Origin of the sequence: Paenibacillus solani (genome assembly GCF_050475945.1) — a bacterium.
Lineage (GTDB): Bacteria > Bacillota > Bacilli > Paenibacillales > Paenibacillaceae > Paenibacillus_AQ > Paenibacillus_AQ solani_A.
This window is the reverse complement of the sequence record NZ_JBCMXJ010000011.1, coordinates 1-108,146: the sequence shown is the minus strand read 5'-3', so window position 1 is coordinate 108,146 and position 108,146 is coordinate 1. Positions and strand designations below refer to the sequence as shown.

The following is a 108,146-nucleotide window of genomic DNA, read 5'->3' as shown; positions in this document are numbered from 1 at the left end:
GTCGTGGATACAGTAACGTTATGCGTAATTACTGCAATACAAAATCTTAAAAATAAAGGTGATTCTATGTGGCCACTTGGACAATATGAAAGAATGGTTCATGAAATTAAGAGACGTGAGAATAACGATATCCCAGTAACATTTGGACTACTAGTTGCGGACTTCCATCAACATAGATGTAAAGAGTATATATTAAATTACATAGACACTTTTAATTACAAATCGGATAAATATATTAATTTTTATTTGCCGGGATATTTGGAGGAGGACTCATATAATCAAAATGAAAAAATAACAATAAATAAAAAAAGTTACTATTTTAATAGAGAGATATATTTAGATTTTCTTAGAAACTTAGAATCAGATTTTGGAATAGATTTTCCATATAACCCAGTGCTTATTCTTATGGAATATGACAGAGGAAATTTTATCAAGACGAAAAGGATAATAATTGAGCTAGATTCAAACGGATCTGATATAAAGCAAGCCGGTAAAATGTTCGAAGAAATTTTTAAAATAGCTAAAGAATTTGTTTCCATTGAAGATTTCTCGAAGTCTCTAATGGATTCTGAATTTAAGGACGGTCTTTTAGATAAGATTGTTGAAGGAATTGATCTCAGTTATATAACAGCAATTTATAACAAAGCAAAAGAAGTTAGTAAATACAGGCTAAAGAAAGCAAATTAACAAGTAATATGTAGAGAATTCAAAGTAGGCAGTAACTACGCATAACAATGTATTCACGCTGCAGTCCGGCATGCGCCATCCTTTGGTCCTCCAGGGGCATTTCGAGGGTGCTGAATCAGGCGGACAACCCTGCGAGGCTAACTGCGCAAGCGCAGCCGGCGACTTTGTCGCCTTAAGCCTCTCGGGTTTGTGAATACAAGAACGTTATCGGAAATCATAATTAGCATGGAGGAATAACAATGAAAACAAATAAAACACCAGACATTCTAAATGAATTTGAAATTAAGCAAGGATTATATAAGGATTTTTCTAATAAACTTGCATCATTAATCTCAGAAATACTTTTATCCAATAAAATTAATGTTCATTCTATTACTTTCAGAGAAAAAGAGCTTAAGAGCTTAAGTGGCAAACTTCAAAGAAATATGAACAAATATAATAAGTTAGAAGATATTACAGACCTCGCAGGTTTAAGAATAATTACATATTTTTCTGATGAGGTTGATTTAATTGCTAATTTAATTGAGAAAGAATTTGATTTTGATAAAGAAAATTCAATAGATAAAAGAAAAATTCTGGATCCAGATAGATTTGGATATTTGTCGATGCATTATGTAATTAAGTTAAGAGAAAATAGAATTAGCTTACCTGAATATAGTCGATTTAAAAATTGTTCAGCTGAAATTCAAATTAGAACAATTTTACAACATACATGGGCTGAAATTGAACATGATTTAGGATATAAAAGCAAACTAGAAATTCCTAAAGATATTAGAAGAAACTTTTCTAGATTAGCTGGATTATTAGAAATTGCAGATTCCGAATTTATGAGGATTAGGAATGATCTAGAGGACTATGAAGAGCAGGTATCAAAACAAATCGAATCACAACCAACTAAGGTATCTATTGATAAAGTGTCTTTGGAATACTTTGTAAATAATAATAATAAAATACTTGAAATATCAAAAGCAATTGCACAAACAGCAAATCACGAATTAAGTATATCATCAGTTTTTCTTGATAGGTATGTTGAAAGACTACATTATTTAGGTATTGAGTATATTTCTGAAATTGAAAATTTATTAAATGAATATAGTAACGATATAATTGAATTTTCCATTAGATGGTTAAATTCTGAAGATAATCATGAATATGAAATTAGTTATGTGAATTTAGATATTGCTCTCTTTTATTTGTGTTATTATTTGGTCGCCAAAAAAAGATCTTTCAATGATGCAGTTGAATATTTCGAGAAGTTTGATATTGGATTAGATGAAGATAGAGCTAGAAACTCGAATAGATTAATAAAAATCTATGATGATATTGTGGGTTGAATTATGATATCCGATAACGCCATATTCACGCTGCGGGGCTATAGCCCCTTGGTTGTCAGATGTATAATCATGGGAGAAGTTCAGACAACAAACGACACAGCCTAAGATAAGAGTTATCTAAGGTTGTGTCGTTTCGTGAATACAAGAACGTTATCAGAAATCTAATCAAGGGAGCAAAAAAAATGAATTTCTTAGAATTAGAGTATTGTGATAAATGTAAAACACAAGAGTGTACGATGCGAGAGATTACACATTTTATTGACTGGATACAGGCTGAAGAAAACACGAATTATGAGCATTATAGTTGCCCAGATAAAGAGAGTGATAATTTTACTGCTGATTTTCAATTTAAAAGTGTTGATAAAATACTAACAGTTGAGGTAAAACGGCTTCATCATGCCTTTTCAAAAAGTAAAAAACAAGAGGCGGAAGAGATTGCTTCGGAGCGTGGTATGCGCATAATAAACGGAATGTTTAACCAGGCTATGAATTGTATAGATGATAAGGTTTACGATTATATTGCGAATAGTTTTGTTGTTGATATGCCAATGGCTATTGTTAGCGATAAGGAAGCCATTGAATTAGGGGAGCAACTAATAGAATATCTCTCAACTGCTGATTTAGATTTAGTAAATAGCAGTTTTGTTTATGAGAAGAAGAACAAAAGGAAGATCGAAATAGCATTTAGGCCACTTACAAGTGAATTGAACCGCTTCTCAGAAAAAGGAAGGATACTTCAAACATTTCCCACCTCATTGAATGATGAAGGGGTGAGCTTATCTGATTTTTGGAATATCACCTTTGATTTAAGTTCCATCAAAGAAAAGATTTTAAAAAATCTAATTAAATCTAACAATAGCTTTGAGGGGGTAGATAGTAATCGTGTTGTGCTTCAGATAATAGTAATGAAGTATAGTCTGGACTTAGCACTGAGTATGCCTGAGTTGCTAGATGTTTTTATTTCAAATTTAAAAGAGGAAATCAGAAGTTATAAAACAGAAATGAATGAAAATAAATTTAATTTCGATAACGCTTACATTTGTATCACTATAGCTGGACTCGATGAAAAAACTGATTTTAGAATCATAGATATTTCCGATTTATTGATAAGCTAGACATCTGATAACATAATATTCACGCTGCGGCTCCTTCGGAGTCTTGGTCTACTGGATGGATTTCGAGGAGGCTTTTCAGCAGACAACCCCTTTGGGGTTCATGAATACAGGAACGTTATCGGACAGACTTAAGTCTGATTGAAAGTACATAAAGCGATAATGTTAAAAATATATATACTTATATTTTGGTAGGAATTGGAGATGGGAAAATGACTTCTGAAATCTCGTTTGGGATAGGATGTTTCAATTTTGGAATGAAAGCAGGAACTTCTACTACTGTAGGTGGATATTTTAATGAACTTCAAAAAACATTCGAAGCTGTATCAAATATAAGTGAGATAAAGATTGAATTAGATGAAGAAGATTTTGATTTTTCAAAAGAAATTAGCAGTTCGATTTATGACAATATGTCTTTAGGAGGAAGAATTAAACCTAATGTAAGAAATGTGAGAATTTCATTTGATATATTTATTCCCAAAAGAATTCAAGAAGACTTAAAGCATAATCCTAAACTTTTTAAAACGGAAAAATTCAGAGTTGTAATTAATTATACTTATTATTTACCAGTCGCAATAGTGCAACTTCTTGAGCCATATGGAGGAGATGTAGATCCTTCCAGTGCTGTAGTTCTAGTACGTGAATTTCTAAGGAAAGAATTTTCGAAAATAGATTCATTTATTGATTTTCAAGTTCTTGGACCAAGTCCATTTCATGGAGATTTTTTTATCAAGGAAAATAATCAAATAAAAGATAAGTTCCAAATTTCAATTTTAGAAACGAAAGCTTATGATGAAATTAACATAATGTATAACGGATATACTGATGTTGATGAGGCGTTTGAAGATATAGAGCTTGAAATCCTCGATGAGATTGGATTTTTTTATGAATTGATGCATACAAATTTGTCATCAATCAGGGAATGGGGTTCAATTGAAGAGAAGTTTGACATTCTAATAAGCTTAAAGCAAGAAAGGAGAAAAGTTAAATATTTATTTTTAATTAATAGAATTCTTAAAGATCTCTTTATTAGCATTAGTTATTTCGAAAAAGACCAAATTTTTTATAATTCATACATCCAAAAAAACAAAAGAAATATCATTCACTTTTCTTCATATATAGATAGAGAAATTAATGAACGAGTAAATTATCCTACCAGTCAAGTAACTGAACTTATTAAACTTTATGAAAATCAAAAACTTAATGTGAATGTTATGTCGGCAACAGTAATAGCAGCTATTTCTGGTGGGGTAATTGGTGCAGTGATTACTGCATTATTTACTTGATTTTAGACATGATAGCTAACTCAATGAAGGCAAGTCCGTCCGATAACATAATATTCAAGCGGCGGCTCCGATGGAGCCTTGGTCTGCGGGATGGATTTCGGATTTCAGCAGACAACCCCTTCGGGGTTCATGAATACAGGAACGTTAGCTGAAACCCCTTGAAAAGATGGAGGAAAATACTATGCCTATTTTTGAATATCTTAAAAAAGTAACAGGTGAAGATCTTAATAGTTTTTTAAGTGCTTCGATTACATTTTTACCTGTTATTTATGGAATTTATAAGTTCTATGTAAGATCAATTACATCAAGAAGCTTAGAATATGACTTAATGCCATATGAAAATCGTATATTACTAAAGTCTTTAAAGGCTATTATTTCAAGTATAATAGGCGGGCTTGTTCTTGTGTTTTTTGGTTATCAAACAAACTATTTATTTAAAGAAATAGGACTAAATAAAGAGAAAGTAACCACAGTATTAGCCTATGGTTGGCTTATTATTTTATTTGTCTTACTGATATTGCTTGCTAGAATAGCAATATGTAAAATATTTAAGAAAAAAGCTGTCGAAGATTTAAGGAAGAGTAAAATACAAATTGTATCTTTTTGGGTATTATATACTCATTTGATAATAACTTTTTATTTTGCTAGTGATCTTTCTTATTATCTACTAGATTATGAAGACACTAATGATTTATTCCAATTAATTATTGAGATGATATTATTTCCAGGATATTTGATTTTAGTGTTCTATTTTATATATATAGGTTTAATGAAATGGCTTTTACTCAAGCCAGTAAATAAAAGAGAAAAATATAAAATCAAAGTAAAAGAAAAAGGAATATATTTACATATACTGTATCCTAAAAATAATAAAGTTATTGTATTAGGTGATAAAGAAACATATGAGGAAAGCAATAATATATATTGGTACTTCAGAGACACAAAAGAGCTTGAAGAATTTAAAAAGAGTAGTAAGTGAATCGAGGATGAAGGGGCATCAGCTAACATTATATTCACGCATCGAGGCTTACACCCCTTGATCGTCCGATGTATAATCATGGGAGATAACTCAGACGATACACGAGTCGCGAATACGGGGACGTTAGGTTAGACGAAATAATTGAAAAGAATCGGGGAATGCAGCTAATGTTTGCTACATGTAAATGGGAAGAAATGAGTGAAGAACAAAGAGAAATTATATGTTCAATGAGTGAAGATGCTCTTATTAAAAGATGGAATACTCCTCAAGGGAAGAAGATCAAGCAAAAGATAATTGAAATAAACTATCAATATGGAACTAGCAATCAGTACGTCGAGTTAGTAGGTACTATAAAGGAAGATATGAGCGCGAAATCACCAAAAATAGATTTAAGGGGAATCGATTTTAGCAATTTTTATAACTTAAAGAATGACGAAATTTTCTCTTTCGATTTCTCAAATTGTTCTCTAAAATACTCCAATTTTAAAAATTCAAAGTTTATGACTTCAAAATTTGCAAATGCTGATATTTTGTATAGTCATTTTGAATTTACATTTATTGACTATAGTGATTTTAGCAATTCAAATCTAACACTTTCTAACTTTGATAATTGTTCATTTGAACATGGTGATTTGTGTGGTGCTTGGATATCAAGTGTATCCTTTAAAGACTCAAATCTTGGTTATGTTAAGTTTGATAGAAAAACTGACTTTTATAATATCGATACTGATGCATTTGCAGGAAGTACTAATCCTTTATTTCTTGACAATATAAGAAGAAAACATTTTTTGAAAAACTTTAAAAACCACAGCGTTGCAAATAAAATCGTTTATTATATTTGGTGGGTTATTAGTGATTGTGGCCAGAGCTTTTTTAGATGGTTTGGCTGGTCTGTAATTATATCGATTATTTTTGGAGCACTTTACTCAGCTTTTAGTGATTCTTTCATTATCACAAGTGGAAGAGATTTAACCCCCTTTTCATTCTACTATTATAGTGTGGTTACTTTCTCGACATTAGGCTACGGTGATATTTCACCTGCAAATTTATTAGGTGAAATACTTGTAACATTAGAAGTAGTAATCGGTTACATAATGCTAGGTGGCTTGCTTAGTATTTTCGCAGACAAGTTTATTCCAAAGAAATAGTATTGTAGGTAACTCAGTAAGGCAATTACTTCGTTTAACAACATATTCATCCATCAGGCATTCGCCCTCGGTCCGGCAGGAGATTTGGCAGGGAATCTGGGCCAGCTGAACACATCCGACTTCGTCGGACGTCGTGAATACAGAGAATGTTATGAGAAATCAAATTAGAGGAGAAACAAAGTGGGGAAAAAACTAACTATATTTCTTGTAGATGGCTCAGAAACAGGGCCTAGAACAATTGAGATCGGTAATTGGTCAGGGAAAGCTGTATATTCACAACGCTCTTCTCTACCCAAAATTATAGAGCGCTCCGAGTTTAATAGACCAGGAGTCTACATTTTAAAATCTTTACCTAATAACGATAACTATAATGAACGAATTTACATAGGTGAAGCAGAAAATCTTAAAAAGAGATTAAAGCAACATTTAGCTGATTCAGATAAGGATTTTATTGAAATTGTAGCCTTTATAAGCAAGGACGAAATGCTTACTAAGTCTCATATAAAGTATTTGGAATCTCGTATTATCTCTTTATCTAAAGATGCGAAAACAGCCGAAATTGATAATTCGGTTCAGCCTGAGTTAACGACTCTTCCTGAAGCCGATATCTCAGATATGGAGTACTTTTTAGAGCAGATGAAGTTGATTTTTCCGGTAGTTAATTTTATGTTCTTAGTTCCTTCTACCCTTAACCAATCAAATGAGACTGTGATTGCGCCAGTTCAAGTTAATAGCGACATCGTATATACGCTAAAAAGTAAGAGAGCTTCTGCTAAATTGATTGAAACTGAAAAAGGCTATGTAGTTCTGTCTGGATCTCAAAGCTGTAAACAGACGTCGAGTTCCATCTCTGAAGGATGGATCAAGCAGAGAAACAAGTTGATAGAAACCGGAGTTCTAGTCGATGGCGGAGAATTTTATATATTTAATGAGAATGCGATTTTTTCTAGTATTAGTGCGGCAACTGCTGTAGTACTGGGGCGCCAAGCAGCAGGCCCTGTGGAGTGGATAGATGTTAATGGAAGGACGTTTAAGCAGAATCAAGAAAAGAAATTCGAAAGTGAGAGCAATGGAGAGTAATTCGACATCTCAAAACATAATATTCAAGCAGCGGCTCCTTCCGGAGCCTCGGATATCAAATGAAGGAGATTGTTTATATTATCACAAAAATTTCAACCCCTTTTAGCTACTCTTCAGCGGTTATTGCTAGAGATTATGTGTTTCTTGGCTTACATCGGGGTTTTGGGGAAAGCTTCTCCGCCCAAATACATAATACATTTTTCAATCTTAAAAGAACTTTATCTGAATGTGTATACAGTTAGAATCAATGGTTAAGGTGAATGTGTATCTAAAAGATATTAAAGATTTACCTGAAATGGAGAAGGTATTTTTTGATTACTTTGAAAAATAGGTGAATTCCCTGCTCGAATGACATCTTCTACTGAATTTATCGACGCTGATTGTTTAATTATGATAGACGGTAAAAATTTATGGAAGGTTTTTCATGACAAATACGCCCAAGAAGAGAATCGACTCTGCCTCTAGAATAATTAAGGCATCTCCGCAAACAATTTATCAAGCATTTATATATCCTGAAGCTCTAAATTTCATGGCTTCCACCAGAGGGAATGAAAGGTCAGATTTATGAGTTCGACGCGCGTAATGGCGGAGTATTTCTGATGTCTCTAACGTATAATGATGAGGATCATTCCTCAACTGGAAAGACGTCGGAACATACAGATGTTGTTCAAGGGAGATTCTTGAATTTGGTCCCAGATGAGCAAATCGTACAATTAATTGAATTTGAATCCAATGACCCCATGTTTGCGGGTGAAATGACGATGACATGGACCTTTGCCATTGTCCAGGATGGAACTGAGGTAACCATCGTTTATGAAAATGTACCGAAGGAATACGACAAGAATATCACGCCGTAGGTTTAAGGTCATCTCTTGAAAATCTCGCATTCTTCGTTGAATAATAAACAATAGGAACAATATGATTTACTCCATAGGTAACATAATGTCAAAAATAGATAATAACATTGAAGAACTTAAAACAAATAAGAAACCTAAAAAAGAAGAATCCGTGAATTCGAAGTCCTCCTCTACATCATCTAACATTGTTTTCACGCACTAGGGATTACTCCCCTTTCACTTCCAATGTATAATCATAGAAGATACATGATTATCACAACAACTGGAGGACTCATTCGTATGATCGAATATTTAAATTCCTTAGACGGAATAAATGAAGAGCAATTGGACTCAGGATTTTTTGATGGATGGCCGAATCCACCGTCGAGGGCGAACTTTTATCGAATACTACAGAATTCAACCTATATTTGGCTAGCAGTTGATAGTGACAGCAACAAGGTTGTCGGATTTATTAATGCCATTTCAGATAAGGTGTTAACAGCATACATACCATTACTAGAAGTCGTACCAGAGTATCAGAAACAAGGGATTGGCTCAGCATTAGTTGACAGAATGTTAGAAGAGCTAAAGGATTATTATATGGTGGATTTGTTATGTGATGCGGATCTACAAGGATACTATGAGAATAGAGGAATGCGTGTAACGACTGGCATGATGAAGCGCAACTATAATCAGCAATCAGGGAAGACATTGTAGGGCAAACTTCATAATAGCGTTATTGTATTCACGAAACGACCCAGCCATAGATAGCTCTTATCTTAGGCTGGGTTATTTGCTGTGTTGATTTTCTTCCATCATCGCAGGTATTTATCCTGCCTAACGCAGCTTTTCCGTTCTTTAGAATACTTTTTTCTGTCCTGGGGGATTTTATTAATGACGATCCATGATTAGTTAATCCCCAAGGGAGTGGTTTGTATTAATACTATCATGAACAAGAACTCCTTCAATTCTTTCATCACTTCTTCTCTCAAAGGCATATCTCAGGTCATCTTGATTGAAAATGCAGTTTCCGGACTTATTATATTGGCTGCTATAACCGTTGCATCCTATGCTTTAGGGATCATTGCTTTATGCTCAGCGCTCATCGGAACGTTAATTGGAAAATTGGGCGGTGCAGACCAGGATAGTGTCAGTCAAGGGTTGTATGGTTATAACTCTGTACTATCAGGCTTGGCCCTTTCTTTATTCTTAAGCGGTAATGACCGCTGGATTATTGCTCTGTTTGGTGCAGCCGTCGCTGCTTTATGTACAGCTGCCACGATGCACTTTATGCGCCAATCTGCTATTCCCGTCCTTACCTTCCCGTACATCATTCTAACCTGGTTTTTACTGCTCGCCTCGTATCGCTTAATTACGTTTAAGATTTCCCCTGATCTTGTGCCCCAAACACTGGCAAGCTGGAAACTCGATATTCATGGAGGGATCCATTGGCTGCTTGGCGCAGCCGTGAATGGAGTCGGACAAATATTCTTTCTCGATCATCCTCTGTCGGGGATTTTACTATTTATCGCTATATGTTGTGCTGGATGGAAATTCGGAGCTTACACGATCATAGGTAGCTTCGCTTCATTAATAACAGCATACGGACTTGGAGGCGAGCACCAGTTAATTAATTCGGGGCTTTATGGTTTTAATGCGATTCTAACCATCATTGCGGTTTCCCTTGTGTTTAAAGAGAACGAGCGGCAGGGACTTATCATTGGAATTATCGGGGCTTGTTTAACGGTTCCCATAGCAGCGAGTCTCCAAACCTGGCTCTTACCCTTTGGACTTCCCGTACTGACCATGCCTTTTGTTTTGTGCACATGGATAATTCTTGGTGCCAGGAAATTACTCCCCAGATTGTAACGAATGATTTACAAAATATAGCCCAAAGAACAAGAAAAGAGGACGCCTCGTTAGGACATCCTCTTTATTCACTTAGGATTCAAGATGGTCACTCATCAAATCATAAACCTCGGATTCAATGTTGTTTAAATGTTCTTCCTCAAGCTTTTGTTGTGGATGTGGATGGTACCAATGGATATCACCATCGTGAACGATCCCCTTGTATTCAAGACCTTCAACCGTTAACGAAAATTGAGGTCGTTCATGGACTTGCCCCTCGAAAAGGTGATCTACTTCAAAATTATCAATCATCTCGCTTCGGAACCTCCTTCTCTAATGAATTAAGGTTCTCCATAATCAACAGTATCTATTCTTACTCCACGAAAACTCAATATTTTCTTAAGAAAGAAGGCTTTGTCTGAAACCACTCTTCCCGGATGGACTGATGAATATTCGAAAAGATCTTTTCAATCATTTGTGTTGAATGGGCAAACATACGGATGGTAAAGCCAGGAACCGATAAAGCAGATATTCCCAATTTATAATCAAGGGTATTATTTTCAATGGCCAAATATAACCGGTCCAGCAGAGAACTGTCCACCCCGCTCCCAATGACGATCATGGACCCTAAATGAGTATATCCCTCCATAAAACCTAATCCCCTTATATTCTGACTCGAAGGCTTTAAGTTGATATGGTCAAAAACCACCAATTCCTCATCGACATATATCTCATTCAACAACTGGATAGTTTTATAACTAAAATGCTCCCCTTCCGGTGACCAGCCCGGCGTAATGATATCGGAATAAAGAAGGGTAGCCGATTGATCCATGCGAATGACGTTTTTATGTTTGAAATGGGCGTTTTGATAAGCGATTAACGGATCAGGGATGTATTCAAGCAAGCTTCCTGGTTTCAGGATGAATTCGGACTCTTGGTAGGCATAATTCTTCGGTGTTCTATAGACCTTCGTGGCACCTTGGGTTGTTAACGTCAGCTTTGCTCCTTCGCCGAGCTGAACCTTCATCTGATACCGGTCACCATCTAGATATCCGCCGCCGGGATTTAATAAATAATAGCAAACTTGACCTGAATCATCGTGATAAACAGGGCGCATGACTTTAAATGCACCCTGAAAATACACATTTTTCGCGACCGTCTTCCCGTTTCTATCCTCAACGTTTAAATCTAATACGCCCGTCCAGTTTTCCATGCTAACCCAATCCTTTTAATAAGGCATTTTCTTTGAGCCAACCCACTACATGATCCAATCCCGTATTATCCTTTAAATTTGTGAAAACAAAGGGTTTGTCACCGCGAAATACTTTGGTATCTGATTCCATGACTTCCAGACTCGCCCCGACATGTGGCGCTAAATCGATTTTATTAATAATAAACAAATCGGATTTAATCATCCCTTGTCCGCCTTTGCGCGGGATTTTCTCACCCTGGGCAACATCAATGATGTATATCGAGAAATCAACCAATTCGGGGCTGAAGGTAGCTGCGAGATTGTCACCGCCACTTTCAACGAAAATGAGCTCAACATCCGGATGCCTTCCTATTAACTCATCAATTGCCGCAAAATTCATCGAGGCATCTTCACGAATGGCCGTGTGCGGACATCCTCCAGTTTCTACGCCAATCACCCGATCAGCAGGAAGGATGCCATTTTGCATTAGAAATTTGGCATCTTCTTTCGTATAGATATCATTGGTTACAACCGCCATACTGAGTTCATCATTTAAATGACGTGTTAGCTTCTCCACGAGCAGCGTTTTGCCTGCACCAACAGGGCCGCCTACACCGATTCTAATGGGTTCCATAAGAACATCACTTCCTTTTTTTCTTTGTTTAAGACATGAAAATGCGAATGTTTACCCGCTCATGCCTCATCTGAGACAACTCAATACCGGGAGAAACCATCCCAAAATCCCCTTCATCCAACTGGCCGATTTTCTCAACAGCTTCTATTAGAACTGGCCCAGCATCATGAAGAATTTTCTGACCGGCTGTCTGTCCCAAAGGGATTCCGCGCACTGCATTTTGCACGAGGCTGGAAACAACAGAATATAAGTAACATGTAACCGTCATTGACTTGGGCACACGAAGATCGTGGGCAACCATCGTAAACACAATCGAAGGGTGACCAAATGATAGCTTGGCTTTAACCCTTTCTTTGTACATCGATAACATGGGCCCCTCGTATAAGGATTGAACAAGATTTAACATCCGCTCACCCATTCGTTGGGTACCTTCCCTCGTTTCGCGAGGCAAATTTTGAACCGTCAGTAATCGATCCATTTTCCATACCTTAGCGTAATCCTCTTCTTCCAGAGCCTGATACACCAGATAACTGGCCAGCCCATCTGCATAGATGAGCTGATCCTGAACATAAACTTGAAGCCAGTGAGAAAAGGTGTCATGGTCGTGTACCACACCCTCTTGAATATAACTTTCAAGTCCATAGGAATGGCTAAAGGCCCCTGTTGGAAAGTTTGAATCACAAAGCTGGAATAAGGATAGAATCCTGTTATCCATGGCTGTGACCAATATGGAGAAACGCCTGTTTAACCTTCCGTTTATCCCGCTGATAAGGAATATCTAAGGCATTTAATAAATCCTCCACGAGATAATCATATTGAACCAGCATCACATCATCTTCAAATTGCGCCGGAAGATGGCGATTGCCTAATTGATGCGCAATGTTCCCCATTTCATGTAAGCTTCTCGGGCTAATCACTAATAAATCATCAGCGAGCACATCAATGACGATCATATTCTTATCGTCCATGTACAATACATCGCCAACCACAAGGTTACGCGCATCCTTAAGACGAATTCCGATTTCTCGGCCATGGTCGGTTTTGACCTTCTGAACCCGCTTCATCAGATGATCGCTTTCCAGGTAAACCTTTTCGATATGGCGTCTTGTTAATTCTTCTTTTTCTAAATTCCCAATATTGGTTTCAATTCTTTCGATCAGCATCTTCTCACCTCAAAATAAAAAATATCGCTGCCCCATCGGAACCTTGTCAACCGGGTCGCATGTAATAAGTTCCCCGTCTACTCTGACCTCATAAGTTTGTGGATCAACGGATAATTCAGGTGTTTCTGAGTTAAGCTTCATATCTTTTTTGGTTAGCTTCCGAATTCCGTGTACAGGCAATACCACTTTCTCTAACCCGAGCTTTTCGTGGACCTTATCATCATAGGCAGCTTGGGATACGAACGTAATCGAGCTCTTCTGCAAAGCTTTACCATATGCTGCATACATTGGACGGCTAATGACAGGCTGTGGCGTTGGAATCGATGCGTTGGCATCTCCCATCATTCCACATACGATAAATCCGCTTTTTAGGACTAATTCCGGTTTCACTCCAAAAAACGCCGGTGACCATACAACAAGATCTGCAATTTTGCCAACCTCGATGGAACCGACATAATCAGCAATCCCATGCGTAATCGCAGGGTTAATCGTATATTTGGCGATGTAACGTTTGGCCCGGTTGTTGTCGGATAGTTTGCTGTCCCCTTGCATAGAACCCCGCTGCAGTTTCATTTTGTCGGCCACTTGCCAGGTCCTAATAATTACCTCACCAATTCGTCCCATGGCTTGGGCATCTGAACTGGTCATGCTGAAAATCCCCATGTCTTGAAGGATATCCTCTGCAGCAATCGTTTCTTTTCGAATCCTGGAATCCGCAAAAGCAAGATCTTCCGGCACAGATGGATTCAGATGGTGGCATACCATGAGCATGTCGAGATGTTCATCTACTGTATTGACCGTGTAGGGTAATGTTGGATTGGTTGAAGAAGGCAGAACATTCATGTAACTTGCCGTTTTAATCAAGTCCGGTGCATGACCTCCACCAGCCCCCTCGGTATGATACATGTGAATCACCCGGTCTTTTAAAGCTGCGATCGTATTTTCTACAAATCCCGCTTCATTCAAAGTATCCGCATGCAGAGCCACTTGCACATCATATTTGTCAGCGACACGTAATGCATGATCAATGGCTGAAGGTGTAGCTCCCCAGTCTTCGTGTACTTTTAATCCAATCGCTCCCGCTCTCACTTGCTCAGCTAATGGTTCTTCCGTTGCAGCTTGGCCTTTCCCGGTCAACCCTACATTGATTGGCAGTCCTTCAATGGCTTCCAGCATCCGATGAATGTTCCACTCGCCTGGAGTGACCGTGGTTGCTCTCGATCCCGCGGTCGGACCTGTACCGCCACCAATTAAAGTGGTGAGTCCTGCAGATAGAGCGGTCTCCACTTGAGCAGGATTAATAAAATGCACATGCGTATCAAGACCGCCGGCAGTTACAATCATTCCTTCACCAGCAATGATTTCAGTTGCGGCGCCAATAACAATATCTACTCCAGACATAACAAGTGGATTTCCGGCTTTTCCGATTCCAGAGATTTTTCCATCACGGATCGCAATATCTGCCTTGTAAATGCCGGTGTAATCCAGGATGACCGCATTGGTAATCACGACATCGGGAATCCCATCACCGCGTGTGACAAGGGGATGCATACCCATTCCATCACGAATCACCTTACCGCCCCCGAAAACAACCTCTTCTCCATAAGTGGTCAGGTCCTTTTCGATTTGGATAAATATTTCCGTATCTGCCAGACGAATCGAATCTCCGGTCGTTGGCCCATACATCTCTGCATATTGTTTTCTGGGCATCTTAAAACTCATTGATCTGACCCTCTTTCCAACGATCCATCAATTTTATTGTTAAATCCATAGACTATGCGTTCTCCTCCATAGGAAACCAACTCCACTTCTTTTTCATCTCCAGGCTCAAAACGAACAGCGGCTCCAGAAGGAATATTTAGTCGTTTACCCAAGGCCTCTTCCCTGTTAAATTTCAGACCTTCGTTGACTTCATAAAAATGATAGTGGGAACCTACTTGTACAGGGCGGTCTCCGGTATTGGTTACTTTCAGAATGTACAGGTCTCTTCCATCGTTACAAATGATGGGTTCCTCTTTTAAAAATAATTGACCAGGTTCCATTTCCATGATGTAGATCCTCCTTTAGCTTTATCGAATGGGGCTGTGAACGGTAACCAGCTTTGTTCCATCCGGAAAAGTGGCTTCCACTTGAATGTCGTCAATCATATCTGCTATTCCTTCGATAACATCATTACGTGTTAGAATCGTCGCCCCAAATTCCATTAATTCGGCAACTGTTTTTCCATCTCTTGCACCTTCCAAAACTTCATAGGTAATGAGGGCAACAGCTTCAGGGTAGTTTAACCTTAACCCTCTTTCCCGCCTTCTTCTCGCAAGATCAGCTGCCACAACAATCATAAGTTTGTCTATTTCGCGTGGTACGAGTAGCATCTTCAACCCCCCTTACACATTTTGGTAAAACCCCTATATGCTATTAACATAATTTCCAAATTGGATTAACTTATACTTAAGAGAATTCATCAAGGGAAAGGTCAACCATTCAGAAGTATTATTAGGGAGGATATTGGTGGGCTTTGTAGAATTATTACATGATTTTAGTAGTTTCCAAGAAAACTCTGGCATCGCCTAACAAGGTGTTTTCGACGCCAATCTGTCTAATTCTAGCAATCGGTTGCTCATTTAATTTTCTATGTGGAGGATATAACCATGACTTTAGATCATGAATTCTTATCATTTCTTGTTCAAGCTAAGAAAACAACTTATGCATCAGGAAGCGGAGCATTGATAGAACCATGTCGAATGGGCTCCAAAGATTTGCCCTACAAAGATGGTGATTACGCATATATGGACAGTTATTTTGGTGAAATCAATTTTATTGGACAAGAGATCGTTTGGCATCAGGAAAAAGCACTTTGGGGGATGAATTACTATGGCTATACCCACGATCCTATTGAGGGCTTTCCGGACTTTTTATTTGAGTGCTTGAAGCAGGTTACACCTGAAGCACCTTATCGTGGACCGAAACATTATAAGAATGATATTTTTGAATACCATTGTTCTTGGTCAGGCGATCTCAATAAATTTCAAGGAGAAGAGTCTATTCGGTATAATGATCGAGTGATCTTTAGCCTTTTATTTCATGGTGGGAATATTCAGCATGTGTAGAAAATCCCTCTGAAGTCATAAATACAGGAGATCAAAAAGTAAAAACAATCTGACAGCAAAAGCGGAGCTATAAAGGAGCCCATGAATGAGCGTTCTAAAAAAATTTAGAAATGACTATGTCACTTGGCATGCGAATCGTATTAAGATTCCCGACTTCAAACCAAGCAAGATGATCAGACAAAAAGCAGTCTTTGCCGGAAAGGTACAAAAGGTAGGATTCCGCCTGGAACTATCCTGTATTGCTCAAAGAATGAAATTAACCGGTTGGGTGAGAAATTTGGAGGATGGCAGCGTGGAAGCAGAATTACAAGGGGAAGAGCTGCATATTGATTTTCTGGTCAAGTGTATGCAGTCATTGAAACGTGCGAGTGTAAACAACCTGACGATAACAGAGCTGCCTACTGTAGAGGGTGAAGATAGCTTTACAATTCAGAAGTAACAGGACTTTATACATAACTAGAAGCCAAAAGCATTCACCCGCTTTTGGCTTCATTTTATTCTCATCTGATGGAACGCCGCGACGCCCTACCCTTTGGCTCTGGTTATTTCCTCATTAATCATGTCCTCACCCATTTTCTCTTGTGCAGCTTCATCTTCTTTAAAATTCTCCAGGAAATATTCTCTTGCTGGATGCAATGTGATCTCTTCCCCATTCGTTACGGGATATAATAGTTGATACTCCAAATCGTCGTTGCCATTGTTGGTTACCTCTACTTTAAGCGGAAGGCTGAGTTGTTGTTCTTGATTGAATTCAGGCTCCTTTTCCTTAAGGTAGCCATCTATCATATCTTGAGCTATCTTCCGTTCATCGTCAGGTTTTATTTTTGCTAAGGCCTCTTTCATCCCTCTAATTAGAGGACTGTCCGCAGGATTCCTTATTAAAGTCATGGTATAACTGACATTCGCATCGACGGATGTTTTATCTCCTTCGTCCTGTTCATTCAGAAACTGAACCGATATATTGTCGATTCTGTAATGTTGGGGATCCCAGGTTTCTGCGAATAGTGATTTAATATCTTCAGTAATTATGTTCTTATCTTTATCCGATAATTTGTGAGCTCCCTTCTCTTGTTGTTCAGCCTCCGGCTTATCTTCTTTTACTTTGGTTGGTCCACAACCTGTCAACAAAATGACAAGCACAATTGCAGACCACAGGAGGTATGTTTTCTTTTTCGTTTTGGGCATACCTGTAACCTCTTTCCTTTAGTGTGATTGGATGAGATCATTGGGACTATTAGGCCTATATATAATACAACGCTAACTTTTATAAGATCGTTATGCGAATTCTACCAAGTATTTTGAATTTAGACATATATAGTAAAAACTCCACATGGGTTATAGACTGACAGAAGCGGGGATATCAACCATTTATGAGCATCGCCTTCTTGAACCAGAAAAAAGAAGCATCCCAAGTCGGTTAAACTTGTGGGATGCCTCTTCGAGAGTCAAAAGTATGCTTCTATACATGTTGCAATCATCAGGCGGTTTTCTGTGGTTTCGCTGGAGCTGTAACCGCACCGCCTGACTTGCGCTTGGACAGATCCATCTTGCGCTGCAGTATGCCAAGCACGACATCCGCCACGATCGCCAGCACTGCCGCAGGAATGGCGCCTGCAAAAATTCGCAGAGAGTTATTACTGTTCAGTCCAGCATAAATCTCCCGCCCAAGTCCCCCTCCTCCTACGAGAGGAGCGATCGTCACTACGCCGATGGCAATGACGGCTGCAATGCGCAGACCTGACATAATATACGTCAGTGAAAGCGGAAATCGCACGCTGATGAGCAATTGGAAGGGACTCATGCCAATCCCCTTACCCGATTCCAAATAGCTGGTGTCTACCTGCTGCAATCCAACATACGTATTACGTGTGATTGGGTTCAGTGAATACAGGAACAATCCAACCATGACCGTCTTCGTGCCGAGGCCCAGCCATAGCATGAGGATAACCAGCATCGCAAGGCTCGGTACGACTTGAAGAATATTGGTTATAAACAGAATGATCTTGGCAGCCCATTTGTTCTTGGAACAGAGAATGCCGAGGGGCACTCCGATAATGACGGCCAGCCCGAGACCGATTACAACCATCGTAATATGCTGGAGGAAGAACTCCCAGAGCATATCTTTATTCCGCGATATATACGACAAAAAATCTGAAAATGTTAAATGTTCACTTTCCATGCTAACCCTCCTTTAGCTTTTCAAGAGGCCCTGCTCTTTCAAGTACGCGATCGCGACCTCCCGCTCGCTTTTCTTCTCGATATCCACCTGATAATTGAGCGATATCATGGTGTCTGCATCCAGCTTACCGACGATAGGCGCTATCGCATCCTGAATTTCAGGATGCTCCTTCAAGAGGTCCGAACGCAGTACCGGACTTGCATCATAAGGAGGGAAGAATTGCTTATCATCCTGAAGCGTTTGTAGTTCGTAGGCTTTCAGCCGGGAATCCGTTGAATAGGCCAGCACGATATCAACCTGCTCGTTGGCTACCGCGCTGTATACCAAGCTGATTTCCATAGGGAATATTTGACCGAATTTAATATCATAGGCTTTGGAGAATGCCGGATATCCATCCGTGCTTCTCTCCAGCCACGTTGTATCTACGCCAAGCTTCATATTGGCCATGTCTTTTTTGACATCGGAAATTTTGGTGTATCCATTCGTTTCGGCAAGATCTCGTCTTACCGTGAACGCGTACGTGTTCTCAAAACCCAGAGGATTCATCCAGGTGAAACCAAAGTATTCCTGAAATCCTTCCTGCGCTTCCTTGAGCACTTCTGCACGGTCTTTCGTACCGCTAATCGGGAAATGGTTGTTGAATATTTCGCCGGTATAGAGTGTCGACATCTGAACATCGTTTTTCTTCATCGCATTGATGACCAATGAGCTTGATGCCAGATCCGGGATAATATCCACTTTCAGATCCGTTTGGTCTTCGATCAAAGCTTTATAGATTTCGGCAATAATCTTGGTTTCGGTATAGGTTTGGGTCCCGATCGTAATATCGCTTTTAATTCCGCATGCGGAAGTGAATGCGACTATCATCATCAGGCCGACCAACGTAGTTATCCATTTGAGTTTCTTCAGTGCCATCACGCCTCCCTTGTTCCGCCGACTCGCTGTCTTTTCGTTGATATGGCTCATATCGCAGCGTCCCGAGTCTGATTCTGATGGTAATGCTTGCTGAGCCAGCCTTCGAGAAGACCAAGCAGACCGTCAGCCACCAGCGCCAAGAGAATCGCCCCAATGCCCCCGATGAATATCATCTCAGGCTTGTTGACGCCAAGGCCCGATACAATAAGCTGGCCCAAGCCGCCAGCACCAATCAGGGAAGCCAGTGTGGCCCAGCTGATGATGTATACCGTCGTAATGCGGATACCGGACATGATGTAAGGAAGCGATAAGGGAAGCTGAATTCTCAGAATCGTTTGGGCAATGCTGTATCCCATCCCTCGGGCGGAATTGAGCGCACCTTTATCCACGGAGTGAAATCCGTCATACGTATTCCGTAGAATCGGCATCAGGGAATATAGAAACAGCGCCAATATGGCCGGCTTCATGCCGATGCCAAGCAGCGGGATAAGAATCGCCAGAAGTGCCAGACTGGGAACCGTCTGAAACAGATTCGCAATGAAAAAGACGATACGGTTGATCCAGCCCACCCGGTTGTATACGAGCAGAATGCCGATTGGTACGGCAATGATCGTCCCGAGCAGCACGGCAGAGAACGATAGGACGAGATGCTCCTGCAAAGCCTTCAGAATATCCGGATAACGATCCGTGATAAAACTCCAAAATGCATTCATATTACTCACCCTCTCCGCTTAGCTCAGGAGGAGCTATCGTTGGGTAGACTTCGGCTAGATGCTTAACGACACTACCTCTCGTAATGAGTCCGAGAAAGCGGTTGTTGCTGTCGATGACGGGGAGATTGCTGAGCTGGTGGCTGTCCATGATCTCGATCGCCTGCGGAAGCGTGCTCCCCGAAGCAACGGAATAACGGACCGGATGCATAACGTCCGCCACGGTTTTGCCTTCCTCGCCGTATTGATCGAGCACTCGGTAGATCGAAACCGCGCCTTGAAGCTGCCGGTTGCGATCCACGATCAGCAGCGAATCGACCCGCTTCATTTCCATCATTTTGATGGCTTCTGCCAGTCCACGGCTCGGGAAAGCCGTGACCGGATTCGTAATCATCACTTCATCGACAAGCGGAATTTCATAGGTGCTTTCGCTTTCGTTTTCATTTTGCAGACGTTTCGAACCGATAAAGTCACGCACAAAATCATTGGCAGGATGCCGCAAAATACTGTCCGGTCTGCCTGTTTGAACCACTTCACCATCTTTCATCAGAACGATGGTGTCGGCAATTTTAATAGCTTCATCCATATCATGCGTAACAAAGATAATCGTTTTATTAAGCTCCTGCTGAAGCCGGATCAGCTCATCCTGAAGCTGCTCACGGCTGATCGGATCCAGTGCCGAGAACGGCTCATCCATAAGGATAATGTCGGGTTCTGCGGCAAGTGCGCGCACGACACCTACACGCTGTTGCTGTCCGCCGCTAAGCTCGGATGGATAGCGAGTGCCATAAATGGTGTGATCGAGTCCGACCATATCCAGCAATTCATTCACTTTCTGCTCTATTCTGTCTTTATCCCATTTCTTCAGACGCGGAACCACAGCCGCGTTCTTGGAGATATTCATATGCGGGAATAAACCAACGCTTTGAATGACATAGCCGATATTGCGTCGAAGTTCTACCGGATTCATTTTGGAGATATCCTTGCCGTCAATCAGCACTTTACCCGATGATGGCGTATTGAGCGCATTGATCAGCTTCATGGTTGTCGATTTGCCGCAACCACTCGGTCCAATCAGGACGGTAATCTCCCCTTTTTTGAATTCGAGATTAATGTCTTTCAACGCGTGAAAGCCATTATCATAAACCTTGTTCACATGCTCCAGTACTATCATTCAATCGCCCCTTTGCAAGCAGTATCCATATTATGCGGAGCATTTGGCAAATCATCCATCCATGACAAAAAAACGGTTGCGGGGAAACGTCAATGTCGGATTTAAGGAAGGCAGCAGCCTTGTTATGTAGAAATGGAAATGAAGCTAACAAGTTAGCTTTAAAAGAAAGCAAAATCGATAAAATGAAGCGCATCATCTAGGGGTGGAAACAAATCATTAGAGGAAACCCTGAGGTATAAACAACTTAAGTCAAAAAACTTCGGTACAACATTGACTTACTTACCAAAAACTCCACCTTATTTGCTTTTGTAGCCTGCCAAGCTCTGCAATCCCCTGTTACATCCATCCGACAAAACATCTAAAGCCTGTGTGCCCCAGTTCGTATAATGGGAAGATATATTCAGCCCAGCTGGATATATGCCAAATGCGTAAGCAGGAAACGAGTCCCTTATGAATAGGTCCGTATAACTGCAATAATATGTTTAGTACAATTACCCAATTTGCATAGAAGTGAAACATGTATAACGAACGATTTTTAATATTGATGCCTCGGAACCAGAATTACCCAGAAGGCAAGCGTGTTCATTAACGATATCCAGGGAGTTAATCAGGAGGACAAAGACAGCAGATAACAACATATTCAGGCATCTACGCTACCAGCCTTACGTTCTCGCTTGTATAATATTGGAGGAGAGGGGGATTGTTATGAGAATAGGTGAATTAGTTGGGATGGGTAATACCGCTAATGTTTATCGATGGGGAAATCATGAGGTTATCAAGGTATTCCATGATCATTTCAATTCAACGTATGAAGCAAATAAGGAAGCAAAAAATGCAGAGCTGATCAGCAGCTTAAATCTTCGAGCGCCTCAATATTCAGGTTTATTGGAGTATGAAGGGAAGTCCTGCCTCGTCTATGAACGAATTGATGGGCCGACCATGCTCTGGCAGATCGAACCCACCAAAGAAAATATATCTTATCATGCCAAGTTAATGGCACAGCTTCACGCTGAAATCCATCAGGCCAGGGTCGATATGGAGCCGAATCTCAAAACAGAGATTGGAGCATTAATCGACTCGTCAGCAGTCACCAATGATCATGAGAAACAGATGATTCAGCATATTCTTCACACCTTGCCTGAAGGCCATACTGTCTGCCATTATGATTTTCACCCGGATAACATCATCATCTCACCCCAAGGCCCTATTGTGATTGACTGGCTGAATGTATGGATTGGACATCAAGCAGCTGATGTTGCCAGAAGCTCTATGATGATGCAGTCTCATTCACTCCCGCCAAATGCTCCAGATTGGTTAGCCAACAGACCACTTCGCGAGTTATTTCATCATGAATATTTGAAAGAATACGGTCTGCTAACAGGAATGGACGAGACCATGATCAACGAATGGATGGCCCCTACTTTAGCCGCTCGTATTGTAGAGATGAAGAATGATAGGGACAGTGAAAATGTTAAGAAGCTGCGGATGATATTGCAGCACAGCAGTGAAGTTCGTTAATGAATTATCGGCCTGGTGGTAAGGCGAATGACCCGAAGGTGAGATAGATTTGGGCGCTTCTTAAGTGAAATGATACATAGCAAATCATATGAAAATATAAAAAGAGCCTGAGTTCTCCCTTAAGAGAAGAACCCGGGCTCTTTCTGTCATGCCTATTAAATCATTCTATGTTGCTCATTTTACTTCACATCGTCACTGATGTTCTTGATCCACTCTTCGATTCCGTCGGAGTTTCTTTCAGATTCATGGGATATGGTCGCTTCTTGCACGTCACCAAATGCCCAATGGATCTTCGGCATATCAGGGAACTGCTGCTCCACACCTTGCAGTGGACCGCGATACAGCATGCGGTTGATCAAGGTTACGGCTTCGGACCGGATAATCTGGCTCTTCGGTTTGAAGGATCCATCCGGGTAGCCGGACAAGAACTGATTACGGTATAACCCTTCAATCGCATCGGCAGCCCAGTATCCCTCGATATCATTAAAATGCAGTTCTCCTGACTTGCTGATATCAAGCTTCAGGAACCTGGTCATGACCGAAGCCAGCTCGCCCCGCGTTACCTTCACATCCGGACGGAAGGTGCCGTCAGCAAATCCATTGAAATAACCATGCTTGGTTGCAATCTTGATATAATTCGCAGCCCAGTAGTCCGCTGGTACATCCTTATAGCTCAGTGGAGCAGAGGATTCGCTATTCTCAGTCAGACGTGCCACAATCGCTGCCAACTCTGCACGGGTCAGTGACCGATTCGGTTTGAATTCACCATCAGGGTAACCCAAGATATACCGCTGATGATTCAAATGCTCGAATCCAGTAGAGAATACTTTAATTTTCAACATCGATGTTGCTTGTACCTTAGTACTGGATCCCACTGTGAAAATTCCTTTTACATCATGGATGACTTCTTTGACATCCAAGTTTGGCCACTTCAATACAATTTCATATTTTCCGGACTGTTTTCCTGCCAAATTTCCCACCGTCCAAGTGATCGTACTGCCTTCTACCAGACCACCAGCTGCATCTATCACTTCTACTCCTTCAGGAAGTTGGATTGTGATTTTGCCACCTTCGATAGCAGAGGAAGATTCATTCTTATAATTGACGGTGATCTTGGATTGTCCGCCCTCTTGAACAAGGTTCTTATCTACAGACAAATTCAAAGATACTGCTGGTTGATCTTTAGGAGTCTCCTCCGGTTTAACTGGCGAAGCAGGTTCTCCCTGTCCCTGGCCAGTTGGCCGGTACAACTGCACATCATGCTTCACAATATCCCAATTGACCTCAATCTTTGGACTTGTGTAAGAGTTGTATCCATTCTTCGTTACGGTCAGATAGTAATCCGTCTCAGGGTATACCATATAGGCATAGAAACCGTTCATATCACTCTTCTGGCCAGGGCTTGCGTTGCCGTTAGGAGCAAAATCCGCGATCGGCGGCAGGTACACCTTGGTATTCGGTTTGATACCGTTCGCTGTGTTTCTTTCTGTATTGGCATAGTACAATGTCACGTCGGCGCCCTCGATAGCGGCTTTCGTTTTCCCATCAGTAATAGTTCCATATGGGTCAACTAGCTCCTGCACAATATTCAGCTCGCCATCCTCGGTAACCCGAACCTCTGGATAGCTGATCTTTTTCGGATCCTGCGGATCCCGTTTTCCGTTGATCAGGATCTCCTTATATTTACCGGTAGGTCCGTTCTCGTCGTAGACTTCCATCTCGTACCAGATCTCAAGACTATACTTCTGATTAGCCACTAAGCCATCCGCACTGAATACGCCTTGCGTTCCAAGCTCGAACGGTTTCTTCACGCCATTCCCATCTTTGATGTAGTTGCCGTTCTCGTTTTTAAGATAGACTTTCATATGCTCCGACAGATTGCTGCCGAGTAAACTCGACTTGCCGTCAGGATTCTTGAATAAAACGATACCTGTTACGGTTTTATCGGAATCAAATACCTCGCTGTTCCCGTTGAGCTTATCAACAACAGCCTTTTGCGTGAAAGTAACCGGTGTTCTAACACCACCGATAACAATGTCTTGCACGAACTCGATATGATAGGTTGCATCGCCTTTTGGAACCGGAAGTGAATATGCACCGTTAGCATCCGTAATCACGGTTTCGATGAAATCAACACCCGCTTCGATTTTTCCATCGCCATTCAGGTCCAGCGTCACCTGTATTTTGGTGTTAGATACCGGTGTACGCGAGCCGCCTTCTGTGATAACCCCTTGGATCGTAGCAGGCTGGAATGTGATGAGAATATGATCTTCTCCATATAGACCCTGTTCCGGTTCATCTACCGTCACGGTAACAGCGATGGACTGATTCTCCACTCCACTGATTTGAGGTGATTTGAATGTTACGACAGCTTTCCCGTCCTCATCCGTTACTGCGATATTCGAACCAATGAACTCACCTTGTCCAGCTGGTGCATCGAAGACCACTTGGACACCCTTAACCGGTTTGCCGTCTCCATCCTTCAATACGGCTGTTAACTCTGTCGTCGACTTGCCGTCTCCAGGAATAGCTGCCGGATTCGCTGTGATCGTAAGCTTCGTGCCTACAACCTTGAATTGATTGTCCTGAAGCTTCGTTTCAGGTGGCAATTCCTGTCCTGACCCGCTATAGGCCTCAAAAGTTACAGTATACGTACCAGCAGCCGTGTCCATAGGCAGTACGCAATTACCCGGATGGACTCCCTTCGGCAAGGCGCAGCTGCTGTTGCTCCATGTTTTATAACCAACGGTTTCCGCTTCTTGCGAGTTAACCTCCACAAGTGGAACGATAACCCCGTTTACAATCGCATTCACCTGCTGAGCCTTAAGCGAGCTGACCGCAGATAGCTTCAAAGGCTTCCCGGGAATGGCTGTAACAATTTCATTGTCTCCCTGATTCTGTTCACCGACCCAGCCATCCAGCGCGCGGTTCATCTGGATCGTAACTACTGCAGGCTCACTGACCTGGCTGTACACATCATCGGTTACGGTAAATGAGAAGGTATCCGTGCCGCCAATGAAATCAGAGTTTGGAATATAGGTCCATACATGATCTCCGGAAGATGTCGGTTCCAATACCCCCTTGGCAGGCTGCCCTACAATGTTGTAGCCCAGAACCGAGCTCTCGGCATCTTGTCCTGTTAATGTGATCGGGATTTGAGGGGTACCCTCTTCTACCTCAATCAACTGGGCATTAGCTACGGGTCTTCCATCATAGGTGATGATAATCTTGCCTGTGTTCTCGGAATTTTGTTTCCCGTCTCCTCCCTGCCATTCAATCATAACTGGGGGAGATAGCGGCAGATCCGGTACAGGAATAAAGATCACATTAGCCAAATCTGTTACATCAATCTTGCCTGTGATATCTCTATAGGTTGCATCGGTCACCGTATTATATTGAAGCTTTCCTTGACTAGCATCAATGCTGATAATCTCAATGCTCTTCAGTGCGTCGCCATCCGCATCGGTAATTTTAAAGTCACTTGCAGGGATAGTTACGTTTTGCCCTTCAAGGCCCGGCTTTGCAATATCTAAGGAAACAGGCGGATTATTGATTTGGATTTTCACCGTTGCTGGATCCTTTGCATACTGCACACCGTCTGAAGCATTCCATGTAAAAGATACGGTACCCGTCTGATCTTTGCCCGCTGGTATGTACACTAGAGAGCCCAAATCGGCCCAAGGAATCTCCATCCCTTGTGTTACATCAACCGTACCTAGGGTCAATTTCCCCTTATCCGGTGATGGCAGCGAGAGAATGGTTATATGCTCCGGATCTGCTTGCGCGTCTCCATCCTGGATTGCTTTCTTGATCTCGCTGCTAAGAGGGATCGTATCCTCTCCCTTGTTAGCCGGAATAACGACATGCTCAAGTACTGGTGCAAGATTAGGCGTGATGGTTACATCTGCATCAAACTGAGCGTATTTCTGTTTGCTCTGATCAAAACCGTTCCACTTGAAAGTAACCGGCTGCTTGAAGCTGCCGTCTTGGGCAGGGACAAACTTGAGGTTGTCCAAATCCGCAGTCGGAATCTCATCCCCCGTAGCTACATCATCATGGCCAAGCACGAGACGGCCTACTGCCGGATCCGGTAAGGACACGATCTTTACTTTTTCCAGTGTATTGTCCTGCTGACCATTGATTTTGGAGAACTTCTCTGCAAAATCTTGCTGGCTAAAGTCGGTTGTTTCATATTGAGGACGGTTGTCCTTCTCGATATTAGCCACCTTAGGGTCAAAGGTAGAAATAGAATAGATCTGCTGAACTTCCAGTGGATCGATATCAATTGCCATAGGCGTATTAGCCACATCTTTTGGATTCTCTGTTAATGCACCGCCATCTTCATACAAAATCACGTTGAGGGTGTATTCTTTGTTCGGATCCAAGGTGACATTTTTGAGGATAATTTCAGAATCTACAGGCACGCCAGCAGTACTTCCTTTAATCCGCTTTTGTCCAAGCCCCACATTCTGATCTACTATATCTCCACCCATCGCAACCTTCTCAATGACACTCACTTCTAAAGAGAAGTTTCCATTTACTTTCGGCAGGAAGTTGGTGTTTATGATGAGGTCATTGCTATTACTTCCGGTACCTTTCTCCATTGTTGCATTGGTGATCTCACCTTTGTTACGGGCTCCACCGTTTATCACAAGCTGACCCCAATCGACAGTCATCTGCCAGTTAGAGTTTGGTGAGCTAGGGTCCTGATAGTAATGATGGATGGTAATACCTACATAATTCTCCCCCTGCACAATCTTACTTGGATCAATAGGGAGTACTGTTGTATTCCATTTTAAGTCACTACCGGAAAGGGCTCCTACGAATGCGTCACTATGCATTTCTTTTGCATACTTGTTATTTGGGAGACCCGCTCCAGGAATGGGGTATTTCCAATTCGTATAATTATAGTCTAAGCGGATATGATCCGGATTTGAGGAAAAGTAGACCCGGTCCCATTCTCCATCTGTACTATTGTTATAGTTCCCGTCTTCTTCATCAACATCATACGCTCGAATTAGCAAATATGCATTGGCATCGCTTGGAACGGGCTGATCCACATCAAATTTAAATTCAATCGGAAACTTGTCATAGTTATCGGCTGGTGCATTGTTCTGATTCTTTATCCCGATATCCAAATCTCCATCAATTTGAGTAGAACCTGGTCCGCCCCAATTATCGGTATCAACAAAATAAGTAGCCCCATTTACCGGGCCTCCCGCAGCTGCGGCGATTGCAGCCGGCGAGAACGTGCTTATCGTAATCAACAGTGCCATAAATGTTGAGAACAATCGTTTACTCCATCGTAATCGTGATCTGTCTTTCAATAAAATCGACTCCCTCTGCTTCTGAATGACTTTTTTCAAACCCAAAAATATAAAATGACACTTATTACAAACAATATGTTCTTCCCTTGATTTCTAATGGGAGGAAAGTTCATGGGCAACAACCACTGTAACAGATCGATCTCTACAAAAACTCTACAAATATCGAGTTTCCTTGTCGAAATCCTAACCAGCTTCTCCAAGGCAGGCCCATAAGTTCGCAGAAAGCCTTCCCATACAAGAGGACCAATCATTTTACCCACTGCCATACGTAAAAGAGGCTATTCCATATCACCTCTGAGGTGACTATGAAATAGCCTCTTCATTGTTTATTTTTATTTTCTCTTCAGCTTATTGGTTTTTCCCATCAAATATAACAGATACGGCGCACCCAGCAGTGCGGTAACGATACCGGAAGGCAGTTCCTTCGGAATAATAACCACTCTTCCGATCCAGTCTGCTCCAGCCAGCAGAATGCCGCCGAGCAGTGCGGCGATGACCATGGATTGCCGATGACGGGCACCAACCAGCATTCTGGCAGCATGCGGCGCAAGCAGTCCGATAAAGCCGACCGAGCCGACATTCGCTGCGGCAATGGATGCCAGCAGCACCGCTATGATAGCCACATACACTCTTGTATTCCGTACATGAAGGCCAAGACCTGTAGAGCTTTCCTCGCTAAAAGTCAGCAGGTCCACCTTCCGTCCGAGCCATGCGGCCAGGGGCAGCAGAATCAGAATTGCCGGAACAATCCGCTGAACCTCCGTCCATCCCCGGTTATACGTGCTTCCCGCCATCCAGGATAAGGCTGGGGCGACGTCGACCTTCGCATGAACGATCATCAGATTGATAATGGCAGACCCCAGCGCGGCAACGGCAATACCAACCAGCGTGAGAATCGTCGGATGAAGCCCTCTCTTCCAGGAGACCGCGTACACCAGAGCAGCCGCAGCCATTCCCCCAAGCACTGCGCCGACCGGTACCCAGTCGGCAGACAATGAGGGGAAGCCCACCATCAGGAGCAGCGCTCCTGCACCGGCTCCGCTGGTTACCCCGATCACCTGCGGATCGCCCAGTGGATTTCGGACGGCATTCTGGAGGAGGCTGCCGCTGACTGCAAGCGCCATACCGGACAGCCCTGCCGTAAGCAGCCTCGGCAGCCTGAAGTCCAGCAGGATCTGGCGATACATCGCATCGCCGCCTCCGGTAAGTACAGCCCACACCTCCGCCAAGGGGATGCGCAGTGTACCGCTCATCAGGCTGAGCACCCATACGACCACGAGCAGTACGCTCAGCAGCACAACCAGAACCGGATACGGAATCCGGCGCAGGCTTGTGCCCGCCATCATCGATCCCCCTGAACTGCCGCGTCCGCCGATAAGCGTACGGGATACCCGCAGTGCCAGCCAGATGAGACAGGGTGCGCCGATCATCGCGGTAATGGCACCGACCGGGAGCTCTCCGTATGCGTTGATGAACATTCTGGCTACTGTATCAGCCCCGACCAGGAGCACCGAGCCCCATACGGCCGCCAGCGGAATTAATCCGGCATGCCGGACCACGCCCGACAAACGTACCAAATGGGGAGCCACCAGCCCGATAAAACCAATTGGACCAACCACACTTACCGTCACGCAGGCCAGTACAATAGCTGCTCCCATCGCAAGCAAGCGGGTGATTCCGACTTTTTGACCAAGCGAACGCGCCGACTCTTCATTCAGCGTGAGAATATCCCACTGGCGTACCGCCATATACAGCACGATCAACCCGCCGATGATCCAGGGCCATGAAAAAGCTACGCCATCCCAGTCATTCTGGATCAGCGAGCCCGATCCCCATAGAAAAATCCCCTGTGTCGCTTGCTGGTTCAACAGCAGAAGCGCACTCGTAACCGAGGAGAGAACCAGGGTTACGATCATGCCGGACAAGGCAATCCGCAGGGGCGAGCCCTGCGTCCTCCCCGCTAGTGCATAGACGGCTACAGCCGCCAGTGTACCCCCGGCAACTGCCAGCGGAAGAGCATATTGATGCAGCAGTCCCGGCCAGAAGATCATTCCAGCCACGACAGCCAAGTAGGCACCCGAATTGACGCCAAGCGTTGTTTCCGATGCGAGCGGATTGCGCGTGACAGTCTGCATGAGCACACCCGATACCGCCAGGGCAGCACCCGCCAGCAGCCCCATCACCGTGCGCGGAAGCCGCACGCTGCGAATAAGATGATGATCCGCGATGTCCTGCGGAGACACCAAAGCCTGCACAACCGTTTTGACCGATATATCCGCAAGGCCTTGCGTTAAACTGATGAATGTAAGGAATAGAAGTGCCGCAAGACCCGCTGCCAGCATCCATAACGGCTTCCAGCCCACGCCAGTGGAACGGGGCAGGGCTGGATGGATGCTCATCGGCTTAGCGCCTTGAGCTAGTTTCTTGCCGGGACTCATTGTGTGAGCAGATCAGCTGTCTTCCGAGCCATCGTCTGGGCAGACAACGGGCCGCCGTATGGCCACATGTCACCACCAAGTGCATATACGCGGTTTTCTTTCACAAAATTCAAACCTTTCCAAACTGGATTGTCTTTCAATTGATTCTCAATGACGTTGTCGCTGTCCTGGATAATGTGCAGGAAATTCGCGTCCTGAAGGGCGGGCAGCGCCTCCACGTCAGCTGTGGTAAAACCATAGACTTCAAATTGTTTAGGCTTATAGGCGTTAGTCAGGCCGATATGCTCCAAGATTTTAACCGCCAGTGAATTGTCCGTTGAAATCCGGAACGTCACTGCATTCTGATTGCTGTATCCCATTGCGAGCACAAACGGTTTGTCTGTCATGCCGGCAGCTTCAAGCTTGGATTTGGCATCGGCATATGTTTGGTCCAGATCACTAAGCACTTTGGTCGCTTCCTCTTTTTTGCCAAGCACGTCAGCGATCGTATTAAAGGTATTCACCATCTCTTCATACTGATCCCCTTGTCCCTCACCCGGATAAGGATCGAATACCAATGTAGGCGCGATGCTCTTAAAAGCTTCATAGTTTCCTTCAATATTTGATTTCAAACCGATGATCAGATCCGGCTTCAAGGAAGCAATCAGCTCCACATTTGGCTCTTGACGAGTACCGACGTCGGTCACTTCTGAACCGATCTCGACCGGAATGTTCACCCATTGGTTCATCCCTTCAATATCAGCAATACCAACCGGCTGGATGCCAAGAGCGAGGACATCTTCTGCGTACAGCCATTCCAGTGCCACGATGCGCTTTGGAACGCCCTTAATTTCCGTCTCACCCAGTGCATGCTTAATGGTGCGAGTCTCTGGTGCTGCCTCTGTTTTATCTCCGCCCTGCGCAGCTCCCTGATCTGAATTCGGCGTTCCATTAGAACTACTGCTGTCCTTGGACGCTGTTCCAGCACCGCATCCGGCTAGAACCAAAAGAAATACCAACATGATAAACACGAAACTCTTTTTCTTCATATGACGCATGAAGTTTTCCCCCTCATCTTCTCCTATGTATTGTAGATATTTTTTTATTAATGATTATTAGTGAGAACAATTATCATTATCAACACACTAGATAATGATAATCATTCTCACTGTCTATGTCAATAGAAAATATGCTATCTGACCAGAAACAATCGTAATGCTACGCCCAGCTCTTGTCATAATAGATGACGCCTAAACAAAAATACGATAGCTCCCCAATGTCTTGATAAGCATCAGGGATCTATCGTTATTAACGTTATATCTAGCTGTAAGCCCGGACTTCCACGACCTCGGCGTAAGCCGACCCGTTCGTGCTCTCCACGATTAGTCGGAGTCCTGCAGTTCGGATAGGTGCATCCAGACGGTGAATTCTTTTTCTGCGGCGGTTATCCTGTTCCTCCGTCACTACCTTCCAGTTCCCCTGTTCGTCCAATGCCTCCAGCTTGTAGTCTTTAACCAACTCAGGCAGGATTTCGAACGGCGTTCGATGGTGATGTAGATTGATCAAATCTTCGTTAACATCATCATTGAAAATAAGGTGAATCTCACTAATCTCGTGCTCCTCATCCCACTCCAGCTTCAGCCAAGGCTTCTCTTCAGCACTCATTCGCTCGGACATCCATAGATGTGGACCCCCATAAGGACGTTTGTACCCATCAATAACATGTTCGGGATGATAGGCTCTTGAGTCTGTCGTCGATTTTACGCAGAACAGCTTACGAACCAGCCCCTTCATGCTCCACTCTACCACCGGCTGGCTGTCATCATGATCTTCCAGCGCCTTCGACACGCTGGCAGCTGCACCCCGTTCGAAGGCGAGCAGCCCGCTCAGCGGTTTGGATGACAGGTATAGCGTCAGATCCGAATTTTTGCGCACGATGATAAATGCATTCTGCGGCTCGTTCGGCTGCCAATTCAGCTGGACCGGGACCCACTGCCCCTGCCCCGGCATGATCCGGACAGAAGTATGGAATTCCAGCGCAGCCGGCACATAATTCTCCGGTCGCCCCGTGCTCCAAACCTCCACGGTCAATTCGGTTTCATGTTCGGCATCCAGCAGCCATGCCAGTTCCCCGCCAAGACCCGGGTCGGCCGGCATTAGCATGGCAATGTCCCGCTTCAGCGGATAAGCTTCCTCCGCCTCCTCGGTCACAATCCTCGATAGATGGGAGGATGCGCTGACCTTGGCGCAGCGAGCGTGGTCCGCCAGGTCCTCATTCACCAGCCCAATCACGGCGGCGTCTTGTTTCAATAGCGTCTGCTGAAGCAAGACACTCTGGCTGCGGGACAGCTCCCGCGGTGAGATGCCGTGCTGGACGCACAGCGCTGCAGCCGTGCCAGCCGCTTCGCCCATGACGGCGCAGGTCGCCATCACGCGTGTGGTACCGAAGGCCACGTGGGTGGCGCTGATATTACGCCCGGCGAACAGCATATTGGACACATTAACCGAGTACAGGCTGCGGAACGGAATATGATAATTGCCGTCTGCATGTGTATGCTTCGAACCGCTCTCTTCGGCGTACATGCCCTGCGGCGGATGCAGATCAATCGACCAACCGCCGAAGGCGACGCGATCCTCAAACGGCTGCTGGGCCATAATATCATTCTGCGTCAGCACATAATCGCCGACGAATCGGCGGTATTCCCGCTTGCCCGGCTGGGAACCCACCCACTCCAGTGTCATATTGTCGGCCTCGAACTTGCCGGAATTTTTGATATAGTCCCATATGCCATAGATGACCGACCACAACTCATCGCGGATTCGTTCGTTGTCATGCACGGTGTCAAGCTCCCCGCCCCATTCGATCCACCAGTAATGGCATCCGGAATCTCCGCTGCGAATGACCCGTTTGATCGGGATCGGTGTCTGCGTAATATCTTTGGCAAAGCTCGGTGGGACGAATTTCACCGGATGCCCGGCATCCTTCGTATAGAACAGCAGGGTGCTGCCCAGCAGAACATCATCGGCATGCTCTGGAGCCCAATCCTCACCAAACTCGGATCGTGCTTCCCTCCCGAGCCGGTATTCCGCTCCCGCAAGAAATCCGACCAGCCCGTCCCCGGTACAATCCAGGAAGATTGGACTCTCGAACCGAATGCGCCGCTCCGAGCCCATCATCCAGCCGGTCACCGATCGGATCTGCCGCGCCTCGGGGTCGCCATCAGCCTCAACCTCATGCACGTCCGCATTCAAGAACAGGGTTATATTCGACTCGGCCCGCACGGTCTCCAGCACGATCAAATCCCACAAATACGGATTTCCATCCGGATTCCGGTATTGATTCTCCACGAACATCTCGCCCATAATGCCAGTTTCCCGGGCATAACGGTTCGTTCCGTGGGCTGTCGCTCCACACACCCATACGCGCACTTCACTGCTGGAGTTTCCGCCCAGAACCGGGCGGTTCTGCACAAGCGCCACCTTCTGTCCGAGCCTTGCGGCTGCCACTGCAGCGCATACGCCTGCCAAACCGCCGCCAACCACCGTAATGTCGCTTATTACCGTTTCGTTTCTCATTTTCCGACCCCTTTCTTCGTCAAGTTTTATATAGAGAATTAGTCTTAGCTATCCTTTTACAGCCGCACTCGCTACACCCTGAATAATGTATCTCTGGCCGATCAGGAACACGAGAATCATCGGAATAATGCCTGCCGTTGCCGCCGCCATCATACCGTTGTAATCAACGGTATTCTCCAGTATGAAATTTTGTAGTCCGAGCGGAACTGTATACAGCTTCTGATCGATTAAAAATACCAAGGCATTCTCGTAATCATTCCAGTGCCAGGAGAAATCAATAATGGCCAGTGTAGCCAGCGAGGGTTTGGCCATCGGCAGAATGATCCGGGAAAATATACGGAAGTGTCCCGCTCCGTCGATAAAGGCAGCCTCTGATATTTCATAGGGCACGGAGAGAAAAAACTGCCGCATCATAAACACCCCGAATATCGTAAACATTCCCGGTAATATAAGAGCCCAATGCGTGTTGTAAATGCCGGCCCAATCGAACATGATGAACTTTGGCACAAACAGTACCTGTGGTGGAACCATCATCATGGATAAATAAATCATGAACATGGCATTCCGCCCTTTAAACTCGATCCGGGAAAAACCATAAGCGGCCAGAGCAGACAATAACACCGCTCCCACGGTGCTGATCAAGGCGACTTTCAGCGAGTTAAGATAGTAATGGACAAAGCTGTTCGCCCCGGTCCACACCTTGATATGATGATCCCACATGAAATGAGCAGGAATCCATTTGATCGGGTATTGAAATACTTCCGCCGGCGTCTTGAACGAAGCGCTGATCATCCAGAGGAAAGGAACGATCATAATCACGCTGAAGAACAGCATAACGATCGTGATGATTATTTTCTTATATAAAGCTTTGGTCATATTCCTTCCTCCTTAATAGTGAACCCAGCGCTTCTGGCCGATCCATTGGATAACGGTGAAGATCATGATGATCAAGAACAGCGCCCAGGAGATCGCAGATGCGTAACCCATTTCGTAGTAGCGGAAGGCGTTCTGGTATATAAACAAAGACAACACGGTGGTGCTGTTACCTGGGCCGCCCTGCGTAATGGCTTGAATAATCCCGAACTGCTTGATCGTCATAATAAGCCCGGTAATGAGCAGAAGGAATGTTGTCGGGCTGACAAGCGGCCACAGGATACTGCGAATGGTTTGCCAGGTGCGGGCACCATCGATTTTGGCGGCCTCCAGCAGTTCGGTTGAGACCTCTTGCAGCGCAGCCAGATAGATAATCATGTTGTAACCGAGCATAAACCAGATCCAAATAATGTCGACGGCGTACATGGAAGAATCCATCGTGGACAGCCATCCTGGTGGATTGCTGATGCCAAGCGACTTTAATATTCCGTTGATCGGACCGTTATTGGGATGGAACAGCAGCATCCACACGAAGGCCACGGCGACACCGCTGGTAATGTAAGGCATGAAATATAGGGCACGGAGGAGCTTTTTGAAGTATACCGAGCGGTTCAGAACGACTGCGACGACAAAAGCCAGCCCGATCGATATGGGTACAGAGAGCAGAAAAAACAGCGTATTTTTAATTGAAATGTAGAAGATCTCGTCTCCCAGCATTTTTTGAATATTGGCTAGTCCCACGAATTTCGTGTTCTGGCTCATAAATTTGTAGTCTGTAAACATGAGATAGAACGAATAAATGGCTGGCAAAATAAAAAACAGGATCACGCCGATCATGTTTGGACCGATAAACAGATAACCGAGATACTGCTGCCGTTTCATCCAGGATGTTTTCACATAGCCCCACTCCTCTTGGTCTTATTCATTTCAAGCATACAGGCTGAATCCAGAGGAAATAAGGAACAAAACCTTCGACTTTATGCTACAGAAGTTTGTAATTGATAGACCAAGAGGCTGGAAGCTCCGTGGATTTGTTCTATTCTGTGAAAAAAAGTAGCTTGGTGGAGAAGATCGGCAGGGCGGTGAAGATATCGAGCCTACGATGTCAGTAGGATGAACGATCGCCTCGTGTCATTTTGTTTAGCCCATATATCACTTCACGTCTCCCTCCTTGCTCTCATAAGCCATGGTCATGGTCAAAGCAAAACAAAAAGAGGACTGTCGCCGAAGCGATAATCCTCTTCATATAGGACCGGTCAGTCCACTATTTGCCCTCTTTTAAATATGAGTTATGCCGGTTTACCATGGCTCCCAGGGTTTGATCCAGCGATTGTGCGTCAAGGAAGTATTTCTCATACTCCTGGGCGCGCATATCCATCATCTCTTGCGGCAAGCTCCGTACGTACGTAGGCGTCTTGTCTTCGAATATAACATACATTAATGAATCCAGATCATAAGTCTCTTTCTTATCACCTAGCAGGCTTTTTAACGCTTCTTCCTGATTGGCATCCTTCGAAGCAGGCAATCTTCCGCCCGCAGCCATCGGCGCCATTCCTCCGTCCGCGTACCACTTCAGGAATTCCCAGGCTTCCGCTTGTTTTTTGGAATTGGCATTAATGGAGATGTAATCCCCGAGACCGCCCCTTGTCACATAATCCTCCGCGTTGTCTGTAAGTCTTGGCACAGGGGCGAATGCGATGGTGAAGTCGCGAGGGAAATCGGTAAAGTTATTCGAGCTGCGCAGCAGCCAGGCTCCGATGTTCAGCATAGGCACTTCCCCGCTCAGGAACACCTGCTCCACCGGCATTTTCGAAGTCAGCTGCTCTCCGAGCGGTGGCGTTGTCTTCTCTTCTTTCATCATGACATTCAGTGTTTCAAGCCATTTTTTGACTAGGGGGTGATCCATATTCGAAGTTCCATCCGCCTTGGTGTACCCCTCTTGTGATAACACGGAATCAATTGGGTCAACGAAAGGCTCCATATTCTGAATAAATCCATAGTTGCTGCCTACCTTAAGCTTCTTGGCATATTCGCGCAGCTCATCCCATGTCCATTCCTTCGGAATCGGCAGGCCGGCTGCATCGAGGGCTTCCTTATTCAAAGCGACGAAAAATGCACTCTTGGTGGTCGGCATGCCGTAATACTTGCCGTTGATCTTCCAGCTCTCAGCAATCGGCCCCATTTTCTCATCGATATTGTAATCATCGAATTGACTGAGATCTAAGGCCAGGTTGGACTCTACCCGTTTGGACGTTTGAGAAAGTGTGTAATTCACGAACAGGTCGACATCCTGACCCGTAATCATCGCGGTATCCAGCTTCAGATTGCCGTCATCGTCATTAACGTAGCGGACATATTCAACTTGAATATCGGGATGCTCGGCATTCCATGTATCAATGACTTTTTGCGGCCCCGCCTCTGGCGGCACCCCGCCCCACATCGTAAGTTTGACCGGTCCATCCGATGAAGGCGCTTTCGAATTGTCCGTTCCTTGTCCCTCACTGGTGGTTGCCGTCGTTTTACCGCCGCAGCCCGCGAGAAGACCGAGCAGCAACACGCTGATGAGAAGCATCGCCCAACCTTTTTTATTTCTCACTTTAGAGACCTCCCCGAAAATATGAATGGTTTTGATGCCCTCTCATCGTAGCAGGGAACGGGAGTCGCTTTTAAGCTACATATCCATTCAGTTGATGGAACAAAACGATGAGATTCAAAACCCGGTATCTCTCATTTTCATACATCGATTCGTTCTACTTTGGTCCTTTATGCTGTTGCCTGTATTTACTAGGCGTGAGTCCTGTCAACCGCTTGAAAATTTTGATGAAATAATTATCATTCACAAACCCTACGCGAAGGGCGATCTCGTGAACCGGCAGCTCCGTACGGAGTAGATACTCGGTTGCTTTATCCACCCGGACCTGATGCAAATAATGAATCAAGGTGCGCCCGGTCTTTTTCTTGAATAGTGCGCTCACATAATTTTCGCCCATCATCACGTAGCTCGACATCGATTTCACTGTAATGTCCTGCTCGTAGTGATCATGAATATACCGCAGTATTTTCTGTACTTCCGGATGTGTAGTAATCTCACTAGGAGAAGCTTGATGAGCCAGCTGCGGCGTTATCGTATCCGTGGTCTCTCCCCCTGTAGAAGTTTGATGACCCGGATGATTCTTCATCAATTCCGCATTCATTTTGTGCAGCGTCTCCCGCAGTGTGTTCACACTCATCGACAGCTTTAGAATGTAATTGGATGCACCATATTCCATCGCTTGGCGGACATACTCGAATTCATTCATGCAGGTCAGCATCACAAACCGCGATGTGTATCCCTCTTCCCGGGTTCGGCGCAGAAGCTCCACGCCATCCATTTCCGGCATTATAATATCCGTCAGCACCAGATCAGGCGGATTCCTCCGGATGATCTCAAGCGCCTCTGCACCGTTACCTGCTTCCCCGGCCACCTTGAACCCTAACTCTTCCCAAGCGATAATCTCCCGCACAGACTCTCGCACGAATACTTCATCCTCAACCAGCAGCACCTTCCACATAGGTCTTCCCTCCTTGTTGCCTTGCTATTAAAAGCCGTTTCCAGCCTGTACAGCCTGCCAAAGCACCTGCTACCCTCTCTATGATGAAATCAAGTGATCGTTCTGATAAGGCGTTGAGACGAGCAATGGAATGGAAAATCGAATCCGGGTTCCCTGCTCCGAGGAGACAATCTCCATGCTGCCCTCTTCTTTGAACAGCAGCCGAAGCAGCTCCTGGACATTGCTAAGACCGATGCCGGGGCGTTTGCGCATCCCGTTCGTCTTCCGAGACTGCTCCATGCCCACACCGTTATCCTTCACTTCTACCGCCAGTCGGTTCTGCCCTTCCCGGGTTATCGTAATTTCAATAAAACCCTCCCGCTCCGGCAGTGGCCCAATTCCGTGGATGATGGCATTCTCCACTAGCGGCTGCAAGCTAAGCTTGGGCACAAGTGCATAGAGGATCTCCTCATCATAGGCAAAGGTAACTTCAAACCGGTGATTGTAACGCATCTGCTGAATATGGATATAAGCCTGCACCAGCTCGATTTCATCCTTCAAGTGAACCAGGTCCTTCTCCGTATTCAAACTTGCCTCCAGCAGCTTACCAAGAGACAAGGTAATATTCGTGATATCTTCATTCCCATGACGGATGGCACTCCACTTGACCGTATTGAGCGTATTCAGCAGAAAATGCGGGTTCATCTGAGCCAGCAGCATATGAAAATGCACAGCCTCCTTCTGCCTCTCCTCCGCTTTTAATCGATGAATCAGCACATCCATGTCGTCAAGCATGGAATTGAACGTCTGCGTCAGCTCCAGCATCTCGCCTCTAAATTTGCGTTCCGGCAGCCGAATTTTCAGATTTTTGCGGACAACCGCCTTCATCTTATTCTGCAAGTGGGATAACGGCCGGGTAATCGTGGCGGCAATAAGGAAGGTCATGATAAGAAACGCGCCGGTCAGCAGGAAAAAGGTCATGAAATATTGCTGCTTCAGTTCCTCAATCTCATTAAAGAGCACCGACAGCGGGATCCGGTTCACGATATACCAGTCCAGCGATTCCACATAAATGTAATTCACCAGAGTATCGGAGGCTTTGTCGATAAAATACTTCTGCTTGGGCTCTGCTGCAATTCTGGCTTTCACCCCGCTTGTCAGACTGCTGTTCAAAATCGATTGAGATACATTCTCGCCGGTGCTCGTAATTAGAAAATATTCCTGGCGCAGCGTCGATTGCTTCAATACCGATTGAAACCAAAAGGAATAATCGATGCTGATCCGAGCCATGCCGTACGTCTTGTTGCGAGGAGTTTCCATGTAGGCATACAGCGACAGCAGGTAAGGACTTGTAGAGATATCCCTTAGCACGTAGTTCGCATCGCTCGAAACCCAGTGGTACGATACTCCCTCCATTTGCTGCCGATCAAAACCAGGGTTGTCCCGCAGCTTCTTGTAATCGAGCGCTTCTCTCGGAGAATACGAGGTGTAAGCGTTGCCATAAAAGTCGAGAATCGTGAAGTAGACCGACGGATTATACAGGAAGAAGCTGTTGTTCAAATTTTTGAACTTTTCTTCCATTAGCTTTTTGTTCTCAAGCCCCTGCCGCTGCCCGGGATGGGTCAGCACAGAGGCTACCGTTGAATCCTGCTCCAGAAAAATGAGTGTCTTAAAGGCCACGCTCAACTGATCTTCCAGCGTCCGGTACATCTGTTCCAGATGGCTGTGGCTCTGCTCGCTGATTTTCTCCTGAACCAAGGTCTCGATCCGCTGATAGTTATACAAATTCAAAATGCCAAATGGCAGCAGTATTAGCAGAACAAATGCGGCAAACAGACGGTATTTAAGCTTTTGGGGAAACAGGGATCGTAATCGGTTCAGCACCCTTCCGCACACTCCTTTTGCACTCGCTTGTTCTTCAATTATATCAGCAGCGGTTCACTTGAGGATGGAAATGAAAGAAAATGCATGGATATGTGCGGTCGATGATGGGGACAAGCTCCGTGGATGTGTAGATTTGTTCTATTTTATATTAGGCAAAAAAAGACCAAACTCTCTGAGGAGAGCTTGGTCTTAATCTATTGCATCAATTACATTTCGTGCTCAAGCACGTTCACGATCATACTGGCTAACGTTGAAGTCAGCATTGTCGACACATTGCTTAACACAATGACCGAGGTTCCCTGATCCAGCAGCTTCAGATACGAAGCTGTGTAACCGTTGATTCCTCCATGATGGAAGGCCATGAGACGGTTGGTTCCGGTTCTTGCCCTATTCCAACCATAGCGGTATGGCTGCTGTCCATCCCAAGCGAATAGCTTGGCCAACGTATCGCCCGACAACAGCTTTCCTTCATCCAGCGCGGTGTTCAGTAAATGCAGATCTGGAGCGGTAGAGACGATGCCCCCGGCTGAATAAGCGTTGGACATGTCGATGAACGATGCGTTCTGCAGTTCTCCCTCCGCCGTCATCTCGTAACCGCTCGCCCGGTTGGGCAGGATGACGCTGGATTCCAGGACGGAATTCTTCATGCCCACAGGGCCAAATATGTCCCGTTCCAGAAACTCCGCATATGTTAATCCCGTAACGGTTTCGATAATTTTGCCCAGCAAAATGTACCCGGAGTTCGAATAACTGAAGTTCGCCGGCAGCCCGGACTCCATAGGCAGGGAGCGAATCCAAGCGACAAGTTCGTCGACGGAACGTCTTTGAAGAGATTGAATAATAAAATCCGGCTGCATCGTGATATTCCCGATACCGGAGGTATGGTTCAACAGATGTTTAATTGTTATGCCTTCTGCATGCTTAAAGTCCGAAACATATTGAATCAGACGATCATCAAGGGCGATCTGACCCGATTCAACCAGCTTCAGAATGCCTAAGGCTGTAATGGATTTGGTGACCGAACCGATGCGGAACTTGGTATTTACGGCATTCGGTATATTCCATTCCCGGTTTGCCAGACCGAAGGCCTCCTGATGGAGGATTTCCCCTTGGTGCGAAACCAGAATGGCTCCATGAAATGACTCTGCGTTTTGATTGAGATAAGAATGAATAGTTGAAGTTAACATGTTCTTCAGGCACTCCTTTATTATAAGAAATAGAGTTTTGTTAAGTACCTGAAGTAAGATCTAAGGGCAAAACAGACTACCTCCCAGCAGTTTATAATCATCTTGCAGGACAGATTCGCCCTGTCTATAACAGTATAACAAGGTTCTCAGGTAGGTACTACCTTGTGTAAAGATAGCACTTCATCCAACATCTCACAATCAAGCGACAGCCTCTTCCCTCCTCCCACCCAAAAGCCCGGCTCATGAGACCTCACATGGGCCGGGCTTTCTTTGCTCTCCCATGAGTTGCTACGCTTGAGGCTGCACACCTCCCCCCTGCTCAGGTGCGAATATCGGTGGAGGAGCAGCGCGTTCGCCTTTAAAAGCGGGAAGCCTCCTTAACTTATTCCATTCCAGCTTCCCGATTTTAACAGCGACCGGAACCGATATACGCACCGCTCCACGGCACGATAACAAAGTGTGAATGCTCTCACCTTCCTTCCTCCTCCCACACCCAAAAGCCCGGCTCATGAAATCTCATATGAGCCGGGCCTTCTTTGAGCTCCCCTGAGTTGCTGCGCTTGAGGCTGCACACCTCTCCCCTGCTCAGGTGCGAATATCGGTGGAGGAGCAACGCGTTCGCCTTTAAAAGCGGGAAGCCTCCTCAGCTTATTCATTCCAGCTTCCCGATTTTAACAGCGACCGGAGCCGATATACGCACCGACCCACGGCACCATAATCAAGTGTGCAGCCTCTCCCTTCCTTCCTTCTCCCCCACCCAAAAGCACGGCTCATGAGACCTCACATGGGCCGGGCTTTCTTTGCGCTCCCATGAGTTGCTCGCAAGAGGCTGCACACCTCTCCCCTGCTCAGGTGCGAATATCGGTGGAGGAGCAGCGCGTTCGCCTTTAAAAGCGGGAAGCCTCCTTAACTTATTCCATTCCAGCTTCCCGATTTTAACAGCGACCGGAACCGATATACGCACCGACCCACGGCACGATAACCAAGTGTGCAGCCCGCCCTCCAGCAGCTATCCCTCATATCAACGCAAAAAAGCCCAGCTCCCTAAAGTCAGGAGCCGGGCTTCCATCTTATTTCATTATTTTTGCTTCAAGTTGTAGAACGACTTCAAGCCGTGGTATTGAGCAAGCTCACCCAATTCGTCTTCGATGCGAAGCAATTGGTTGTATTTCGCAACGCGGTCTGTACGGGAAGGAGCACCCGTTTTGATCTGGCCAGCGTTGGTAGCTACTGCGATATCAGCGATCGTGCTGTCTTCGGACTCACCGGAACGGTGGGAGATAACAGCAGTGTATCCTGCGCGTTTCGCCATTTCGATTGCATCGAAAGTTTCAGTCAATGTACCGATTTGGTTAACTTTGATCAGGATGGAGTTACCGATACCTTCTTTGATACCTTTTTCCAGACGCTCAGTGTTTGTAACGAACAGGTCGTCACCCACGAGTTGAATTTTATCACCCAGCTTCTCGGTGAGCAGTTTCCAACCTTCCCAATCGTCCTCGGAGCATCCGTCTTCGATGGTCACGATTGGGTATTTGTCTACCCAAGAAGCGAGCAAGTCAACGAATTCTGCTGGCGTGAAGGATTTGCCTTCGCCTTCCAGAACATATTTGCCATCTTTGAAGAACTCAGTGGAAGCTACGTCCATACCCAGCAATACATCTTCACCTGGCTTGTAGCCGGCTTTTTCGATTGCTTCGATGATGGAGGACAATGCATCTTCGTTCGATGTGAAGTTCGGAGCGAAACCACCTTCGTCGCCTACCGCTGTGTTCAGGCCTTTGCCTTTCAGAACGGATTTCAGGTTGTGGAAGATTTCAGCACCCATGCGCAGAGCTTCTTTGAAGGTAGGAGCGCCTACAGGCAATACCATGAACTCTTGCACGTCAACGTTGTTGTCCGCATGTGCGCCACCGTTAACGATGTTCATCATAGGTACTGGAAGTTGTTTAGCGTTGAATCCACCAAGGTATGTGTACAGCGGAATAGCCAAAGCTTCAGCAGCAGCACGAGCGACAGCCATGGATACAGCCAGGATTGCGTTCGCACCGAGTTTGCCTTTGTTTGGTGTTCCGTCCAAAGTGATCATCAGTTTATCGATGGCAATTTGGTCCAGAGCGTCGAGGCCGATCACTTCAGGAGCGATGATCTCGTTAACGTTCTTAACTGCTTTCAGAACGCCTTTGCCCAGGTAACGGGATTTGTCGTCGTCACGAAGCTCAACCGCTTCGTGAACGCCTGTGGAAGCACCGGATGGAACGATCGCGCGACCGATTGCACCGGATTCCAGGTATACTTCAACTTCTACAGTTGGGTTACCGCGGGAGTCAAGGACTTCGCGTGCATATACGTCAGAAATAATAGTCATGTGTATAGTCTCCTTTTAAACGTTGTTATGTTTATATCCATTATGAACGACTTACTTACGTGCTGCAATCATGGAAGTTCCGGTCATCTCTTCTGGCTTTGGCAGACCCATCAGATCGAGGATCGTCGGGGCGATGTCGGCCAGAATGCCGCCTTCACGCAGTGTTACATTCTCGTCCGTTACGATGAATGGCACCGGGTTTGTGGTATGGGCCGTGAATGGACGTCCATTCTCGTCAAATACCATATCCGCATTCCCGTGGTCAGCGGTGATCAGAACTACCCCGCCTTTTGCCAAAACAGCTTCCACAACCTTGCCCACACACTCATCTGTTGTTTCCACGGCTTTGATGGTTGGCTCCAGCATTCCGGAGTGACCTACCATGTCCGGATTCGCGAAGTTCAAGATGATCGCATCATGCTTATCTGCTTCGATTTCTCGTACGCAGGCATCCGCCACTTCATAAGCGCTCATCTCCGGCTTCAGATCGTATGTCGCCACTTTCGGCGAGTTGATCAGAACGCGGGTTTCGCCTGGAAGCTCCACATCGCGTCCGCCACTGAAAAAGAATGTGACGTGCGGATACTTCTCGGTTTCCGCGATACGCAGCTGCTTCTTGTTGTGTTGAACAAGCACCTCGCCCAGCGTGTTGTCCAGATTCTTCGGCTTGTAGGCTACAAAGCCTTCCACCGTCTCGCTGAACAGCGTCAAGCAGACAAAATGCAAGTTCTGCGGGAACTTAGGACCGCGATCAAATCCGCGGAAATCCTGGTTGGTAAATACTTGAGACAACTGAATCGCACGGTCAGGACGGTAGTTCAGGAAGATAACCGAATCTCCGCTTTCCACCAGACTTACCGGCTCTCCAGCACTATTGACGATCACTGTCGGTTCTACGAACTCATCATACACAGACTTCTCGTAAGATTCCGTAATAGCCTTCAGTGGATCGGTATATTTAGGTCCTTCGCCATACACCATGGCACGATAAGCTTTCTCAACACGATCCCAACGCTTGTCGCGGTCCATCGCGTAATAGCGTCCGGATAGAGTAGCGATTTGGCCAACGCCCACTTCTTCAATCTTCGCAATCAGGTCCTTGACGAACTGCTTGCCGCTGTCCGGCGCCACGTCGCGTCCATCCATGAAGCCATGAATGTAAACCTCATGAAAATCTTCCTTCTTGCAAAGATCCAACATCGCGAACATATGCTCAATATGACTGTGTACACCGCCGTCGGATACCAGTCCGTACAGATGCAGCTTCTTGTTGTTGTTCTTGGCAGCGCGTACAGCTTCCAAGAGTGTATCGTTCTCGAAGAATTCTCCTTCACGAATCGATTTCGTGATGCGGGTCAAATCCTGATACACTATCCGGCCTGCGCCGATGTTCAAGTGACCCACTTCGGAGTTCCCCATTTGACCTTCCGGCAAGCCTACGGCTTCACCGCAAGCAGTCAATGTTGTGTTCGGATATTGCTTCAAATACCGGTCGTAATTAGGCTTGTTCGCTTGCGCGACCGCATTGCCCACCTGGGTGTTACGAAGCCCGAAACCGTCCATGATGATCAGAGCAACGGGTTTTGGAGCCGTCATTTACTTCGCCCCCTCAACGAGTGCGATGTAAGAAGCCGGTTGTAGACTTGCACCACCAACGAGCGCGCCGTCGATGTCGCTTTGTCCCATATACTCCGCTACATTTTCAGGCTTAACGCTGCCGCCGTATTGAATGCGTACTTGCTCTGCAACACTCTCGCCATACAGACCTTTAACAAGCTCGCGAATATAAGCGATAACTTCATTTGCATCCTCTGCGGTAGAGGATTTGCCTGTGCCGATCGCCCAGATTGGTTCATAAGCAATAACCACATGAATCGCCTGATCTGCAGGAACACCTGCGAACGCAGCTTCCGTCTGCACTTTGCATACGTCCTTGGTTTGGCCAGCTTCACGCTCTTCCAGCTTCTCTCCAACACATACGATCGGAAGAAGACCATGACGGAATGCCGCATGAACTTTCTTGTTAACGATCTCGTCGGTTTCAGCAAAATACTGACGGCGCTCGGAATGTCCAATAATGACATAGTCCACGCCCAGGTCCTTCAGCATCAAACCGCTGATTTCACCTGTAAAGGCGCCATTATCTTCAAAATGAAGATTTTGTGCACCGATTTTGATGTTCGTGCCCTTTGCCGCTTCAACCAATGCTGGAAGATTCGTAAATGGCGAGCAGATCACGCTCTCCACGCCTTCTACTTCCGCTTTGCCTTTCACATCTTCAATAAATGAAGTTGCTTCCGGAACAGTTTTGAACATTTTCCAGTTACCAGCTATGATAGGTGTTCTCACACGATTCACTCCTTTATTCCCCCGATGATCCCGGGTTCAAGCTTCATCCACTCGCTATCCAAGTGTAGTTCCTATTTCTATTTATCGTTCAGTGCCACAACACCAGGAAGTGCTTTACCTTCCATGAATTCAAGAGATGCGCCACCGCCAGTCGAGATGTGATCCATCTTGTCAGCCAGGCCGAATTTCTCCGCTGCAGCAGCAGAGTCGCCGCCGCCAATAATCGTGTAAGCTTCCGTCTCCGCACATGCCTGTGCCACTTCACGAGTACCGTTGCTGAACGGAGCAATTTCGAATACGCCCATCGGACCGTTCCATACAACAAGTTTGGAGTTCTTGATCACTTCTGCATACTTGGCGCGAGTCTTAGGACCGATGTCAACGCCTTCCCAATCAGCTGGGATGCTGTCGATACCAACAACCTTCGTATTCGCATCAGCGCTGAACTCATCCGTAACGACGATATCTTCCGGCAGGTAGAAGTTTTTGCCCAGCTCTTTAGCTTTTTCGATGAAACCGAGGGCCACATCCAGCTTCTCTTTATCAAGCAGAGATTGACCGATTTCATGGCCTTGAGCTTTGAAGAACGTGTATGCAAGTCCACCGCCGATAATGACATTGTCAGCAAGCGTAAGCAGGTTGTCGATCACGTCGATTTTGTCTTTAACCTTCGATCCACCGATGATGGCGGTAAACGGACGGTCTGGATTCGAAAGGGCTTTGCCGAGAACGGACAGCTCTTTCTCCATCAACAATCCCGATACAGCCGGAAGATGGTGTGCGATGCCTTCTGTCGAAGCGTGCGCACGGTGAGCAGCACCAAATGCGTCATTCACGAACAGATCAGCAAGCTCTGCGAACTGCTTCGCGAGTTCTGGATCATTCTTCTCTTCACCAGGGTAAAAACGAACGTTTTCAAGCACGAGCACATCGCCGTTTTGCATCTTATCGATTTGCGCTTTAACAGCTTCGCCTACGGCTTCATCCGCTTTGGCCACCGGCTTGCCCAGCAGTTCGGACAGACGCTCACTAGCTGGAGTCAGGCGCAAGGATTCAACGACCTCTCCTTTTGGACGACCCATATGGCTCGCCAGAATAACCTTCGCACCCTTCTCTACCAAGTATTTAATGGTCGGTAAAGTTTCGCGAATACGAGTGTCGTCTGTAATCTTGCCATCTTCGAGCGGTACATTGAAATCGACGCGGACAAACACCCGTTTGCCGCTTACTTCTACATCACGTACACTTTTCTTGTTCATCTCCACGTTCCTCCTAAGAAAATGTTTCTCCTCGCAAGGCAGCATGCGGTTGCTCCCGTTTCTCTCTCTATCGCCTCACCAGTGCCCGGATTTATCTATTCTTCCCAGTGCTCTGGCATGAAAATAAGGAAAAACCATGAACCGAAAGAGGAGACCCGTGAACGGAACTCCTCTTCGATTGAATGGCTAGATCAATTACAGACCTTTGCTTGCGATGTAAGCAGCGAGGTCAACTACACGGTTGGAGTAGCCCCACTCGTTGTCATACCAAGAAATAACCTTCACCATGTTGTCGCCAACAACCATTGTCGACAGGGAGTCGATTGTGGAAGAAGCAGGATCTGTATTGTAGTCGCTGGATACGAGCGGCTCTTCGGAGTAGTTCATGATACCTTTCAGTGGGCCTTCAGCAGCAGCTTTCAAAGCTTCGTTAACAGCTTCTCTTGTTACTGGCTTGGAAGTTTCGATAACCAAGTCTGTTACGGAAACGTTCTTTGTAGGTACGCGCATAGCCATACCATTCAATTTGCCTTTCAACTGTGGCAGAACCAAGCTAACCGCTTTAGCTGCACCAGTTGTGGAAGGAATGATGTTCTCAGCTGCTGCACGAGCACGACGAAGGTCTTTGTGCGGCAGGTCAAGTACTTGCTGGTCATTCGTGTAAGAGTGAACCGTAGTCATCATACCTTTTTCGATTCCGAAGTTCTCGTCGAGAACTTTAGCAAATGGAGCCAAGCAGTTTGTTGTGCAAGAAGCGTTGGAGATAATAGTATGGTTAGCTGGATCGTATTTGTCTTCGTTTACGCCCATAACGATGGTGATATCTTCGTCAGTAGCTGGAGCGGAAATGATAACTTTCTTAGCGCCGCCTTTCAAGTGAGCGGAAGCTTTGTCTTTCGCTGTGAAAATACCAGTGGATTCTACAACGATTTCAACGCCGTACTCAGCCCAAGGCAATGCTTCAGGGTTACGCTCAGCGAATACTTTCACTTCGCGGCCGTTTACAACCAGTGCGCCTTCTTTAGCTTCAACTGTTGCATCCAGTCTGCCGTGAGTAGTGTCATATTTCAAAAGGTGTGCCAACGTGCTCACATCCGTCAAATCGTTGATTGCTACGATTTCAACTTCGCTGTTGTTCAGCGCTGCGCGGAACACGTTACGTCCAATACGTCCAAAACCGTTAATACCTACTTTAACCATGAGTAATTCCCTCCATATTTATGAAATTTATATATTCAAGATTAGCTGTTAAGCCAATCATGACAACAATATTGAAAAACAATCCTCATACACGGATTTAAATATCCGCGTCAATCTCTTTCTCGATTTCCAGTGCGGCAGCTTCATCCGTCACAAGAATATTCTCATGTCCGAACTTGAGCACCGCATGAATCGCTTTACCCTTGCCTTGACCGCCCGCAATGCCAATGATCGTCTCCGTCCGCATAATATCCTCAAGCCGAAGGCCGAGAGTAAGCATCTTGTGGACGACTTCGCCATCCTCACTGAAATAATAGCCGAAGGATTCCGCAATGGCGCCGTCTGCCTGCAAGCCCTGAATAGATCTATCATCCAGTTTGCGCCGTCTCGCCATCTCCATCGCATCACCGATGCCGTGAATAATGACCCGGCACCGCCTGATCACATCCACAATCTCCTGGATATGCTGGTCCTGAACCAAGGACTGATAAGCATCCTCGCTTAGCAGATCTGGTACATGAAGCAGTCGGTATTCTGCTCCGACACGCTTAGCCATCTTGGAGGCAATAGTGTTCGCTTGAATCTCCATGCTCTCACCGAGACCGCCTCGCGCCGGCACGAACCAAGTGTCTGTCAACGACTCGCCATTCGGTAAAGCAGACATCTGTTCTGCTACCTCAGCGAGTGTCGAGCCGCCTGTAACGGCAATCGTGTCTCCATTCTCTACAAAGCTAAGCAGCGTTCTGGCTCCGGCACGTCCAAGCTCCCGCTTGACTTCCGAAGATGATTCACTGTCACCGGGAATAATGACCACTTTACGAAGCCCGTAAGCCTGACGAATCTTCTCTTCCAGTTCAACAAGTCCGAACAACTCATTCATGACCGGCTCCAAATCTTCCAGCAAGCGTACTCCTAAACCGCTAATCCGCATGCCTAGCGTTTCAATCTCAATCAATCCTTGCGTCTTCAGCAGATCCGTCTCTGCTCTGAGCACACGCTCGGTCATTGACAGTGATGAAGCCAGCGTCCTGCGGCCAACCATTCCGGACAACTTGATCTGATAAAGTATGGAATACCTTCGTTTGAGAGTGTCCATCAGATCCGGCAGAAGTTGCTCTTGTATTTCTAATAGGTTACGCATGCATTTCCACTCCTGCAAACTTCGTCTCGGCTCTCCTCTACCTGGCCGTAAAATGTCCCAGTCAAACTTTTTAAGTCCCACCTATATTCTAACCAATAATCACACTGGTTGCAAGTGTCCGAAAGTATATTTCTCCGCCCCATGCATTCTTATTCATTATGGCCAACTTTGGGCTTGTCTATATGATAGGAGCAAAGTTTTGTTCGCTCTTGTAATTTAAAAATAGATGCGGTATAATCAACTTCGTTGCTAATTTTCTTTGCGCCCGTGGTCCAATGGATATGACGTAGGCCTCCGGAGCCTGAGATCGAGGTTCGATTCCTCGCGGGCGCGCCATTTTAACTTTATTCTCTATACTGATTACCCTAAAGTGCCCATGACGGCTCTTTTTTTTACTCAATAGTTTGACTATCTTTGACTTTTTGATTTAAATTGTTTATCATATGGTTAATAAGGTAACAGTATTGATATGAGGTACTTTTAAGAGGAGGTTTTTCACGTGAGTTTTATCCCTATGGTCGTTGAACAGAGTAACCGCGGCGAGCGGGCGTACGACATTTATTCCCGATTGCTGAAAGACCGCATTATATTCCTCGGCTCCGACGTTAATGACGTGGTTGCCAATTCCATCATAGCCCAAATGCTGTTCTTGTCGGCTGAGGATCCTGAGAAGGATATTCATCTTTACATCAACAGCCCTGGCGGTTCCATTACTGCTGGTATGGCTATATTCGATACGATGCAGTTCATCAAGCCGGATGTTTCAACCATCTGTGTCGGCATGGCTGCTTCCATGGGTGCTTTCCTGCTCAACGCAGGCGCGAAGGGCAAACGTTACGGTCTGCCGAACAGCGAGATCATGATTCACCAGCCGCTCGGCGGCGCGCAAGGCCAAGCAACGGATATCGAAATCCGTGCCCGCCGCATCCTCAAGATGCGTGACAAGCTGAACCGCATCCTCTCCGAACGTACCGGCCAACCGCTGGAGCGCATTGAGAAGGATACGGACCGCGATTACTTCATGACGGCTGAAGAAGCCAAAGAATATGGTCTAATCGATCAGGTACTTGAGAATACACCACCGCAAGGACTATAAGAATCGCAGCTAAAGGCAGTTACCGGTGTCAACCGGCAGCTGCCTTTTTCATTTTCCTTGATATATAATTGCACATACAAAAAAACCTTGGCCATAAGAAGCTAACAGAAGACTCTATCTCCTGCGCCTCTATGACCAAGGGTCTCTGCAATTGGTTCCAGTACACTGTTGCTTCGGGACAGCATATATTCATCATTTAATAATGAGTAATGAGTTCGTAATCCGCCTTATTCCTGACATTCATTTATAGACTAGACAATCTATCCTCAGGATCTTACTTCCATTCCTTCAGCTTTAGCTCAAATTCCGGAAATCCATACGCATATGCCGTGTATTCATAGAGCTGAAAGTATAACACCGCAGCATTATCCTTTACATAAAACTCTGCATCGGCAGGCACTCCCTCAAATCCACCGAGGTATCCGCCTTCCTTCTTCATCTGACTCAGCACGAAATTGTTCAGCTTCTGTTTGTTCTTGCCTTCCATGTTAATGAAATCACCAAGCTTCATTTGCTTGCCATCCTTTAAGGAGAACGTAAAGCTTTTACGGAAAGTCATGCCATGGGCACCGCCGGTATAAGAATAATCATATGTCGTGATGCTGAGAATATCGTTCTGATTATACTGAACTATAAAATCTCCATTGAATTCATACGGATATTGGGAATCGGACGGCGAGAAGGTGCCCTCGTTTTCTTCAGCACCTGTGATCACACCCGACGCATTCTCTTTCAGTACACTATTAATTTCAGCCTGAACATCCGCATCAGCGAGGCCGCTAACAACCGGATAATGGGCAACTGCTTCTACGCCTAGAATCTTCTTCTTCAGCGTTGCTGATTTGATCGTAATGTCATTCTGCTTCTTCGGCGTCATGCTAAGTGTTTTCGAGGCAGGGTTCCATTGTCCCTGAATCGCGAGGTATTCGCTAATATTTTTGAAAGGCAGATACAGACGCCCATTAATGATCTGTCCGCCAGGATCACCGGCATAACTGCCGCTCACCAAAATGCCGATTTCATTTGAGGAGTAAACGACTGCGCTTAGCTTGTTATAGCCGCCGCTGTTGCTCAGCGTATACGTACGATTTTTTGAATCATATTTAAGAGACATTCCCAGACCGTCCCGCAAAGCGGTGGCCGGCACATAGGTCACCCCATGCAGCACTATCCCTTTTTGTGACAAGTTCTTGCCGTTCCATTTCAACAGGACTTCATTCTTAGTCGATTTTTGGCTGGTGGAAACGGTAGTCTTCGGAGCGCCTGCATCGATGACCTGTCCGTTCATTCCAAGACTGCCAAGTAGGACACTAGTAGCGATTAATGATGCACATACACGAAATTTAGGATTCATATTAGGATTCCACCTTTATTAAATTGAGTTTCTCATGAGTTATTAATATATTACCCTTAATCATTATAAGGAAAGCCTTCTATGTATTGGTAACAAAGTCAGTGACAATTTTGATTCCGGGTCTTAATGCCTAATCTTTCGTAACATGCTGTTACACTGGAAATGTCACGAACATAAGAGTACATGACAAGCAGGCTGCAAACCACAAATCGCACCGTCTTGCACAATATGAGCTATGGGAAGAAACCCAAGCTCGCATCCCAAGGCATATCCTCTCTTATATATAACATATAACACCACGAACGGACTTTTAGTTGTGGTTAGATTCGTATAAATCGGACTATTTTCCCTATTCTGGGTCTAAAGGGCCAGTACTATATAAAAAGTGCCATTTGATGCGATGTAAACAAATAGCCACCGGAAAGAGCTGCAAACACAAAAAAGCCCATCCCTATAGGGACAGGCTTCGTGTCTTTGTTACAGAAATATCTTCGATTATCGGCCGCTCTTCAGCTCGGTCCACTGGCGGTCATAGATCTGGAGCGCTTCGCCGACATTATCAAGCCACTCGGTACGATGCAGCTCATCGTCCGTCAGGTTGATCATGGTGTTATTGCGATAGTCCTCACTATGGAAGTCCATCGCTTTAGTGTTCGGATTGCTGTATCCGATAAATTCATAGTTCTTGGCACTGACCTCAGGCTCCATCATGTAGTTGATGAATTTCTCAGCCAGTTCTTTATTCTTCGCACCCTTGGGAATCGCATAGTTATCGGAGAAGATGGTCGCCCCCTCTTCAGGTACAACATATGCCACATCCGGGTTCTCGGCCGCAATGAATGCCGCATCCCCAGACCACACCGTAGCAATCCAGCCTTCTTCCTGAATCATCTTCTGCTTGATGTTATCCGTATCAAACGCGAGCACATTCGGCAGCAGCGTCTTCAGCTCATTCGTGGCAGCAGTAATTTCGGCTTCGTCCGTAGTGCTGTTGGACTTTCCTTCCTTCTTCAGGGCCATGCCGATCATTTCACGGTTGTCATCCAAAAGCAGGACTTTTCCCTTGTATGCCGGATTCCAGAGGTCTTCCCAGCTGTTAATCTCGTCTTTCACATATTTCTTGTTATATGCTATTCCCGTTACACCGGACATGTAGACGATCGAATATTTATTGCCCGGGTCATAGGAAGGATCCTTAAACGTATCCGTAATATTGACGAAGTTCGGGATATTATTCATGTCCAAAGGCTCAAGCAGCTCTTCTTCGATCATTGTTTTCACCATGTAATCGGATGGCTGAATGAGGTCATAACCGCCGCCGCCAGCCTGGATCTTAGCCAGCAGGTCTTCATTGTTTGCATAATTATCGTAGGTCACCTTCACGTTGTACTTCGTTTCGAAGTCCTTTAGCACCTCGGGATCGAAATTATCCGCCCAGCTGTAAATATGAAGTGTCTCCTTATCCGAGCCGCCGCAAGCAGCCAGGAGTCCTACTGACAATACTGCAACCAGGCCTGCCGCGAGCAGGCGGGTCCATCTAGATTGTTTCAATTCACTATCTCCTCTCTTTCCATTTCCATATTGTATTCGATAAAACGGCTCTTGCCGCTAGATCGGTAATGTTTTGTGTTTCTTCTGCCCGTTGCCGCGGTTAAGAATATATTGGGCTAACAGGATCAGCGTAATGCTAACCAGTATGAGCAGTGTACATAACGCATTAATCTCGGGTGAAATACCGCGTTTCACCTGTGCGTAAATATATATCGGAAGCGTCGTGGAGCTTGGACCGGCAACAAAGAAGCTGACCATAAAGTCATCCAGTGACAGTGTAAAAGCAATCAATGCGCCAGATATAATACCTGGAGCAATCTGTGGCAGCGTGACGTACCGGAAGGTCTGCCACGGTGTTGCACCTAAATCCTGCGCCGCCTCACCCAACTGCTTGCCCATGCCCGACAACCTGGCCGTGACAACGACATAAACATACGACAAGCTGAACGTAATATGAGCGATGATCACCGTCGTCTTGCCAAGCGGTATGTTCAGTTGACTGAACAATACCAGCAGCGAAAGTCCCATGATGATATCCGGAATAATGACCGGCAGATACAGCAGACCGTTCATTCCGCTACGGCCCTTACGCCCCAAATTCCGGAGCGAGAGTGCTGCTGCCGTCCCAAGCAGAGTTGAAACGATGGTCGATATGACAGCCACCGTCAAGCTGTTCATCAGCGCTTCCATGACATGTCGGTTCCCGAATAGCGATACATACCAATCCAGCGTGAAGCCTTCCCAGTTACCGCTCAGCCGCGTATCATTGAAGGAATAGATGATGATCATAATGATGGGTACATAGATGAAAGCCATCATAAGGAAGGAGTGAATCCCGAGCAGCGGATGATTCTTCTTCTTCACTTATCTTCCCTCCCCTACGCGTTGATGGCGGGCTTGCATCGCCCGGTTAAAGAGCAGGATCAGCACCAAAGACGTGGCGACGAATATCACAGACAGCGCCGCTCCAAAAGGCCAGTTGCGCGCACCTTGGAACTGCTGCTGAATAACATTACTGATCATGGAAGACTTCGCGCCGCCCAGAATATCCGTAACAACAAACATTCCTGAAGTTGAGACATAGACTAGCACAGCGCCAGTCATAATGCCCGATTTGCTCTGCGGCAAGGTAATATGCCGGAATGCCTTCCATCTGGAAGCGCCCAGATCGCTGGCCGCATCCAAGAGACGCTTGTCCATCTGCTCCAGAGCTACGTAAATCGGCAGCACCATGAACGGGATGAAGTTATACACCATGCCGAGCAGTACAGCGCCGTACGTATAGAGCATCTGAATCGGCTCATCGATCCATCCCATCCATTGCAGCAGACTGTTCACAACGCCTTGCGTTCGCAGCAGCAGAACCCAGGCATAGGTTCGGATCAAAAAGTTAATCCAGAATGGGACCGTGATCAGAATCAATCCCCAGGTCTGGATACGCGGAGAAGCATTGGCTATATAGTACGCCAGGGGATAGCTGACCAATAAGCAAATCACCGTTGTCAGCAGCGATAATACCAAGGTATCCCAATAGATGCCTAAATATAATGGATCAAAAAAGGTTTTATATCCTTCCAAACTGAAGGAAAACACGATTTTCCCAAGCGAATCCCGCGAGAGAAAGGAAATGCCGATCACAATCAGCATCGGAATGATCAGGAACAGGAATAGCCACAGCAGCACCGGAGTCAGCAGGAATCTTGATTTCCTCATGGTCCGATGATCACCTCATCCTTATGGTTCCAGTCCACCCCGACCCGTTCACCAACCTCCCATGGATGGTCATCCGAAATATCCAGGGCAATCGTCACCTTCATCGGTTCATTATCCAGTTGAACCAGCAGCTTGTGAACACTGCCCAGATACTGCACATCCTCAATCACGCCGCTCTTCTTGCCACCCTCGCGCAGCGGAATCAGCTTCTCAGGCCGTACGGCAAAGAGACCTTCAGGCGAGTTAAAGACGTTATTCTCCCCTACAAAAGTAGCGGCAAACAGCGTTTGCGGCTTTGCATAAATCTCGCGCGGCGTACCGATCTGCTCTACCCGTCCATGGTTCATAATGACGATCCGGTCGGAGAGCATCATGGCTTCCTCTTGATCGTGCGTGACGTAAACAAACGTAATCCCGAGCGTCCGCTGCAAATGCTTGAGCTCGGATTGCAGATTTTTACGCAGCTGTAAATCGAGCGCACCCAGCGGTTCATCCAGCAGCAGCACCTTAGGCTTGTTCGCAATGGCGCGGGCGATGGCCACACGCTGCTGCTGTCCGCCGGACAATTGATGCGGGAAGCGATCCCGCAGGGCGGTCAGCTGGGTCATGGTTACGGCCTCGTCCACGCGCTCCTTAATGAGCTGGCGCGGCATTTTTTTCATTTTTAATCCGAAGGCAATATTATCTTCTACGGTCATATGCGGAAACAGAGCATAGTGTTGGAATACCAGATTCAAATCCCGCTTATTCGCAGGCACTTCCGTCACATTCTGACCCGCCAACCATACCTGACCTTCGGTCGGCTGTTCGAATCCTGCTATCATGCGGAGAATGGTTGTTTTGCCGCAGCCGCTGGGCCCTAGCAATGTTAAGAATTCTCCCTCGTTTATAGATAGCGATAGCGGATGCACGACCGCTTGTCCTTGAAAGTGCTTCTCGATTTGGACAAGTTCAATCACATGCATCAACCCCTTTCTCAACAAAATGCAGCTTCATTCACGCTTATCTTCATGCTCGATAGTATGCACAAAAATGTTCTTCACTAAGAAGAAACGGTTATACCGCCTATTGTTGCATAGAAGGTAGAATCCGTTTCTTAAGAGGAAAGCATCTAATAATCTCTACTAAGAAAAAAAAGCCATATCCATGGGTATGGCTTTAATGGTCAGAATATAAGTTCATTTTTTCGCATATTCACTATACCTCGTTTTCCCCCCATACACAACACTTTTCTATGTATTTAGACAGGGGAAGCTTCGGATATATCTCCGAATTATGGCATTCCGATTTCCGAAAGGAAAACATCAAAAAACCGTCCGCCCGGCAACGACCCGGATGAACGGTTTTCTTCCACGTTAATCAAGCATGCTATTACTTCAACTCATATTGTACATATAATTGTGTCGAGAGCTTGACCTCACCCGGCTTTACAGAGGTGTTGGCACTCGCGGCGTCAAAGGCTACCTCTGCTTTCGATTGCAAGCTTTCAAGCCCATAGATGTTATTTACACTAACCGAACCCTCCACGATATTCAGCACGATGCCGAGCGATCGATTGGAGGCCTTCGCCATCGCTTGCGCCTTCAGATTTGCATTCGCCACTGCTTTATCAATTACTTGTGCTTCAAATGCATCACGGTTCTCTATCGAGAAACGGGCATTGCCAATGGAGTTAGCACCGACATCGGAGGCAGCATCAAGCAGATCGCCAACCTTGCTCAGATCACGAAGAGTAACTTCCAGTGAATGATACGCAGAATAATTTTTCACTTTGCGTCCATTATCATCGGAGTACGTATAGTTGGGCTGTACATAGAATTGCTCGGTTTTAATATCTTTCTCATCAATCTTCCAAGTCTCTTTGAGCAGCTTGGTAATCTTGTCGATCTTCTGGGCATTGCTCTTCTGCGCAGATCTAGCGGTTTCCGCATACGACTCTGCCCCAATGGACAGATATACGATATCCGGCTTTACCGAAATCTCGCCTTTACCCATTACGGTAAGAAGATTCTGCTGTGCTGCCTCCGCTGCATGTACCTCGGTTGCTCCGCTCAACCCTACCCATGTCGTACCGCCAGTTAACAGTGCACCCGCAATCATCACAGAACCTACTTGTTTGACCCATCTCTTCATTGTAATCGTCCTCCTTCGATATTGGCATCATTGCCATGCTTGCCTTACCCTTCTAACGTGAAGCGGTTGGTAAATGTTGCATGGTGGATAGAGCGTTTACACATTTTTCTTTAACTTTTATATCAGCCCTCGTCATTGGCACTTCTAGGCATGATTCGTATTTCCACACAATAGGATAGCCCATGAAGCCCAAAACATCTGTTTAATTGGGAAGCCTTCATGGGTAACTAACTTACAACTGTGTTAAAAAGAGGAGGTCACTATGAAATCATTCCGGGTGTTATACGCATTCTTATCCCTGCTGATCCTCATGGCAGTAGGTATGCCTTATGGAACGGCAAGTGCCGCGGCAGAGCCAGCTTCCGGTAAAGTTTATCAAATCGGAACAGACGTGACGTTTGCCCCGTTTGAATTCCAGGATGCCAGCGGAAATTTCGTCGGTATCGACATGGATCTGCTGGAAGCGATTGCAAAGGATCAGAACTTCCAGTACGAGATCAAGCCACTTGGATTCAATGCCGCGGTTCAGGCGCTGGAGGCGCGTCAGGTGGACGGGGTCATCGCAGGTATGAGCATCACGGACGAACGCAAACAGAAATTCGATTTCTCCGATCCCTATTTCAATTCAGGTGTCGTAATGGCCATTCGTGAGGATCAGGAGTCCATTAAAGGGTATGAGGATTTGAGGGGTAAGAAAGTCGCCGTAAAAACGGGCACCGAGGGTTACAGCTTCGCGGAATCCATCTCGGCCGAACACGGATTTACCATCGTGCCTTTTGATGATTCAGCCCAGATGTATGAGGATGTGAAGACAGGCAATTCCGTTGCCTGCTTTGACGACTATCCCGTATTGGCTTATGGCGTCAAACAGAATAATGGACTGAAGATCGTAACGAAGATGGTCCCCGGCGCTTCATACGGTTTTGCTGTCAGCAAAGGGCAGAACCAGGAGCTTCTGCAGAAATTTAATGCCGGTCTGGTCAACTTGAGAAACAGCGGGGAATTTGACCGTATCCAGGAAAAGTATGTGGGCGAGAATGCTGTATCCCCAGCGAACCAAAGCCGCCTGGGGCTGGTCATGGAATCACTGCCTTACCTGCTGAAGGGTCTTGGAAAAACCTTGCTGCTGACGATTGTTTCGCTGTTTTTTGCATTTTTCATAGGTTTAATATTCGGCTTTATGAAGGTCGGACGCAATAAGTGGCTTCGGGGCATCGCGACCGTATTTGTGGACATTTTCCGCGGCATTCCGCTGCTTGTGCTCGCCTTCTTCATCTATTTCGGGATTCCGCAAGCGTTCGGATTCACGATGTCGCCCTTGGTGGCAGCCGTGCTGACACTAAGCTTGAATGCCGGTGCTTATGTAACGGAGATTATCCGAGGCGGTATCCAGTCGATTGATCCTGGACAGCTGGAAGCTGCCCGTTCACTTGGCCTTCCCTACCGTAAGGCCATGATGAAGATCATTATTCCGCAGGCGATCAAAATCATGATTCCGACCTTTATTAACCAAATGGTGATTACGCTCAAAGATACATCCATCCTGTCGGTCATCGGCATGGTCGAGCTGACGCAATCCGGGAAGATTATTATCGCAAGAACATTCGCATCGTTTGATATTTGGCTGACTGTGGCGATCATGTATCTGATCGTCATCACCATGCTGACCAAAATTGCAGACCGTCTGGAAAGGAAGGTGCGTCATGGCTAAAATACGCGTAGAGGGACTAAAGAAAAGCTTTGGCTCGAATCATGTGCTGAAGGGTATCGATATGCAGGTTGAGGAAGGCGAGGTTGTCTGTGTTATTGGTCCTTCGGGCTCCGGCAAGAGCACCTTCCTGCGCTGCCTGAACCGGCTGGAAGACATCACGGCAGGTAAGGTGTATATTCATGATCAGAATATCAACGATCCTTCAACGGATATCAACAAGGCACGCGAGAATGTCGGCATGGTATTTCAGCATTTCAATCTGTTCCCCCATTTCAATGTGCTGAAGAACATTACATTTGCCCCGGTTGAGCTGGGCAAGCAGAATGCATCCGAGGCCCGTGCATCGGCGCTGAAGCTGCTGGAGCGGGTGGATCTCTCCGACAAAGCGGATGCCTTCCCAAGCCAGCTGTCGGGCGGTCAGAAGCAGCGCGTGGCCATTGCGCGCGCGCTGGCGATGAATCCCGACATCATGCTGTTCGACGAGCCGACCTCGGCGCTGGACCCCGAGATGGTCGGTGAAGTACTCGGTGTCATGAAGTATCTGGCCAGCGAGGGGATGACCATGATCATCGTGACGCACGAGATGGGCTTCGCGCGTGAAGTGGCAGATCGGGTGATCTTCATGGACGGCGGGTATATCGTGGAGGAGGGACCGCCGGAGAAGGTGTTCGGCAACCCAGAGCATGAGCGGACCATCAGCTTTTTGGAGAAGGTACTTTAACGACCCTAAGAGAGCTGTTATTAGCATTTTTAAATACCAGTAACTTTCATAGAAAACGAACGGACTACGACGCGTTATGACTTCAAATAAAGGAGGATATGCTCAGAAGCATATCCTCCTTTTATCGTGCTGCACTTCGTTCTGTTGACATAATGATCTGTATTTCTCCGTTTATACATCATTTTCCTTTTCTTCCTGTACGCTCGTTGCGTAATTCAGGACATGTTCGAAGAGCTGTCCACCCATTCTCTCCAATTTGAGCCTTGCGATCGTTCAGCTTAGCCCTGGGAGCGCTCAGCTATGAGCCTTAGGTACTTTCAGTCGTGCTGGCCTGTTGGCCGTTTTACCCTGATCTCCCGTTTGGCTTCGTTTCAAGGAGCGCGTGCAAGGTAGCGTCACCGTAAAGGTTGAACCCTTCCCCAGCTCCGACTGGACCGAAATTTTTCCGCGATGAATGTCCACAATCCGCTTGGCAATAGATAATCCCAGTCCGCTGCCACCGTCAGCGCGGTTACGCGATTTATCCGCTTTGTAGAACCGCTCGAATACATGCAGCTGGTCCGATTCCGACATGCCTACCCCGGTATCCGTTATCGTGACCTTGGCTTCTTCCTCCTCTGCCTGCAGCGTAATGGAGATCACGCCTTCCTCCGGTGTAAACTTGATACTATTGTGTAACAGATTGGACCACACCTGGTTCAATAGATCCTCCGTAGCCTCAATCTCTACTTCAGCGAGGTCCAGCTCTACCTGAATCCGCTTCGCCAGCCACTGTGGTTCATTCGCCAATACGATCGTTCGCAGCTGTACATCCAGCCGGTAACGCATCACTTCGAATACGGGTTGCTCTCCCTCCAGGGATGACAGCTTCAACAGATTGTCACTCAGCTGGGATAAGCGTCGGCCCTCTCCTTCAATAATCTCCAGGTAACGAGCCCTCTTCTCCTCCGTCAGGCGGGGATTGCGAAGTGCCCGGGCGAACCCCCGAATCGAGGTGAGCGGGGACTGAATTTCATGGGAGACGTTGGAGATGAAGTCCTGACGCATCGTCTCCATTCGTCCCAACTCCCCGGCCATATCGTTGATGCTGCTGGCAATCATTTTGAATTCCCCGCGCCATTCATGTTCATCCATCTTCACACTGAAGTCCCCCCTGGAGATTCGGCGCATGGCTCCCGTAATGGAATTCAGCATGGCCATTTGGCGATGCTTGAAGAACAGTCCCACAACCAGCATACATAGGAAGAAGATAATAATGCCCACAAACAGGTCGATGAGCTGAAGGACATAGTCCCACGGCGGAGTACCCGTCCAGGTATAAACATAGCGTGTTATATAAGTCCCCGCCGTCCATGATCCTGCCAAGAGTCCGAACACGAGGATCGTCTGTAGAATTTCACGAATGATCCTCCACAGGATTTTGAGTGTCTTCTTCATCAGCTATCGCCTGCCTCCAGGCGATAGCCAAGACCGCGTACCGTCCGAATGCGAAACCGATATTTCTCCTCCGGGAACCGTTCCCGCAGCCGATTCACATGGACATCCAGCGTCCGTTCATTCCCTTCAAAGTCATAACCCCATATCTCTTCGATCAACCGGTCGCGTAATAATGTGCTCCCCGGATAACTGGCCAGCTTGAAGAGCAGCTCGAACTCCTTGAGTGGCAGCGTATGGACTTCCTGCCCCGCTTTGACTTCATAGGTTCTCCGGTTCATCTGCAGCTTGCCGATCGTCACGGTCTGCGAGGCGGCGACCTGATATCGTTTAAGCAGCGCTTTAACACGTACAACCAGCTCCGCTGGCTCGAAGGGCTTTACCAGATAATCATCGGTGCCCAGCTCAAAGCCCTTCACGATCTGCCTTGTCTCCCCTTTAGCGGTCAGCATCAGCACCGGGATGCCGGTATCCTTCCGAATCTCCCGGCACAACTCCCAACCGTCCATGTTCGGCATCATAATATCCATCACGACAAGATCGACGGAAGTCTGATCCATTACCGACAGGGCCTCGACACCGTCTGAGGCTTCAAGCACTTCCTCCATCCCGGCTTCCTCCAGGAATACCTTCACGAGTTCGCGGATGTTCGGGTCATCGTCCACTACCAATATTTTTGCCATGACGGTCCTCCTATCTTCCAAGCTTCTTGAGGCTCTTAGGCCTCCACTCCATCATTCATTTGCAGCTGCTGCCTCGCAAATTCCCGATACATCTCATGCTGTTCTACCAATTCCGCATGCGTTCCACGTCCGGTGACCGTTCCTTTTTCAATGAAGATAATCTGATCGGCCCCCACCACCGTGGATAATCGGTGCGCAATAATCATGGTCGTCCGCCCAGCCATGAGATTCTTGAGCGCCTTCTGCACTTCAATCTCGGAACGGCTGTCCAGACTGGAGGTAGCTTCGTCCAGCATCAGGATCTTCGGATCCCGCAGCAGGGCTCTGGCAATGGCAATCCGCTGCCGCTGGCCGCCTGACAGCTTCACGCCCCGTTCACCCACATCCGTATCAAAGCCTTTCGGCAGCTCATCAATGAATCCATCCGCATACGCCATTTCAGCTGCTCTTCGGATCTCCTCATCACTCACTTCCCGATCCATCCCATAACATAAGTTGTCACGAATCGTTCCCGCAATCATAGGGCTTTCCTGGGATACATATCCGATTAATCCCCTCCAGGAACGTAAAGAGAAGGTGTCGATCGACGTATTACCCAAGCGAATCTGTCCCTTTTGCGGCAGATAGAAGCGCTCCAGCATGGAGAACAGCGTCGTTTTCCCTCCACCGCTCGGTCCAACAACCGCCGTGACCGTCCCCGGCTCCATCTGAAAACTGATATCATGCAGCACGAGCTCATCCGGTTTGTATCCAAACGATAGATTCTCAATGGACAGGCGCTGATTGGCATTCGCCACCTCGTTACCGGCCATGATCGATTCTTCCTCTGCATCCAGTGTTTCCAATATACGCTCTGTTGCACCCTTGGCCTTCTGCAGCTGGGTGAAAAATGTCGTTAACTGCGTCATCGGCATGACAATCTGAATCAGGTACAGGATAAACGCAACCAACTCACCGGCGGTCAGTGCTCCTGTAGAGACCTGCAGTCCACCATACCCGATCACCACCACTAGCAGCATCATCAGCACAAAAGACATCAGCGGCGCGATCCAGGCGGATACCACGCCTTCCTTGATGCCGAATCTCAGCAGGTTGGTAATGCCCCTGTTCCCGTTCTCATATTCTCTATTCTCGGCATTTGAAGCCTTAACCAAGCGAATCTCCGACAGCACCTGACTGATATTCGCCGTAAACGAAGCTGTCTCGTCCTGCATTCCCAGCGATATTTTATACATCTTTCTGCCAAGCGGCACAAGAATCAACGCTGCTATCGGGATGACGATAAACATCGTCAAAGTCATTTGCCAGTTTAGATACAGCAGCACGCCCACGGAACCGACAATCGAGATGATCCCGCTGAAGAATCCGGCCACATGATCCGATATGAGACTTTTTATCACTCCTGTATCATTCGTCATCCGACTGACCGATTCCCCCGAACGATGATGATCGAAATAGCGGATCGGCAGCGCAAGCAGCTTTTTCCACAGCCGGTCCCTAAGAGCAGCTACCATCTTTTGTCCCGTATAGCTCAGCAGGAAGATCGAGATTCCCGCAGCAATCGTCTGTACCACAAATGCAATTCCGAGGCCGACGATATGGGTAGTATTCATATCCGTCAAGGAGAATCCGTCAACCAAGCTTTTTGTAAACATCGGAATGACGAGCCCCACCAGCGTGGAGATCACATTCAGAAGGATAGCACCAATCAATAGCAGCATGGGAGGTTTGGTTTCTTTTAATAATCGGAGGAAGGCCTGGGAGCCTGCTTTCTTGCTCCGGGCCGTTTCTTCCTGCCGCATAACCTCTATAGAAGCATGGTCTGTTGTACTCATCGTTCTCTCTTCCCTTCCATCACTTTTTTATTGTATGTAAGGTAAGAATAAACCAGCAAGTTAAACTGAAGTTAAACGACGGCTTACTGTTAGGAGAACAACCAAAAAAAGAGGCGGATTTCTCCCCCTCTCTCTATCGTCAACTATTTATGTACCATGTCTCAAGCGAAAGACCCAAGAGGCCTTATAGTAAAAAAAGCCTTGCAATCACAAGACTTTTCTTAGAAGGCTGCCTTTATTGGTTCTCCAGTTCCTCTTTGCTTACCAGGTTTACGAGAGAAGTAACCGCTTGCTCAGCGTCAGCTCCCTCGGCACTGATGTAAACCTCCGTGCCAGAGCTAATGGCAAGACTCATGATTCCCATGATACTTTTGGCGTTTACTTTTTTATCATCTTTCTCGACAAAAATTTCAGATGAGTATTTATTCGCTTCCTGAACGAACAGCGCGGCCGGTCTAGCGTGAAGACCCGTCTTTAACCGAACGACTACCGGGTGCTTTGTCATGAAAATTACCCCCTATCTAATAAATCTGCTGCATTGAAAGCGCGATTGACATTTTATAATATTATACCATTTTACCATACAGGACACTAGAAGAAAAAAACTTAGGCATTTCGAATCTTTTCAGCCAATTCATCGATTTTGCGAAGTCGGTGATTGACCCCTGATTTACTGACGGTCCCTTTGAGCAGTTCGCCGACTTCCTTCAGGTTCATGTCCGGATGAGCCAAGCGGATCTCTGCCACTTCCCGCAGTTTATCAGGCAAATTCTCAAGGCCCATTTCCTTCTGAAGCAGCTTGATGTTCTCAATCTGACGGACGGCCGCGCCAATCGTTTTGTTTAAGTTAGCGGTCTCGCAGTTCACGATCCGGTTGACCGAGTTGCGCATATCGCGCATGATCCGGACATCCTCGAACTTAAACAATGCCTGATGGGCACCGATCAGATTAAGGAATTCGATGATCTTCTCGCCTTCCTTGATGTAGAAGATGAAACCCTTCTTCCGCTCGATGCAGCGTGCATTCAGATGAAATTCATTCGCCAGTTCCACCAGAGACTGACAATGCTCCTCATACATGGAGGCAATCTCCAGGTGGTAGGAAGAGCCCTCCGGATTGTTCACGGAACCGCCTGCCATGAAGGCACCGCGAAGATATGCCCGTTTACAGCAGTTTTTGCGGACGATCTGCTCGTCGATGCGCGATTGAAACAAGAAGCCTTCAGAAACAATGCGCAGCTCCTTAAGTATCTCCTGAACTTGGGCGGGAATACGGACGATATATACGTTATTCTTCTTCAAACGCATTTTTTTACGCACCAAAAGTTCGGTATGCGCCTGGAAATGCTTCTTAATTAAGGAATAAATACGTCTTGCAATCGCGGCATTTTCCGTCGAAATATCCAGGATTACCTTTTTGTTCGAAAGCTGAACAGAGCCGTTCATTCGAATGAGCGCGGACAGCTCAGCTTTTTCACAGCAGCTCTGGCTCTCAACCATCGTCAGTTCTTTCTTCGTCTGTGCCGCAAAGGACAAGGTACTCACCCCTTTCTGGAAATCCAATCTTGTACCAATTGAAAAATATGATTGCTCAGCTTATCGGCATCATGCCTTAAGTATGTTCTAAATAGCACAAGCTTATCGGCTATAAGTTTATACCCTCTGCTGGTGACCTCATCCCGATCCAGAAGCACAGGTTTTGCTCCCTTCTCAGCATACTTGCTCTGAACCTGCGGCGGGATCTCTCCGTCATTCACAATAACGTAATCGAACAGATGCAGACCAATATGGTCGTAAACCGCCTGCAAATGATCGCTTACTGTATAGTTATCGGTTTCCCCAGGCTGTGTCATCACATTGCACACAAACATTTTGATTGCGTTCGAGGCTACGATAGCGTCAGCAAGCTTGGGAACCAGCAAATTAGGCAAAATACTGGTGTACAAGCTTCCCGGACCGATCAGTATGGCATCCGCCTGCTGAATGGCTTCCAGCGCTTCCGGCAGCGGCTCGACATGCTCAGGCTCCAGAAATATGCGTTTGATGCGGAGGCCGGCCTCCGGAATTTTGGATTCACCGGTCACAATCGTGCCGTCTTCCATTTCCGCATGCAGGATAACCGCCTCTCCCGCTGCAGGCAGAACCTGCCCGCGAACAACAAAAACCCGGCTCATCTCCTTGACTGCCGTGACAAAATCACCGTGCAAATCCGTCATGGCAGCCAAGATCAAATTGCCGAGGCTGTGCCCGGCCAGTCCCGAGCCATTCTTAAAACGGTACTTCAATATATCAGACAACAGCGGCTCTACATCGGCGAGTGCTGTAAGTACGTTTCGGATATCGCCCGGAGGCGGCATTTGTAATTCGTTACGCAGGATGCCGGAGCTTCCCCCATCATCAGCAACAGTGACGATGGCCGTAATATCGAGTGGCTTTTCCTTGAGTCCCCGTAGCAAAACAGACAACCCGGTTCCCCCACCCATCACGACGATGCGGGGACGCTTTCTAGCTTGCACAGCCACATTTATCACTTCCTCTAATTAATGCCGATCCCGTTCAGAATCGCGGTGGCTCACCGATACGGCTTCCGTTTCGCTGGCACCCAGCATTTTGCCAAGGTATTCCGCAATCGCCACAGAGCGGTGTTTCCCACCGGTACAGCCAATGCCAATAATGACCTGACTCTTGCCTTCCTTCCGATATTGCGGGATCAAGAAATGCAGCATATCGAGCAGTTTGGTCAGAAAAGCCTGAGTCTCCGGCCATTTCATCACATATTCATATACATCACTGTCTTGGCCTGTATTGGGCCGCAGCTGCTCAACATAGTGCGGATTAGGCAGAAAGCGTACATCAAATACCAGATCCGCATCAATCGGGATTCCATATTTAAATCCGAAGGATGTAATATTCACCGACAGCGTACTGGTCTCCAAATGCGTGAAGCGTGAAATAATCTTCTCCTTCAAGCGCACAGGCTTCATGTTAGTGGTATCGATCACCTGGGTAGCTGAATTCTTCAGCTCCTCCAGCATTTTCCGCTCCAAGCGGATTCCATCAAGCGGCATGCCTTCCGGAGCGAGCGGATGACGGCGGCGGCTCTCCTTGTAGCGCTGAACGAGCACGGAATCCGTCGCATCCAGAAACAGAATTTCGCAATGGATCGTGAAATGATCCTTAATATAATTCAGCGACTCGGATAACGCGGTAAAAAATTCGCGGCCACGCAGGTCGATGACCAATGCAACCTTGCCGATCTTCCCCTTGGATTGATCGATCAGCTCCGCGAATTTGGGAATAAGTACCGGGGGCAGGTTATCCACGCAAAAGAATCCAAGATCCTCCAGACTTTGTACGGCCAAGGTCTTTCCTGCTCCCGACATCCCGGTAATGATGATCAGGGTGGCCATGGATGATGTGTTGCTGCCTCGATCGGCTGCTTCCAGCATCAGCTTTCCCTCCCTTTAAAAGTTTAGATCAGACGAAGTAAAATGAATAATGATTACGAACGCAAATGCAGTCCGGCAGCACCTACGACGCCAGCATCGTTGCCGAGCTCAGCCGGTACGATGCGTACGCCCCGCTGAAGCGGTTCTGGTGTTAGCTTCGCAAACACGGTGCGGATTTCATCGAACAGAATATCGCCTGCTTTGGATACACCACCGCCAACGATAAAGGTTTCCGGATTCAGTACAGCTGCAACAGCTGCCATCGATTTGCCCAAATAATAGGCAGCACGATTCACGATGCGAATGGCAACCTCATCACCAGCTTTTGCAGCATCAAATACTTCCTTCGCCGCAATATTCTCTACATGCGCGAGGGAAGTGCGGTCTCCACGGCCAACGGCATCCTTCGCCATACGGATAATGCCCGTAGCCGATGATACTGTTTCCAAGCAGCCCATTTCTCCGCAACCACATTGAATCGCTTCCAAATCCGGCACAACCGAGATATGTCCAAGCTCGCCAGCCATGCCGCCGAAACCTTGATAAATCTTGCCGTTAATAATAATTCCGCCGCCCACGCCAGTTCCGAGCGTGTAGCATACGCAATTCTCCACGCCGCGGCCTGCACCGCTCCAGGCTTCGCCCAGCGCAGCGACGTTGGCGTCATTGTCTATTTTGACGGGCTTGCCGAGACGCTCTTCAAGCAATGCGCGAATCGGTACATCCTTAAAGCCTACATTCGGTGCCAAAATGATGATGCCTTCACGAATATTCGTGAAACCGGCAAATCCAGCTCCCACACCCGCAAGTTGATCCCAGCTGTATGGCGATTCCTCTACAATATGACGCACATATTTCTCAATGTTGTCAATAACCGTGTCAACGCCCTTGGCAGTTTCCGTCGGCCCCTCATACTTCTGCAGAAGATGCCCTTCCTCGTTGCAAATCCCAACTTTAATTGCGGTTCCGCCTAGATCGACACCGACGTAGATGTTCTCAGACATGTTTCAAGCCACCTTTTTCCTTCTTATATTATAGATTGCTCCTACTGTACCCACTATAATTCAAGGCCTTGCTCTGGTCAAGAGAAGGCGCCGGGGTACAAAAGCCTTCCCCCATCGTAGCGGAGATCTTTTATTCAGACAATGAAATACGATACGCTGCATCATAATCCATCAGATAACAGGCCTCTATGTTGTTCCTGCAAACTGTAATTCTCTAATTACTAAAAGGCCAACATCCCTTGCCTCCTCCCACATTTATGCTCTCTTTCTCACACATGACAAAAGTCACCTCGAATTGATGACAACCTTTACTAACGGATATTCCTTGGCTTTCGTAAGATGAAGACAGTTAATTTTCGATTAGGAAAGGTGCGATACCATGGCAAAGTCCATTCACGAACCTGTTGCGGAGCTGCGGCAGGTAACCAAGATGTTCGGTAGCAAAAAAGCCGTAAACCAAGTGTCATTTACGATAGAAAAAGGATCAATCACAGCCATCCTCGGACCCAACGGGGCAGGTAAATCAACCGCCATCTCCATGCTGCTCGGTCTGAAGGACGCCAGTGAAGGCGAGGTCCTCCTGTTTGGCCGAAGCCCGCAGGACTTGAAGGTCCGTGAGAAGATCGGAGCCATGCTGCAGGAAGTCAGTGTTATGGATGGACTACGGACACGTGAGATTATCAATTTTATCCGGGGCTATTATCCGAACCCGCTTACACTGGAGGAAATTGCGACCTTAAGCGGACTTACCAATGAAGAACTGAATAAATGGGCGGTCAAAATGTCCGGAGGTCAAAAGCGAAAGCTAAGCTTCGCGCTTGCCATTGCGGGTAATCCTGAGCTCTTGTTCTTCGATGAACCGACGGTTGGTCTGGATACGACGGCACGCAGGCAGTTCTGGAAGACTGTGCGCCAGCTTGCCGATCAGGGGAAAAGCATTCTGTTCACCACGCATTATCTGCAAGAGGCCGATGATATGGCTGACCGCATTCTCCTGTTCCATCAAGGGCAGGTAACGGCAGATGGTACGCCTGAGGAAATCAAGGCGAAGCTGACCCGAAAGTCGATTTCCTTTGTCGTAGATGCAGACCAGCAGCAGGTCAAGGAACTTCTTTATGAAGTACCCGGCGTAACCGATGTGTATGAGCAGGGCGGCCGATTAAATGCAGTAACCGACGATACAGACACGGCGCTGGCAGCCTTGTTCCGGGCTGGACTGGCCGTACACGACGTTCGCATAGATCAAGGAAGCCTGGACGAAGCATTTGACCAATTAACGATGGAACAAGGGGAGGCCGTCTAATCATGTCAACTTGGAAACTGATCACCTTACAATGCAAAATGGAATTGCTCCGGATGGTGCGTAATCCGTATTATATTTTCTGGTCACTGGCCATGCCGATTCTATTCTATTTCATCTTTACCCGAGTCGTGAATACAGGGGCGGACGATGCCGGACAATGGCAAGCTCATTATCTCATGTCGATGGCATCCTTCAGCGTTATGGGCACGGCCATCATGTCGCTCGGTATTCGCCTCGTTCAGGAGCGAGTTCAAGGCTGGGCGGTATACATGCGGGTGACGCCGCTTCCGGGCAGCGTGTATTTCTTCGGAAAAATGTTTGTGCAAACGGTTATGCATCTGCTCTGTATCATCGTCATTTTCGTTGCCGGCTATCTGATTAACGGAGTCTCCCTTACTATCGGACAATGGCTGCTCAGCGGTCTATGGATTCTGATCGCTTCCGTTCCATTCCTTGCGATCGGTACCTTGATCGGGTCCATGAAACGTGTGGATACAGCAAGCGGTGTCAGCAACGGCATCTACTTAGGGCTGGCCATTACGGGCGGGATGTGGTTCCCGATCGAAGCGATGCCTTCCTTCATGCAGTCCATCGGCAAATGGATGCCCTCCTACCATTTTGGCGGGGGTGCCTGGTCAATCGTGCGTGGAGAAGCGCCAGCTTTGAATAATTTCCTTGTTTTAGCGGGATATTTGACAGTATTTATGTTACTATCCACCTATATTCGGAAAAAACAACAAGCCGATTAAGGAGATAGGAAGATAGCTTTATGAAAAAATTGAAAGATGCTAAATCGGCAGGGTTTGAGGTGTTCCCAACGCAATTGGGGATCTTCCCCTATTTATGGCTCATTTATATAGCCCTTCCCATCATCAACATGCTGAGCGAGGAAGGCTTAAAAATGGGGATCGGATTTGCGTTTATTACCCTGTTTCTGGTCACATACCGCCAACTCTATTTCGCCGCAGGTACGAATCGTTTCTTTGTGTGGCTCAGCGTTCAGATGTCCATCATTTTCATTCTGAGCATGTGGTACCACCCATCCTACATCTACATGGGTTTCTTTACTGCCAATTTCATCGGCTGGTATACCGACCGACGTAAATTCACGATATCCCTTGTACTGTTTGCCATTATCGAAGCCATTCCTTTGATCAAAAGCGCAAGCATGCTGGGGTGGAGGGATCTGGCATTTATGAGTCCTTTCATTCTCATCATGCTGTCTTCACCCTTCGCCATCCGCTCGCTGAACCGGCGGCAGCAGCTGGAGAAGGAGCTGGCCCAGGCCAACGAGCAAATACACAATCTGATAAAGGGTGAAGAGCGGATGCGGATCGCCAGGGATCTTCATGACACCTTGGGCCATACCCTGTCCCTCATCACGCTGAAGAGTCAGCTTGTGGAGAAGCTGGCAGCGAAGAATCCCGAGAAGGCCCAACTGGAAGCCCGGGAGATTCAGAACACCTCCCGTGCTGCTTTGCGCCAAGTACGTGAGCTGGTATCGGATATGCGGACCGCCACCTTGCCCGAAGAATTGGTGGAAGCCCAGATCATTCTGGAGAGTGCCGATATCCAGTTTAGCTGCACCGGTAATCCGAAGCTGGAGGGCATATCGGACTTGGCCCACAATATCATAAGCCTTTGCTTACGAGAAGCTGTAACCAATGTGGTCAAGCACAGCCAGGCAAGCCAGTGCCAGATCACCATCGAATCGCTGGAGAACGAATGGCGGTTATCTGTGGCTGACAATGGAATCGGTCTAATCTGCAAGGAAGAAGCGGGTTCCCCTTCAAACAGTAACGGCCTAAAGGGGATGGCGGAGCGGTTATCCTTAATCGGAGGCACTGTCGAAGCCAGATCCGAGCAAGGGACCATACTAAGCATTCATGTCCCGATTATCATCAAGAACCGGAAGGAGGACCCAACCCATGAGCATCAAAGTGCTGATAGCCGAGGACCAGCGCATGCTGCGCGGCGCTCTGGCTTCCTTGCTTGATTTTGAAGACGATATTGATGTGATTGGCCAAGCCGGTGATGGGGACGAAGCGCTATCTCTAATTGCCACTCATCAGCCGGACGTATGCCTGCTCGATATCGAAATGCCGGTGCGCAGCGGCCTTGAGGTAGCAGAGCAAGTGAAGTCGCTTGGCTACGCCAGCCGCATCATCATCCTGACCACGTTTGCCAGACCGGGCTATTTCGAGCGGGCGGTACAGGCGGGGGTCCAGGGATATCTGCTTAAGGACGAGCCCAGTGAGAGGCTGGCGGAAGCTATCCGCCGGGTAATGGACGGGCGCCGCGAAGTCTCTCCTGAGCTCGTATTCGGGACTTTAACCGGGGCAGGTGCTAATCCGCTAACTGAACGTGAACGGGAGGTCCTTCGACTGGCTGCAGAAGGTTGCAGCTCCAATGATATCGCGTCGAAGCTGCATCTATCCTATGGGACTGTCCGCAACTATATGTCCGAAATTCTAAGCAAGCTGAATGCCAAGAATCGGATCGAGGCGATCTCAATGGCGGAAGAGAAGGGCTGGATTTAGGCAGGGACTCCCTTCATGCTGATTCGGCTAAAGCATGCATAATTAAGCAACCCGATATGCATTCAGCTACTTCCATCACAAATACAAAGGCCCCGGACTCAACATACTCGTCTGGGGCCTTTTAAAACCTTTATTACATCATTTCATCAGTTCTTCCTCTATCATCTGCATCATCTCAAATGCGCCACCACTTCCGTTGGAAGCCACCACCAGGGTATGACCTATAGCAGGATAATACGCAGACCTGAAATTCACGCCCGGGTCATAACCCATGACATGGTATTTGGACACTTCCCCGTGCTTCTTGGTGATCCATACGCCAAGCCCATAATGCTGCTCACTATCCGGATCATAAGTATGCAAATCCAGCAGCTGCCCCGTCATAGCTGGACTTAGCAGCGTGTAGCTCAAGAGTGCCTTCCATAACAGGGCCATATCCGGTGCGGTCACAAATGCCCCTCCGTCCGCATAGCCCTGAACCGGAATGGCATATTGATTCGTTCTCCAACCCCCGTCTTCCTCTTCAATATATCCATAGGCTGTATTGTCCGGCAGGCGGTCCAGCGGGAAGTAACCAGAGTTCTGCATGCCGCTTGGCTTGAACACAAACTGCTCCACATAATCTCCAAACCTCATCCCAGTATGCTGTTCAACGATCAAACCAAGCAGTACATAGCCTGCATTGTTATAATGAAATCGCTCGCCAGGCTGAAATTTCATACGTTCATTCTGGAATAGGGGGAGAAAATCCTTTCCACTGCGAAGAGTATACATCGGAAGTGTCTTCCACAGATCCTCAAAGTCATCCATGGTCTCTTCATCAAAATAATCAGGAACACCTGAGCAGTGGCTCAGCAGATGGAGAACTGTAATCTCCGGGCTAAAGTTAGGCAGCGGAACTGCCAGACACTCGCTCAGCTTGCTTCCCAGGGCCAGCTTTCCCTGCTCAATGAGCTGACAGACAGCAATAGCGGTGAACAGCTTGCAGCCTGAAGCAATACCGAATCTGGTGTCTGTTTGATTGTCGATACAGTCAGCTCGATTCGAATAACCATAAGCGGCATTCCATATGATGTTGTTCTGTTGATCTGTTAATAGCACCGTCCCCGAAAACTGACGGCGAGCAGCACAATCCTCAATTTTATGTATACCCATATGATCCCCACCCTTTGTATCAATAGGGATATTTTAACATGGACAGTCCTTGAGGGTCCCGGCACAGAATGATTATAATAAAATCTTTCTTATTCCCAAGATGAAGCTACCGAATCTAGAGAACATAGTGCTAGAAAGGGACTTCAAAGCTGACCAAAGTGCCTTTTCCCGGTTCGCTCTCGATTTGAAGACCCTTTCCATATAACGTAAGCAATCGGGCATGTATATTACGAAGACCTACGCTGGCCGTATCAGTCGCGGCAGATAGCAAGCTGTGAACTTTATCCTCACTCATGCCAACTCCGTTATCCATAATGGAAATGGAGATCTGTCCCTCACGCTCATGAATCGCAATATGAACCGTTCCGCCGGATATCCGCTTCATGACCCCGTGACGCACTGCATTCTCCACGATCGGCTGTATACTTAGCGGCGGTATCAACAATTCCAACGGTGCATGAATATCATATTCAATGGTTAAGCGGTCTTCGAAGCGCGCCTGCTCAAGGAACAAATAGGATCGTACCAAAGTCAGTTCCTTTTGCAGTGTGCCAAGCTGGTCTCTGTTCTGAAAATCAAAGCTTCCGCGCAAATAATGACTTAGCTCGATCAGCAGCTGTGTCGCTTTGTCCGGATCGGTATAGAGCACGGCAAGAATCGTATTCAGTGCATTAAACATAAAATGCGGCTTAATCTGCGCTTGGAGGAATGCCATCTCCGCAGAAATGGTTTGACGAACAGACCGGCGAAGCTCAAGCAAATTTCGAACCCGTGCGCGCAGTTCATCGGCCTCTACAGGCTTTCTCAAGAAGTCATTCGCACCCGCCTGGAGCCCGGTGCGCACGTCATCTGGCAAGCTTCGAGCGGTCAACATGAGTATAGGCAGCTCAAAGAGCGTGTGCTGCTCCCGGACGATCTGACATAGCTGCAATCCAGACATTCCGGGCATCATCCAATCCGTGATGACCAGATCGATCCCCTGCCCTGACCGGATATGCGCAAGCGCCTCGGCTCCGCTGCTTGCAGTGATCAAATTATAATGTTCAGCGGAGAGCAGGCCACGAAGCACCTGCAGATTAACCAGGTCGTCGTCAACCAGAAGCACGGTAGAGCTCTTCGGATTCTGACTCGTTTCATTCTGTCGGGCAGCGTCCTTCTCGATCGCCGCGGCCGCCAAGACTTCTCCAGATGCCGATCCCCCGATGAATCCGACCAGGGATGTCTGAGGCGAAACATCTGTAGAAGGTAATGTAAAGTGGAAGGATGAACCTGCCCCCGGCGTGGACTCTGCCCAGATTTCCCCACCACCCAGCTCGACCAGCTTCTTCGTAATGCTCAGGCCGATGCCTGTACCACCATATTCCCGATAGGATGCATACCCGATCTGATCATAGGGTTTGAAGATGTCGATCAGACGTTCTGCTGGGATACCGATCCCCGTATCCATCACCGAGATTCTCACATATCCGTCCAGTTCATGAGCCGTGATCTGCACTGTACCAGCCTCAGTGAACTTTACCGCATTCCCAAGCAGGTTATACAGGATTTGTCTTAACCGGTCCTCATCCGTCTCCAGCCATGGCAGATATTCTGGCCAGTTTTGTTCCAGCATAAGCGGCTTACTCTTTGTAAGGTGTGTGACTACTTCGAGCACGGATTGAGTCACCGCTTTTAGGTCAACCGGCTGCCGGTTTAGTATGATTTCACCATGGTTCAGCTTGCTAAAATCGAGAATATCGTTGACGAGCATAGATAACCGCTTGCCTGTTGACACAATCATGGACAGTTCCTTGGACTGCTTATCACTTAGAGGGCCTGAGGCTCCATCCCGGAGCGACTGAGCAATATTCACAATGCCATGCAGAGGGGTTCGAAGTTCATGGGATGTATTTGCCATAAAGTCATCCTTCAACCCATCGAGCGTCAGCAATCTCCGGGAGAGCTGCTCTACATCCGTAAAGGCTCTGGAGAAGCGCTTGGCTAGCAGCATCGCCTGCGTTATCACAAACAACAGCATTTCCAGCGGAACAATGGATAAATTATTATATAGTCCCATCAAGTTGAGCACATGAACCGTGATTACCACCATTATACTTAGGATGCCAATCAGCATGATTCCCGTATCTTCCGACCTGCGCCAGATTCCCTGTCCCATCACGATGGTGATATAAACAACGATAAAGATCGAGAACAGATAGACGACCGGTTCCATTTCCGAGAAGATCGCCGTAGGCAGCAAGAGCCCGCTTCCTACAGCGACCAACGTTGCCACATTGCTCAGAATAAGGGCCCAGCGGTGAACAAGCCCCTGAACAGCTACTGCAATATACCGCAGTAAGAAATAATATATGAATGCTGAAGAGATCATCTGAATACGGATGAAGTCCCCATACGGAAGATCAGTCCATACCGTTGACAACAGCTTTTGTCCATGTGTTATCACATAGATCACCGAAGACAGACAGAAGAGCCCCAAATACAATAGCGATCTCTCATTTTGCTGCATCCGAAACAACAGCAAGAAATACATGGCAGGAATGAGGAAGCCCGCCAAGGTCATTAAATCCACGAACACTGATACTTCCCGACTCTTCATAACCGTGTGCATGTCACCAAATAATAGCGGCGAATATATACCTCCTGAAGAATAAACAAAGTTGGTTACCTGCACAATGATCTCCGCTTCATTCCCGTTTACTTGCACGTAACCAACGTATGGAATATTACCCGGCGTGCTCTCCGCTCCTGATAATCCGGGGGAACCGCTGGCGCCTAGTTCATGGCCATTCATATAAATTCGGTTAGATGAGCGAATATTGTCGGTATGAATACCGTAGATACCTTCCTCACCCCTCAATTGAACAACCAATCTATAGGTGCCAACACCCTCAGCCCCCGACTTCCCGCCCTCTTCAATATATCGGTTCCACTTGCCGGGAATCTGGACGATGCTTGTAGGAGTTGGCAGCTTCTCATCGGGTGTTCTTGGTTTAAAGTTCTCAGGAGTTAACAGCTGCCCTCGGTAAAACTCCCATTCTCCATTAAGCTGGACTCCGCCTTCCTCCGAAAAATCCCATGCTGTCAAATCCAATCTTCCTTGAACCGCTTCAGGACTTATATATGGGGTCATGAGGGACCGAACAATAAGCCACACGGGCAGGAGAATAACCAGTGCCAATCCCGCAACCATCACACGCCGCTTCTTATTCATTTCTGGCCTACTTTTCTATATAAAATTAGGAATCTATGAGCCTATCGAATACAGAGTTAAGAATTCCCCCTTTAGTTATTCTATGCAGACATATGAAAAAACCTCCTACTAAATTCTCAAGCATGTGTTTCATTTCAGCAAGTCTTGTTTATTGATTCTCTGAGTGTTCACAACTTTCTTATAGCAATGACGATCAGGAATTCGTGAAAACTCTATGAACACTAAATTCCAAACCAATATATTTTGGAATACAAAAACCGCTTAGGAAAATAGGAATTATGTCATGGTTCTCATTTACCATTGCAGATCAACAAACTCTAATATAAAATAAATGTTAAAGTTTTCCATAAATTAATTCATATTCCTTTACCGCTTCTTTACTCCCACATTCCATTTCAAAATACTTAGCCTCCGTCGAATAGCTCACTCCGAGATGCCAGCTTTTTGTAATCACTCTTCGATGGCCAAACCTATTGTCTCACTCCACGCATAGTCTTTCGCGGAATACACCCGGCTTCTACTTTCTTTCCTGCACTCATGGATACTCCAAACTGAGAATTTCTACACCTTGTTTGACGTGCTTCTATCATTACTTAAAAGTTAATTTAGGTGGTATAAGCTCTGTATGAGTTTATATAGATTTGACCTGAAAGGAGGTGAATAACGAGATATACCGCTGTTCTAGTACGGAATATGGAAAATACTTCGTACATATTTCACCCATTAAAAGGAGGAATTGTGTTAATGTCAACAACACTACGCTTATCTAATTCAGGATTACTGAGAAAGGTTATGGCTGGTGGTTTATTGCTGGCGCTTGCCATTATGGCAATGTTCTTATTTGAGTCGAAGGCATCCGCTCATGGCTACGTGAGCAATCCATCCAGTCGTGCAGATTTATGTGCTAGAGGTATCAATACCAATTGTGGACTCATTATCTACGAACCCTATAGTCTTGAAGCTCTCAAAGGATTCCCTACAGCAGGCCCGGCTGATGGCAAAATTGCAAGCGCTAACGGATTGTTCGCCCCGCTGGATCAGCAATCTGCTACCCGTTGGACAAAAGTAAATATTTCACCTGGTCCAACAACCTTCGACTGGAAGTTAAAAGTTCCGCATGCCACAGCAAGCTGGAAATATTACATTACGAAGCAGGACTGGGATCCTAATGCACCGCTTACACGTGCTTCTTTTGACTTGACGCCTTTCTGCAGCGTACCTTATAAAGGTACCCCGTCCAACACCTATTCCGATACTTGTAATGTGCCGAGCAGAACAGGATATCAAGTCATCCTCGCAGTATGGGAAATTTCCGATACCAATAATGCATTCTATAATGTTATTGACGTCAATTTCTCCGGAAGCGGAAATATCGATACGACCCCGCCAACTGCTCCGACAGGCGTAGCAGCTTCCAATGTAGCCACGACAAGCGCTTCAATTTCATGGAATGCAGCAACGGATAATGTTGGTGTAACGAACTATCGCATTTTTAATGGTGCCACTCAATTAGCTTCTACGACTGGACTTAATTACAATCTAACAGGCTTAACGCCGAATACCCTCTACAATATTACGGTCAAAGCCGTCGATGCTGCAGGGAATCTATCCCCTGCCAGCAACGTCGCTTCATTTACGACCCTAGCTGTAACAGGTCCGGATACGCAAGCGCCGACAGCTCCTACGAGCCTTCATGTCATGGGAACAACGACCTCCACGACGGTTCCTTTGATGTGGAATGCTTCTACGGATAATGTTGGTGTGACAGGTTATCAGGTATTCCAAGGAAATAACCTGATCGCCACCGTTTCTGGCTCCACATTGGAATACCTCGCTACAGGCCTGACGCCTAACACGGCCTATTCCTTTACCGTAAAAGCTGTAGATGCCGCAGGTAATGTATCCACAGCAAGCAATGTTGTCAATGTGACGACACCCGACGCACCGGTAACTTACCCGGCATGGAGTGCAACGACTACCTATAACGGTGGCAACAAGGTAACACATAATGGCGTGAATTACGAAGCTAAATGGTGGACTTTAGGCGAAACACCAGGCAACTCGGATGTATGGAAAGTGATTCCTTAGAATTTCCCTTCTTCTTGGGAGGGTTAAAAAAAGATGACTTCTGAAAATTCAGAAGTCATCTTTTTAATGTACGCTCTATATCTATTTAGCTGTGGTCTCTCTACGATGCATCGCTATTTGTTCTTGTTCTTGGCATGCAACACCAAATTGCCGATTCCGCCAATCACAAACAGCAAGGAGACAACCCCGAACCCCCACTGCCAAGAGCTTCGGTCTGTAATGAATACGACCACCAAAAATGCGATTGCAGCCAAGAAATTAAGCAGCGCAACGATCAAAAATTCCTTTTTCTTCATCATTCATCCTCTACATTCCTACAGAATTAATAACTCCAGTTATGAATACTTGCCGCTTTAGGTGATCATATCATATTTTTGACCAGGAAGTGATGACAGGTGCTGAACTTATGGCACAAAAGTAATCGTCTGCTGCGTCCATGACGCATCATGGAATGCCTTAGCCACTCCATGCTCATCTATCTTGTCTTTTAATACGTATTTCCACTTCACTGATGCCGTCCACTTATCTTCAAATATGAATGGACGCAGTCTGATTTCTTGCTCATTCACCCAGGCTGCCATGATTCTTTCTCCGTCAATTGACATGGCAAAGCCCTCTTTGAACCAAGGGTGCTCGTGATCCTTGGATGCGCCCGGCGCATTCATGGTCACGTAGAGCGAGATGTCATCGCATAGCTGCAGCAGTCCAAACTGGCGGTTGATGGCAGCTTCATCAGGAAATTGAAACTGCGCTCGTAATCTTTTTTGCCGATCTGTCTCCGTATGGTAGAATTCCACTAAAGGCGCCTCTGTCGCATTTTTCATAAATGACGCAAAGTGAAGGCTGCACAGATACCCCGCATAAGGGCTCATGGCTTCAATCTCATCAACGCCCTTGCTGTACATTAACATTTTGGGCTGAACCGGGTAATCCATAAAAGTGTAAGGTTGCCGGCTGCCGTCATTCCAGATCGGCGTATCATCCATCCGCAGCCAGGCACGGTCATGCTCAGTAATAGCCAGCAGTACTTCTTCCAACACAGACGCGTCCAGAAATAAATCTCTCCGAAAACCCTGCGCGATATCGCCGGAGAATCGGCCGTGGTCATCTTGAGTAGTCATAACAAAGGCATCTTCTGTCTCGCGAATGATCATTCGGGTGGTCTCCCTTCCGTTCTGTACTTATCCCAGATAGGCTTTTCGCTTCATCACGGCAATGATGTCTCTGGACTGGCCTTGATGCACGCTCGTATCGAAACATGAGATCAGTTCCCAGCCGTCAATCCCGTAGCTGTTCAACAAATCCTCAAACTCCTCCTCATTAACTTTGCCCCCAAGGAAACCTCCGGTTTTATATTTTAGTGTTTTATATTCCCATTGATCCATAGTCCGCATCCTCCCATCATTGCATTCATAATGACAACAAACCTCAAGAGTTTATATCCTACAAACAAAGCCTCAGTTCGTATCTCCAACATAGCAAACCACAGATTGCGTATCTTGATTCATGAGCGGCTTGGCCAACGAGTGAGGGTATAAACGAATCTGATCCAGCGCCTGCAGATCAACCCATTCTACGCCCACCTGATATTCATCCGGGTTATGTCCCTGAAAGAAATCGCCCTCGCCTACCAAACGGCATTCAAAATAAAACTCGACCTGATGGATGTCGGAATCCCATTCTGCGAATTCATGGTTGGCCCCTATGTATTCACGGACATGCCGTAGATCCAGAACCTCTACCTCACGTCCGATCTCCTCCTGACACTCTCTGACTACGGCCTGTACTAAGGTCTCGCCCTTCTCTTGTCCGCCTCCAGGGAATAGATAAAAGTCCCCCAGATGGTCTACATTCTTCGTCAGAAGAACTTGATGATCCCGCACAATAATCGCCTTGGCCGAATTCCGAATCGGTTTCATGGGAAGTCTCCTTATCGTTACGTTTTTCTTATACTAATGCTATTGTAGCAAAAATAATGGCTCCGTAGGCCGTACCCGCTTATGTAATAGAAGCAAAAATGGATAACAAGCCGGTATACCATGAGCATGCTCAGAGAATACCGGCTTGTATTGTGCTTGAAACTTCGGCTTAATTTCACTGCGGTCAATCAGATTAATGGATAGTATCTTTTTGTAGCTAGCGCCTGTATGAACCATCCGCCCGCTTCTTGAACACTACAGCCGTTACGCACCCCACAATCAACAGGACCAGCCCTGCGGCAATCCAGCCCAGGATCACTTGCAATGGAAAGCGGGCACCTCCATACTCTCCTTCATAGCGAGCTATGACATAGCCTTCCTGCGTCTCAACCGCAATAGCGAGTTTGGAGGAGATGCCTTGAATAGCATAGTATTTCGTTCCCTTCGGGTAAATATTGGAGAAGTTTCCGCTGTAAGTACCTTCCCGATCCGAGTAATAGGTAACCTTCCCCACCACATCTCCCAGTTTGGATGCTTCCACGTGATCTGCGGTCACGACGAAGATTTTCCCGCCATTCACGACAAACGGATAAGCCCATGAGGCAAGCGCAGCAGTCGATGAGCAAATGGCCAGCAGCAGCGTGATCAGCGATACTTTCATATATCGTTTCATGCGAAAAGTATTCACCAAGGTTCACCTCGGATAATGGATTCATGCATTCGTTACAGAAAGTTATTTCATCTGTTTGCTCCTGCCACCTACGGTAAGCTCGATGCCCGGCTGGTTGGTCCCACCCGACATCCTGAAGGAAGAGTCTGGCCGTTCCAAGAAACCTTCAAAGGTTTCATCAATCTGTACCTGGCCACGCGGCCGAACCGTAACCACTTTAGACTGAAAATCAATCTTTTTTCCGCCAACCTCTATGCTTATCGGGCGTAACGCAACCTCGCGCTCGGTGCCATAACTGTAAATTTGAATCTGACAGCGTGCCAGAGTTGCTTCATTTTCTGTATGATAATCACATCTGCTGTCTTTACTGGAGTAGGCCACGGATGTTATTCCACTCGAATTAAAATTCACCACATACATAAAGGACTCCGATACGAAGGGGAAAATAATGATCCAAGCAACACAGGCCAACAACACGCGGCTCATGATCTTCGGGTAAAGGGGACGATAAATCCGCGACACCCACAGGACACCAGTCACCAATAAGACAAGCCCTGCTATGACGGGCACATGAAAACCATAATTGCCTCCCTTCGTCCAAGGAGAGATCCCTGCCCAGCGGAACAGATCATCCCCAAGCGAATAGCCCAGATGCTGGTTGGAAATAAACAATAAGCCCACAATAATAGCGGTAATGGAGAGGAATTTGCCCTTCAGTTGTATCTCCTCCTCAAACAAACCCATTTACCATATTGTAACAAATGGAGACAGATTTAGTAACCCGTGTTATTCGTCCTTATCTCGTACCTTGTTATCTACAATAACCAGCCTTGTTCCACTTTTGGCCTCATGCAGCAGCCTCCGGTCCCGCTGGAGAAGACATAAGAAGACATGGATAAACACGATGCCATCCAGAAGTAATAGGCCCAAAGCATACATAGCAAGCAAAACATGCGAACCCGAAACATTAACGATCAGGAATAAGGCATGCAGTCCGCCCCATACGACATACAGCAGACCATTGCGGATCATGAGTTCTCTTAGCTTCAGCTCTTCTCCTGCTCCACGGATCTGGACCCGGACGATCCATGCCCCCAAGGTCTGACCCTGCTTCATATAAGGGATCACGATATAATATATGATGACTACAATGAAATAAGCGCCTTTCACGTTAAGCAAAGTCAATACGCCGATGATCGGCAGCACGACACAGACATCGATCCCGAAGGCGATCGCCCGCCGAGTATAACTGACCCGCTTTTTAGACAGATCCACCTTCTCATCCAGACGGTCCATGCGTGGCAGGTGATTCTTCATCCAATCGGCGAGCACGAATCCGATCATGCCACCAAGGGTATTCATCAGCAGATCGTCCACGTCAAACAGTCGGTAAGGGTAATCATAGAATCCGTAAATACCGGTCACTTGGGTGATCTCGAAGAACAACGACAAGCCAAATGAAGCCGCCAGACACGTCTTCCAGGATATGCGCGCATAATAACGCAGGAACATGCCGGAGGGCACCACAAGAAGCACGTTAAACACCACCTGCAAGAAGGCTCTTTCCTTCAGCAGCAGCATATATGTGGAGGGGACTTGCCATACCACCTTGGTCTCCATCAATATGTCGTGTATAAAGTTCAGCGGCATCAACTGCATAACCGAGGCGACATCCATTGGAGCATTATGCCGTGAGGCAGGCAGCGGAAGCAGCACCAGATACACCGCATTCATCATATACAGCAGGAATAAATACAGCAGAAACCCCCGAAATTTATTAAAATAACCATATTTGCGATACTGCACGATCAGAAAAGGAACGGCGCACAGCAAAGCTGCTATGGGAAAAGTCATAAATGCATAGGATATGGGAAACAGATAGGCCTCGAGCATGCGTTTTGTTCACTTCCTCTGTGATGATCTACTCTTAATGTACAGGAACAAGTTTAAATGAAGGTTGATTCTCGTTTAAAACGGGATTAAAAAGCACTTAGCGCGTGCAAGCTCATATCAGTTATAACGAGAATACGAATGAAATGGTTTTTTTAACTTTCTATAAAGTCCATGATTTCGAGTAAATCGCCAATTTCCCCATCCATGGCAAAATTCCGATCATAGTAGAGATCCCGCTTCCAGATGCCCTTCATGCCGACATCCCGACTTGCCGTTATGTCGTTTACCGGATGATCTCCAACATAGATGGATTCTTCTGCTTTTGACTCAAGGCGATGTAATGTGTTGTTGAAGATTCTGCGATCAGGCTTGCGTAAACCTTCCCACTCCGAGATCACGATGATATCAAAATAATGCTCGATGCCAAGCCCCCGTATGTTGTTATATTGAAATTCGCCATAGCCATTGGAGATCAATCCGAGCTTGAGTCCTCGGCTCTTCAAACCGCCCAATACTTCATGCAAATTCGGAAACCCGACGCAATGATGTTGAAACCCGGATATGTAATCTGCCAGGAGTTCTTCCCAAGACAGGGACAAGCTAAACTCCTCGGCAAGCTGCTGATATACCTGGTCCTTCCATACATAACCTCTGCGATCAAGCTCAACAAACCGACTCACATACAACTCCTTATCCACCCCCGAGGCCTGGAATAGCAAACGATCAAACTGATCTCTGACAAAACGCTGCAAGGAGGCATCACGATCAAGCAGCGTACCGTCCAGATCAAACAAAATGGTGGTTATCATAATATCTACCCTTTCAAGAGGGCCGGTATTCCACAATCCAGCAGTCACGCATTTCTCCCTCATGCTGTTCATGCTTCTCCAGCAGCCTCACCTTCCGGAAGCCGCATTTCTCGTAACAAGCAATCGCCCGTTCATTCCAAGCCTGCGGGTCCATCACGATCCGATCAGCCTGTCTCTGAGACACAAGATACTCTACCATGGAAGTCATAAGCTTCGTACCGATGCCCTTATTCCAATAGTCCGGCTCCCCGATGAATTGATCCGTGGCGAACGTTGTACAGTCGGCATCACTCTCGCTATACCCATATTCGCCTAACGTCTCTTCATCCAGAAGATAAAACTGAATATACCCGATTGGTTTTCCCTCATATTCAATGATGCAGCGGGTCTCATCATCCTCCAGGTAGAATCGCTCCCGCACCAGTCCTGCATCATGAGGGCGGTCCCGTCCTTCGTAATACTGCAGCACATCCGGGTTGGACAGCCAAGAAACCATAGACAATACATCCTTCTCCTCCAGCTCGCGGACCGTAATCGGCCCAGCCTCGTACACCAGCATCCTTATTCCTCCCACGATCCTAATTAAATGATTCCAATTCTCAAATTTCAGATGACATCTGCAACCATCGTAATGGAAGTTCCGCACATACCTGCCTCCTGAAATCCGAAACGCTCATATAATCGCATGGCCGGCGAATTCTCTGGAGCAACGCTTAACGATACCTTCTCAATCCCTCGCTCCTTCATTCCTCTAAACAATTCCTTCATGAGTGCAGTTCCAAGCCCCTGCCCGCGATATTCCGGAAGCAGTGCCATCCCGAGCTCGGGAATGTTTTCGCTGACATAACCGAAACCTTTATTCCCTTGATCAAAATATCGGATATGAATCGAACCTACAGGCTTTCCCTCGGCATTGACGGCAATATAGCCTAAATCACCGGTTCTCCCCCAGTTCTCCACGTATTTTTTCATGAAAGGCTCTTCAAGTATGTCCCGGCTGAAAGGTTCCTCTCCCTCCGGCACATACAGGGACTCATACAGCATTTCCCGCAAAAAAAGCTCATCCTCCCGGCCAGCGACTCGAATATGATATGAATTCATGCGTGCATCCCCCTCTCTACTGGATCATTTTCGAACAACGCCTTCCAACAGAATAAAGACGTCCCCCTCGGAACGCCTTCGAATCTATACCTTATGAATTGGCGATTTGCCGCCCTAATCCTTCCTTACCAGCTGGTATTTTTTAATTCTAACTATTTTTGCTGGCCTGTTTATTGGAACGGAACTCCTTCGATATATAATTCCTCGCTGAACGAATGTACAGCACGTTATGATCCTAGCCGATATTCATCCTGCTTCCTTATGTAGGTCCAGGCAGGGCCACTCTAAAGCAGAATCGTCTCGTCAACTGGATTCTCATCCTTGCCACCCGGTTATCAGGCAGCTGCTGAGCTTCCCTTGCCTTACACTTTCTGTGCAATCAGCTTACTCATCGCATGACGGTGCGGTATACCCGACGAATTGCAATCAAATATCACCTCTGGGCTGCTGTGAATCAGCCAATCATGGTAGTGCATCATAAGCTCTCCGGACTTCCAGTCGTAAGCGTAAGGCTCATTCTCGGGAGGAGGCGCGATGAACGGCTTCTGTACGAATACATTAAGGCAGTGGAGCCCTTCTGCTGCCGTGAACTTTTTGTAGTTGGCAAAGATCTCTTCCCGGTATTCCGGTTTGATATAATGCAGGACACCGCTGGAATAGAGCACATCAAACTCCGTGTCCAGACGATAATCCGAAATATCCGCCTTGAATACGTTGACGTGAACCCCGATACGATCAGCCAACCTCTTCGTCTTCTCTATTCCTGCATCGGAAATGTCGAACGCCGTGACATCATAGCCGTTACGGGCAAAAAAGACGGCATCCTTCCCTTCCCCGCACCCGATATCCAGCAGCTTTACCCTTCTGGTGGGAGGGATCATTTCAAGCACCTGATAACAAGCTGCGCCCGGCTCCGTGCCCCAATAGTAATCCGGTATTTTATATTCTTCTTCATATATGCTGATCGGCTTGCCTGTTGAAGAATAGCCAAACAACTTATCGATACTCACATCGAGCAGCCGCGACAACTCCGGGAGCAGCACAATATCCGGCATGGTCTGCCCTGTTTCCCATTTGGATACAGCTTGAAAGGTAACGCCCAGCTGATGTGCTAATCCTTCCTGGGTAAGTCCCTGCTCTTTGCGGTAACGATTAATATTTTTGGCTAACATGGTTCTCATATCGTTCACGCTCCTTCCTCTAACCACATTGTAGGGGCACTGCTAAGGGCATTCAATAACCCGATTATTGAATCTCAGAACAATTCAACTCCTAGTTGAATCACCAAATCCAGTACTCCAATATATAGACATGTTACAATAGAGCTGTTTAACATGAATATGGAACATCGTAAGGGAGAATTATCATGAACATAAGAAAACTGCAGCCTGATGAAATCTTACCTCTCGATCTGCTCTTGCTTGCAGATCCCTCGAGGAAGCTCGTAGAGGAATATGTGAAACGCGGCCATTGTTATGTGGCTGAAGTGGACTCCCACCAAATCGGAGTCTATGTTCTGCTGCCTACCAGGCCCGATACGATCGAACTGGTTAACGTTGCCGTTAGCGAGAGCCTGCATGGCCAAGGATATGGCAAGCAGCTCGTGAATCATGCCATAGAGCAGGCCAGGGAGCTTGGATATGCAACGATTGAGGTCGGCACGGGCAGCACAGGTGTTACGCAGCTGGCACTGTATCAGAAATGCGGATTTAGAATGACAGGCATCGACCGGGACTTTTTTGTCCGTCATTATGAAGAGGAAATCTACGAGAACGGCATGCGCCTGCGTGATATGGTGCGATTGTCGCAGGATTTATAAGAAGCTGGATTGGGCAGACTCACCTTCCCTCCATCGCATGAATAGACTATCGCATATTGATTTTGGTGGAGAAGCTCATTCCCAAACGAAGCATCGCCTCTATGTAAACCGCCCCGTTTCAGAAGAATCAGTATCTTGGCTAACACGGGACTTTCTCGTCGTCATAGACCAAATAAGCATCTAACTTGCAGCCTGAAAAAAAGCCCCTGACTAAACAGCGTGAAGCTCGGAGATATCCTCTCGCGATCTTCCTTCCGCTGAATAGCGCAGGGGCTCTTTCCTATATTCCGTTCACTCCCATAAAAGCCGGGATTACTTATCCAGTGTCTCGCTCCAGTCATGCACCATATGGCCTTCGAGATATTTCTCGCAGTCCATGGCTGCCATACAGCCGGTGCCTGCGGCTGTGATCGCCTGGCGATAGCGCGTATCCTGGACATCGCCACAAGCGAATACGCCCGGAATGTTGGTCTCCGTAGTTCCAGGCTTCACGACAATGTAGCCGGTAGGATCTGTCGTAATCTGATTACCAAGGAAGCCAGTATTCGGCGTATGGCCAATAGCCACGAACACGCCTTCCGCTTCAATCAGCTCTTCTTCGCCCGTCTCATTGTTGCGGACCTTCAATCCCTTAACACCGGTATCACTGGTGACCACCTCTACCGGCGTACGGTCCAAAGCCCATTCAATCTTCTCGTTATCTCTGGCGCGATCCTGCATGATCTTTGATGCACGCAGCTCGGTACGGCGGTTCACCACCGTTACGCTGGAAGCAAAACGCGTCAGGAAACTCGCTTCCTCCATCGCGGAGTCTCCACCGCCGATGACGATGATTCTCTTCCCGCGGAAGAAGAACCCGTCACATGTTGCACATGTACTTACACCACGGCCCACGTTCTCCTGCTCACCTGGAATTCCGAGATATTTGGCAGAAGCGCCAGTCGATATAATAACGGACTCCGCCAGAAGCTCGCCCATTCCCTCGACATTCACCTTAAAGGGACGCTGGGAGAAATCAACGGATTCAACCCAGGCACTCTTAAACTCTGCACCGAAGCGCTCCGCTTGCTGACGCATATTGTCCATGAGCTCAGGGCCCATAATTCCTTGCGGAAATCCTGGAAAATTCTCGACTTCGGTTGTTGTCGTTAACTGACCGCCAGGCTGCATACCTTCGATCACAAGTGGCTTCAAATTCGCACGTGCCAAGTAGATGGCTGCCGTCAATCCGGCAGGACCTGTTCCGATTACGATTGATTTGTACATAGATACAGCCTCCTTAAGGTGATAATTTCTGCTGCATGTTGCATCCTATTCAGGGATAAAGAAATTTTCATGTTCAACATATTCCTATATGAAGCAGGACGTTGTTTGATTCAACATTTTGATAAAATGCCTGTTTACATTTTCTCGGTAAATGGTCTGAAATCATCGTCCGGTTGATCTTTCGCTGCACATACGCTATCCATTTGACGTGCATAACGGCTAACCGTTGATGACGATATACCGTAGCGCCCAGCCACCTGCTCATAGGTTAAAGCGCGTCCGCGCTTCTTGGCCGTTAAATACTCCAATGCCGCCGCCCAGCCATCCACATTCCGAATCTTCGGAATATCCGGATACAGACGACTTAAGAAGTCGGACCAGAGACTCTCCAAGTCTTTTTTCCAATAGGCATCAACACGCATGTCCATCGTCTGCTCCGCTTTCTCCAGAACCGCTTTCCAGGAAGGCAGCCAATCCGGGGATACCTCAAGGCTCTTACTCGCGGACGCATCGCGATCTTCGCGCCGATCCTTCAGCCGACTGCTCGCAGCTTCCATCTGCTGAAGTACCAGACGGGCGGCATCCTTCAGTTCCGCATTCTCACCTGGTTCCTGAAGAAATGACTGCAGCGCATGCTGGACCTCTTCGTCAGCGATCAATTCCAGTGTCCGGATCACCTGAAGCTTGGTCTGAGGGTCGCCATGTCGAAGCGCCCAGAAGAAAGAAGAACGAATCAGCGGATTCTGCTTCGCTTCCTCTGTCAGCTTATCCCCATCATGCTCCCAGCGTTTGAACTGCTCCTCGAACGGAAGATGATAGTGATAGCTCACCTTCATCTGATCCGTACCTGTTTCCTTGCGCTGCTGCAGCTGGGCCAGATAGAAATTAGGGATTACCGAATCGCCGTCCAGCTTCAGCGCATGCCGCCAATATTTCTCGGCTTTGTCATAATAACCGCTGTTGCAAGCGGCAACCGCCGTGTAATGATACAAACTCGGGTCACTGCTAAACTCTTCATCCTTTAAGAGGCGGCGGAAATGACTGTACGCAATTTCATGCTGCCCCAGTATTCCCATCGTTGTAGCCAGCTTAAACACATGCTCCATATGAAACGGAACGGCCACCCTTAGCATGTCCATTAAACGGTCGCGCTGTTCATGATTACCTTCATGTTGATAGAAGATGGCCAGATTGCACAGACCGTGCAGATTGCCCGGCTCTAGATCCAACACCTCGCCAATGGTGCGTTTTGCGGTATCAAAACGACCCATGTAATAATAGGCCAGAGCCAGATTGTTGCGAGCAGCCAGAAAATCCGGGGAGTCATTAACGATCTCCTCCAACAGCTTGACCGCCTGAGCGAATTTGCCTTCTTCAAGCAGCGCCCGGGCATGCTCGTGCTCAACCACGCCTTCACGGCTCTTGATCCGATTCAGCTTGGCAGGACGATTTAGCTCATAATGAAGCAGCTCCATCATTTCCTCCGCTTCATCCAGAAATTGTCCGCTGGGGTCTTCCTCCAGATAGGTTACTAGAGCTTCTTCCGCCTTCTCAAACTGTTCCATATTCGCGTAGTTATTCGCCATATAGAAGTAACATTCAGTCATGAGCGGGTCCACCTGCTCCAGAATGTGGGACAGGACTTCGTTAGAAGCTTTATAATCACCCGTCTCTGATAATATACCCGCCATATTGCAATGATTCACCGGATTATCCGGTTCATATTCAACAGCTTTGCGAAAATACTTCAGAGCCTTGTCATATTGATAACGATCAAGCGAACGAACCGCACGATCGAAGAAGAAATTGGCATTCATTTCGATAGATATAACATTGTGGGGGTCACTAGACCCGTATGGATTACCATTCACGAAAAGCAAGGCACCTCCTTTAACTTGCTCCTCTATCCACAACAGTATAACACAAGTTTCGATGTCATTTGCAGAAAAAAGACACCAGTTTACACACCGGCGTCTTTGAATAAAGTAGCGATAGATCCACCCTCGATAATAATGTGAGTGGCTTGGGCCAGCATAGGCGCAACAGACAGCACCTTCAGCCGCATCTTGCAGTGATGGTCAGGAAGCACGATGGAGTCTGTGATCACGATCTCCTCAATATGAGCATGGTCTAGACGGCTTAATGCCTCCCCGGAGAAGAGTCCGTGGGTCGCACACACGATAGCATCCTTGGCTCCCCGCTCCTTAAGACCTTCTACCACTTGGACGATGGTCGTTCCCGTATCAATTAAGTCCTCAATAATAATCGGCGTGCGATCTGCCACGTCCCCAATGACGTGGGTAATAACCGCCTCGTTATGCGCTGGGCGCTGTTTGACCATCATCGCAAACGGCGAGCCCAATCGACTGGCGAGCTTTTCCGCCGTCTTCGCACGACCGGCATCGGGAGAAACAATGACCGGATTCTCGATCTTCTTGGTCTTCAAATACTCTGTGATCAGATCGAGCGCAGTCAGATGATCCACCGGAATATTGAAGAAACCCTGGATCGCAGGCGCGTGCAGATCAATCGTAATGACGCGGTTGGCTCCTGCCGTAGTCAGCACATCGGCTACCATTTTGGCCGAAATCGGTTCACGCGGCGCTGCCTTGCGCTCCTGTCTGGCATAACCGTAATACGGCACAATGATGTTGATCGTTCTGGCTGATGCACGCTTGGCAGCATCAATCATCACCAGCAGCTCCACGAACATTTCATTGATTGGATGAGAAAAGGACTGCAGCAGAAAGACATCGCAATTACGGATGCTCTCTTCAAAATGAACATAAACCTCCCCGCTCTGAAAGCGGGAAATCTTGATCTTTCCCAGTTCAACTCCCAACTGCTGGCTAATACTTGCTGCCAGCTGCGGGTTGGAAGTTCCGGCGAATAATCGTAGTGAATGATGCATGAGGACCTCCTGACGAGATTGGTTGATGATGAACATGTCGGATGATGGGATGATAATGAAGGCGTTATCGTTAAATCAGGCCGTTTCCGTCCCCTGCGACACGTGATCCGCGTCGTATAGGGAGGAAAACAGCCGTCATCATGAAATCACTTTACAATTTGTGCTTGTCCTTATTATACATCGTTTCTTCCACATTCCAAAGCACCATCTCGCGCTTCCGGTTGCGAAAAGTCGCAAGCTCTCGTACTCCAAGCTCTGATAACAGCGCCCGTGCCTGATCCAAATGCTCCCCGAGCTTCATCGGCTGATGAGCATCCGATCCTAAAGTAAGTGGAATTTCAAGCTTTATTGCCTCCTCCAGCATGCGGCGGCTAGGGAACATCTCCTCGCAGGCTTTCGACAAACCGGAGGCGTTTAACTCCATGGCTACCCCGCTCCGAGCTACCGCACCAAGCGCAGTGTTCTCCAGAGCGATCACATCGGCCGTATGCTGGGGGCCAGGTCCATAACCAAACCGTTTGATCACGTCCAGATGGCCCATGATATCATAGAAGCCGGTAGCGGCCGCTTTCTGCACCGCATCATAATACTGCCTATAGACCTCAAGCGGGTCCTTGCCCTCCCAGCCTTGAGTCTGGCGGTAATCCGTTATGTCCCATTCACCCAGAAAATGAACGGAGCCGATGACGTAATCCCAGGGATAGTCCTTCACGATCTGCTGAATCTGTTCCTCGTACCCCTCGATATAATCGCCTTCGAGTCCGATCCGAATGTCAATCTGTCCTTTGTAGCGTTCCTTCAGCTGAAGACATTCTTCCACATAACGCGGCAGCTCATCCATCGGCATGGCCATCTCAGGATAATACGTCTCTGGATTAACGTGAATCAAGGGCATATGATCCGACAATCCCAACTGATCCATCCCCAGCTCTATGGCCCGCCGGACATACTCCTCCAGCTGCCCCTCTGCATGTCCGCACCGGGCATGGTGAGTATGGTAATCAATAATCATCGGTATGCCTCCTAATCGCGCCGTGGCCGTTCATGGCGGCGGCTCAGCTCATCCATGATCTCATCGAGCGGAAGCTTCCGCTCCTGAAGAAGGACCAGCAGGTGGTAAATCAGATCGCTGATTTCCAGCTTCAGCTCAGCGTTATCTTTATTTTTGGCGGCGATAATCGTTTCTGAAGCTTCCTCGCCCACCTTCTTGAGGATCTTATCTACACCTTTATCGAATAAATATGTTGTATATGCGCCTTCCGGCCGCTCTACCTCGCGCTGGGCAATGACGTTCTCAAGCTCTGCCAGAACATCAAAGCGTCCGCTGCCTTCTGGTGCACTTGGACTCGCGGGCTCGCACTCCTGCCCCTGAATGGTAATCTCATTGTAGAAGCAGGTCGTTTGTCCGGTATGACAGGCTGGTCCCATCGGCTTCACCTGCAGCAAAAGAGTGTCTCCATCGCAATCATACGTCATGGAAACCACGGTCTGTACGTTGCCGGAGGTTGCTCCCTTATGCCACAGCTCTTCGCGCGAACGGCTCCAGAACCAAGTCTCGCCGCTTTCCAGCGTCAACCGAAGAGATTCCCGATTCATATAAGCCATCATCAGTACTTGCTTGCTCTCTGCATCCTGTATAATCGCTGGCACCAAGCCCGAAACATCCCAACGGATATGCTCACTGACCTGCTCCAGAGATAAATCCTTCAACATATCTTCGCTCATCGTATTTCCACTCCTTTTTGACTGAGATGCTGCTTCAGATGAGGAATTGAGATTTCCTTATAGTGAAAAATGGTTGCCGCAAGACCTGCATCCGCCTTGCCTTCGGTGAAAACATCATAGAAGTGATCTTCTTTGCCAGCGCCGCCAGACGCGATGACAGGGATCCGTACCACCGAGGATACGGCCGAGGTCAGCGCCAGATCGAAGCCATCCTTCGTTCCATCCGCATCCATACTGGTCAACAGGATTTCTCCTGCGCCCAGGCTTTCCGCCTGCTTCACCCAATCCAGCGCCTTCATCCCGGATGGCGTCCGTCCGCCATGCGTGTACACTTCCCATTCTCCCCAAGCTTCATTGTATTTGGCATCGACTGCCACAACGATGCATTGGGAGCCGAATTTGCGCGCCCCGTCCGAGATCAGTTCCGGCTGTCTTACTGCTGCCGTGTTGATTCCGATTTTATCCGCGCCGGCACGCAGAATCCGCTTCATGTCCTCAACTGACGAGATGCCTCCCCCAACCGTAAACGGGATAGCGATCTCTCCAGCCGTTCGACGTACGACTTCCTCCATCGTCGCCCGGCCTTCAACCGATGCCGAGATATCCAGAAAAACCAGTTCATCTGCGCCTTCCTGATCGTAGAGTGCCGCCAATTCGACTGGATCGCCCGCATCACGCAGATTCACAAAATTAACACCCTTCACCACCCGGCCGTCTTTCACGTCCAGGCAAGGTATGATCCGTTTTGCTAGCATCCTTTTCCCCTCTTCCCCATTGAATAAACTCATTTCTTCAGGTTTAATCGAACAAAAACCAGGCCAAGGGCCAACCTTATTGTATGCGTGATATGGCCTCATTCAAATCAATATTCCCCGTATACAGTGCCTTGCCTACAATCGCTCCACCTACGCCATCGCCGCTGTGTGCGCTGAGCGCCAGCAAATCGTCCAGCTTCGTAACGCCGCCCGAAGCGATGACCGAACGGCCGCTTGCCTTGGCGAGCGAGACAATAGCCTCCACATTAGGTCCCTGCATCATGCCGTCACGGGAAATGTCCGTGAAGATGAAGGTTTCCGCACCTTTGGCTGCCAATTCTTTAGCCAGCACCTCGGCTTGCACTTCCGACGTCTCCAGCCAGCCCCGGGTTGCAACATATCCGTTGCGCGCATCGATTCCGATGGCAACCTTGTCTCCGTACTTGCCCAGCACCTCTTCCGTAAAGACGCGATCCTCAATCGCAGCCGTGCCAATGATCAACCGGCTAACGCCGAGCGACAGCAGCCGTTCCACATCCGCCAGCGTACGCAGGCCGCCGCCTACTTGTACCGGAACTTGAACGCTCGATGCAATCCTTCCAATGAGCTCGTCATTGACTGGATGACCTGCCTTCGCCCCGTCCAAATCCACAAGGTGAATATATTTGCCGCCCTGCTCTTCCCATGCTTTGGCCACCTCGAGCGGATTGTCATTGTATATTGTTTCTTGATTGTAATCGCCTTGCACCAGCCGTACACATTTGCCATCGCGAATATCGATCGCCGGATATATGATAAAAGAGGACATCCCCAATCCCACCTTCTACTTGGTCTATTTTAGTCTCTTGCCGTTAAAGCCAAGAAATTACGCAGCAAACTCATGCCGAGCTCCCCACTTTTCTCGGGATGAAACTGCATGCCATACACAGAGCCGCGGCCCACGATAGCTGTCACTGGCTGACCGTAATCGGTGACTGCCAGCAAATCAGCCTGAACCTCAGGAAGAACATGATACGAATGGACAAAATACACATGACCTTCCTCAAGTCCCGCAAACAACGGATGCTCTGGATTCTTGAACTGCAATGAATTCCAGCCCATATGCGGTACCTTGTAATCACCGCCTGGAAACCGTACCACCGATCCGGGCAGAATATTCAGCCCTTCATTCTTGCCATGCTCCTCGCTCTGGCTGAACAGGAGCTGCATACCGAGGCAAATCCCCAGCAACGGCTTTCCCGACGCCGCAGCTTCCTTCATGACCGCGTCCAGCGAAGTTTCGCGCAGCTGCTCCATGGCATCGCCGAACGCGCCGACGCCCGGCAGAATGATCCCATCTGCAGCGAGTATCTCTTCCCGCTCTCCCGTGACCAGCGGCTTGTATCCAAGCCGCTCCACTGCTTTACTGACGGAGTGCAGATTGCCCATCCCGTAATCTACGATTGCAATGGCCATCGATCAGAGCACTCCCTTCGTGGACGGTACGCCGGTTACCCGCGGATCCACGCTTGTCGCCTCATCAAGTGCACGACCAAGTGCCTTAAACACTGCTTCAATCATATGGTGCGTATTCTGTCCGTAGTGTACGATGACATGCAGCGTAATTCGGGCTTCCAAGGCCAACTTCCACAAGAATTCTTGCACCAGCTCCGTTTGAAAAGAACCTACCTGCTGAGAAGGATATTCAGCCCGGTATTCAAAATGCGGACGGTTACTGATATCTACAACGACCTGCGCAAGCGCCTCATCCATCGGCACGAATACACTGGCATAGCGCTTAATGCCTTTTTTATCTCCCAGTGCTTCACGGAAGGTCTGGCCCAAGCAGATTCCAATGTCCTCCACCGTATGATGGTCATCAATCTCGATATCACCCTTCGCTTTGACGCGAAGATCAAAGAGGCCATGCTTCGTAAACAAATCAAGCATATGATTCAGAAACGGCACATCGGTTTCCAACTCCGCAATTCCTGTACCATCAACATTGAAATCAAGAGTAATATCAGTCTCATTCGTTTTGCGGCTTACGCCAGCTGATCTTGCTGCTGCATCCAAACTGCTCACGTTGATTGCCTCCTCTAAACGGATATCTATTATTATGAACGTACATACATCTGCTACTGTGGTTTCTTATTGCTCTTGATCCAGGCGTATTTGAATCGCCCTCGCGTGCCCCTCTAGGCCTTCTCGCCGGGCCAGCTCCATAATCTGTTCACCGTCTCGCAGCAAGGCTTCCTTGCTGTAATAGATCAAGCTTGATTTCTTGATAAAATCGTCCAGATCCACCGGCGAAGCAAAACGTGCCGTTCCATTCGTCGGTATGATATGATTCGGCCCGGCAAAATAATCCCCCACCGGCTCCGAGCTATACGGACCCAGGAAGATGGCACCGGCATTCTCGATCCGGCCTACGATCGCCATCGGCTCCTCGGTCATAATCTCCAGATGCTCCGGCGCCAAACGGTTAATGACTTCAATCCCTTCACTTAGGGACTCCGTTATAATCACCGCGCCGTAGCTGTCTACCGAAGCCCGGGCAATATCACGGCGCGGCAGAAGCTCAAGCTGCCGCTGCACTTCGGCGGCGACGGCTTCTCCGAGCTTGCGGGAAGGCGTCACCAGAACAGCGGAGGCCATCTCATCATGCTCTGCCTGAGAGAGCAAATCAGCCGCAATATACGCTGCATCAGCACTGTCATCGGCCAGGACGGCAATTTCGCTTGGTCCGGCCAAGCTGTCGATGTTCACCGTTCCGTATACTTCGCGCTTTGCCAGTGCAACGTAAATATTGCCGGGGCCGCAGATTTTATCCACGGGTGTGATCGTCTCCGTGCCGTAAGCCAGCGCTGCAATCGCTTGGGCCCCTCCGACGCGGTAGATCTCCGTAACGCCCGCCTCAGCTGCGGCTACCAGGATATAAGGATTAACTCCTTCCTTCCCGCCGGTAGATGGAGGTGTCACCATTACAATCTCTGGCACGCCCGCCACTTGCGCCGGAATCACGTTCATCAGCACAGATGAAGGATAGGCTGCCTTTCCACCAGGCACATACACGCCTACGCGCTTCAAAGGACGAATAATCTGTCCGAGAATGCTGCCGTCGGGTTGGAGATCCATCCAGGAATTACGTTTCTGCTTCATATGAAACGCGCGGATATTATTCGCTGCGGACTGAATCGCCGTCACAAATGATGTCTCCACTTGCTCATAAGCCGCTTTGAGCTCCTCATCCGTTACACGAAGCTGATTTGCGGTCAGACGGACACGGTCCAATTGCTCGGTATGCCGCAGCAAGGCAGCATCTCCTTCGGCCCGAATATCCGCTACGATCGCTTTAACGACTTCATTCTGCTCCGGCGTACCGTAATCATTTTCCCTTTTCAGTTGAAAGTCCCGTGCTGATACAACCTTCACCTTCATCTCCCCCATTCCCGCTGCTTGCCACGCATTTCTGTTCTCGTAGGCGCATCGTGGCTTTGATACATAAACATGATCTTTGTTCTTAGCCCGTTCACTATAAGTTATGGTCGTTACAAAGTTGCTTTCTCCGACAGGATGACTGCCTGCAGCCGATCGCACAGAGTCTGAATTTCATCATTCTTCATCCGGTAGCTGACACGATTGGCAATCAAGCGGCTTGTAATTTCGAAGATGCTGTTCATCTCGACCAGTCCGTTCTCCTTCAGCGTTTGGCCGGTTTCCACCATATCCACGATCCGGTCGGCCAGACCGATTAGAGGAGCAAGCTCAATAGATCCGTTCAGCTTCACAACTTCTACCTGCTGGCCTTGTTCGCGAAAATACTGTGAGGCCACATTCGGATACTTCGTGGCCACCCGCTGATGAATACCCGGCTTCCAATCCGGCAAGCCGATCACGGACATCCTGCAGCGCGCGATTCCAAGATCCAGCAGCTCGTAGACGTCTTTGTTCTCCTCCATCAGCACATCCTTACCCACGATACCGATATCGGCGACACCGTATTCCACGTAAGTCGGCACATCCACCGGCTTCGCCAGAATAAATTCCATTCCTGCCTCCGGCAAGGAAATGACCAGCTTTCGCGTCTCATCTACATCCAGAGGAACCGGAAGCCCGGCTGAACGGAACAAAGCGGATGCCTTTTTATATATTCGTCCTTTCGGCATGGCTACTTTCAACGTTTCTGCCACTTTCATATCCTCCCTTCTTTAGCTTGTTTAGATCGTAAACTTCCTATGTTTATTGAAACGTAATAATCTCTTGGTATCCTCGATGGAGCATGCTGCCCGATACAGCGGCTTCTCCCTCAACCCGAGCAACTGCCTCATCCGTATCGGAAATCAGCGAAGTAATAACAGTACGGCCTTCAGCTCGTAGCTCCGATGCCTTCGCTAATCCTGCTTTTCGATAAGCAGCTGTGTAGCGGATCAGAACAGGCAGCTCCTCGGTGATCTCTTCTCCCTGCACCCCATCCAGGATGCGAGTGGTCTTGAGAGCGAAGCCCGTTGCCGGTATCGCACGGCCGAACTGCTGGAGCAGCTTATCATACCGTCCGCCGCTGGCTACAGGTGAGCCTAATTCAGCGGCATAACCCTCGAACGTCATTCCCGTGTAATAGGAGAAGTCACCGAGCATAGTCAGATCAAATAGTACATGTTTAGCGGCATCATATGCCTCCAGCACTTCCCATACTCTGCACAGATGCTCAATCGAAGCCCTTGCCAGCTCATTACTGCTGATATCCAGCGCTTGCCCGGCAACCTCTCGGCCCCCGCGCAGCTTTAATACTTCCTCCAGCCGGTTCTGCTGCTCTTCTGTAAGCTTCAGACCTGCAATCGTATTCCGGTAGCCGACATAGTCGCGGTTCAGCAGATCCTGCTTCAGGCTTTCCTGATCCTCGGTCCGTTCAGGTAATACCTCCTGGAGCAGTCCATTAAGGAAACCCATATGTCCCATCGCAATTTTAAACTTCTCTACCCCGGCTGCCTTCAGGGACTCGATCGCCAAAGCGATGACTTCTGCATCAGCTTCCGGCGTATCGTCGCCTACAAGCTCTACACCGGTCTGGAAGAATTCCGCTTCCCGGCCCGCTTCCTCTTCGATAGCCCGGAACACATTCGCATGGTACGACAATCGTACCGGCAGCGGCTCATCCTTCAGCAGTGAAGACATAACCCGTGCTATAGGTGCCGTCAGATCGGAGCGGAGCACCATGGTCGTTCCGTGCTTATTCAATAATTTAAACAACTTTTGGTCGGACGTGGAGCTTGCCACGCCTACCGTATCGTAATATTCCATCGTCGGTGTCATAATCTGCCGGTACCCCCAGCAGTCCATGCAAGCGAGCACTTCACGTTCAATCCGGCGCAGCTTGGTGACCGCATGAGGGAGATAATCACGCACGCCCGACGGTTTCTCAAAGCCTTTCGGTTTAGACATGACATTCCACCTCAAATTCAGAATTTCTTTAGTATGGTAAAGTGGTACCTTGCTAATAAATTAAAGGATATTGGCTATATTACCATGAATATTGGCTGATCGTCAATGGATTCCATAACGGTTTTCCACTGCTTATATCTTATATCTGCTATGTATCATTCTTCGTCCCTACTGGCCTTAACCAGCACAGCATCCATAGAACTTCTGGGTATCATTGTAACACAAGAGCGAACAGGATTGCCCTGCATGTCTACGGTGAAGAAGGGGATTTTATAACATGTTAACGGGAAAAATAAAACAAAAAGCCGCCCGGCGGCCCGGACGGCTTCTGTAGATAGACATGTTCATTATAGATCAACTGATTTCTTGCTATCCCCCGTGACGATATCTTTTTTCTGTGAAGGGGTTGATGGTGCTTTAGGCTTCGGCTTCAGCGAACGCGGAACGCTGCCAAGCAGCATCCAGGAGCCTGGGACCCACCGGAACACCAGCTGTACGACCACCGCACTGACAATCAGTGCGGTGACCATGCCGCCATATACCCAGATCAGATAATCATCGGTTACCGGGTTCAGCTTGAGATCGTACTTTCGATACAGGAACAGCCACAAAGGATGCACCAGATAGATGGCAAAGGATACTTCGCCAATTCTTGTGAGCGTCTTGACGATGATCTTCCAGCCACTGTTATACAGCCAGCTGGACAGCTGCATCAACACAAGCGCGGAGAAGACGGTATGCAGATTCCATAACAGTTCGTACAACAAGGAATCATATTTGGCCCCGTGCAATCGCTGATTGTACCAAATCTGTACATGAGACAATGCCATTGCAAGCCAGCCTGCCCATAACACGATAGTACCTACTCTTTGCCGTACCGTTTGTTTACTCCAAGCGGACGTGAGCCAGCCCTTAAATTTATCATAATTCATAGCCAGATAAGCACCCAGCATATAATAGGCTAGATAGGAAATAGCCAAGCTTCCTTTAAACGCATATTGCAGTTCGTATTTATTCCATATGATGAATCCCCATTGGAGCAGAAAACCAATCGGAACTGCCCATCTTACAAGGAAACGGGACGACTTGAACAGTTTGAGGAAAATCGGGAACAGGATGTAGAACTGCAAGCTGATAAACACGAAATATAAGTGCGTATAGTTCTGACCCCGAATTAATCGTTCAAAGAACAGCGGCAGATTTGCCCATAAATCAAACGAGCTATTCAGTAGCCCATTTTGATACATCCGAACAAAGAAATAGATGATCGAGAACAACAGATACGGCAGCAAAATGTACAGAAGACGCCGTTTGTAGAAGTTTTTGATCAAATCCTTGGTTAGAGGCCGGTCCGCATAGTTGTAGAACAGCACAAAACTGCTCAAGAATATAAACGAGGGTGTGCCGTACTTAAAGAAAATATTCAGAAAATTAATAATATAATAGAATCGCGAATCAATCGCATCTACGGTTGCAAATGAAGTCGCATGAACGTGAAGCACGCCCAGGATGGCCAGCGCACGATAAATATCGAGCTGCGGCAGCCTCTCCTTCTTATTCAGCGTAGCACTCATGTCAGGCGTCGCCTCCCTTGATTTCATATTTTCATAGAATGAGTAGATAGACGGGCAAAAAAGTCCCACAAGGCCATTCATACCCAGGGGACTATTGATCGCTTCGTGTCATGTTATCCTACAAACATTCTACAATAAATTCAGCAGCTTGAGAACCTAACTTGCCATATTCCCTCAAATTGACTCGTTTTCCGTCGACGTCCTGCTCAGCTCCCGCAATGGATTGCCGCCTACGAACGTACCCGGTTCCACATCTTTATGTACAACGGAACCTGCTGCAACCACCGCCCCATCTCCGATCGTTACCCCAGGCAAAATCGTGGTATTCGCGCCGATGAGCACGTTCTCCCCGATCCGCACTTCACCTAAACGATATTCCTTGATTAAATACTCATGTGCCAGAATGGTTGTATTGTAGCCGATCACCGAATTCTCGCCGATGGTGATGTGCTCCGGAAAAAAAACATCCACCATCACCATCAAGCCAAAAGCGGTATGACGCCCGACCTTCATCCCGAGCATGTTGCGGTATATCCAATTCTTCATCGGCAGGATCGGGCAGTAGCGGGCAATCTGGATGAAGATAAAGTTCTTAACACCCTTAAACGGGCTCACAGTCCGGTAGATTTGCCATAGGGCGTTGGGCCCTTCTACGGGATAACGGGTAACCTTCCTGGCCATGCCACCAAAACTCCTATTCCTCTTGAAGTCCTATGATCCCGTAAAGATCTCTCATATCCTTCAAAATAAAGTCCGGATCATATTCCATCAGCTTCTCTTCACCCTTGAGAGACCAAGCAACAGCGGCAGCCTTCACGCCCGCCGCCTTCGCAGACTGAATGTCGACCGGGCTGTCACCGATCATCAATGTCGTTGCCGGATTGGCTCCCAGACGCTCAACTGCAGTCAGAACAGGCTCCGGATGCGGTTTTGGTTGTTCTACATCATTCACCGTAATCACTGCCGACATGAAACGCTCAAGATCAAACTTCTCCAAAGTCATCATCGTAGATGGGCGAATCTTCGTGGTGACGATTCCAAGCGTAAGCCCATGACGATGCAGACGCTCCACGACTTCATTTACATGTGGAAATGGCTTGACCATCTCGTCATGATGAAGCGAATTGAAGGAACGGTAAGCCTTCACAAGTGAATTCACATCTTCAACGCCGCCTGAAAATGTTTGCAGCTGTTGTTCGAGCGTAGTTCCCATATGCGGAATAATCTGCTCTCGTGTTAATGGCCCAGGTGCCTGGGCCTCAAAGACATGCAGAAATGAAGAAATAATTAATTCATTGGTATCAATAATAGTGCCGTCCAGATCAAACAGTACGGTTTCAATCATGCTGTAACTACTCCTTTTTGTCCTCCGTATCCGGTTTTATTACCGGAGTGTCTTCGGTCCGGGTTGATCCCGCTTCTGTCTCTTGGCTTTGCATATGCAACTTTCCGTCAGCCGGTTCTCCTGCCTTCTGAACTTGCCCAGCACTCTTCTCAGAAGCTGGCACAGATGGTTTAGAAGGATGATGAGCCTGGAGGTCCGCCTCCGGTGTAGGGCCTGCTCCCGTCTTGGTGTTCACGATTGGATCTGAATATCGAACTTGGGCACGGCCTGTTACACGGCGTACAATAATCAATACGATGCCGCCAATGACAATTAAAATAGACAGCAGCTGTGAGATTCGAATATTGCCATATGCGGGGTCCAGATGCCCCAGCTCAAAGCCCATCCAAGTCATTGGTGCCCATAACACGTTATTAATCAAATCAGCAACTCCAGTAGAGCCCTGGAATGCCAAACTATCGGTACGCAGCGCTTCAATAAAGAATCGACCGATTGAGTACCAGATGAAATATCCAATGAACAGCTCACCAGCACGCAGGAATTTTTGTCTTCGGATAATCATCAATAGAACGATCCCTAACAAATTCCAAATCGATTCATATAAAAAGGTAGGATGATGGAATACCCCTTGTACATTCATCTGATTCACAATGAAATCAGGCAGATGCAGCTGGCCTCGCAAGAAGGACTCACTGACAGGACCGCCGTAAGCTTCCTGATTCACAAAGTTGCCCCAGCGGCCAATCATCTGACCCACCAGCAATGAAGGCGCACAAATATCTGCTATTCGCCAGAACGAGTAGCCTTTTTTGCGCACAAAAATCAATGCACATACAACTGCACCAATAAGGGCACCGTATATGGCAATGCCGCCATTCCATATTTTGAATACATCCAGGAAGTTATCCTTATAGTCTTCCCATTTAAAAGCTACATAATAAATACGCGCACCTATGATAGCGGAAGGAACGCCAAACAAGACCAGATCCATCAAAAATTCCTGTGGAACACCAAAACGTTTACCCTCGCGAATGGCCAGCAGCAGACCTGCTAAAGCACCCAGTCCCAAAATCAAGCCATACCAATGAACACGCAGTGACCCGATGGAAAAGGCCACCGGATCAAGCAGCAATGTTTGCATTACACTATCCCCCCTCGTTCTAATCCAAATCGTCCATATCTTCAGCGATCGTTGCCGTCAGTTTGTTCGTAAACTGCAGGGCAGCATTCAGACCCATCTGCTTCAATCTGTAATTCATGGCTGCCACTTCAATAATGACGGCAAGGTTACGTCCTGGACGAACCGGAATCGTGACCAGAGGGATATCTGTCTCAATGATTCGTGTAGTCTCTTCATCTAACCCCAGACGATCATATTGTTTATCCTGCTGCCAGGCCTCCAATCGAACAACAAGCGTAATCCGTTTATTATTCCGAACGGCACCTGCGCCGAATAGTGTCATTACATTAATAATGCCGACTCCCCGAATTTCCAGCAGATGGCGAATCAGCTCAGGCGCTGTTCCATGAAGTTGGAAATCGGAAGTTTGGCGAATCTCCACCGCATCATCCGCAATTAATCGATGTCCGCGTTTAACCAGCTCCAGCGCGGTCTCGCTTTTCCCGATGCCACTAGAGCCTGTAATCAGCATGCCCACGCCATATACATCACATAATACGCCGTGAATGGTTGTAGTCGGTGCTAATTTGCGCTCCAAAAAGCTTGTGAAACGGCTTGTCAGAATCGTCGTTGCCATACTGCTGCGCAGTATAGGCAAGCCACGCTCATTCCCGAGCTGCACCAGCTCCTCTGGCACTTCCAGGGAACGTGTAACGACAATACAAGGCGTTTCATCCGTACATAGACTGCGCATCCGTTCTATTCGCTCCTCCGGCTTCAGCATGCCGAAGAACGCCAATTCGGTACGTCCCATAAGCTGAACCCGCTCACGCGGATGGTATTCAAAATAACCGGCCATTTCCAATCCCGGGCGATTCAGATCGTCCGTTGTAATCTGACGTTTCAGTCCTTCCTCACCTGCGATGACCTCCAGCTGAAACTGCTGGACCAGCTCAGACACCTTTACTTTCTTGGCCATGGTTTACCCCTCTTCTACCATTGTATGTTGAACATCTACAAGCAAAGCCATCATGCGGCGGCTTGTTTTGATGAACGATTTCATGGTCGATTAATCTACATGTTCTTTATTATATCTATGCCAGTGATCTACCTGTTCACCGATATGTATGAACATGCTTATGTATGCCGTGCTTTGTGCTTATCTTATCGAAAAAAGCCATTGAATGCAATTCTCTCCGTCTTATTTCAGGGTGGAGAATTATTCGCCCTCTCTTCATATAATGAAGGCTGGTAATAGATTACATCTGCTATATCGCTAAAAAAACCGCCCCCAATTAGGGGCGGTTTCCTTTATGATATCGAGTTACTAAGATTAGTCCTCAATCAATACGTTCAGTTCGGACTCTTTATCGAAGATATGAACTTTGTTCATGTCGAGTGCCAATTTTACGTTGTCGCCTTCGCGAGTAGTCGAACGTCCGTCTACACGGCCGATAACTGTATCTGTTCCCAAGCCGCTCAGGTACAAGAGCATTTCGTGACCAAGGTTCTCGGTTACGTCAACTTTAGCATTGAAGACTGTGTTCGGGGAAGCTTCGAGGAATACTGGCTCTTCATGAATATCTTCCGGACGAACACCCATAATTACTTCTTTGCCGATCATGGATTTGTTCTTAAGCAATTGTGCTTTACCGCCTGGAACTTGAACGTTCAGGCCTTGGGAAGTGAAGAATACTCCACCGTTCTGCTCGGACAATTTACCAGTGATGAAGTTCATGGTTGGGGAACCAATGAAACCTGCAACGAACAGATTGTTCGGGTTGTTATACAATTGTTCTGGGGAATCCGCTTGTTGAATAATGCCATCCTGCATAACAACGATACGGTCACCCATCGTCATAGCTTCTGTTTGGTCATGCGTTACGTAGATACAAGTGGTTTCAAGACGCTTAACCAGCTTCGTAATTTCGGCACGCATCTGACCGCGGAGTTTCGCATCCAAGTTGGAAAGCGGCTCATCCATCAAGAAGACTTGCGGATCACGGACAATCGCACGGCCCAAGGCCACACGTTGACGCTGACCACCGGAAAGAGCCTTCGGCTTGCGCTCAAGCAGATGCTCGATATCCAGGATTTTTGCTGCTTCACGTACACGTTTATCGATTTCGTCTTTCTTCACCTTACGGAGCTTCAAACCGAATGCCATGTTTTGGTATACGTTCATATGTGGATACAAAGCGTAGGATTGGAATACCATCGCGATGTCACGATCTTTAGGTGCTACATCGTTAACAACGCGGTCGCCAATGTATAGTTTACCTTCAGAAATTTCTTCAAGACCTGCGATCATACGCAGTGTTGTAGACTTACCGCAACCGGAAGGACCTACCAATACCAAGAATTCTTTATCTTTAATATCCAGATTAACGTCAATTACAGTTGCTTTATCTGCACCTGCATACTTCTTGTAAATATGCTCTAAGCGTACACCAGCCATGTGCATTTGCCCCCTCATATGAATGTTATGAAATCGAATACAATTAATTATAGTCTTATATTACCCCATAGGCACCTGTCTTGCTATACACAATCTGCACAAAAAACCTATTTCCTTTTCGTTACTTTATACAATAAGAGAGTTATTTTCACTAATACCGCATCGCTAAAGCTCCGCACATCAAGACCTGTCTCTTGCTTGATCTTGTCCAATCGGTATAACAGCGTATTACGATGGATATATAGATGTTTAGCCGTCTCGCTGACATTACAGTCCAACTCAAAAAAAGATTCCAATGTCGATAAAGTCTCGCTATCCTCAAACAGTTCGGTATGCCCCGCCGCATACTCCCTCAGAAACTGATTTCGTTGGGATTCCGGAATGCTATAAACGAGACGTTCTAAATGAAGCCCTGTCGACAAATGAATATGTTCCTTAACCTGGAATGTACGGCCAATTGTCATCGTTTCCTTCAATAAGCTAACCGTCTGTGGCAAAGCATGCAGCGCAGGGATGGAAGGAATGGCCGAAATATGGAAATCCCCCACCCATTCTGTCGAAATCAGTTCATAGAGTCCCATACAAAATAAAGACAACAAATCCTGATCCCCTTCCGGGGATGCCTCTTCCTTATCATCTGATGTAATTCCATTCAGCAATTCTTGTTTCGCTAGAATTATCCATTCTTTCTCCTGTAGTGGCACAAGGAGAATATCTCCGTCAAAATAACTGCGCAGCAGACGATGCAATGCTTTATAACTTGGGTTAGATGCGTGCTCGCTCCCATTTATTAGAAGAAATGCGACCATTTCCTCTGTGACGCTTGTCCGAGCCTGTAATTCATCCGGTAATTCAGCAAGCAGCTCACCGGCATGCAGCCGCTCTTTGATCCATGCACCCAGCTGCAGAGCAAGACGTTCTTCTTCAACTTTACCGTTAGGTTTAGCCGCTCCCCCCTGCAGTGTATCTTGAAGGCTCGACAATAAAAGAGTGATAAGCCCCATCTCTGATTCCGTTAGTGTATCTCGCCGTGCTGCGATCACCCGGGTCGCTTCTTTCGAGCTCGGGTTCACCGGAAACCAGACCTCATCTAGATTCTTATGGATATAAACTCCATCCAAGATAGGCGATATTGGAGTCGTACTGCTATCTCCGCGTTTAATGGATTTTGTAGTCTCTTCCCCATTCCCCTTAACATCCACGATTCGACTGGAGGCCGCTTTAGACTCAGTAAGCCAAGCCGTCTCCTGGGCATTTAGGGTTTTTAAGACGAGTGTCGTGCCTAATGTCTCTTCAATTTTCTGAACGATGTGCTCCATCTCCACCATTGATGACCCCACCACTTTATCGTTTTTTCTTATTTTAGCATATCACCTTGTACAAACCACAATTCCTTCTATAATAGTCAATGGATTTAGCGAAAAACAAACACAAAAAGAGCCGTCAACATCGTTGACGACTCTTCTGATGAGCCATGAAGGACTCGAACCTTCGACACCCTGATTAAAAGTCAGGTGCTCTACCAACTGAGCTAATGGCTCTTAGGAATGGTGGAGGCTGATGGATTCGAACCACCGAACTCGTAGAGAGCAGATTTACAGTCTGCCGTGTTTAGCCACTTCACTAAGCCTCCAGGATATAAAGGTGGCTCGGGACGGAATCGAACCGCCGACACGAGGATTTTCAGTCCTCTGCTCTACCGACTGAGCTACCGAGCCTTATGCATTTGATACTAAAAATAAAGTGCGAAGTATATTACGTCATACTTTATCATGTGATAAACCCACATTATTTATTCTTATTAAAAAGAATGGCGGAACTGACGGGATTCGAACCCGCGGTCTCCTGCGTGACAGGCAGGCATGTTAGGCCTCTACACCACAGTTCCGCATTTGATAAAAATGGTGCCGGCGAGAGGACTTGAACCCCCAACCTACTGATTACAAGTCAGTTGCTCTACCAATTGAGCTACACCGGCAAGGTGAGAAAATAAAATATATGGTGGAGGCTGAGGGGATCGAACCCCCGACCCTCTGCTTGTAAGGCAGATGCTCTCCCAGCTGAGCTAAGCCTCCAGGTATGTATGGTAGCGGCGGAGGGGATCGAACCCCCGACCTCACGGGTATGAACCGTACGCTCTAGCCAGCTGAGCTACACCGCCATATAAACCTAGATTGCATTTCAAGTTATTCAAATGGCGGAGAGAGAGGGATTCGAACCCTCGCACCGCTTACGCAGTCTAACCCCTTAGCAGAGGGTCCCCTTATAGCCACTTGGGTATCTCTCCATCATAACTTGTATGCAGTTACAGAGATTGATTCCCTGAAAACTAGATACGAAACGTATTTGCAGCACTTTGAAATAAG

The 108,146-nt window shown here is 47.2% G+C and carries 97 protein-coding genes and 9 tRNA genes; 23 read left to right on the top strand and 83 right to left on the bottom strand.

What is annotated here, in order from left to right:
- The 10 genes from ABEQ74_RS13400 to ABEQ74_RS13355 form a co-directional block, all read left to right on the top strand.
- Positions 1-687 (top strand): hypothetical protein (locus ABEQ74_RS13400; RefSeq protein ID WP_430122664.1); only part of this gene is annotated, 687 nt, incomplete at its 5' end.
- Positions 688-926: 239 nt separating this feature from the next.
- Positions 927-2,021 carry a GTP pyrophosphokinase gene (locus ABEQ74_RS13395; RefSeq protein ID WP_430122663.1) on the top strand — a complete coding sequence of 365 codons (1,095 nt, stop codon included), beginning with the start codon at positions 927-929 and terminating at the stop codon, positions 2,019-2,021.
- A 182-nt stretch (positions 2,022-2,203) separates the two neighbouring features.
- A complete protein-coding gene (locus ABEQ74_RS13390) occupies positions 2,204-3,136 on the top strand; it encodes a hypothetical protein (protein ID WP_430122662.1) in 933 nt (310 codons plus the stop codon).
- 209 nt (positions 3,137-3,345) lie between these two features.
- Complete coding sequence (locus tag ABEQ74_RS13385; protein ID WP_430122661.1) at positions 3,346-4,419, top strand: hypothetical protein; 1,074 nt, start codon at positions 3,346-3,348, stop codon at positions 4,417-4,419.
- Between the two features lie 181 nt (positions 4,420-4,600).
- A complete protein-coding gene (locus ABEQ74_RS13380; protein WP_430122660.1) occupies positions 4,601-5,398 on the top strand; it encodes a hypothetical protein in 798 nt (265 codons plus the stop codon).
- A gap of 167 nt (positions 5,399-5,565) precedes the next feature.
- Positions 5,566-6,546: an ion channel gene (locus ABEQ74_RS13375; RefSeq protein WP_430122659.1), complete on the top strand. Its 981-nt coding sequence runs from the start codon at positions 5,566-5,568 to the stop codon at positions 6,544-6,546.
- 180 nt (positions 6,547-6,726) lie between these two features.
- The gene (locus ABEQ74_RS13370) at positions 6,727-7,626 is read left to right on the top strand and encodes a GIY-YIG nuclease family protein (RefSeq protein WP_430122658.1); all 900 of its coding nucleotides are present in this window, start codon (positions 6,727-6,729) and stop codon (positions 7,624-7,626) included.
- Positions 7,627-8,174: 548 nt separating this feature from the next.
- The gene (locus tag ABEQ74_RS13365) at positions 8,175-8,483 is read left to right on the top strand and encodes an SRPBCC domain-containing protein (RefSeq protein ID WP_430122657.1); all 309 of its coding nucleotides are present in this window, start codon (positions 8,175-8,177) and stop codon (positions 8,481-8,483) included.
- 279 nt (positions 8,484-8,762) lie between these two features.
- Positions 8,763-9,179 carry a GNAT family N-acetyltransferase gene (locus ABEQ74_RS13360; protein ID WP_430122656.1) on the top strand — a complete coding sequence of 139 codons (417 nt, stop codon included), beginning with the start codon at positions 8,763-8,765 and terminating at the stop codon, positions 9,177-9,179.
- Between the two features lie 231 nt (positions 9,180-9,410).
- A complete protein-coding gene (locus ABEQ74_RS13355; RefSeq protein WP_430122655.1) occupies positions 9,411-10,331 on the top strand; it encodes an urea transporter in 921 nt (306 codons plus the stop codon).
- A 72-nt stretch (positions 10,332-10,403) separates the two neighbouring features.
- Here ABEQ74_RS13355 and ABEQ74_RS13350 read toward each other — a convergent pair whose 3' ends face one another.
- The 8 genes from ABEQ74_RS13350 to ABEQ74_RS13315 all read right to left on the bottom strand — a co-directional run bounded on the left by ABEQ74_RS13350 (position 10,404) and on the right by ABEQ74_RS13315 (position 15,671).
- Positions 10,404-10,622, bottom strand: coding sequence for a DUF5342 family protein (locus ABEQ74_RS13350; RefSeq protein ID WP_430122654.1), 219 nt, complete (start codon positions 10,620-10,622; stop codon positions 10,404-10,406).
- A 76-nt stretch (positions 10,623-10,698) separates the two neighbouring features.
- Positions 10,699-11,523, bottom strand: a complete 825-nt coding sequence (locus ABEQ74_RS13345; RefSeq protein WP_430122653.1) for an urease accessory protein UreD — start codon at positions 11,521-11,523, stop codon at positions 10,699-10,701.
- Position 11,524: 1 nt separating this feature from the next.
- The gene (ureG, locus tag ABEQ74_RS13340; RefSeq protein WP_430122652.1) at positions 11,525-12,136 is read right to left on the bottom strand and encodes an urease accessory protein UreG; all 612 of its coding nucleotides are present in this window, start codon (positions 12,134-12,136) and stop codon (positions 11,525-11,527) included.
- 28 nt (positions 12,137-12,164) lie between these two features.
- On the bottom strand, positions 12,165-12,851 hold the full coding sequence (locus ABEQ74_RS13335) for an urease accessory protein UreF (protein ID WP_430122671.1): 687 nt from the start codon (positions 12,849-12,851) through the stop codon (positions 12,165-12,167).
- Positions 12,844-13,299 (bottom strand): urease accessory protein UreE, encoded by a 456-nt coding sequence (gene ureE / locus ABEQ74_RS13330; protein ID WP_430122651.1) that lies wholly within the window; start codon positions 13,297-13,299, stop codon positions 12,844-12,846. Before ureE ends, ABEQ74_RS13335 begins: the two co-directional genes overlap by 8 nt.
- 9 nt (positions 13,300-13,308) lie before the next feature.
- Positions 13,309-15,021 (bottom strand): urease subunit alpha, encoded by a 1,713-nt coding sequence (gene ureC / locus ABEQ74_RS13325; RefSeq protein ID WP_430122650.1) that lies wholly within the window; start codon positions 15,019-15,021, stop codon positions 13,309-13,311.
- On the bottom strand, positions 15,018-15,341 hold the full coding sequence (locus ABEQ74_RS13320; protein ID WP_430122670.1) for an urease subunit beta: 324 nt from the start codon (positions 15,339-15,341) through the stop codon (positions 15,018-15,020). The genes ureC and ABEQ74_RS13320 overlap by 4 nt, the downstream gene beginning before the upstream one ends.
- Before the next feature lie 27 nt (positions 15,342-15,368).
- Positions 15,369-15,671, bottom strand: coding sequence for an urease subunit gamma (locus ABEQ74_RS13315; protein ID WP_430122649.1), 303 nt, complete (start codon positions 15,669-15,671; stop codon positions 15,369-15,371).
- Between the two features lie 276 nt (positions 15,672-15,947).
- Between ABEQ74_RS13315 and ABEQ74_RS13310 the strand changes: the two genes are divergently transcribed.
- Together ABEQ74_RS13310 and ABEQ74_RS13305 are read left to right on the top strand one after the other, a co-directional pair.
- Complete coding sequence (locus ABEQ74_RS13310) at positions 15,948-16,406, top strand: DUF5680 domain-containing protein (RefSeq protein WP_430122648.1); 459 nt, start codon at positions 15,948-15,950, stop codon at positions 16,404-16,406.
- 85 nt (positions 16,407-16,491) lie between these two features.
- On the top strand, positions 16,492-16,845 hold the full coding sequence (locus tag ABEQ74_RS13305) for an acylphosphatase (protein WP_430122647.1): 354 nt from the start codon (positions 16,492-16,494) through the stop codon (positions 16,843-16,845).
- Between the two features lie 86 nt (positions 16,846-16,931).
- Here the strand turns inward: ABEQ74_RS13305 and ABEQ74_RS13300 are convergent, their stop codons facing one another.
- The 5 genes from ABEQ74_RS13300 to ABEQ74_RS13280 form a co-directional block, all read right to left on the bottom strand.
- On the bottom strand, positions 16,932-17,591 hold the full coding sequence (locus ABEQ74_RS13300) for a hypothetical protein (protein ID WP_430122646.1): 660 nt from the start codon (positions 17,589-17,591) through the stop codon (positions 16,932-16,934).
- Positions 17,592-17,883: 292 nt separating this feature from the next.
- Positions 17,884-18,585: an ABC transporter permease gene (locus ABEQ74_RS13295; RefSeq protein ID WP_430122645.1), complete on the bottom strand. Its 702-nt coding sequence runs from the start codon at positions 18,583-18,585 to the stop codon at positions 17,884-17,886.
- 12 nt (positions 18,586-18,597) lie between these two features.
- Positions 18,598-19,500, bottom strand: a complete 903-nt coding sequence (locus ABEQ74_RS13290) for an osmoprotectant ABC transporter substrate-binding protein (protein ID WP_430122669.1) — start codon at positions 19,498-19,500, stop codon at positions 18,598-18,600.
- A 47-nt stretch (positions 19,501-19,547) separates the two neighbouring features.
- Positions 19,548-20,213: an ABC transporter permease gene (locus ABEQ74_RS13285; RefSeq protein ID WP_053490554.1), complete on the bottom strand. Its 666-nt coding sequence runs from the start codon at positions 20,211-20,213 to the stop codon at positions 19,548-19,550.
- A gap of 1 nt (position 20,214) precedes the next feature.
- A complete protein-coding gene (locus tag ABEQ74_RS13280; protein ID WP_430122644.1) occupies positions 20,215-21,384 on the bottom strand; it encodes an ABC transporter ATP-binding protein in 1,170 nt (389 codons plus the stop codon).
- A 705-nt stretch (positions 21,385-22,089) separates the two neighbouring features.
- Between ABEQ74_RS13280 and ABEQ74_RS13275 the strand changes: the two genes are divergently transcribed.
- Positions 22,090-22,902, top strand: coding sequence for a phosphotransferase family protein (locus ABEQ74_RS13275; RefSeq protein ID WP_430122643.1), 813 nt, complete (start codon positions 22,090-22,092; stop codon positions 22,900-22,902).
- A 179-nt stretch (positions 22,903-23,081) separates the two neighbouring features.
- On the opposite strand, the gene ABEQ74_RS13270 is transcribed toward ABEQ74_RS13275, so the two are convergent.
- From ABEQ74_RS13270 to ABEQ74_RS13195, 16 genes are all read right to left on the bottom strand, one after another.
- Complete coding sequence (locus tag ABEQ74_RS13270; protein ID WP_430122642.1) at positions 23,082-28,229, bottom strand: S-layer homology domain-containing protein; 5,148 nt, start codon at positions 28,227-28,229, stop codon at positions 23,082-23,084.
- 332 nt (positions 28,230-28,561) lie between these two features.
- Entirely contained in the window at positions 28,562-30,628 is a 2,067-nt protein-coding gene (fhuB, locus tag ABEQ74_RS13265; protein ID WP_430122641.1) for a Fe(3+)-hydroxamate ABC transporter permease FhuB, read from the bottom strand.
- Between the two features lie 35 nt (positions 30,629-30,663).
- Positions 30,664-31,704, bottom strand: a complete 1,041-nt coding sequence (locus tag ABEQ74_RS13260) for an ABC transporter substrate-binding protein (protein WP_430122640.1) — start codon at positions 31,702-31,704, stop codon at positions 30,664-30,666.
- Positions 31,705-31,966: 262 nt separating this feature from the next.
- Positions 31,967-34,222 carry an FAD-dependent oxidoreductase gene (locus tag ABEQ74_RS13255; protein ID WP_430122639.1) on the bottom strand — a complete coding sequence of 752 codons (2,256 nt, stop codon included), beginning with the start codon at positions 34,220-34,222 and terminating at the stop codon, positions 31,967-31,969.
- A 48-nt stretch (positions 34,223-34,270) separates the two neighbouring features.
- Positions 34,271-35,098 (bottom strand): carbohydrate ABC transporter permease, encoded by an 828-nt coding sequence (locus ABEQ74_RS13250; protein ID WP_430122638.1) that lies wholly within the window; start codon positions 35,096-35,098, stop codon positions 34,271-34,273.
- A 12-nt stretch (positions 35,099-35,110) separates the two neighbouring features.
- On the bottom strand, positions 35,111-35,992 hold the full coding sequence (locus ABEQ74_RS13245; RefSeq protein ID WP_430122637.1) for a carbohydrate ABC transporter permease: 882 nt from the start codon (positions 35,990-35,992) through the stop codon (positions 35,111-35,113).
- Positions 35,993-36,359: 367 nt separating this feature from the next.
- The gene (locus tag ABEQ74_RS13240) at positions 36,360-37,691 is read right to left on the bottom strand and encodes an ABC transporter substrate-binding protein (protein WP_430122636.1); all 1,332 of its coding nucleotides are present in this window, start codon (positions 37,689-37,691) and stop codon (positions 36,360-36,362) included.
- Positions 37,692-37,845: 154 nt separating this feature from the next.
- Positions 37,846-38,646, bottom strand: coding sequence for a response regulator (locus ABEQ74_RS13235; protein ID WP_430122635.1), 801 nt, complete (start codon positions 38,644-38,646; stop codon positions 37,846-37,848).
- A 78-nt stretch (positions 38,647-38,724) separates the two neighbouring features.
- Complete coding sequence (locus ABEQ74_RS13230; RefSeq protein ID WP_430122634.1) at positions 38,725-40,509, bottom strand: sensor histidine kinase; 1,785 nt, start codon at positions 40,507-40,509, stop codon at positions 38,725-38,727.
- A 206-nt stretch (positions 40,510-40,715) separates the two neighbouring features.
- Positions 40,716-41,696, bottom strand: a complete 981-nt coding sequence (locus ABEQ74_RS13225; protein ID WP_430122633.1) for a serine hydrolase domain-containing protein — start codon at positions 41,694-41,696, stop codon at positions 40,716-40,718.
- Between the two features lie 1,078 nt (positions 41,697-42,774).
- On the bottom strand, positions 42,775-44,064 hold the full coding sequence (eno, locus tag ABEQ74_RS13220) for a phosphopyruvate hydratase (RefSeq protein ID WP_430122632.1): 1,290 nt from the start codon (positions 44,062-44,064) through the stop codon (positions 42,775-42,777).
- Positions 44,065-44,115: 51 nt separating this feature from the next.
- Positions 44,116-45,660 carry a 2,3-bisphosphoglycerate-independent phosphoglycerate mutase gene (gene gpmI / locus ABEQ74_RS13215; RefSeq protein ID WP_430122631.1) on the bottom strand — a complete coding sequence of 515 codons (1,545 nt, stop codon included), beginning with the start codon at positions 45,658-45,660 and terminating at the stop codon, positions 44,116-44,118.
- Positions 45,661-46,413 (bottom strand): triose-phosphate isomerase, encoded by a 753-nt coding sequence (tpiA, locus tag ABEQ74_RS13210; RefSeq protein ID WP_430122630.1) that lies wholly within the window; start codon positions 46,411-46,413, stop codon positions 45,661-45,663.
- 77 nt (positions 46,414-46,490) lie between these two features.
- Complete coding sequence (locus ABEQ74_RS13205; RefSeq protein ID WP_430122629.1) at positions 46,491-47,672, bottom strand: phosphoglycerate kinase; 1,182 nt, start codon at positions 47,670-47,672, stop codon at positions 46,491-46,493.
- A gap of 195 nt (positions 47,673-47,867) precedes the next feature.
- The gene (gap, locus tag ABEQ74_RS13200) at positions 47,868-48,872 is read right to left on the bottom strand and encodes a type I glyceraldehyde-3-phosphate dehydrogenase (RefSeq protein WP_430122628.1); all 1,005 of its coding nucleotides are present in this window, start codon (positions 48,870-48,872) and stop codon (positions 47,868-47,870) included.
- A 97-nt stretch (positions 48,873-48,969) separates the two neighbouring features.
- Entirely contained in the window at positions 48,970-50,013 is a 1,044-nt protein-coding gene (locus ABEQ74_RS13195) for a sugar-binding transcriptional regulator (RefSeq protein WP_430122627.1), read from the bottom strand.
- Positions 50,014-50,274: 261 nt separating this feature from the next.
- Between ABEQ74_RS13195 and ABEQ74_RS13190 the strand changes: the two genes are divergently transcribed.
- Positions 50,275-50,349 (top strand) — tRNA-Arg (locus tag ABEQ74_RS13190).
- Between the two features lie 163 nt (positions 50,350-50,512).
- Positions 50,513-51,109 (top strand): ATP-dependent Clp endopeptidase proteolytic subunit ClpP, encoded by a 597-nt coding sequence (clpP, locus tag ABEQ74_RS13185; protein WP_053490581.1) that lies wholly within the window; start codon positions 50,513-50,515, stop codon positions 51,107-51,109.
- A 274-nt stretch (positions 51,110-51,383) separates the two neighbouring features.
- On the opposite strand, the gene ABEQ74_RS13180 is transcribed toward clpP, so the two are convergent.
- From ABEQ74_RS13180 to ABEQ74_RS13155, 6 genes are all read right to left on the bottom strand, one after another.
- Entirely contained in the window at positions 51,384-52,463 is a 1,080-nt protein-coding gene (locus ABEQ74_RS13180; protein WP_430122626.1) for a PdaC/SigV domain-containing protein, read from the bottom strand.
- A gap of 495 nt (positions 52,464-52,958) precedes the next feature.
- Positions 52,959-54,014, bottom strand: coding sequence for a polyamine ABC transporter substrate-binding protein (locus ABEQ74_RS13175; RefSeq protein ID WP_430122625.1), 1,056 nt, complete (start codon positions 54,012-54,014; stop codon positions 52,959-52,961).
- A gap of 57 nt (positions 54,015-54,071) precedes the next feature.
- On the bottom strand, positions 54,072-54,833 hold the full coding sequence (locus tag ABEQ74_RS13170) for an ABC transporter permease (protein ID WP_430122668.1): 762 nt from the start codon (positions 54,831-54,833) through the stop codon (positions 54,072-54,074).
- A gap of 45 nt (positions 54,834-54,878) precedes the next feature.
- Positions 54,879-55,727, bottom strand: a complete 849-nt coding sequence (locus ABEQ74_RS13165) for an ABC transporter permease (protein ID WP_430122624.1) — start codon at positions 55,725-55,727, stop codon at positions 54,879-54,881.
- Positions 55,724-56,692: an ABC transporter ATP-binding protein gene (locus ABEQ74_RS13160; RefSeq protein ID WP_430122667.1), complete on the bottom strand. Its 969-nt coding sequence runs from the start codon at positions 56,690-56,692 to the stop codon at positions 55,724-55,726. Before ABEQ74_RS13160 ends, ABEQ74_RS13165 begins: the two co-directional genes overlap by 4 nt.
- A gap of 406 nt (positions 56,693-57,098) precedes the next feature.
- A complete protein-coding gene (locus ABEQ74_RS13155; RefSeq protein WP_430122623.1) occupies positions 57,099-57,860 on the bottom strand; it encodes an SIMPL domain-containing protein in 762 nt (253 codons plus the stop codon).
- Positions 57,861-58,182: 322 nt separating this feature from the next.
- Here ABEQ74_RS13155 and ABEQ74_RS13150 point away from each other — a divergent pair, with 322 nt between their 5' ends.
- Both ABEQ74_RS13150 and ABEQ74_RS13145 read left to right on the top strand, forming a co-directional pair.
- Positions 58,183-59,571 carry an amino acid ABC transporter substrate-binding protein/permease gene (locus ABEQ74_RS13150; protein ID WP_430122666.1) on the top strand — a complete coding sequence of 463 codons (1,389 nt, stop codon included), beginning with the start codon at positions 58,183-58,185 and terminating at the stop codon, positions 59,569-59,571.
- On the top strand, positions 59,564-60,292 hold the full coding sequence (locus tag ABEQ74_RS13145) for an amino acid ABC transporter ATP-binding protein (protein ID WP_430122622.1): 729 nt from the start codon (positions 59,564-59,566) through the stop codon (positions 60,290-60,292). Before ABEQ74_RS13150 ends, ABEQ74_RS13145 begins: the two co-directional genes overlap by 8 nt.
- Positions 60,293-60,586: 294 nt before the next feature.
- Here the strand turns inward: ABEQ74_RS13145 and ABEQ74_RS13140 are convergent, their stop codons facing one another.
- From ABEQ74_RS13140 to ABEQ74_RS13105, 8 genes are all read right to left on the bottom strand, one after another.
- Positions 60,587-61,729, bottom strand: a complete 1,143-nt coding sequence (locus ABEQ74_RS13140; RefSeq protein WP_430122621.1) for a sensor histidine kinase — start codon at positions 61,727-61,729, stop codon at positions 60,587-60,589.
- Complete coding sequence (locus tag ABEQ74_RS13135; protein WP_430122620.1) at positions 61,729-62,409, bottom strand: response regulator transcription factor; 681 nt, start codon at positions 62,407-62,409, stop codon at positions 61,729-61,731. Before ABEQ74_RS13135 ends, ABEQ74_RS13140 begins: the two co-directional genes overlap by 1 nt.
- A gap of 35 nt (positions 62,410-62,444) precedes the next feature.
- Entirely contained in the window at positions 62,445-64,244 is a 1,800-nt protein-coding gene (locus tag ABEQ74_RS13130) for an ABC transporter ATP-binding protein (RefSeq protein WP_430122619.1), read from the bottom strand.
- 235 nt (positions 64,245-64,479) lie between these two features.
- On the bottom strand, positions 64,480-64,749 hold the full coding sequence (locus ABEQ74_RS13125; protein WP_006207570.1) for an HPr family phosphocarrier protein: 270 nt from the start codon (positions 64,747-64,749) through the stop codon (positions 64,480-64,482).
- 101 nt (positions 64,750-64,850) lie between these two features.
- Positions 64,851-65,780, bottom strand: a complete 930-nt coding sequence (gene whiA, locus ABEQ74_RS13120) for a DNA-binding protein WhiA (protein ID WP_430122618.1) — start codon at positions 65,778-65,780, stop codon at positions 64,851-64,853.
- Between the two features lie 5 nt (positions 65,781-65,785).
- Positions 65,786-66,727, bottom strand: coding sequence for a gluconeogenesis factor YvcK family protein (locus tag ABEQ74_RS13115; protein WP_430122665.1), 942 nt, complete (start codon positions 66,725-66,727; stop codon positions 65,786-65,788).
- 57 nt (positions 66,728-66,784) lie between these two features.
- Positions 66,785-67,693, bottom strand: a complete 909-nt coding sequence (gene rapZ, locus ABEQ74_RS13110; protein ID WP_430122617.1) for an RNase adapter RapZ — start codon at positions 67,691-67,693, stop codon at positions 66,785-66,787.
- Positions 67,694-67,746: 53 nt separating this feature from the next.
- On the bottom strand, positions 67,747-68,697 hold the full coding sequence (locus ABEQ74_RS13105; protein ID WP_053490595.1) for an ROK family glucokinase: 951 nt from the start codon (positions 68,695-68,697) through the stop codon (positions 67,747-67,749).
- Positions 68,698-69,076: 379 nt separating this feature from the next.
- On the opposite strand from ABEQ74_RS13105, the gene ABEQ74_RS13100 reads away from it, so the two are divergent.
- From ABEQ74_RS13100 to ABEQ74_RS13085, 4 genes are read left to right on the top strand one after another with little or no spacing between them, the layout of a single operon-like run.
- Entirely contained in the window at positions 69,077-70,000 is a 924-nt protein-coding gene (locus ABEQ74_RS13100) for an ATP-binding cassette domain-containing protein (protein WP_430122616.1), read from the top strand.
- A 2-nt stretch (positions 70,001-70,002) separates the two neighbouring features.
- The gene (locus ABEQ74_RS13095; protein ID WP_430122615.1) at positions 70,003-70,749 is read left to right on the top strand and encodes an ABC transporter permease; all 747 of its coding nucleotides are present in this window, start codon (positions 70,003-70,005) and stop codon (positions 70,747-70,749) included.
- A 20-nt stretch (positions 70,750-70,769) separates the two neighbouring features.
- Positions 70,770-71,996, top strand: coding sequence for a sensor histidine kinase (locus ABEQ74_RS13090; RefSeq protein WP_430122614.1), 1,227 nt, complete (start codon positions 70,770-70,772; stop codon positions 71,994-71,996).
- Positions 71,929-72,540, top strand: coding sequence for a response regulator transcription factor (locus ABEQ74_RS13085; RefSeq protein WP_430122613.1), 612 nt, complete (start codon positions 71,929-71,931; stop codon positions 72,538-72,540). Before ABEQ74_RS13090 ends, ABEQ74_RS13085 begins: the two co-directional genes overlap by 68 nt.
- A gap of 138 nt (positions 72,541-72,678) precedes the next feature.
- On the opposite strand, the gene ABEQ74_RS13080 is transcribed toward ABEQ74_RS13085, so the two are convergent.
- Positions 72,679-73,695 carry a serine hydrolase domain-containing protein gene (locus ABEQ74_RS13080; RefSeq protein ID WP_430122612.1) on the bottom strand — a complete coding sequence of 339 codons (1,017 nt, stop codon included), beginning with the start codon at positions 73,693-73,695 and terminating at the stop codon, positions 72,679-72,681.
- A 130-nt stretch (positions 73,696-73,825) separates the two neighbouring features.
- Complete coding sequence (locus ABEQ74_RS13075; RefSeq protein WP_430122611.1) at positions 73,826-76,906, bottom strand: hybrid sensor histidine kinase/response regulator; 3,081 nt, start codon at positions 76,904-76,906, stop codon at positions 73,826-73,828.
- 744 nt (positions 76,907-77,650) lie between these two features.
- Here ABEQ74_RS13075 and ABEQ74_RS13070 point away from each other — a divergent pair.
- Positions 77,651-78,994, top strand: a complete 1,344-nt coding sequence (locus tag ABEQ74_RS13070) for a lytic polysaccharide monooxygenase (protein ID WP_430122610.1) — start codon at positions 77,651-77,653, stop codon at positions 78,992-78,994.
- Between the two features lie 113 nt (positions 78,995-79,107).
- Here the strand turns inward: ABEQ74_RS13070 and ABEQ74_RS13065 are convergent, their stop codons facing one another.
- The 11 genes from ABEQ74_RS13065 to ABEQ74_RS13015 all read right to left on the bottom strand — a co-directional run bounded on the left by ABEQ74_RS13065 (position 79,108) and on the right by ABEQ74_RS13015 (position 86,567).
- Positions 79,108-79,290 carry a hypothetical protein gene (locus tag ABEQ74_RS13065; RefSeq protein ID WP_430122609.1) on the bottom strand — a complete coding sequence of 61 codons (183 nt, stop codon included), beginning with the start codon at positions 79,288-79,290 and terminating at the stop codon, positions 79,108-79,110.
- Positions 79,291-79,398: 108 nt separating this feature from the next.
- Positions 79,399-80,148, bottom strand: a complete 750-nt coding sequence (locus ABEQ74_RS13060) for a DUF3891 family protein (protein WP_430122608.1) — start codon at positions 80,146-80,148, stop codon at positions 79,399-79,401.
- Between the two features lie 27 nt (positions 80,149-80,175).
- Positions 80,176-80,379 (bottom strand): DUF4177 domain-containing protein, encoded by a 204-nt coding sequence (locus ABEQ74_RS13055; RefSeq protein WP_009595662.1) that lies wholly within the window; start codon positions 80,377-80,379, stop codon positions 80,176-80,178.
- A 72-nt stretch (positions 80,380-80,451) separates the two neighbouring features.
- Positions 80,452-80,913 (bottom strand): NUDIX domain-containing protein, encoded by a 462-nt coding sequence (locus ABEQ74_RS13050; RefSeq protein WP_430122607.1) that lies wholly within the window; start codon positions 80,911-80,913, stop codon positions 80,452-80,454.
- A 217-nt stretch (positions 80,914-81,130) separates the two neighbouring features.
- Complete coding sequence (locus ABEQ74_RS13045) at positions 81,131-81,601, bottom strand: hypothetical protein (RefSeq protein ID WP_430122606.1); 471 nt, start codon at positions 81,599-81,601, stop codon at positions 81,131-81,133.
- Positions 81,602-81,646: 45 nt separating this feature from the next.
- Positions 81,647-82,321 carry a hypothetical protein gene (locus tag ABEQ74_RS13040; protein WP_430122605.1) on the bottom strand — a complete coding sequence of 225 codons (675 nt, stop codon included), beginning with the start codon at positions 82,319-82,321 and terminating at the stop codon, positions 81,647-81,649.
- Positions 82,322-82,369: 48 nt separating this feature from the next.
- The gene (locus ABEQ74_RS13035; RefSeq protein ID WP_430122604.1) at positions 82,370-83,476 is read right to left on the bottom strand and encodes a VanZ family protein; all 1,107 of its coding nucleotides are present in this window, start codon (positions 83,474-83,476) and stop codon (positions 82,370-82,372) included.
- A 152-nt stretch (positions 83,477-83,628) separates the two neighbouring features.
- On the bottom strand, positions 83,629-84,285 hold the full coding sequence (locus tag ABEQ74_RS13030; RefSeq protein WP_430122603.1) for an HAD family hydrolase: 657 nt from the start codon (positions 84,283-84,285) through the stop codon (positions 83,629-83,631).
- A gap of 13 nt (positions 84,286-84,298) precedes the next feature.
- Positions 84,299-84,844 (bottom strand): GNAT family N-acetyltransferase, encoded by a 546-nt coding sequence (locus ABEQ74_RS13025; RefSeq protein WP_430122602.1) that lies wholly within the window; start codon positions 84,842-84,844, stop codon positions 84,299-84,301.
- A 47-nt stretch (positions 84,845-84,891) separates the two neighbouring features.
- Positions 84,892-85,386 carry an N-acetyltransferase family protein gene (locus tag ABEQ74_RS13020; RefSeq protein ID WP_430122601.1) on the bottom strand — a complete coding sequence of 165 codons (495 nt, stop codon included), beginning with the start codon at positions 85,384-85,386 and terminating at the stop codon, positions 84,892-84,894.
- 362 nt (positions 85,387-85,748) lie between these two features.
- The gene (locus ABEQ74_RS13015; protein ID WP_430122600.1) at positions 85,749-86,567 is read right to left on the bottom strand and encodes a methyltransferase domain-containing protein; all 819 of its coding nucleotides are present in this window, start codon (positions 86,565-86,567) and stop codon (positions 85,749-85,751) included.
- Positions 86,568-86,752: 185 nt separating this feature from the next.
- On the opposite strand from ABEQ74_RS13015, the gene ABEQ74_RS13010 reads away from it, so the two are divergent.
- On the top strand, positions 86,753-87,205 hold the full coding sequence (locus ABEQ74_RS13010; RefSeq protein ID WP_430122599.1) for a GNAT family N-acetyltransferase: 453 nt from the start codon (positions 86,753-86,755) through the stop codon (positions 87,203-87,205).
- Between the two features lie 312 nt (positions 87,206-87,517).
- On the opposite strand, the gene trxB is transcribed toward ABEQ74_RS13010, so the two are convergent.
- The 27 genes from trxB to ABEQ74_RS12875 form a co-directional block, all read right to left on the bottom strand.
- On the bottom strand, positions 87,518-88,471 hold the full coding sequence (gene trxB / locus ABEQ74_RS13005; RefSeq protein WP_430122598.1) for a thioredoxin-disulfide reductase: 954 nt from the start codon (positions 88,469-88,471) through the stop codon (positions 87,518-87,520).
- Between the two features lie 134 nt (positions 88,472-88,605).
- Positions 88,606-90,342, bottom strand: coding sequence for a tetratricopeptide repeat protein (locus tag ABEQ74_RS13000; RefSeq protein ID WP_430122597.1), 1,737 nt, complete (start codon positions 90,340-90,342; stop codon positions 88,606-88,608).
- 89 nt (positions 90,343-90,431) lie between these two features.
- Positions 90,432-91,382: a ribose-phosphate diphosphokinase gene (locus ABEQ74_RS12995; protein ID WP_430122596.1), complete on the bottom strand. Its 951-nt coding sequence runs from the start codon at positions 91,380-91,382 to the stop codon at positions 90,432-90,434.
- A gap of 151 nt (positions 91,383-91,533) precedes the next feature.
- Complete coding sequence (gene hisJ / locus ABEQ74_RS12990; protein ID WP_430122595.1) at positions 91,534-92,394, bottom strand: histidinol-phosphatase HisJ; 861 nt, start codon at positions 92,392-92,394, stop codon at positions 91,534-91,536.
- Positions 92,395-92,405: 11 nt separating this feature from the next.
- Positions 92,406-93,107 carry a bifunctional phosphoribosyl-AMP cyclohydrolase/phosphoribosyl-ATP diphosphatase HisIE gene (hisIE, locus tag ABEQ74_RS12985; RefSeq protein WP_430122594.1) on the bottom strand — a complete coding sequence of 234 codons (702 nt, stop codon included), beginning with the start codon at positions 93,105-93,107 and terminating at the stop codon, positions 92,406-92,408.
- Complete coding sequence (hisF, locus tag ABEQ74_RS12980; protein ID WP_430122593.1) at positions 93,104-93,862, bottom strand: imidazole glycerol phosphate synthase subunit HisF; 759 nt, start codon at positions 93,860-93,862, stop codon at positions 93,104-93,106. Before hisF ends, hisIE begins: the two co-directional genes overlap by 4 nt.
- 76 nt (positions 93,863-93,938) lie before the next feature.
- Positions 93,939-94,670 carry a 1-(5-phosphoribosyl)-5-[(5-phosphoribosylamino)methylideneamino]imidazole-4-carboxamide isomerase gene (gene hisA, locus ABEQ74_RS12975; RefSeq protein WP_430122592.1) on the bottom strand — a complete coding sequence of 244 codons (732 nt, stop codon included), beginning with the start codon at positions 94,668-94,670 and terminating at the stop codon, positions 93,939-93,941.
- A 29-nt stretch (positions 94,671-94,699) separates the two neighbouring features.
- Complete coding sequence (gene hisH, locus ABEQ74_RS12970) at positions 94,700-95,317, bottom strand: imidazole glycerol phosphate synthase subunit HisH (protein WP_430122591.1); 618 nt, start codon at positions 95,315-95,317, stop codon at positions 94,700-94,702.
- A 3-nt stretch (positions 95,318-95,320) separates the two neighbouring features.
- Positions 95,321-95,926 (bottom strand): imidazoleglycerol-phosphate dehydratase HisB, encoded by a 606-nt coding sequence (gene hisB, locus ABEQ74_RS12965; RefSeq protein ID WP_430122590.1) that lies wholly within the window; start codon positions 95,924-95,926, stop codon positions 95,321-95,323.
- Between the two features lie 66 nt (positions 95,927-95,992).
- Positions 95,993-97,276 (bottom strand): histidinol dehydrogenase, encoded by a 1,284-nt coding sequence (gene hisD / locus ABEQ74_RS12960; protein ID WP_430122589.1) that lies wholly within the window; start codon positions 97,274-97,276, stop codon positions 95,993-95,995.
- Between the two features lie 116 nt (positions 97,277-97,392).
- The gene (gene hisG, locus ABEQ74_RS12955) at positions 97,393-98,034 is read right to left on the bottom strand and encodes an ATP phosphoribosyltransferase (protein WP_430122588.1); all 642 of its coding nucleotides are present in this window, start codon (positions 98,032-98,034) and stop codon (positions 97,393-97,395) included.
- Positions 98,035-98,083: 49 nt separating this feature from the next.
- Positions 98,084-99,283 (bottom strand): ATP phosphoribosyltransferase regulatory subunit, encoded by a 1,200-nt coding sequence (locus ABEQ74_RS12950; RefSeq protein WP_430122587.1) that lies wholly within the window; start codon positions 99,281-99,283, stop codon positions 98,084-98,086.
- 347 nt (positions 99,284-99,630) lie between these two features.
- Complete coding sequence (locus tag ABEQ74_RS12945) at positions 99,631-100,857, bottom strand: acyltransferase (RefSeq protein ID WP_430122586.1); 1,227 nt, start codon at positions 100,855-100,857, stop codon at positions 99,631-99,633.
- Between the two features lie 174 nt (positions 100,858-101,031).
- Complete coding sequence (locus ABEQ74_RS12940; RefSeq protein ID WP_430122585.1) at positions 101,032-101,538, bottom strand: acyltransferase; 507 nt, start codon at positions 101,536-101,538, stop codon at positions 101,032-101,034.
- 13 nt (positions 101,539-101,551) lie between these two features.
- On the bottom strand, positions 101,552-102,202 hold the full coding sequence (ppaX, locus tag ABEQ74_RS12935; protein ID WP_430122584.1) for a pyrophosphatase PpaX: 651 nt from the start codon (positions 102,200-102,202) through the stop codon (positions 101,552-101,554).
- 7 nt (positions 102,203-102,209) lie between these two features.
- Positions 102,210-103,343 (bottom strand): prolipoprotein diacylglyceryl transferase, encoded by a 1,134-nt coding sequence (gene lgt, locus ABEQ74_RS12930; RefSeq protein ID WP_430122583.1) that lies wholly within the window; start codon positions 103,341-103,343, stop codon positions 102,210-102,212.
- A 19-nt stretch (positions 103,344-103,362) separates the two neighbouring features.
- Positions 103,363-104,301 carry an HPr(Ser) kinase/phosphatase gene (gene hprK, locus ABEQ74_RS12925; protein ID WP_053490630.1) on the bottom strand — a complete coding sequence of 313 codons (939 nt, stop codon included), beginning with the start codon at positions 104,299-104,301 and terminating at the stop codon, positions 103,363-103,365.
- Positions 104,302-104,655: 354 nt separating this feature from the next.
- Positions 104,656-105,780, bottom strand: a complete 1,125-nt coding sequence (locus ABEQ74_RS12920; protein ID WP_430122582.1) for an ABC transporter ATP-binding protein — start codon at positions 105,778-105,780, stop codon at positions 104,656-104,658.
- Positions 105,781-105,887: 107 nt separating this feature from the next.
- Complete coding sequence (locus tag ABEQ74_RS12915) at positions 105,888-107,108, bottom strand: PucR family transcriptional regulator (protein WP_430122581.1); 1,221 nt, start codon at positions 107,106-107,108, stop codon at positions 105,888-105,890.
- A gap of 140 nt (positions 107,109-107,248) precedes the next feature.
- Positions 107,249-107,321: transfer RNA gene (locus ABEQ74_RS12910), tRNA-Lys, on the bottom strand.
- A 7-nt stretch (positions 107,322-107,328) separates the two neighbouring features.
- Positions 107,329-107,413 (bottom strand) — tRNA-Tyr (locus ABEQ74_RS12905).
- A gap of 12 nt (positions 107,414-107,425) precedes the next feature.
- Positions 107,426-107,498 (bottom strand) — tRNA-Phe (locus ABEQ74_RS12900).
- A 93-nt stretch (positions 107,499-107,591) separates the two neighbouring features.
- A tRNA-Asp gene (locus ABEQ74_RS12895) sits at positions 107,592-107,668 on the bottom strand.
- A gap of 14 nt (positions 107,669-107,682) precedes the next feature.
- A tRNA-Thr gene (locus tag ABEQ74_RS12890) sits at positions 107,683-107,758 on the bottom strand.
- A gap of 21 nt (positions 107,759-107,779) precedes the next feature.
- Positions 107,780-107,855, bottom strand: a tRNA-Val gene (locus ABEQ74_RS12885).
- Between the two features lie 9 nt (positions 107,856-107,864).
- Positions 107,865-107,941, bottom strand: a tRNA-Met gene (locus ABEQ74_RS12880).
- A 34-nt stretch (positions 107,942-107,975) separates the two neighbouring features.
- Positions 107,976-108,067 (bottom strand) — tRNA-Ser (locus tag ABEQ74_RS12875).
- Positions 108,068-108,146 lie beyond the last annotated feature (79 nt).

Bases quoted from the DNA above. Each gene is read 5' to 3' on its own strand.
- ABEQ74_RS13050 (WP_430122607.1), bottom strand. From the start codon at position 80,913: ATGAAACCGATTCGGAATTCGGCCAAGGCGATTATTGTGCGGGATCAT.
- hisJ (WP_430122595.1), bottom strand. From the start codon at position 92,394: ATGATTATTGATTACCATACTCACCATGCCCGGTGCGGACATGCAGAG.
- ABEQ74_RS13105 (WP_053490595.1), bottom strand. From the start codon at position 68,697: ATGTCTGAGAACATCTACGTCGGTGTCGATCTAGGCGGAACCGCAATT.
- gpmI (WP_430122631.1), bottom strand. From the start codon at position 45,660: ATGACGGCTCCAAAACCCGTTGCTCTGATCATCATGGACGGTTTCGGG.
- ABEQ74_RS12915 (WP_430122581.1), bottom strand. From the start codon at position 107,108: ATGGTGGAGATGGAGCACATCGTTCAGAAAATTGAAGAGACATTAGGC.
- ABEQ74_RS13290 (WP_430122669.1), bottom strand. From the start codon at position 19,500: ATGGCACTGAAGAAACTCAAATGGATAACTACGTTGGTCGGCCTGATG.
- ABEQ74_RS12995 (WP_430122596.1), bottom strand. From the start codon at position 91,382: ATGCATCATTCACTACGATTATTCGCCGGAACTTCCAACCCGCAGCTG.
- ABEQ74_RS13335 (WP_430122671.1), bottom strand. From the start codon at position 12,851: ATGGATAACAGGATTCTATCCTTATTCCAGCTTTGTGATTCAAACTTT.
- ABEQ74_RS13155 (WP_430122623.1), bottom strand. From the start codon at position 57,860: ATGAAGAGATGGGTCAAACAAGTAGGTTCTGTGATGATTGCGGGTGCA.
- ABEQ74_RS13160 (WP_430122667.1), bottom strand. From the start codon at position 56,692: ATGCATGTGATTGAACTTGTCCAAATCGAGAAGCACTTTCAAGGACAA.
- ABEQ74_RS13395 (WP_430122663.1), top strand. From the start codon at position 927: ATGAAAACAAATAAAACACCAGACATTCTAAATGAATTTGAAATTAAG.
- ABEQ74_RS13170 (WP_430122668.1), bottom strand. From the start codon at position 54,833: ATGATGGCTTTCATCTATGTACCCATCATTATGATCATCATCTATTCC.
- hisIE (WP_430122594.1), bottom strand. From the start codon at position 93,107: ATGAGCGAAGATATGTTGAAGGATTTATCTCTGGAGCAGGTCAGTGAG.
- ABEQ74_RS13260 (WP_430122640.1), bottom strand. From the start codon at position 31,704: ATGCGTCATATGAAGAAAAAGAGTTTCGTGTTTATCATGTTGGTATTT.
- trxB (WP_430122598.1), bottom strand. From the start codon at position 88,471: ATGTACAAATCAATCGTAATCGGAACAGGTCCTGCCGGATTGACGGCA.
- ABEQ74_RS13030 (WP_430122603.1), bottom strand. From the start codon at position 84,285: ATGATAACCACCATTTTGTTTGATCTGGACGGTACGCTGCTTGATCGT.
- ABEQ74_RS13130 (WP_430122619.1), bottom strand. From the start codon at position 64,244: ATGAGTACAACAGACCATGCTTCTATAGAGGTTATGCGGCAGGAAGAA.
- hprK (WP_053490630.1), bottom strand. From the start codon at position 104,301: ATGGCCAAGAAAGTAAAGGTGTCTGAGCTGGTCCAGCAGTTTCAGCTG.
- ABEQ74_RS13150 (WP_430122666.1), top strand. From the start codon at position 58,183: ATGCCTTATGGAACGGCAAGTGCCGCGGCAGAGCCAGCTTCCGGTAAA.
- ABEQ74_RS13165 (WP_430122624.1), bottom strand. From the start codon at position 55,727: ATGAGGAAATCAAGATTCCTGCTGACTCCGGTGCTGCTGTGGCTATTC.
- gap (WP_430122628.1), bottom strand. From the start codon at position 48,872: ATGGTTAAAGTAGGTATTAACGGTTTTGGACGTATTGGACGTAACGTG.
- ABEQ74_RS12945 (WP_430122586.1), bottom strand. From the start codon at position 100,857: ATGAGTGCTACGCTGAATAAGAAGGAGAGGCTGCCGCAGCTCGATATT.
- rapZ (WP_430122617.1), bottom strand. From the start codon at position 67,693: ATGCTGGAAGCAGCCGATCGAGGCAGCAACACATCATCCATGGCCACC.
- ABEQ74_RS13275 (WP_430122643.1), top strand. From the start codon at position 22,090: ATGAGAATAGGTGAATTAGTTGGGATGGGTAATACCGCTAATGTTTAT.
- ureE (WP_430122651.1), bottom strand. From the start codon at position 13,299: ATGCTGATCGAAAGAATTGAAACCAATATTGGGAATTTAGAAAAAGAA.
- ABEQ74_RS13095 (WP_430122615.1), top strand. From the start codon at position 70,003: ATGTCAACTTGGAAACTGATCACCTTACAATGCAAAATGGAATTGCTC.
- ABEQ74_RS13060 (WP_430122608.1), bottom strand. From the start codon at position 80,148: ATGATCATTCGCGAGACAGAAGATGCCTTTGTTATGACTACTCAAGAT.
- ABEQ74_RS12950 (WP_430122587.1), bottom strand. From the start codon at position 99,283: ATGTCTAAACCGAAAGGCTTTGAGAAACCGTCGGGCGTGCGTGATTAT.
- ABEQ74_RS13125 (WP_006207570.1), bottom strand. From the start codon at position 64,749: ATGACAAAGCACCCGGTAGTCGTTCGGTTAAAGACGGGTCTTCACGCT.
- ABEQ74_RS13055 (WP_009595662.1), bottom strand. From the start codon at position 80,379: ATGGATCAATGGGAATATAAAACACTAAAATATAAAACCGGAGGTTTC.
- ABEQ74_RS13365 (WP_430122657.1), top strand. From the start codon at position 8,175: ATGAAAGGTCAGATTTATGAGTTCGACGCGCGTAATGGCGGAGTATTT.
- ABEQ74_RS13180 (WP_430122626.1), bottom strand. From the start codon at position 52,463: ATGAATCCTAAATTTCGTGTATGTGCATCATTAATCGCTACTAGTGTC.
- ureG (WP_430122652.1), bottom strand. From the start codon at position 12,136: ATGGAACCCATTAGAATCGGTGTAGGCGGCCCTGTTGGTGCAGGCAAA.
- ureC (WP_430122650.1), bottom strand. From the start codon at position 15,021: ATGAGTTTTAAGATGCCCAGAAAACAATATGCAGAGATGTATGGGCCA.
- ABEQ74_RS13315 (WP_430122649.1), bottom strand. From the start codon at position 15,671: ATGCTACTCGTACCACGCGAAATAGACAAACTTATGATTGTTGTGGCA.
- ABEQ74_RS13360 (WP_430122656.1), top strand. From the start codon at position 8,763: ATGATCGAATATTTAAATTCCTTAGACGGAATAAATGAAGAGCAATTG.
- ABEQ74_RS13135 (WP_430122620.1), bottom strand. From the start codon at position 62,409: ATGGCAAAAATATTGGTAGTGGACGATGACCCGAACATCCGCGAACTC.
- ABEQ74_RS13025 (WP_430122602.1), bottom strand. From the start codon at position 84,844: ATGCTGGTGTACGAGGCTGGGCCGATTACGGTCCGCGAGCTGGAGGAG.
- ABEQ74_RS13310 (WP_430122648.1), top strand. From the start codon at position 15,948: ATGACTTTAGATCATGAATTCTTATCATTTCTTGTTCAAGCTAAGAAA.
- ABEQ74_RS13015 (WP_430122600.1), bottom strand. From the start codon at position 86,567: ATGAGAACCATGTTAGCCAAAAATATTAATCGTTACCGCAAAGAGCAG.
- ABEQ74_RS13035 (WP_430122604.1), bottom strand. From the start codon at position 83,476: ATGCTCGAGGCCTATCTGTTTCCCATATCCTATGCATTTATGACTTTT.
- ABEQ74_RS13295 (WP_430122645.1), bottom strand. From the start codon at position 18,585: ATGGAAAGTGAACATTTAACATTTTCAGATTTTTTGTCGTATATATCG.
- ABEQ74_RS13090 (WP_430122614.1), top strand. From the start codon at position 70,770: ATGAAAAAATTGAAAGATGCTAAATCGGCAGGGTTTGAGGTGTTCCCA.
- ABEQ74_RS13390 (WP_430122662.1), top strand. From the start codon at position 2,204: ATGAATTTCTTAGAATTAGAGTATTGTGATAAATGTAAAACACAAGAG.
- fhuB (WP_430122641.1), bottom strand. From the start codon at position 30,628: ATGAGCATCCATCCAGCCCTGCCCCGTTCCACTGGCGTGGGCTGGAAG.
- ABEQ74_RS13070 (WP_430122610.1), top strand. From the start codon at position 77,651: ATGTCAACAACACTACGCTTATCTAATTCAGGATTACTGAGAAAGGTT.
- ABEQ74_RS13345 (WP_430122653.1), bottom strand. From the start codon at position 11,523: ATGGAAAACTGGACGGGCGTATTAGATTTAAACGTTGAGGATAGAAAC.
- lgt (WP_430122583.1), bottom strand. From the start codon at position 103,343: ATGCAAACATTGCTGCTTGATCCGGTGGCCTTTTCCATCGGGTCACTG.
- ABEQ74_RS13285 (WP_053490554.1), bottom strand. From the start codon at position 20,213: ATGAATGCATTTTGGAGTTTTATCACGGATCGTTATCCGGATATTCTG.
- ABEQ74_RS13305 (WP_430122647.1), top strand. From the start codon at position 16,492: ATGAGCGTTCTAAAAAAATTTAGAAATGACTATGTCACTTGGCATGCG.
- ABEQ74_RS12920 (WP_430122582.1), bottom strand. From the start codon at position 105,780: ATGGCTGGTGTACGCTTAGAGCATATTTACAAGAAGTATGCAGGTGCA.
- ABEQ74_RS13100 (WP_430122616.1), top strand. From the start codon at position 69,077: ATGGCAAAGTCCATTCACGAACCTGTTGCGGAGCTGCGGCAGGTAACC.
- ABEQ74_RS13010 (WP_430122599.1), top strand. From the start codon at position 86,753: ATGAACATAAGAAAACTGCAGCCTGATGAAATCTTACCTCTCGATCTG.
- ABEQ74_RS13195 (WP_430122627.1), bottom strand. From the start codon at position 50,013: ATGCGTAACCTATTAGAAATACAAGAGCAACTTCTGCCGGATCTGATG.
- hisA (WP_430122592.1), bottom strand. From the start codon at position 94,670: ATGTCCTCTTTTATCATATATCCGGCGATCGATATTCGCGATGGCAAA.
- ABEQ74_RS13225 (WP_430122633.1), bottom strand. From the start codon at position 41,696: ATGTTAACTTCAACTATTCATTCTTATCTCAATCAAAACGCAGAGTCA.
- eno (WP_430122632.1), bottom strand. From the start codon at position 44,064: ATGACTATTATTTCTGACGTATATGCACGCGAAGTCCTTGACTCCCGC.
- ABEQ74_RS13075 (WP_430122611.1), bottom strand. From the start codon at position 76,906: ATGAATAAGAAGCGGCGTGTGATGGTTGCGGGATTGGCACTGGTTATT.
- ABEQ74_RS13375 (WP_430122659.1), top strand. From the start codon at position 5,566: ATGTTTGCTACATGTAAATGGGAAGAAATGAGTGAAGAACAAAGAGAA.
- hisF (WP_430122593.1), bottom strand. From the start codon at position 93,862: ATGCTAGCAAAACGGATCATACCTTGCCTGGACGTGAAAGACGGCCGG.
- ABEQ74_RS13255 (WP_430122639.1), bottom strand. From the start codon at position 34,222: ATGAGAAACGAAACGGTAATAAGCGACATTACGGTGGTTGGCGGCGGT.
- ABEQ74_RS13080 (WP_430122612.1), bottom strand. From the start codon at position 73,695: ATGGGTATACATAAAATTGAGGATTGTGCTGCTCGCCGTCAGTTTTCG.
- ABEQ74_RS13355 (WP_430122655.1), top strand. From the start codon at position 9,411: ATGAACAAGAACTCCTTCAATTCTTTCATCACTTCTTCTCTCAAAGGC.
- ABEQ74_RS12940 (WP_430122585.1), bottom strand. From the start codon at position 101,538: ATGGCCAGGAAGGTTACCCGTTATCCCGTAGAAGGGCCCAACGCCCTA.
- ppaX (WP_430122584.1), bottom strand. From the start codon at position 102,202: ATGATTGAAACCGTACTGTTTGATCTGGACGGCACTATTATTGATACC.
- ABEQ74_RS13145 (WP_430122622.1), top strand. From the start codon at position 59,564: ATGGCTAAAATACGCGTAGAGGGACTAAAGAAAAGCTTTGGCTCGAAT.
- ABEQ74_RS13140 (WP_430122621.1), bottom strand. From the start codon at position 61,729: ATGAAGAAGACACTCAAAATCCTGTGGAGGATCATTCGTGAAATTCTA.
- hisH (WP_430122591.1), bottom strand. From the start codon at position 95,317: ATGGCCATTGCAATCGTAGATTACGGGATGGGCAATCTGCACTCCGTC.
- ABEQ74_RS13235 (WP_430122635.1), bottom strand. From the start codon at position 38,646: ATGTGGAAGGTGCTGCTGGTTGAGGATGAAGTATTCGTGCGAGAGTCT.
- ABEQ74_RS13320 (WP_430122670.1), bottom strand. From the start codon at position 15,341: ATGGAACCTGGTCAATTATTTTTAAAAGAGGAACCCATCATTTGTAAC.
- ABEQ74_RS13020 (WP_430122601.1), bottom strand. From the start codon at position 85,386: ATGAATTCATATCATATTCGAGTCGCTGGCCGGGAGGATGAGCTTTTT.
- ABEQ74_RS13085 (WP_430122613.1), top strand. From the start codon at position 71,929: ATGAGCATCAAAGTGCTGATAGCCGAGGACCAGCGCATGCTGCGCGGC.
- ABEQ74_RS13205 (WP_430122629.1), bottom strand. From the start codon at position 47,672: ATGAACAAGAAAAGTGTACGTGATGTAGAAGTAAGCGGCAAACGGGTG.
- ABEQ74_RS13065 (WP_430122609.1), bottom strand. From the start codon at position 79,290: ATGAAGAAAAAGGAATTTTTGATCGTTGCGCTGCTTAATTTCTTGGCT.
- ABEQ74_RS13280 (WP_430122644.1), bottom strand. From the start codon at position 21,384: ATGATAGTACTGGAGCATGTGAACAAGGTTTATGATAATGGCTTTCAC.
- ABEQ74_RS13385 (WP_430122661.1), top strand. From the start codon at position 3,346: ATGACTTCTGAAATCTCGTTTGGGATAGGATGTTTCAATTTTGGAATG.
- ABEQ74_RS13115 (WP_430122665.1), bottom strand. From the start codon at position 66,727: ATGGGTGGGGGAACCGGGTTGTCTGTTTTGCTACGGGGACTCAAGGAA.
- ABEQ74_RS13250 (WP_430122638.1), bottom strand. From the start codon at position 35,098: ATGACCAAAGCTTTATATAAGAAAATAATCATCACGATCGTTATGCTG.
- ABEQ74_RS13380 (WP_430122660.1), top strand. From the start codon at position 4,601: ATGCCTATTTTTGAATATCTTAAAAAAGTAACAGGTGAAGATCTTAAT.
- ABEQ74_RS13300 (WP_430122646.1), bottom strand. From the start codon at position 17,591: ATGCCCAAAACGAAAAAGAAAACATACCTCCTGTGGTCTGCAATTGTG.
- ABEQ74_RS13350 (WP_430122654.1), bottom strand. From the start codon at position 10,622: ATGATTGATAATTTTGAAGTAGATCACCTTTTCGAGGGGCAAGTCCAT.